Source organism: Streptomyces sp. NPDC058291 (assembly GCF_042880855.1).
Taxonomy (GTDB): domain Bacteria; phylum Actinomycetota; class Actinomycetes; order Streptomycetales; family Streptomycetaceae; genus Streptomyces.
The window spans coordinates 33,510-114,920 of sequence record NZ_JBHVYK010000012.1 but is presented as its reverse complement, the minus strand read 5'-3'; the positions used below and the strand labels follow the sequence as shown (position 1 = coordinate 114,920).

72 protein-coding genes, 1 tRNA gene and 2 pseudogenes are annotated in these 81,411 nt (G+C 71.8%); 46 read left to right on the top strand and 29 right to left on the bottom strand.

From position 1 onward, the window contains the following. Positions 1-348 precede the first annotated feature (348 nt). Entirely contained in the window at positions 349-1,419 is a 1,071-nt protein-coding gene (locus tag ACFVYK_RS09045) for a diacylglycerol kinase (RefSeq protein WP_389770436.1), read from the bottom strand. Positions 1,420-1,625: 206 nt separating this feature from the next. On the opposite strand from ACFVYK_RS09045, the gene ACFVYK_RS09040 reads away from it, so the two are divergent. Then, positions 1,626-2,909, top strand: a complete 1,284-nt coding sequence (locus ACFVYK_RS09040) for an adenylosuccinate synthase (protein WP_389770434.1) — start codon at positions 1,626-1,628, stop codon at positions 2,907-2,909. 427 nt (positions 2,910-3,336) lie between these two features. Then, positions 3,337-3,630 carry a DUF3303 family protein gene (locus ACFVYK_RS09035; RefSeq protein ID WP_389770431.1) on the top strand — a complete coding sequence of 98 codons (294 nt, stop codon included), beginning with the start codon at positions 3,337-3,339 and terminating at the stop codon, positions 3,628-3,630. Between the two features lie 199 nt (positions 3,631-3,829). Here ACFVYK_RS09035 and ACFVYK_RS09030 read toward each other — a convergent pair whose 3' ends face one another. From ACFVYK_RS09030 to ACFVYK_RS09015, 4 genes are all read right to left on the bottom strand, one after another. Next, positions 3,830-4,480, bottom strand: coding sequence for a hypothetical protein (locus tag ACFVYK_RS09030; RefSeq protein WP_069768357.1), 651 nt, complete (start codon positions 4,478-4,480; stop codon positions 3,830-3,832). A gap of 87 nt (positions 4,481-4,567) precedes the next feature. Then, the gene (locus ACFVYK_RS09025; RefSeq protein WP_389770428.1) at positions 4,568-7,102 is read right to left on the bottom strand and encodes a glycosyltransferase; all 2,535 of its coding nucleotides are present in this window, start codon (positions 7,100-7,102) and stop codon (positions 4,568-4,570) included. Then, positions 7,099-7,800 (bottom strand): GntR family transcriptional regulator, encoded by a 702-nt coding sequence (locus ACFVYK_RS09020; RefSeq protein WP_389770425.1) that lies wholly within the window; start codon positions 7,798-7,800, stop codon positions 7,099-7,101. Before ACFVYK_RS09020 ends, ACFVYK_RS09025 begins: the two co-directional genes overlap by 4 nt. A 236-nt stretch (positions 7,801-8,036) precedes the next feature. Beyond that, complete coding sequence (locus ACFVYK_RS09015) at positions 8,037-9,392, bottom strand: aspartate aminotransferase family protein (protein WP_389770423.1); 1,356 nt, start codon at positions 9,390-9,392, stop codon at positions 8,037-8,039. A 232-nt stretch (positions 9,393-9,624) separates the two neighbouring features. Between ACFVYK_RS09015 and ACFVYK_RS09010 the strand changes: the two genes are divergently transcribed. The 3 genes from ACFVYK_RS09010 (at position 9,625) to ACFVYK_RS09000 (ending at position 12,691) form a co-directional block, all read left to right on the top strand. After that, positions 9,625-10,266 (top strand): type 1 glutamine amidotransferase family protein, encoded by a 642-nt coding sequence (locus ACFVYK_RS09010; protein ID WP_389770420.1) that lies wholly within the window; start codon positions 9,625-9,627, stop codon positions 10,264-10,266. Continuing rightward, positions 10,263-10,721, top strand: coding sequence for a MarR family winged helix-turn-helix transcriptional regulator (locus ACFVYK_RS09005; protein ID WP_389770418.1), 459 nt, complete (start codon positions 10,263-10,265; stop codon positions 10,719-10,721). The genes ACFVYK_RS09010 and ACFVYK_RS09005 overlap by 4 nt, the downstream gene beginning before the upstream one ends. A 92-nt stretch (positions 10,722-10,813) precedes the next feature. Further along, entirely contained in the window at positions 10,814-12,691 is a 1,878-nt protein-coding gene (locus tag ACFVYK_RS09000; protein WP_389770415.1) for a protein kinase, read from the top strand. Between the two features lie 73 nt (positions 12,692-12,764). Here ACFVYK_RS09000 and ACFVYK_RS08995 read toward each other — a convergent pair whose 3' ends face one another. After that, positions 12,765-13,496 carry an SLATT domain-containing protein gene (locus tag ACFVYK_RS08995; protein ID WP_389770477.1) on the bottom strand — a complete coding sequence of 244 codons (732 nt, stop codon included), beginning with the start codon at positions 13,494-13,496 and terminating at the stop codon, positions 12,765-12,767. 337 nt (positions 13,497-13,833) lie between these two features. Here ACFVYK_RS08995 and ACFVYK_RS08990 point away from each other — a divergent pair, with 337 nt between their 5' ends. The 7 genes from ACFVYK_RS08990 (at position 13,834) to ACFVYK_RS08960 (ending at position 20,498) form a co-directional block, all read left to right on the top strand. After that, entirely contained in the window at positions 13,834-14,175 is a 342-nt protein-coding gene (locus tag ACFVYK_RS08990) for a YbaB/EbfC family nucleoid-associated protein (RefSeq protein WP_389770412.1), read from the top strand. A 101-nt stretch (positions 14,176-14,276) separates the two neighbouring features. Then, positions 14,277-14,876, top strand: a complete 600-nt coding sequence (gene recR / locus ACFVYK_RS08985; protein WP_069768364.1) for a recombination mediator RecR — start codon at positions 14,277-14,279, stop codon at positions 14,874-14,876. Then, positions 14,869-15,540 (top strand): DUF5063 domain-containing protein, encoded by a 672-nt coding sequence (locus tag ACFVYK_RS08980; protein WP_389770409.1) that lies wholly within the window; start codon positions 14,869-14,871, stop codon positions 15,538-15,540. Before recR ends, ACFVYK_RS08980 begins: the two co-directional genes overlap by 8 nt. Positions 15,541-15,950: 410 nt before the next feature. Then, positions 15,951-17,228 (top strand): aspartate kinase, encoded by a 1,278-nt coding sequence (locus ACFVYK_RS08975; protein WP_389770406.1) that lies wholly within the window; start codon positions 15,951-15,953, stop codon positions 17,226-17,228. Then, positions 17,228-18,286, top strand: a complete 1,059-nt coding sequence (locus ACFVYK_RS08970; RefSeq protein WP_389770474.1) for an aspartate-semialdehyde dehydrogenase — start codon at positions 17,228-17,230, stop codon at positions 18,284-18,286. Before ACFVYK_RS08975 ends, ACFVYK_RS08970 begins: the two co-directional genes overlap by 1 nt. A gap of 452 nt (positions 18,287-18,738) precedes the next feature. Then, a complete protein-coding gene (locus ACFVYK_RS08965; RefSeq protein ID WP_389770471.1) occupies positions 18,739-19,323 on the top strand; it encodes a SigE family RNA polymerase sigma factor in 585 nt (194 codons plus the stop codon). Positions 19,324-19,451: 128 nt separating this feature from the next. Further along, positions 19,452-20,498 (top strand): hypothetical protein, encoded by a 1,047-nt coding sequence (locus ACFVYK_RS08960; protein ID WP_389770404.1) that lies wholly within the window; start codon positions 19,452-19,454, stop codon positions 20,496-20,498. Here ACFVYK_RS08960 and ACFVYK_RS08955 read toward each other — a convergent pair. Further along, positions 20,468-21,289 carry an SURF1 family protein gene (locus ACFVYK_RS08955; RefSeq protein ID WP_389770401.1) on the bottom strand — a complete coding sequence of 274 codons (822 nt, stop codon included), beginning with the start codon at positions 21,287-21,289 and terminating at the stop codon, positions 20,468-20,470. The genes ACFVYK_RS08960 and ACFVYK_RS08955 overlap by 31 nt on opposite strands. Positions 21,290-21,435: 146 nt before the next feature. On the opposite strand from ACFVYK_RS08955, the gene ACFVYK_RS08950 reads away from it, so the two are divergent. Continuing rightward, the gene (locus ACFVYK_RS08950) at positions 21,436-23,253 is read left to right on the top strand and encodes a prolyl oligopeptidase family serine peptidase (RefSeq protein WP_389770399.1); all 1,818 of its coding nucleotides are present in this window, start codon (positions 21,436-21,438) and stop codon (positions 23,251-23,253) included. Between the two features lie 361 nt (positions 23,254-23,614). Here the strand turns inward: ACFVYK_RS08950 and ACFVYK_RS08945 are convergent, their stop codons facing one another. Beyond that, entirely contained in the window at positions 23,615-25,531 is a 1,917-nt protein-coding gene (locus ACFVYK_RS08945) for an NAD-binding protein (protein WP_389770468.1), read from the bottom strand. A 200-nt stretch (positions 25,532-25,731) separates the two neighbouring features. On the opposite strand from ACFVYK_RS08945, the gene ACFVYK_RS08940 reads away from it, so the two are divergent. From ACFVYK_RS08940 to ACFVYK_RS08920, 5 genes are all read left to right on the top strand, one after another. Next, positions 25,732-26,733, top strand: coding sequence for a permease (locus tag ACFVYK_RS08940; protein ID WP_389770397.1), 1,002 nt, complete (start codon positions 25,732-25,734; stop codon positions 26,731-26,733). Further along, complete coding sequence (locus ACFVYK_RS08935) at positions 26,730-27,614, top strand: TIGR03943 family putative permease subunit (protein ID WP_389770394.1); 885 nt, start codon at positions 26,730-26,732, stop codon at positions 27,612-27,614. The genes ACFVYK_RS08940 and ACFVYK_RS08935 overlap by 4 nt, the downstream gene beginning before the upstream one ends. 113 nt (positions 27,615-27,727) lie before the next feature. Further along, complete coding sequence (locus ACFVYK_RS08930) at positions 27,728-28,123, top strand: luciferase family protein (protein WP_069768372.1); 396 nt, start codon at positions 27,728-27,730, stop codon at positions 28,121-28,123. A gap of 219 nt (positions 28,124-28,342) precedes the next feature. Further along, positions 28,343-29,077, top strand: a complete 735-nt coding sequence (locus ACFVYK_RS08925) for a hypothetical protein (RefSeq protein ID WP_389770391.1) — start codon at positions 28,343-28,345, stop codon at positions 29,075-29,077. Between the two features lie 25 nt (positions 29,078-29,102). Continuing rightward, positions 29,103-29,300: a ferredoxin gene (locus ACFVYK_RS08920; protein ID WP_389770388.1), complete on the top strand. Its 198-nt coding sequence runs from the start codon at positions 29,103-29,105 to the stop codon at positions 29,298-29,300. Positions 29,301-29,908: 608 nt separating this feature from the next. On the opposite strand, the gene ACFVYK_RS08915 is transcribed toward ACFVYK_RS08920, so the two are convergent. Both ACFVYK_RS08915 and ACFVYK_RS08910 read right to left on the bottom strand, forming a co-directional pair. Further along, on the bottom strand, positions 29,909-30,091 hold the full coding sequence (locus ACFVYK_RS08915; protein ID WP_389770385.1) for a hypothetical protein: 183 nt from the start codon (positions 30,089-30,091) through the stop codon (positions 29,909-29,911). A 78-nt stretch (positions 30,092-30,169) separates the two neighbouring features. Further along, positions 30,170-30,391 (bottom strand): hypothetical protein, encoded by a 222-nt coding sequence (locus ACFVYK_RS08910; protein WP_389770382.1) that lies wholly within the window; start codon positions 30,389-30,391, stop codon positions 30,170-30,172. A 310-nt stretch (positions 30,392-30,701) separates the two neighbouring features. Between ACFVYK_RS08910 and ACFVYK_RS08905 the strand changes: the two genes are divergently transcribed. Next, positions 30,702-31,880, top strand: a complete 1,179-nt coding sequence (locus tag ACFVYK_RS08905) for a hypothetical protein (RefSeq protein ID WP_389770380.1) — start codon at positions 30,702-30,704, stop codon at positions 31,878-31,880. A gap of 145 nt (positions 31,881-32,025) precedes the next feature. Here ACFVYK_RS08905 and ACFVYK_RS08900 read toward each other — a convergent pair whose 3' ends face one another. Further along, positions 32,026-33,057, bottom strand: coding sequence for a LacI family DNA-binding transcriptional regulator (locus tag ACFVYK_RS08900; RefSeq protein ID WP_389770377.1), 1,032 nt, complete (start codon positions 33,055-33,057; stop codon positions 32,026-32,028). 214 nt (positions 33,058-33,271) lie between these two features. Between ACFVYK_RS08900 and ACFVYK_RS08895 the strand changes: the two genes are divergently transcribed. The 5 genes from ACFVYK_RS08895 (at position 33,272) to ACFVYK_RS08875 (ending at position 37,255) form a co-directional block, all read left to right on the top strand. Further along, positions 33,272-34,096 (top strand): TIM barrel protein, encoded by an 825-nt coding sequence (locus tag ACFVYK_RS08895; protein ID WP_389770375.1) that lies wholly within the window; start codon positions 33,272-33,274, stop codon positions 34,094-34,096. A gap of 64 nt (positions 34,097-34,160) precedes the next feature. Then, positions 34,161-34,778: a hypothetical protein gene (locus ACFVYK_RS08890; protein ID WP_389770373.1), complete on the top strand. Its 618-nt coding sequence runs from the start codon at positions 34,161-34,163 to the stop codon at positions 34,776-34,778. A 264-nt stretch (positions 34,779-35,042) separates the two neighbouring features. Beyond that, entirely contained in the window at positions 35,043-35,513 is a 471-nt protein-coding gene (locus ACFVYK_RS08885; RefSeq protein ID WP_389770370.1) for a VOC family protein, read from the top strand. Between the two features lie 1,047 nt (positions 35,514-36,560). After that, entirely contained in the window at positions 36,561-36,923 is a 363-nt protein-coding gene (locus tag ACFVYK_RS08880; protein ID WP_389770368.1) for a hypothetical protein, read from the top strand. Continuing rightward, complete coding sequence (locus ACFVYK_RS08875; protein ID WP_389770365.1) at positions 36,920-37,255, top strand: transcriptional regulator; 336 nt, start codon at positions 36,920-36,922, stop codon at positions 37,253-37,255. Before ACFVYK_RS08880 ends, ACFVYK_RS08875 begins: the two co-directional genes overlap by 4 nt. A 413-nt stretch (positions 37,256-37,668) precedes the next feature. Here ACFVYK_RS08875 and ACFVYK_RS08870 read toward each other — a convergent pair whose 3' ends face one another. Further along, positions 37,669-38,151, bottom strand: a complete 483-nt coding sequence (locus tag ACFVYK_RS08870; RefSeq protein ID WP_389770363.1) for a DUF4145 domain-containing protein — start codon at positions 38,149-38,151, stop codon at positions 37,669-37,671. Between ACFVYK_RS08870 and ACFVYK_RS08865 the strand changes: the two are divergent. Then, positions 38,071-38,510 (top strand): annotated as a pseudogene (locus ACFVYK_RS08865) (tyrosine-type recombinase/integrase); the annotation flags it as partial. The gene ACFVYK_RS08870 and the pseudogene ACFVYK_RS08865 overlap by 81 nt on opposite strands. A gap of 116 nt (positions 38,511-38,626) precedes the next feature. Here the strand turns inward: ACFVYK_RS08865 and ACFVYK_RS08860 are convergent. From ACFVYK_RS08860 to ACFVYK_RS08850, 3 genes are all read right to left on the bottom strand, one after another. Beyond that, a tRNA-Pro gene (locus ACFVYK_RS08860) sits at positions 38,627-38,700 on the bottom strand. 42 nt (positions 38,701-38,742) lie between these two features. Next, complete coding sequence (locus ACFVYK_RS08855; protein ID WP_389770360.1) at positions 38,743-39,528, bottom strand: Pr6Pr family membrane protein; 786 nt, start codon at positions 39,526-39,528, stop codon at positions 38,743-38,745. 234 nt (positions 39,529-39,762) lie between these two features. Next, on the bottom strand, positions 39,763-40,689 hold the full coding sequence (locus ACFVYK_RS08850) for a metallophosphoesterase (RefSeq protein ID WP_389770358.1): 927 nt from the start codon (positions 40,687-40,689) through the stop codon (positions 39,763-39,765). Positions 40,690-40,783: 94 nt separating this feature from the next. On the opposite strand from ACFVYK_RS08850, the gene ACFVYK_RS08845 reads away from it, so the two are divergent. Then, on the top strand, positions 40,784-41,248 hold the full coding sequence (locus tag ACFVYK_RS08845; protein ID WP_389770356.1) for a GatB/YqeY domain-containing protein: 465 nt from the start codon (positions 40,784-40,786) through the stop codon (positions 41,246-41,248). A gap of 172 nt (positions 41,249-41,420) precedes the next feature. On the opposite strand, the gene ACFVYK_RS08840 is transcribed toward ACFVYK_RS08845, so the two are convergent. Then, entirely contained in the window at positions 41,421-43,706 is a 2,286-nt protein-coding gene (locus ACFVYK_RS08840; RefSeq protein ID WP_389770354.1) for a transglycosylase domain-containing protein, read from the bottom strand. A gap of 407 nt (positions 43,707-44,113) precedes the next feature. Between ACFVYK_RS08840 and wblA the strand changes: the two genes are divergently transcribed. Further along, a complete protein-coding gene (gene wblA / locus ACFVYK_RS08835; protein ID WP_069768403.1) occupies positions 44,114-44,452 on the top strand; it encodes a transcriptional regulator WblA in 339 nt (112 codons plus the stop codon). A gap of 14 nt (positions 44,453-44,466) precedes the next feature. Here the strand turns inward: wblA and ACFVYK_RS08830 are convergent, their stop codons facing one another. Both ACFVYK_RS08830 and ACFVYK_RS08825 read right to left on the bottom strand, forming a co-directional pair. Next, positions 44,467-46,053 carry an ArsA family ATPase gene (locus ACFVYK_RS08830; RefSeq protein ID WP_389770351.1) on the bottom strand — a complete coding sequence of 529 codons (1,587 nt, stop codon included), beginning with the start codon at positions 46,051-46,053 and terminating at the stop codon, positions 44,467-44,469. Continuing rightward, the gene (locus ACFVYK_RS08825) at positions 46,050-47,027 is read right to left on the bottom strand and encodes an ArsA-related P-loop ATPase (protein WP_389770349.1); all 978 of its coding nucleotides are present in this window, start codon (positions 47,025-47,027) and stop codon (positions 46,050-46,052) included. The genes ACFVYK_RS08830 and ACFVYK_RS08825 overlap by 4 nt, the downstream gene beginning before the upstream one ends. A 119-nt stretch (positions 47,028-47,146) precedes the next feature. Between ACFVYK_RS08825 and ACFVYK_RS08820 the strand changes: the two genes are divergently transcribed. The 4 genes from ACFVYK_RS08820 (at position 47,147) to ACFVYK_RS08805 (ending at position 50,202) form a co-directional block, all read left to right on the top strand. Next, positions 47,147-47,305 (top strand): DUF4177 domain-containing protein, encoded by a 159-nt coding sequence (locus ACFVYK_RS08820; RefSeq protein ID WP_020129281.1) that lies wholly within the window; start codon positions 47,147-47,149, stop codon positions 47,303-47,305. After that, positions 47,302-47,766, top strand: a complete 465-nt coding sequence (locus ACFVYK_RS08815) for a RidA family protein (protein ID WP_069768406.1) — start codon at positions 47,302-47,304, stop codon at positions 47,764-47,766. Before ACFVYK_RS08820 ends, ACFVYK_RS08815 begins: the two co-directional genes overlap by 4 nt. A 362-nt stretch (positions 47,767-48,128) precedes the next feature. Then, positions 48,129-49,007 (top strand): NUDIX hydrolase, encoded by an 879-nt coding sequence (locus ACFVYK_RS08810; RefSeq protein WP_389770347.1) that lies wholly within the window; start codon positions 48,129-48,131, stop codon positions 49,005-49,007. 364 nt (positions 49,008-49,371) lie between these two features. Then, positions 49,372-50,202: an MBL fold metallo-hydrolase gene (locus tag ACFVYK_RS08805; RefSeq protein WP_389770345.1), complete on the top strand. Its 831-nt coding sequence runs from the start codon at positions 49,372-49,374 to the stop codon at positions 50,200-50,202. A gap of 38 nt (positions 50,203-50,240) precedes the next feature. On the opposite strand, the gene ACFVYK_RS08800 is transcribed toward ACFVYK_RS08805, so the two are convergent. Both ACFVYK_RS08800 and ACFVYK_RS08795 read right to left on the bottom strand, forming a co-directional pair. Further along, on the bottom strand, positions 50,241-51,068 hold the full coding sequence (locus ACFVYK_RS08800; protein ID WP_389770342.1) for a nucleotidyltransferase domain-containing protein: 828 nt from the start codon (positions 51,066-51,068) through the stop codon (positions 50,241-50,243). Between the two features lie 191 nt (positions 51,069-51,259). Beyond that, positions 51,260-51,934: a Crp/Fnr family transcriptional regulator gene (locus tag ACFVYK_RS08795; protein WP_020129286.1), complete on the bottom strand. Its 675-nt coding sequence runs from the start codon at positions 51,932-51,934 to the stop codon at positions 51,260-51,262. Between the two features lie 328 nt (positions 51,935-52,262). On the opposite strand from ACFVYK_RS08795, the gene nth reads away from it, so the two are divergent. The 3 genes from nth to ACFVYK_RS08780 all read left to right on the top strand — a co-directional run bounded on the left by nth (position 52,263) and on the right by ACFVYK_RS08780 (position 55,300). Next, on the top strand, positions 52,263-53,201 hold the full coding sequence (gene nth / locus ACFVYK_RS08790; protein WP_389770340.1) for an endonuclease III: 939 nt from the start codon (positions 52,263-52,265) through the stop codon (positions 53,199-53,201). A gap of 190 nt (positions 53,202-53,391) precedes the next feature. Beyond that, entirely contained in the window at positions 53,392-54,087 is a 696-nt protein-coding gene (locus ACFVYK_RS08785) for an NUDIX hydrolase (protein ID WP_389770338.1), read from the top strand. Positions 54,088-54,100: 13 nt separating this feature from the next. After that, positions 54,101-55,300 carry a MarP family serine protease gene (locus ACFVYK_RS08780; RefSeq protein WP_389770335.1) on the top strand — a complete coding sequence of 400 codons (1,200 nt, stop codon included), beginning with the start codon at positions 54,101-54,103 and terminating at the stop codon, positions 55,298-55,300. A gap of 34 nt (positions 55,301-55,334) precedes the next feature. Here the strand turns inward: ACFVYK_RS08780 and ACFVYK_RS08775 are convergent, their stop codons facing one another. The 6 genes from ACFVYK_RS08775 to ACFVYK_RS08750 all read right to left on the bottom strand — a co-directional run bounded on the left by ACFVYK_RS08775 (position 55,335) and on the right by ACFVYK_RS08750 (position 63,861). Continuing rightward, a complete protein-coding gene (locus ACFVYK_RS08775) occupies positions 55,335-55,517 on the bottom strand; it encodes a hypothetical protein (RefSeq protein ID WP_109003321.1) in 183 nt (60 codons plus the stop codon). 127 nt (positions 55,518-55,644) lie between these two features. After that, positions 55,645-56,601: an alpha/beta fold hydrolase gene (locus tag ACFVYK_RS08770; RefSeq protein ID WP_389770331.1), complete on the bottom strand. Its 957-nt coding sequence runs from the start codon at positions 56,599-56,601 to the stop codon at positions 55,645-55,647. Continuing rightward, positions 56,598-57,086, bottom strand: coding sequence for a phage holin family protein (locus ACFVYK_RS08765; RefSeq protein WP_389770329.1), 489 nt, complete (start codon positions 57,084-57,086; stop codon positions 56,598-56,600). Before ACFVYK_RS08765 ends, ACFVYK_RS08770 begins: the two co-directional genes overlap by 4 nt. A 59-nt stretch (positions 57,087-57,145) precedes the next feature. Beyond that, positions 57,146-58,612 carry a Na+/H+ antiporter NhaA gene (gene nhaA / locus ACFVYK_RS08760; RefSeq protein ID WP_389770327.1) on the bottom strand — a complete coding sequence of 489 codons (1,467 nt, stop codon included), beginning with the start codon at positions 58,610-58,612 and terminating at the stop codon, positions 57,146-57,148. Between the two features lie 203 nt (positions 58,613-58,815). Beyond that, complete coding sequence (gene acs, locus ACFVYK_RS08755; protein ID WP_389770325.1) at positions 58,816-60,777, bottom strand: acetate--CoA ligase; 1,962 nt, start codon at positions 60,775-60,777, stop codon at positions 58,816-58,818. Positions 60,778-61,089: 312 nt separating this feature from the next. Beyond that, positions 61,090-63,861, bottom strand: coding sequence for a SulP family inorganic anion transporter (locus tag ACFVYK_RS08750; protein WP_389770322.1), 2,772 nt, complete (start codon positions 63,859-63,861; stop codon positions 61,090-61,092). Between the two features lie 337 nt (positions 63,862-64,198). On the opposite strand from ACFVYK_RS08750, the gene ACFVYK_RS08745 reads away from it, so the two are divergent. After that, complete coding sequence (locus tag ACFVYK_RS08745; RefSeq protein WP_389770320.1) at positions 64,199-65,476, top strand: hypothetical protein; 1,278 nt, start codon at positions 64,199-64,201, stop codon at positions 65,474-65,476. 51 nt (positions 65,477-65,527) lie between these two features. On the opposite strand, the gene ACFVYK_RS08740 is transcribed toward ACFVYK_RS08745, so the two are convergent. Beyond that, on the bottom strand, positions 65,528-66,508 hold the full coding sequence (locus ACFVYK_RS08740; RefSeq protein WP_389770318.1) for an ATP-binding protein: 981 nt from the start codon (positions 66,506-66,508) through the stop codon (positions 65,528-65,530). A 100-nt stretch (positions 66,509-66,608) separates the two neighbouring features. Here ACFVYK_RS08740 and ACFVYK_RS08735 point away from each other — a divergent pair, with 100 nt between their 5' ends. Then, positions 66,609-67,433 (top strand): oxidoreductase, encoded by an 825-nt coding sequence (locus ACFVYK_RS08735; protein WP_389770316.1) that lies wholly within the window; start codon positions 66,609-66,611, stop codon positions 67,431-67,433. Between the two features lie 428 nt (positions 67,434-67,861). Here the strand turns inward: ACFVYK_RS08735 and ACFVYK_RS08730 are convergent, their stop codons facing one another. Continuing rightward, complete coding sequence (locus ACFVYK_RS08730) at positions 67,862-68,695, bottom strand: HAD family hydrolase (RefSeq protein WP_389770313.1); 834 nt, start codon at positions 68,693-68,695, stop codon at positions 67,862-67,864. Positions 68,696-69,279: 584 nt separating this feature from the next. Here ACFVYK_RS08730 and ssd point away from each other — a divergent pair. From ssd to ACFVYK_RS08695, 7 genes and pseudogenes are all read left to right on the top strand, one after another. After that, positions 69,280-70,383, top strand: coding sequence for a septum site-determining protein Ssd (ssd, locus tag ACFVYK_RS08725; protein WP_389770311.1), 1,104 nt, complete (start codon positions 69,280-69,282; stop codon positions 70,381-70,383). Then, on the top strand, positions 70,380-71,597 hold the full coding sequence (locus ACFVYK_RS08720; protein ID WP_389770308.1) for a TadA family conjugal transfer-associated ATPase: 1,218 nt from the start codon (positions 70,380-70,382) through the stop codon (positions 71,595-71,597). The genes ssd and ACFVYK_RS08720 overlap by 4 nt, the downstream gene beginning before the upstream one ends. Continuing rightward, entirely contained in the window at positions 71,590-72,450 is an 861-nt protein-coding gene (locus ACFVYK_RS08715; protein ID WP_389770305.1) for a type II secretion system F family protein, read from the top strand. Before ACFVYK_RS08720 ends, ACFVYK_RS08715 begins: the two co-directional genes overlap by 8 nt. Before the next feature lie 160 nt (positions 72,451-72,610). After that, the gene (locus ACFVYK_RS08710) at positions 72,611-73,399 is read left to right on the top strand and encodes a type II secretion system F family protein (protein ID WP_389770303.1); all 789 of its coding nucleotides are present in this window, start codon (positions 72,611-72,613) and stop codon (positions 73,397-73,399) included. A 236-nt stretch (positions 73,400-73,635) separates the two neighbouring features. Further along, positions 73,636-73,845: a DUF4244 domain-containing protein gene (locus ACFVYK_RS08705; protein WP_389770300.1), complete on the top strand. Its 210-nt coding sequence runs from the start codon at positions 73,636-73,638 to the stop codon at positions 73,843-73,845. Positions 73,846-73,855: 10 nt separating this feature from the next. Continuing rightward, positions 73,856-74,311, top strand: a complete 456-nt coding sequence (locus ACFVYK_RS08700) for a TadE family type IV pilus minor pilin (RefSeq protein ID WP_389770297.1) — start codon at positions 73,856-73,858, stop codon at positions 74,309-74,311. Positions 74,312-74,385: 74 nt separating this feature from the next. After that, a pseudogene (locus ACFVYK_RS08695) lies at positions 74,386-74,676 on the top strand (Rv3654c family TadE-like protein); the annotation flags it as partial. 253 nt (positions 74,677-74,929) lie between these two features. Here ACFVYK_RS08695 and ACFVYK_RS08690 read toward each other — a convergent pair. Beyond that, entirely contained in the window at positions 74,930-77,452 is a 2,523-nt protein-coding gene (locus ACFVYK_RS08690) for a DEAD/DEAH box helicase (protein WP_389770294.1), read from the bottom strand. A gap of 81 nt (positions 77,453-77,533) precedes the next feature. Between ACFVYK_RS08690 and bldG the strand changes: the two genes are divergently transcribed. From bldG to ACFVYK_RS08675, 3 genes are all read left to right on the top strand, one after another. Further along, entirely contained in the window at positions 77,534-77,875 is a 342-nt protein-coding gene (bldG, locus tag ACFVYK_RS08685; protein WP_009189842.1) for an anti-sigma factor antagonist BldG, read from the top strand. Between the two features lie 118 nt (positions 77,876-77,993). Next, a complete protein-coding gene (locus tag ACFVYK_RS08680) occupies positions 77,994-78,422 on the top strand; it encodes an ATP-binding protein (RefSeq protein ID WP_389770291.1) in 429 nt (142 codons plus the stop codon). 429 nt (positions 78,423-78,851) lie between these two features. Continuing rightward, the gene (locus ACFVYK_RS08675) at positions 78,852-81,257 is read left to right on the top strand and encodes a sodium-translocating pyrophosphatase (RefSeq protein ID WP_389770288.1); all 2,406 of its coding nucleotides are present in this window, start codon (positions 78,852-78,854) and stop codon (positions 81,255-81,257) included. Positions 81,258-81,411 lie beyond the last annotated feature (154 nt).

Below are 81,411 nucleotides of genomic sequence, written 5' to 3'. Positions count from 1 at the left end.
GTACCGTCCACGTCCGGCGTCGTACCGGTCCGGCGATCGCCGCGTCCGCCCGGTAGCGGAAGTCCGCGCTCGGGACGGTCGTGGTCCGCCGCCGGGCCGCCGGGCCGCCGGGCCGCCGGGCCGGCGTCCCGGGTGGCGCGCTCGGGTGGCGTGCCTCATCGGTTCGGCAGCATCAGGCGCAGCGCGCCCTCCCGTACCGTCCACGTCCGGCGTCGTACCGGTCCGGCGATCGCCGCGTCCGCCCGGTAGCGGAAGTCCGCGCTCGGGACGGTCGTGGTCCGCCGCCGGGCCGCCGGGCCGCCGGGCCGCCGGGCCGGCGTCCCGGGTGGCGCGCTCGGGTGGCGTGCCTCATCGGTTCGGCAGCATCAGGCGCAGCGCGCCCTCCTGTACCGTCCACGTCCGGCGTCGTACCGGTCCGGCGATCGCCGCGTCCGCCCGGTAGCGGAAGTCCGCGCCCGAGACGGTCACGGTCCGTCCCCGGGCCTGCAGGGGCGCCGCCTCCGCGCCCAGGGACAGCGGCCGGACCTCCACGGTCACCGTGCCGGAGGCGCCCGTGCCCGGAGTCACGGACACCGCCTCGACGGGCTGGTCGAGGTCGATCAGCGTCACCCCGTCGACCTCGATCCGCAGCCGGGCCGGTCCGGGCGTCGCGGACACGGGAGAGAGCCGGGACGGCCGGTAGGGCACCAGCGTCCGGACGAGGGACTGGTACGTCCGCAGCCACGGCCGGCCGGAGTCCGCCGCGTCGGCGCCGTCCAGTCCCAGGTCCCCGGAGCCCCTCGGGCCGTGCAGCCCCCACATCCCGTGCAGCCCCCCTGCGCCGTGCGGGCCCCGGTCGCCCCGCGCGGCCCGCGGCGAGCCGGAGTCGCGTGGGGCGGGCGAGTCGGGGGAGTCGGGGGAGGCGTACGGGTCGTGCCCGTCATGCGGGTTCCGTGGGCCGCCGGGGGCGCGGGAGGTTCCCGGGTCCTGGGGAGCGAGCGGCAGCGGCGGGATGCGCAGTGCGCCCAGCACGATGCCGTCGCTGTCGTCCACCAGCAGGTCCAGCCGCCGCTCTGTCCCGTCCAGGACGGCCCGGGCCGCCGCCACGGCCCCCGTGGGAACCCCCAGGGAGTGCGCGACGCCCAGCGAGGCGCCGACCGGCACCACCGACAGCACGCAGGCCGCCAGCGCCCGCTGCCGGTGCAGCAGGGTTACCGCCCGGGTCAGCGCCCGGTCGTCCCCGATGACCACCGGCCGCCGGGAGCCCCGTCGCGCCAGCATCCGGGCGAACTCCTCCGGGCCGTCCGGCAGGCACACCTTGGTGCTCGCCGCACCCGCGCTGAGCACGTCTTTCGCGATCCGTACGGACTCCCCGTCCATACGCCGGGCGACCGGATCGATGATCACCAGCAGCTGTTCGGACGTCGCGGAAGTCGCCACCTCGGTCCTGCCTCGCTTCCTCGGGTAGCATCTTGGTGCAAGAGCCCCTTGCGCTATTGCGCCAGGGGCTTCGTCTATTCCGGGGCATCCGGGTCCGACAAGCGGCGGCCAACGACGGTCGCGGTGTGTGCGGTGCACGCGGTGGAACGATCCGCCGCGCGCGCCCCTGGCCTTGGACATGCCCCACCCGGAAGGGGTGTACGCGCGTGCCCGCACTTGTGCTGCTCGGTGCTCAGTGGGGTGACGAAGGCAAGGGAAAGGCCACCGACCTTCTCGGTGGCTCGGTGGATTACGTAGTGCGCTACCAGGGCGGCAACAACGCCGGCCACACGGTCGTCGTCGGCGACCAGAAGTACGCACTCCACCTGCTCCCTTCCGGAATCCTGTCCCCCGGCTGCACGCCGGTCATCGGTAACGGTGTCGTCGTCGACCCGTCGGTCCTGCTCTCCGAGCTGAGCGGTCTGAACGAGCGCGGCGTCGACACGTCGAAGCTGCTGATCAGCGGCAACGCGCACATCATCACGCCCTACAACGTGACTGTCGACAAGGTGACCGAACGCTTCCTCGGAAAGCGCAAGATCGGCACCACCGGACGCGGGATCGGTCCGACTTATGCCGACAAGATCAACCGGGTCGGCATCCGGGTCCAGGACCTCTACGACGAGTCGATCCTCACCCAGAAGGTGGAGGCGGCCCTCGACGGCAAGAACCAGCTGCTGACCAAGCTCTACAACCGTCGCGCGATCGCCGTCGACCAGGTCGTCGAGGAACTGCTCGGCTACGCGGAGAAGCTCGCTCCGTACGTCACCGACACGGTCCTGGTCCTCAACCAGGCGCTGGAGCAGGACAAGGTCGTCCTCTTCGAGGGCGGTCAGGGCACGCTCCTCGACATCGACCACGGCACGTACCCCTTCGTCACCTCGTCGAACCCGACCGCGGGCGGCGCCTGCACGGGTTCGGGCGTGGGCCCGACGAAGATCAGCCGGGTCATCGGCATCCTGAAGGCCTACACCACCCGCGTCGGCTCCGGCCCCTTCCCGACGGAGCTGTTCGACGAGGACGGCGAGGCGCTGCGCCGCATCGGCGGCGAGCGGGGCGTCACCACCGGCCGTGACCGGCGCTGCGGCTGGTTCGACGCCGTCATCGCCCGTTACGCGACCCGCGTCAACGGCCTGACGGACTTCTTCCTGACCAAGCTCGACGTCCTCACCGGCTGGGAGCAGATCCCGGTCTGCGTGGCGTACGAGATCGACGGCAGGCGGGTGGAGGAACTCCCTTACTCGCAGAGCGACTTCCACCATGCGAAGCCGATCTACGAGACCCTGCCCGGCTGGTCCGAGGACATCACCAAGGCGAAGTCGTTCTCCGACCTGCCGAAGAACGCCCAGGCGTACGTGAAGGCGCTCGAGGAGATGTCCGGCGCCCCGATCTCCGCGATCGGCGTGGGTCCGGGCCGGGACGAGACGATCGAGATCAACTCGTTCCTGTAGGCCGCGCGGCGGCAGCTCGACCCGGGCCGGTCGGGGACTTCGCGTCCCTGACCGGCCCGCGGGCTGTTCGCGGCCAACGGCCGACCCCTTCGGGGGCGGCGCGCCCGCTCCGCGCCCCGGAGCCGCCGTCACTGGCCGGCGTACGGCCGGCGGCTGCCCGCACCTCGCCGCCGCCGGGAGCGCCGCCCGCGGCCCTGCCGGTGAGCTCAGCCGGCTGGTGATCGCCCGCACGGCGGTGAAGGGGCACCGGGCCCGGCGGACTTCGCCGTCACCGGCGGGCCGGTGCACTCGGGGACGCGCGTCCGCCGGCCCGCGCGAGCGGCCGCCTCTTCGGGAGAAGGACGGCCATTCGGCGGACATAGGTGGCGAAACGGGCTTAATCTGAAGCTATGTGACCGTGTGCGTCGATCCGGAGAAGGTGAGTGCGATGCGCATGCTGCTGAGGGTGTCCATGGACACCGACAAGGCGAACGAGGCCGTGCACAACGGGACCCTGGAGAAGCTGATCGAGGAGTCCATGGAGCAGATCAAGCCCGAAGCGGCCTACTTCACCGCCGACCACGGCAAGCGCACCGCCTTCCTGGTCTTCGACATGAAGGACAGCTCGCAGATGCCGGCGTTCAGCGAGCCCTTCTTCCAGAACCTGGGAGCCGAGATCAGCTACACCCCGGTGATGAACCGGGAGGACGTGCAGCAGGGTCTGTCGCGCATCGGCCACTGACCGCCCGTCACGCCGGAGGCGGTCCGCCCGGCCGGGAACGGCCAGCCGGGATCGACCGGCCGCCGAACACCATCCGAGCCCCGCTCCGAACACCATCCGAGCGCCGCTCCGAGCGCCGCTCCGGGCTCACTCCGAGCCCGCTCCGGGCCCGATCCGAGCCCGATCGTCGGTCCCGGCTGGCTGAACACGTCGCTCCCGGCTAGCTGAACACGATCATCGATCCCTGGGCGAGGCTGCGCGTCGCCGCGGCGTGCAGCCCCAGCCAGACGTGCCGCTCGCGGGCGAAGGGGCTGGGATCGTACGGCGCCGGGACGGCGGGCTCCTCCAACTCCGTCGGACCGGCGGGCGGTTGGGGCGCCGCCGGAGGATTGGCCGGATCGATGCCGAGGGACGGGGCGACGAACTCCAGCTCCCGCAACAGGGACTGCGCGGAGCCCAACGGGCCGCCGCCGGCGAGGAGTTCGTCGTTGGACAGCGGTTGCAGGAAGTCGACGGGGACGTACGCGCCCGCGTGGTCGTAGTGCCAGACCAGGTGCGACTGCTTGGCCGTCGCCTCGAACATCTCCAGGAGCTGCTCGTAGTCGCCGCCCAGCTCGTCCACCGGCGTCACCGGCAGGCCGCACACCTGGAGCAGGTAGGCGCGGCGCAGGAAGTGCAGGGCGTCGTAGTCGAAGCCGGCCACCGGGGCGACCTCGCCGGTCAGACCCGGCATGTACTGGTACACCGGCACCGGCGGGAGACCCGCCTCGGCCAGCACCTTGTTGTACTGGGCGAGTTCGTCGGCGAAGGGATTGTCGGGGGTGTGGCACAACACGTCGACGAGCGGCACCAGCCACAGGTCACAGGCCAAAGAGAGCTCCTCACTCAGCGCGTTGCACGGTCGTTCACGGACAAGGCGGCAATGCCGGTCAGGGAAGGGTAGTCGGTGCGGCTCACGTCAGCGCCCGTTCTGCGTCCCCTGGTGCAGGTCCCATACCCACACTCCGGCCACCCGTCTCCCCGGGCGGCCCACCAGCTTGTCCACCGTCTCACGCAGCCGGGCCGCGTGCCGCTGCGGGGCCAGCACCAGCGCTCCCGCCCGCCAGTACGCGAGGTCCTCGCGGGCCTCGGCGCGGGCACGTTCGTCGATCACCGGGACCACGCCCGTGTACCGCACGTCCCGCAGCAGGCTCGCGGTGAAGCGCAGCGGGACGCCGTAGACGCCGGTGCGGTCGCCGTCGCCGTAGGGCCCGTTGAAGTAGCCGCCGGGCATCCGGAAGCCGAGACCGGCCGCCGTCTGCCAGTGCAGGGCCTCGGCGTCCTCGGGCTCGGCGAGCGGCACCGGCACCAGCGTCTCGCCGGCTCGCACGTACGCCTTCCAGGCGCCGTCGGTGAAGAAGGCGGGCGCCGGGGCGCGCGGGGCGGACTTCAGGGGGGCCGGGATCAGGGGCAGCAGGGCGAGGCAGACGGCGAGCAGCCCCGCGTACTGCGTGACCAGGCGGCGGGCCCGCGCCAGTCGGTCGACGGCCAGGGCGAGCAGCATGCCCAGTGCCGGGGCGCAGACCAGCGCGACCCGGCTCTCGATCACCGACTCGAAGAGGGGGAGGCCGGCGAGCGCGGCCCAGGGGCCGGGCACGGTGACGTCGGTGAGGGGCAGCGGGACGCGCGGGCCGAGGGACAGCACGGCCGCGACCGCCGCCGTGCAGGCCAGCGCCCGTACGACCGGCCGCCGCCACAGCGCCACCGTGACGGCGAACGCGAGCAGGACCAGCGGCCAGCCGTAGAAGGCGTTCTGCTCGGTGGGGTTGAGGGAGAGGGCGCCGGCGCTCCGGGCGTCGCCCGCGACCAGGGAGCGTTCGGCGAACGAGAGCAGCGCGCGCACGGAGTTGCCGACACCGGTCGCGCTGCCGTGGTCGATGCCGGTGTAGCTCTGCGGCCCGGAGAACTGCCAGGCCAGCGGGTAGACGACGAGCGGCAGACAGACGGCGGCGGCGATCGCGAGACCGTTCAGCACCGGACGGGCGGCCGCGCGGGCCACGTCGGGGCGGGCGGCGCCGTAGGCGGCGGCGAACACCAGCAGTCCCAGGGCGGCCAGCAGCAACGGCTCCTCGCCGAGGAAGACCTGGTAGGCCGCCATCAGACCGAGGACGACCCCGTCGCGCGCGACCCGCTCACCGGTGGTGAGCCGCAGGGCCCGGTCGACGATCAGCGGGATCATGAACAGCACGACGAAGTTCGGGTGGGCGTTGGCGTGGCTGACCATCGGAGGCGCGAACGCGGCCAGGGCGGCCCCGGCGAAGGCGGCCGCCCGCTGCCGGACGAGCCGTCGCACGATCAGCCGGTACCAGGCGAGGGCGGTGGCGGCCAGGCCCAGCGTCATCACGAGGCTGAGGGAGACGGCCGGGCCCAGCAGCAGGGTGACGGGCGTGAGCGGGACCGACAGGCCGGGCATCGTCGTGTTGGCCATCAGGTTCACGCCGCCGGGGAAGCCCTGGAGGTCGGTGAACAGGGGATTGCGCAGACGGGCGACGTGGTCGGCGGTCACCGCGAAGAACCACTCCCACTGGTTCTGGTCCTGGAGGGAGTCGGTGAGATAGCGGTGGGCCGGGTCGAGGACGCGGCCGCGGTAGAGGACGACCGCCATCGCGAGGAAGAGCAGGGCCGCGAGGGCGTCCGCGGGCCGGGGCGCCGGGATCCGCAGCCGGACCAGGTCGCGCAGGGCCCGCGGGTAGTCCGCGGGGCGGACCTTCGAGCCGGGCCGGTGCGACCAGTGCACGGGCACCTCGGCGACCGGCCAGCCGGCGCGCTGGAAGTGCCGCAGCACCTCCACGTCGATGGCCCAGCCGTTGAGGCGGGACGCGGCGAACGCGGTGCGGGCCTTGTCGCCGTCGAACAGCTTGAAGCCGCACTGGGTGTCGCGTATCCCGCGCAGGGTCGTCCGCCGGATCAGCAGGTTGCCCGCGGCGCCGAGGAGCTCGCGTATGCGGTGCTGGCGTTCGCCGAGGGTCGCGCCGGGCACGGCCCGCGAACCGATCGCCGCCGTGTGCCCGTCGGCGAGCGCCCGCTCCAGGCGCTCCAACTCCTCGACGGGGGTGGCGAGATCGGCGTCCATGACCAGGACGCGACGGCCCCGGCTGGCGGCGACGCCCTGCCGCAGCGCGTGCCCCTTGCCCCGGTTGCCGGATCCTGAGCCGGTGACGAGCCGCACCCGTGCGTCGCGGCGGACGGTGACCAGCTCGCGGGTGGCGTCGGTGGAACCGTCGTCGGCGACGACGATCTCCCAGCTGCCCCGGTGGCCCCCGGTCGCGTCGAGGTGACGGGCGACCGCGTCCAGGGTGGGGCCGAGCCGGCGCTCCTCGTTGTAGGCGGGGATGACGACGGAGAGTTCCACGGCGCCGTCGGCGAGCCCGGCGGGGCGGGTCGTGGGACGCGGGGAGGGGCGGGTCGGGGGGCGGGTGCCGGAGCGGGTGCCGGGGGCGTCCGCACGGCTCATTCCGCCGCCAGCCGCTCGATCAGGCAGACGGACTCGTCGTTGTAGGCGGCGAGTATCACGCGCGCGGCGCCGGTGTCGCGCGCGTACAGGGCGTCGACCAGTTCGCTGTGGCCGGACCACAGGCAGCCGCGCAGGTCGGTCAGCCGGCGCAGGTGCTGCACCGTGCACACCCAGGACTGCACCCGCAGCCGGTGCAGGAAGTCGGCGAGATAAGGGTTGCCGAACAGGGCGCTCAGCTCGCGCCAGAACCGCAGGTCGTAGCCGATGAGGACGGTGAGGTCGCCGGCGGACGCGGCCCGCTGCGCCTCCTCGCCGCGTCGGCGCACCCCCGCTATCGCGGCCGCGATCCGCGGCTCCTCGAAGTTCTGCTGCCCCAGGCGGCCCTCGTCCAGTTCGAGGAACATCCCCTCGATGATCAGGCCGCGGGCCTCGACCATGCCCCGGTAGTCCGCCACCGAGTACTCGTGGACCCGGAAGCCCCGGTGCTGGTCGGCCTCCAGGAGACCCTGCGCGGACAGATCGACGAGGGCCTCGCGCACGGGCGTCGCGGAGACGCCGTACTGCTCGGCGATCTCCTTCACCGTGAACTCCTGCCCCGGTTGCAGCCGGCCCGCCAGCACCTCGTCGCGGAGTGCGTCGGCGATCTGTCGGCGCAGGGTGTTGCGCGTCACGGCGCCGTTGCCGGTGCTGCCGGGCATGGTCGGGGCGTCTCCCTCGTCGGGGGCGGAAGAATGGCGTGCTCGTCGTTATGTACGAGCACGCCACCTTACGCGTTCGACGAAATCAAGCCTTTGCGCGCAGCGGCCCCGAGAGCGCTCCCCGATCCGCGCGGATCAGCGCCTCGATCGGCGCCGTCAGCTCCCCGATCCGCGCGGATCAGCGCCTCGATCGGCCGCCGTCAGCGCCGCGATCCGCCCGCGACGGCCCACTTGTCCTACTCGGTGTACTCGTCGGCCGCCGTGAGGGCCGCGTCCAGGGCCGCCAGGCCCTCCTTGACCTCGGACTCGGACACGTTGAGCGGCGGCACGAAGTGGGTGCGGTTCATGTTCACGAACGGCCAGACCCCGGCCTTCTTGGCGGCGGCGCCGAAGGCGGCCATGGGCGCGTTGGCCTCGCCGGCCGCGTTGTACGGCACCAGCGGCTCGCGCGTCTCGCGGTTCTTCACCAGCTCGACCGCCCAGAACATGCCGACCCCGCGCACCTCGCCGACGCTCGGGTGCCGCTCGGCCAGCTCCGCCAGTCCCGGCCCGACGAGGGAGGCGCCCAGGCGCTTCGCGTTCTCGACGACCCCCTCCTCGGCCATGACGTCGATCGTCGCGACGGCGGCCGCGCATGCCAGCGGGTGCCCGGAGTACGTCAGTCCGCCCGGGTAGGGGCGCCGGGCGAAGGTCTCCGCGATCGCGCCGGAGATGGCCACGCCGCCCAGCGGCACGTATCCGCTGTTCACGCCCTTGGCGAAGGTCATCAGGTCGGGGGTCACGCCGTAGAGGTCGGCCGCGAACCACTCGCCGGTGCGGCCGAACCCGGCCATGACCTCGTCCAGGACGAAGACGATCCCGTGCCGGTCGCAAATCTCGCGCACCCCGGCCAGGTAACCGGGCGGCGGCAGCATGATCCCCGCCGTTCCCGGCACGGTCTCCAGGAGGATCGCGGCGATCGTCCCGGGCCCCTCGAAGGCGATGGTCGTCTCCAGGTGCTCCAGGGCCCGGGCGGTCTCCTGTTCCTCGGTCTCGGCGTAGAAGCGGGAGCGGTACAGGAACGGCGCCCAGAAGTGCACGACCCCGGCGGTGGCGGTGTCGGAGGCCCAGCGGCGCGGGTCGCCGGTGAGGTTCACGGCCTGCTGGGTGCCGCCGTGGTACGAGCGGTAGGCGGACAGCACCTTGGGCCGGCCGGTGTGCAGCCGCGCCATGCGCACGGCGTGCTCGACGGCGTCCGCCCCGCCGTTGGTGAAGAAGATCTTGTCCAGGTCGCCGGGGGTGCGTTCGGCGATCAGGCGGGCCGCCTCGGAGCGGGCCTCGACGGCGAAGGCGGGCGCGAAGGTGGTCAGGCGTGCGGCCTGCTCCTGGATCGCGGCGACGACCTTCGGGTGCTGGTAGCCGATGTTGGTGTAGACGAGCCCGCTGGTCAGGTCGAGGTAGCGCCTGCCGTCGTAGTCCCAGAAGTACGACCCCTCGGCGCCGGCCACGGCGAGCGGGTCGATGAGCTCCTGGGCGGACCAGGAGTGGAAGACGTGCGCGCGGTCCGCGGCCTTCACGGCGGCGCCGGCCCGGGGATCGGTCTGAGGGGTCATGTCAGTGAGCGTAAATGTCCGCGATGCGGAAGCGGTATCGGCGTCCTGTTCCGTGGACGGCCCGATTCCGCGACAGGTTGTCGGGCGTACGGGAGGTCGACGGCCGGGCCGCTCACCCGACTCTTGACAGCATGCTGTCCAAGGAGCAGCGTGCTGTCGAGAGGGCGGCACGCTGTCACCGCTTCAGCGTCCCGCCCTCGCCCGCCCGTCCCGCCCGCCCCGAGGAGGAGTCATGAACAGCGGACACAGGGAGCCCGGCGACCGCGGCGACCGAAAGCCCGTGCATCTCGCCGTCTACGACTCGCTGGCCGACTGGGAGACCGGCCACACCACGGCCTACCTCGCCCGCGCCGGGTACGAGATCCGGACGGTGGGCCCGACCCTCGACCCCGTCGTCAGCATCGGCGGCCTGCGCGTCCAGCCCGACCTGGCCCTGGCCGACGTCCGCCCGCAGGACAGCGCGCTGCTGATCCTGCCGGGCGCGGACCTGTGGGACGCCACCGACGACCTGGCGCCCTTCGCCCGCGCCGCCCGCCGCTTCCTCGACGCCGGGGTGCCCGTCGCCGCGATCTGCGGGGCCACCGCCGGGCTCGCCCGCGAGGGCCTGCTCGACGAACGGGACCACACCGGCGCGGTCTCCTTCTACCTGGCCGCCACGGGGTACGGCGGCGGCGCACGGTACGTCGAGGCGGACGCGGTGACGGACGGCGCCCTGGTCACCGCCGGCCCGACCGAACCCGTCGCCTTCGCGCGGGAGGTGCTGCGGCTCCTCGGCGTCTACGAGGGCGAGACGCTGGACGCCTGGTACCGCCTGTTCCACGACTCCGACCCGCAGGCCTACGCCGTCCTGGAGAAGGCGACGGCAGGCCGGTGAGCCGGCCGCGCCAGGACCTGCTCAGCCGCAGCGCCCTCGGGGTCTTCCGGCTCAACGGCCAGTTCCTCGCCCTCGCCGAGGAACTGGCCCGGCCCGCCGGGCTCACCGCCGCCTGGTGGCAGGTGCTCGGCGCGGTGGTGGGCGAGCCGCTGCCCGTCTCCGGCATCGCCCGCGCCATGGGCATCACCCGGCAGAGCGTCCAGCGCACAGCCGACCTGCTGGTGGCCCGCGACCTCGCCGAGTACCGGCCCAACCCCGCCCACCGGCGCGCCAAGCTGCTCGCGCCCACGGACCAGGGGCGGGCCGCGATCGCCCGCATCGCCCCCGGGCACGCGGCCTTCGCCGACCGGCTGGCGCGGGAGTTCGGCGAGGCGGAGCTCGCCGAGGCCGTCCACGTGCTGGAACGCCTGTCCAAGGTGCTGGACGGGCTGGAGCCGCCTGTTACGGAACCGTAGACACCGCGCGTCCCTATCCCTCGAACGGCCGGATTATTCTCGCCTCCACACACATGTCTCGATCACACATGTGGCGGAAAGGCGGCGCTGCGATGGAGAAGCTGGCCCCCGGGGACCCGCAGCGCATCGGCGGCTACCGGCTGCTCGCGCGGCTGGGGGCGGGCGGGATGGGACGGGTGTACCTCGCCCGCTCGGACCGGGGGCGCACGGTCGCCGTCAAGCTGGTCCGGCGCGAGCTGGCCGCGCGCGAGGAGTTCCGGGCGCGCTTCCGCCAGGAGGTGCGCAACGCCCAGCGGGTCGGCGGGTTCTGGACGGCCCCCGTCCTCGACGCCGACACCGAGGCCGAAGTGCCCTGGGTGGCCACCGGCTACGTCGCCGGGCCGAGCCTGCAGCAGGTGGTCGGCCACGACCACGGTCCGCTGCCCGAGCGGTCGGTGCGCATCCTGGCCGCCGGGCTCGCCCACGCGCTCACCAACATCCACGCGGCCGGCATCGTCCACCGCGACCTGAAGCCGTCCAACGTGATGGTCACCATCGAAGGGCCCCGGGTCATCGACTTCGGGGTCGCGCGGGCCCTGGAGGGCGTGACCGGCGACAGCCGGCTCACCCAGACCGGCGCGGTCATCGGCTCACCCGGCTTCATGGCCCCCGAGCAGGTGCGCGGCGAGGGGACCACCCCGGCCAGCGACGTCTTCTGCCTCGGCTCGGTCATCGCCTACGCCGCCACCGGCGTCCTGCCCTTCGGGGCCGCCGACGAGGGGGCGCACGCCCTGATGTACCGCATCGCCGAGGACGAGCCCGATCTCGGGGGCGTCCCCGAGGGCATCGCCGACCTGGTCCGCGCCTGTCTGCGCAAGGACCCGGCCGCCCGTCCCTCCCTGGCCCGCGTCCTGGAGCTCACGGGCGTCGACGACACCGTCTCCGACGGCCGCTCCCGCGACCCGTGGCTGCCCAGCGCGCTGGTGGCCCAGCTCGGCCGGCACGCGGTGCGGCTGCTCGAGGTGGAGGACCCGGAGGGCACGGACGGCCCGACCGCCGGCCTCGCGTCCGCCCGGCCAGGACACCCGGGAGCCGTGCAGGCCGCCGAGGAGCACTCCGGTCCACGCGGCGACGCGCTCACGGCGGACCACCGCCGCACGATGGTCGCGGGCCCCGACGGCATCCCGCCGCAGCCTTCCGCGCCCGGCTCGGCCGCCCCCGCCCACCCGGCGTACGGCCACGCCCAGCAGCATCCGCAGCCGGCCTCCGGCTACGGGCACGCGCCCGGACCGTCGGACGGCTGGTCCGCGGCGCCCGGCATCCCGGCCCCGTACAACCCGTACGCGGACGATGCCTCCGGGTCGGCCCCCGCCGCGCCCCCCTACGGCCCCTACGGGCCGGCCGATCCGGCCCCCGGACAGGAACCGCGGCGCAGCGGCCGGACCACCCTGCTGCTCGTCTTGGTCGCCCTGGTGGTCGCGATCGCGGCCGGCGGTTCGGTCTACGCGTTCATGAACGGCGACGGCGACTCCGGGGGCGGCCCGACGGCCGGCGCCTCCGCCTCGGCGACCCCGTCCACGGGGGCCTCGGCGCCGCCCTCGTCGTCCGCACCCGGGTCGTCGGCCTCCCCTTCCCTGTCCTCCTCGGCCGGCGCGGTGCCGGCGGCCTTCCTCGGCACCTGGACGACCACGATCGAGAACGAGAGCGGCACGAACACCCGCCGACTGACCATCACGCAGGGCGGGGTCGGCGACTCCGTGCTCGCCCTCGTCGCCGACGGGGAGGCCTACCACTGCGAGTTCAGCGCCACCCTCACCCGGCTGCCGGGCGACGACGGCCCCCTGCGGATCGGCCCCTCCAAGGTCACCACCGGCCGGCCCCTCTCCTCGTGCAGCCCCGGCGCGGCCTCCGAGGTCACCCTCCTCGCCGACGGCCGACTCCAGCGCACCAACACCGGGACGGGCGAGAAGCTCACGTACACCCGGCGCTGAGCCGCCCTCAGGGGATTCGGGGGACCCGGACACCGACGACGTGAGTGGGACCAAAAGCCCGGGGTCCCGCCGCTCACCGGGGCTCCGGCGGGCGCTGGCGGGGCATGTTGGGGCGGGGGTTCACTCCGGGCGGGGACGGGAAGCGACCGGGGCCGCCGGCGTCCGGCCGGCCGCCGACGGCGATCGCCGCCTGGATGCCCATGGGCGTCGGGCCGGCCCGGAACTCCACCATCCAGTCCGCCGTCTCCGTGCGCACCAGATCCGTGACGTCCTCCGAGAACCGCCGCAGCACCCCGAGGCACCGCTCGGCGGCCTCGCCGGCCGTGCCCTCGGCCGGTCCCAGCACCTCCCGGACGCTCTCCGACGCCCAGTCGAACTGCAGCACCTGCAGCCGGCGCTGCACGGCCTGGGCGGTGGCCACGTCGCGCATCCAGCCGGACGTCACCCCGAAGAACCGGTCCACCGCCGCACAGGACACCGCCAGCAGCAGCGCCAGATAGCCCCACGGAGTCACCCCGCCCATCACCCGGGTGAGATCCAGCAGCGGCAGCGCGGCCCCGCACACCGCCCCGGCCGCCGCCCCGGCGCGCAGCACCCGGGCGCCGCGCCGCTTCCACACCCGGTCGTCGAGGTACCAGGCGGCCGTCTCCAGCGCGCCCCGCTCCACCCAGCGGTACAGCTCGTCCAGCCGCTCCGCGGGCACGCCCCAGTCCCCGAGCGGAAGCACCCGCCCGGTCAGGTCGCCCGGCCGCAGCCCGGCCGCGCCCTCACTCCGCCCGTCCTGGGGCGGACCCTCGGGCTGCATCTCCGGCTGCTGAGCCACCCGGCACTCCCTACTGATCCCGACCGATGGATCCCGACCGATCCCGATGACGCCGGCCGGTCCCGACCGCTCACGATGCGTGACACCCGGGACGCCTGATGCCGCTGCGCCGGACCTTTCCTACCGCCCAATGGGTGGCTAAGAGGAAGGTTTCCCCTCTTTTACGCCTGGAAGTGGGCCTTGATCAGGTATAGGCCTCACACGCAACTCACTCGAAAGAGTGCTGGGGCGACACCCGCACAGACCACGTAGGCTCGTGCCGAGCGGCGTCGAACCCGCTCGAAGGCACGCCCGACACTCGCAGACACAGGAGCTGATCGTGATTCCCGGTGGTGGCCAGCCCAACATGCAGCAGCTGCTCCAGCAGGCCCAGAAGATGCAGCAGGACCTGGCCCGCGCTCAGGAGGAACTGGCGAACACGGAGGTCGACGGGCAGGCGGGCGGCGGCCTGGTGAGGGCGACCGTGACCGGCTCGGGCGAACTGCGGGCCCTGCGGATCGACCCGAAGGCCGTGGACCCGGAGGACACCGAGACCCTCGCCGACCTGGTCGTCGCGGCGGTCCAGGCGGCCAACGAGAACGCGCAGACGCTCCAGCAGCACAAACTCGGCCCGTTGACGCAGGGCCTGGGCGGCGGCGGCATCCCCGGGCTGCCCTTCTAGCCCGGTCCAGCCCGGTCCGCAGGCCGGTCCGCCCTTACGCGGACCGGCCCCGGCCGACTACCGTACGTACGGCAAGGAACCCCAGGAAGGATGGCAGTCCGTTGTACGAAGGCGTGGTCCAGGACCTCATCGACGAGCTGGGGCGGCTGCCCGGCGTCGGTCCCAAGAGCGCGCAGCGGATCGCCTTCCACATCCTGCAGGCGGAGCCGACGGACGTACGGCGCCTCGCGCACGCCCTCCTGGAGGTCAAGGCGAAGGTCCGGTTCTGCGCGACCTGCGGCAACGTGGCGCAGGAGGAGCTGTGCGGCATCTGCCGCGACAGCCGCCGCGACCTTTCCGTCATCTGTGTGGTGGAGGAGCCGAAGGACGTCGTCGCGATCGAGCGCACGCGTGAGTTCCGCGGCAAGTACCACGTGCTCGGCGGCGCCATCAGCCCCATCGAGGGAGTCGGTCCCGACGACCTGCGGATCCGGGAACTCCTCGCGCGGTTGGCCGACGGCACGGTCACGGAGCTGATCCTGGCCACGGACCCGAACCTGGAGGGCGAGGCCACGGCCACGTACCTCGCCCGCATGATCAAGCCCATGGGCCTGAAGGTCACCCGCCTGGCCAGCGGCCTCCCTGTGGGCGGCGACCTGGAGTACGCGGACGAGGTGACCCTCGGCCGCGCCTTCGAGGGGAGACGACTCCTAGATGTCTGACGCCAAGCTGCACGCGACCGAGCAGAACCCCGACGACTTCGCCGTCCAGATCGCGGACCAGATCGAGAGCTTCCTGGTCGCCGTGACCGAGGTGGCGAAGGGCGACGAGCCGGCCTCGGCGGTCCCCTTCCTGCTGCTGGAGGTCTCCCAGCTGTTGCTGGCCGGCGGCCGCCTCGGCGCCCACGAGGACATCGTTCCCGACGAGCGCTACGAGCCCGACCCCGGTTTCGAGCCGGACGCGGACGAACTCCGCGAGAACCTGGCCCGTCTCCTGGAGCCGGTCGACGTCTACTCCGAGGTCTTCGACCCCTACGAGCCCCGCAAGCCGCCCGTGCCGGCCCGGATCTCCGACGATCTCGCGGACGTCATCGCCGACCTGCGCCACGGCATGGTCCACTACCGGGCCGGCCGCACCAGCGAGGCCCTGTGGTGGTGGCAGTTCTCCTACTTCTCCAACTGGGGCTCCACCGCGTCGGCGACGCTGCGCGCCCTGCACTCGGTGCTCGCCCACATCCGGCTGGACCAGCCCCTGGAGGAGCTGGACGGCCTCGACACCGACCAGCCGCCGCTGGGCGACGAGACGCTGGAGTTCGAGGCGGGCCGGGTGATGGCGCAGGAGATCGGCGGACAGCCGGGAGCGGGCAGCGTCGGCGTCAAGCACTGACCGGGCGTACGGCCGTCGGCAGGGTGCGGCAGCCGTCGGCAGGTGCGGCAGGCTCCGCCACGACTTCGGGAGTGCGCTCCCTCCTCCGGGCGGGCGGGAGACGCGATCGCCTCTCGCTCGGGGTCGAGACGGGATCGCGTCTCGACCCCGAGGCCGGCGCCGGCCCGGTCCGGGACCGGGGCGGGCGGAGCCCGACAGCCGCGCGATAGTGCTTGAAAGTCAATGCACAGCTATCACTTCGGCGCCAGTGGGCAGGGAAGTCCCGATGACGGGCGTCCGCGCGTCCTCCGCGGCCCGTGAGTCTCACCATGCGGTACCCGGGAGGCGGATTTCGGGCGCTCGTTAGACTGAGCCGACCGCAGTACAAGGGCGTATATGCGGGAAAGAGACAAACTGAGCGAGGAGCGCACGTGGGCCTTGTCGTGCAGAAGTACGGAGGCTCCTCCGTAGCCGATGCCGAGGGCATCAAGCGCGTCGCCAAGCGGATCGTGGAAGCGAAGAAGAACGGCCACCAGGTGGTCGTCGTCGTTTCCGCGATGGGCGACACGACGGACGAGCTGATCGATCTCGCCGAGCAGGTGTCACCGATGCCTGCCGGGCGTGAGTTCGACATGCTGCTGACCGCCGGAGAGCGGATCTCCATGGCCCTGCTGGCGATGGCGATCAAGAACCTGGGTCACGAGGCCCAGAGCTTCACCGGCAGCCAGGCAGGCGTCATCACCGACTCGGTCCACAACAAAGCCCGGATCATCGACGTCACGCCGGGCCGCATCCGGACCGCGCTGGACGAGGGCAACATCGCCATCGTCGCCGGGTTCCAGGGTGTCAGCCAGGACAAGAAGGACATCACCACGCTGGGGCGCGGCGGGTCCGACACCACGGCCGTGGCCCTCGCCGCCGCGCTCGACGCCGAGGTCTGCGAGATCTACACCGACGTGGACGGCGTGTTCACCGCCGACCCGCGCGTGGTGAAGAAGGCGAAGAAGATCGACTGGATCTCCTTCGAGGACATGCTGGAGCTCGCCGCCTCCGGCTCCAAGGTGCTGCTCCACCGCTGTGTGGAGTACGCCCGCCGCTACAACATCCCGATCCACGTCCGCTCGTCCTTCAGCGGACTGCAGGGCACGTGGGTCAGCAGTGAGCCGATCGAGCAAGGGGACAAGCCGGTGGAGCAGGCCATCATCTCCGGTGTCGCGCACGACACCTCCGAGGCCAAGGTCACGGTCGTCGGCGTGCCGGACAAGCCGGGCGAGGCGGCCGCGATCTTCCGTACGATCTCCGACGCCGAGATCAACATCGACATGATCGTGCAGAACGTGTCCGCGGCCGCCACCGGCCTGACGGACATCTCCTTCACCCTGCCCAAGGCCGAGGGCCGCAAGGCGATCGACGCGCTGGAGAAGAACCGGTCCGGCATCGGCTTCGACTCGCTGCGCTACGACGACCAGATCGGCAAGATCTCCCTGGTCGGCGCCGGGATGAAGACCAACCCGGGCGTCACGGCCGACTTCTTCAAGGCCCTGGCCGACGCGGGCGTCAACATCGAGCTCATCTCGACGTCCGAGATCCGCATCTCGGTCGTGACCCGCGCCGACGACGTCAACGAGGCCGTGCGCGCCGTGCACAGCGCCTTCGGGCTGGACTCCGACAGCGACGAGGCCGTCGTCTACGGGGGCACCGGCCGTTGATCTCGGCAACGCGCCGGCCGACGCTGGCGGTCGTGGGGGCGACCGGGGCGGTCGGCACGGTCATGCTGCGGATTCTGTCCCAGCGGGCCGACGTCTGGGGCGATATCCGACTCGTCGCCTCGCCGCGCTCGGCCGGCCGCAAGCTGGCCGTGCGCGGTGAGGAGGTCGAGGTGCTGGCCCTGTCGGAGGAGGTCTTCGACGGGGTCGACGTCGCCATGTTCGACGTCCCCGACGAGGTCGCCGCGCACTGGGCGCCGCTCGCCGCCGCCCGGGGCGTGGTCGTGGTGGACAACTCCGGCGCCTTCCGGATGGACCCGGACGTGCCGCTGGTGGTCCCCGAGGTCAACGGGCACACGGTGCGCAACCGGCCGCGCGGGATCGTCGCCAACCCCAACTGCACGACGCTGTCGATGATCGTCGCCCTGGGCGCGCTGCACGCCGAGTACGGGCTGCGCGAGCTGGTGGTGTCGTCCTACCAGGCGGTGAGCGGGGCCGGACGGGCCGGGGTGGAGACGCTGCGCCGGCAGATCGCGCTGGTCGCCGGCACCGAGCTGGGCACGCACCCGGGCGATGTGCGGCGGGCCGTCGGCGACGACACCGGGCCGTTCCCGGAGCCGGTCGCGCTGAACGTCGTCCCGTGGGCGGGCTCGCTGCGCGAGGACGGCTGGTCCTCGGAGGAGATGAAGGTGCGGGACGAGACCCGCAAGATCCTCGGGCTGCCCAAGCTGCCGGTGGCGGTGACCTGCGTGCGCGTCCCCGTCGTCACCACGCACTCGCTCACCGTCCACGCCCGCTTCCAGGACGTGGTCACCGTCGACGGGGCCCGCGAGATCATCGCGACGGCTCCCGGCGTCGTCCTCTTCGACAACCCGGCGGCGGGGGAGTTCCCCACGCCCGCCGACGTGGTCGGCACCGACCCGACCTGGGTGGGCCGGGTGCGGCGGGCCCTGGACGACCCGACGGCGCTGGAGCTGTTCGTGTGCGGGGACAACCTGCGCAAGGGGGCCGCGCTGAACACGGCGCAGATCGCGGAGCTGCTGGCGGCGGAGCTGTCCTGAGGCGAAAAGCCGCTGGCCCGGGCTTCGTGGGATTGTAAGATATTTCAAGCACTGTGAGCCGGTCGACGGCCCGAACCACTTGTATCGGGCACCTTTGACGGCCCAAGATTTCCTCCCCGCTCTCCGCAACCGTGCGTAGGGCGGGGAGCGTCTTTGCGGACACCCTTCGGTGTGCGCAGGCGTGTGAACGATCACAGCGTATGGGGACGCCGTGGTCCGGGCGTGGGGACGCCCGTTCCTATGGGACACAGGGGAAGAGCGGGACACATGAGACGGGTGCGCGGGGCCTTGACCGACGCAAAACAGACGCCGAACGCGTACAACCCATCCGGGGGGACGTGTGTCCAACTGGTGTGGCGAAGGTACTCGAACTCCCGGTTGCGCCCCGCGGCGCGGCCCTACGGCCGCCGCGCGGCGTCGTGCGGCCCCGCACGTCCGGCGCGCCCGGCGGCATGCCGGTGATCGCGCCCATGCCCGCAGCGCGGCCCGCCCGCGTCCCCAGCCAGCGCGACGGCGCCGAACCCGCCGAGAACGCCGTGGCGGCCGGCACCACCGTCGACCACCTCACCGAGACCTACCGGGCCCACTACCGCTCGCTGCTCGGTCTCGCCGCCCTCCTCCTCGACGACACCGCCTCCTGCGAGGACGTCGTCCAGGAGGCCTTCATCCGCGTCCACTCCGCGCGCAAGCGCGTCCGCGACCCCCAGAAGACGCTCGCCTACCTGCGCCAGACGGTCGTCAACCTCTCCCGCTCCGCCCTGCGCCGCCGCATCCTCGGCCTGAAGCTGCTCTCCAAGCCGATGCCGGACATGGCCAGCGCTGAGGAGGGCGCCTACGACCAGCTGGAGCGCGACTCGCTCATCAAGGCGATGAAGGGCCTGCAGCGCCGTCAGCGCGAGGTCCTCGTGCTGCGCTACTTCGCGGACATGACCGAGGCCCAGGTCGCCGAGACCCTCGGCATCTCCATCGGCTCGGTCAAGGCGTACGGCTCGCGCGGGATAGCAGCCCTGCGCATCGCCATGGAGGCGCCGGCGTGAGCGGAGCAGCCAACGGGCCGGGCCCGCACGCCCGCCCCGGCGGTCCCGACCGCGACGAGCCTCTCGCGCGGCACGAGCCGCCGTCGCCCACCCAAGAGCCGAAGCCATCGCACGCTGGGAACTCAACCGTGAACCACCGTCTCGACGACCAGGGCCCCGACGGGCTCGACTCGGACGAGCTGGCACTGCGCCGGATGCTGCACGACGTCGTCCAGGAGATGGAGCCCCGCGACGGCAGCCTGGACCACCTGCGCCGGGCCGTCCCCGTCCGGCGGGCCCGCAAGCGGCAGGCGGCCGTCGGCATGGCGGCCGCGGCCCTCTTCCTCGGCACCGCGGTCCCCGCCGTCCTGCATGTCTCGCACGCGGGCGGCTCCGACGCCAACCCTTCCATCGCCGGCCAGGCCTCCCAGGCGCAGGGAGGCGCGGATCAGGGCAAGAACCCCGACGGCGGCTCCTCGGGCAAGGTCGGCGACTCCTCCGGCGCCACCGGTGACCAGGGCAAGGACGGCTCCGGCGACGCCGGCCGGGGCAAGGAGTCCGCGGGCGGCACCGCCTCCGCAGGCCCCGCCTCGCCCTCCGCGGCGAGCGCGCCCGCCTGTCTGCCGGACCAGCTGACGGCCGGCGGGCCCTCCGTCGCCGTCCGCGACGCGGCCGGCACCGTCTACGGCGGCTTCCGCGTCCAGAACTCCTCGGCCGCGGCCTGCACCGTCGGCGGCGCCGTCACCCTGACGTACGAGGTCCAGGGAGCCGCCGACCCCGCGAAGATCACGGTGGCGGCGCACGCCTCCGGGGACGTGGCGGCCGGCCTGCCCGACCCCTCCCTCAACGTCAGCCGGCTCACCCTCGCGCCCGGCTCCGCCTACGAGGTGAAGTTCGCCTGGGTGCCCTCCGAGACCTGCCCCACCACGGGCGGACCCGGCGGCGGCGACGGCGGCGGCACGGCGTCCCCCTCGCCGACCCCGAGCGACCCGGCCGGCAGTGCCGGCACGACCGGCACGACCGGAGGCGAGACCGCCTCCGGCGCCACGGCCCAGCTGTACGCCGAGGACGGCACGGCCGACGGCGGCGTCGTGGTGTCGTACACGGCCGTGGACGGCGCCCCGGCGGTCAAGGCGACCGTGCCGGACGCGTGCGCCGGGACGATCTACCGGACAGGCGTGCTGGCGTCGTCCTGAGCGGGGTCCGGGGACCCGATGACCACGGGCTCCCCCGGCAGGATCCCGAGCCGGGCGTCCCGCGCGAACTCGACCTCGCGACGCAGCAGCCGGAACCACATGAACACCACGAACCCGGCGAACACGAACCACTCGCCGGTGTAACCGAGGTTCTGGAACGCCTTCAGGTCGAGCCCCGTGTCGGAGGCCGCCTTCGCGGGCACCGCCGTCATCCCCGCACCAGCGGTGTCCAGGGTGATCCAGGCGTCGTAGAGGTCGTAGGGAACCAGGTTGACCAGCGACGCGGCGCTGATCGCCGCGGTCTGCCCGGCCGGCAGGCCGCCCCGGGCGCTCACCCCGTCGTCGCCCGGCTGCTCGGAGGCCTGGAGCGCCCCGATGACGGTGACCTCGCCGGCGGGCGCCGCCGGGGCCTTCGCCGCGTCGGCCTCGCCCGGCAGCCAGCCGCGCACGACCGGCAGCGCCCGGCCGCCGTCCACGCGCAGCAGGGTGAGCACGTAGAAGCCGCTCTTCCCGTCCAGTTCCCGGTCGGGCACCAGCAGCTGCTCGCCGTAGCGCCCGGTGGCGGTGGCCTGCTTGCCGGACGTCGCCTTGTCCACGGGCAGCAGCTCGGCCAGCGGGCGGGCGGGATCAGTACGGGCGGACGCGGCCTGCGCCTTCGCGTCACGGTGGTCGTCCACCCGCGCCTCGAACCGGCTCAGCTGCCAGGACCCCATGAACACGCAGAAGGGGATGGCCAGCAGCACGAAGACGTTGATACCCCACCAGCGGGGCGTCAGCAGAAACCGGTACACGCCCCCCACGGTACGGGGCCGCGACGGGCCAGCGCCCCGCGGGGGGAGCCCCTTCGGTGGGAAGCAGGTGCGAAGACGGTGGGAAGTTGTCCACAGGCTGGGGACCTCGGCGTCTCTTTGTGGGCGCGGGCGGGCAGTATGGGGCCATGACTGAGAGCAACGGGTCCGCCGCACCCGAACGGTACGAGGACATGCCCGACTGGGAGAAGCGCTTCCGGGCGCCCCGGGTGTCGCTGCCCGACTGGGCGCAGGACGCCCCCGAACACTCCCTCTTCGTGTCGAACGCGACCGGGACGTACGAGCTGTACGCCTGGAACCGTGCCACCGGCGAGCGGCGCCAGGTCACCGACCGGGCCAACGGCACGACCGACGGCGTGCTCTCCCCGGACGGCGCCTGGATCTGGTGGTTCGACGACAAGGACGGCGACGAGTTCGGCGTCTGGCGCCGCCAGTCCTTCACCGGCGGCGAGGACGAGCTGGCGACGCCCGGTCTGGACCCCTCCTACCCGGCGGGCCTCGCCCTCGGCCGTGACGGCCGCACGGCCGTGGTCGGCCGCTCCACCGACGAGGAGGGCACCACGATCCACGTCGCCCGGACCGGCGAGCCCCCCTTCGAGCTCTACCGCCACCGGGAGTCCGCGGGCGTCGGCGACCTCTCCCACGACGGCAGCCTGATCGCCGTCGAGCACACCGAGCACGGCGACGCCATGCACTCCGCGCTGCGCGTCCTGCGCCCGGACGGCACGACGGTCGCCGAGCTCGACGACACCCGCGGCGGCACCGTCGAGCTGGGCCTGGAGGTGCTGGGCTTCGCCCCGGTCGACGGCGACCCCCGCCTGCTCATCGGCCACCAGCGCCGCGGCCGCTGGGAGCCCCTGGTCTGGGACGTGGCGACGGGCTCCGAGACCGACCTTGAGCTGGACCTGCCCGGCGACGTCAGCGCCGAGTGGTACCCGGACGGCTCGGGCCTGCTCATCGTGCACAGCTTCGAGGCCCGCAGCGAGATGTACCGCTACGACCTGGCCGGCGCCGCGCTGGAGCGGATCCCGACCCCGCCCGGCACGGTCTCCGGGGCGACGGCCCGCCCGGACGGCAGCGTGGAGTACCTGTGGTCCTCGGCGGCCCTGCCGCCGGCGGTCCGCTCGACGACCGGCGAAGTGGTCCTGGAACCCCCGGGCCTGAAGTCGCCGGGCTCGGTCCCGGTGCAGGACGTGTGGGTGGAGGGCCCGGGCGGACGCATCCACGCACTGGTCCAGAAGCCCGCGGACGTCACCGGCCCGCTGCCCACGGTCTTCGACATTCACGGCGGCCCGACCTGGCACGACAGCGACGCCTTCGCGGCCGCCCCGGCGGCCTGGGTCGACCACGGCTACGCGGTGGTCCGCGTCAACTACCGCGGCTCCACGGGCTACGGCCGCGCCTGGACGGACGCCCTGAAACACCGGGTGGGCCTGATCGAGCTGGAGGACATCGAGGCCGTGCGCGAGTGGGCGGTGAGCTCCGGCCTCGCCGACCCCGCCCGGCTGGTCCTCACCGGCGGTTCCTGGGGCGGCTACCTCACCCTCCTCGGCCTCGGCGTCCAGCCCGACGCGTGGGCCGTGGGCATCGCCGCCGTCCCGGTCGCCGACTACGTCACGGCCTACCACGACGAGATGGAGGCCCTCAAGGCGATGGACCGCACCCTGCTCGGCGGCACCCCGGAGGAGGTCCCCGAGCGCTTCGAGGTCTCGTCCCCGCTCACGTACGTCGACAAGGTACGGGCCCCGGTCCACATCTCGGCCGGCGTGAACGACCCCCGCTGCCCGATCCGCCAGATCGACAACTACGTCAAGCGCCTGGAGGCGAGAGGAGCGGTGCACGAGGTGTACCGCTACGACGCGGGCCACGGCTCACTGGTGGTCGACGAACGCATCAAGCAGGTCAGGCTGGAACTGGAATTCGCAGAACGTCACCTGACCCCCTGACCCCCTGACCCCTGACCCCCTGACCCCGAGACCCTCCGGCGGGCCGAGCATTCAGCCCCTCCGGCGTATTCAGTCCCTCGGGCGTTTGAGGAGCGGGGGCCCGGGGGCGGAGCCCCCCGAGGCCGGGCCGGGAGGGCCGGGGCGGGGCTGCGGGGCCGGGAGGGCCGGGGCGGGGCTGCGGGGCCGGGAGGGCCGGGGCGGGGCTGCGGGGACGGGAGGGCCGGGGCGGGCCGGGGCGGGCCAGGGCGGCGGGGACGGGACAGGGCGGCGGGGGGCGGGGACGAGAAAGCCCCTCCGCAACCCACCGCCCCGGCGGCGCCAGGAGGACGGCCGAGGGGGCCAGGGGGGCACCCCCCGCCCCCTACCGCCTGCGCCGCAGCAACTCCGCCAACCCCCGGCGGGTAGCCGCCAGCACCACCCGATCCGCTCCCCGCAGGACATACGCGTCCGGCAGATCCCAGACCAGCCCCGGCCCGCCCTGCCGCTCCCGCCCCCTGTCCAGCGCCAGCACCCGCCAGTACCCGGCCCGGAAGGCCTCCGCGACCGTCTTCCCCTCCAACTGCGCGTACCCCGCGACCTCCAGCGCGGCGAACAGCAGCACCCGCCGCTCCACCGGAATCGCCCCCAGGATCTGCCGCCCCATCATCGCCCCGGCGAACGACGGCGCCGACAGGTGCGAGACGCTCCGGCTGCGGGTCAGCGCCTGCGGGTGCGCCGCCCGCAAGGTGCGGTACACGGCGGTCGCGAAGTCGTCGTCGTACAGCCGCAGCACCACCCGCAGATCGGGCCGCAGCGACCGCGCGTACAGAGCCGCCTCCAGGTTCGTCGTGTCGGAGCTGGTCACGGCGAGCAGCGCGTGCGCACGGTGGATCTTCGCGGCCTCCAGCACCCCCTCCTGGGTGACGTCCCCCAGCACCACCGGCGCCCGCAGCCGCCGTGCCACCGCCAGCCCGCGCGCCTCGGGCGCCGCCTCGACGCACACCACCGGGATGTTCAGTTCACGCAGTCGGATCAGCACCCGGGTGCCGATCTTCCCCAGCCCGAGCAGCACGACATGCCCCCCGAGCCCGCGGGGCGGCCGGCGCAGCGCCCCCACCCCGCGGAACGTCCCGAGCCCTTCCAGCACGGCCGCCAGCAGCACGGGCAGGAGCAGCAACCCGACCAGCCCGGACAGGAGTTGCAGTACCTGCCGCTCGGTGCCGGCCCCTATCGCCGGGTCGTTGATGGCGAACAGGTCCAGCAGCGTCAGGTACAGCGCCCCCAGCGGGTGTATGCGCGTCGCCAGCCACAACGCCACCGCCAGCGCGAACACACACCCCACCAGCCCGGCCAGCGACCACCGCAGCCGGCGCGAGAACAGCGAGGCGAACGGCGCCACGACCCCGACGCCCCGCCCGGCCGGCAGCGCCGGCCCGGCCGAATAGGCGACCTGTTCCAGGACGACGGACCCGCGCCTGCCCGACGCGGCCGCCTCCGCCACCGCCGCCGCGTCGGGCAGCAGCAACGGCCCCTGCTCGCCGCTGGTCTCGGATCCGTCCGCGAACGCCGGGTCGCCGCCGTTCGCGGACAGCAGCGCGAGCGTGGGGCGGCCCGGCTCGGCCGGCTCCCCGGCCCCGGACGGCGGCCGCTCGACGGCGCGCAGCAGCAGCCCGTCCATCTGGACGACCTTGCTGGTGCCGACGACGGCGGTCGCGGCGAGCGCGGGCGCGGCCGTGTCGGCGTCGGACAGGACGGTGGTCGACGCCTCCCCGCCGGAGTACCCCGAGGAACCCGAGCGCCCCGAAGCGCCCGAGGAGCCGGGGTCGTCGCCGACCGCCAACGCGGCCGCCTGGTCGAGGAGTTCCTCGATGTGCTGGCCCAACCGCCGGTTGTAGAGCCGCAGGACGAGCCGCAGCCGGGGATTGAGCCGACGGGCGGTGAGGGCCGCGCGGATGTTGGTCTCGTCGTCGTCGTACACGAGGGCCAGCGCGGCGGCGCGCTCGACGCCCGCCTCGGCGAGCACGGCCTCGGTGGCCTCCAGGGCCTCCAACGTCCGCTGGCCGCCCACGGGTTCACCCGGACCCGCGGAGGACGGCGCGCCGTTGCCCGCCGCCCGGTTGACGGCCGCGCTCACCACCCGGTCGAGCAGCGCCGCCGACACCGCCCGGGCCCGCCCGACGACCGGCGGCCGGACCATCCGCTCGGACGGCGGCACGACGAGCGTGACCTTTTCCTCGTACACCCCCCGCAGCTCGGCGGCGAGCCGGTGCGCCAGACCGTCGTCGCCGCACACCACCATGTGCGCGCCGGCGGCGCCCGGCGGCTGACCCTGATTCGGAACGCTTGCCACGAGGGAGAAGACTGCCTCACCGGGACGGGAGGTTCCACGAAGGACGTGAACACCCGGGGCGGAACTCTCGTATGAAAGGGGAGGGAATGCGAGAAACAGACAGCGGGGTGAACAGCGGGGTGAACCCGGAAGCCGGAGGTGCCCGATCCGTGGCCATCGTCAAAGCGGCCCCGCGCGAGGAGAGCCCGCCCCAGGACCGGCCCGCCCGGCTCAGCTCCCCGCTCGTGCTGACCATGCTGCTGCTCCTGATGGTCCTGCTGCAGAGCCCGATCCGCGGCGCGCTGTCCGCTCCGGTGATGCAGAGCTGGATGACGGTCTTCGTGGCGGTGGTGGTCCAGGCACTGCCGTTCCTGGTTCTCGGCGTGCTGCTGTCCGCCGCCATCGCCGTCTACGTGCCGCCCTCCTTCTTCGCCCGCGCGCTCCCCGCGCGCCCCGCGCTCGCGGTGCCGGTCGCCGGACTCGCGGGAGCGGTGCTGCCCGGCTGCGAGTGCGCGTCGGTCCCCGTGGCCGGCGCGCTGGTCCGCCGGGGCGTGACCCCGGCCGCGGCCCTGGCCTTCCTCCTCTCCGCCCCGGCGATCAACCCGATCGTGCTGACGGCGACGGCCGTGGCCTTCCCCCGCGACCCCGAGATGGTGCTGGCCCGGTTCGCCGCCAGTCTGCTCGCCGCGTGCGCGATGGGCTGGCTGTGGCAGCGGCTGGGCCGCACGGACTGGCTGCGGCTGCCGGCGCACGCGCCGCACGAAGGGGAGACGAAGGGAGCCGCGTTCTGGGACTCCGTCCGGCACGACGTGATGCACGCGGGCGGATTCCTGGTGGTGGGCGCGATGGCGGCGGCGACGCTGAAGGCCGTCGCCCCGGCGAGCTGGCTTCGCACGGCCGCGGACAACCCGACGGTGGCCGTCCTGACGCTGGCCCTCCTCGCGGTGATCCTCTCCATCTGTTCGGAGGCGGACGCGTTCGTCGCCGCGTCCCTGACCCAGTTCTCCCTCACGGCCCGGCTCGCCTTCCTGGTGGTCGGCCCGATGATCGACCTCAAGCTGTTCGCGATGCAGGCGGGCACGTTCGGCCGGGGCTTCGCGCTGCGCTTCGCCCCGGCGACCTTCGCGCTGGCCATCGGGTCGGCCCTGCTCACCGGGTGGGTGCTGCTGTGAACCGACAGTCCCAGTCGGCCGTCCTGTTCCTCCTCGGCGCGGCCCTGCTGCACGCCGGGACCACCGACCTGTATCTGCGCTACGTCAAGGCGGGCCTGCGGCCGCTGCTGCTGGCGGCCGGCGCGGTCCTCGTCGTCACGGCCCTGGCGACGGCGTGGTACGAGCGGCGCAGGACGAGCCGACACCGGACGCAACAGGGCGCCGGCGAGGCCGCCTCCGCGCACCCCGAACCCCGAGAGGCCGCCCCCTCACACCCCGAACTCCGAGAGGCCGCCTCCGCGCACCCCGAACTCCGAGAGGCCGCCTCCGCGCACCCCGAACTCCGAGAGGCCGCCTCCGCGCACCCCGAACCCCGAGAGGCCGCCTCCGCGCACCCCGAACCCCGGGTCGCCTGGCTGCTGATCCTGCCTCTCCTGGCGTTGATCCTGGTCGCCCCGCCCGCCCTGGGCTCCTACAGCGCGACCCGCACCGGCACCGCCCTGCAGGAGCCGCTCGCCTATCCGTCCCTCCCCGCCACGGACCCGCTCCCGCTCGGTGTCGTCGACTACGCGGGCCGGGCCGTCTACGACCACGGCCGCAGCCTCGCGGGCCGGAAGGTCCGGCTGACCGGCTTCGTGGCCCTGGACCACGACGGCACCCCCTACCTGGTCCGCATGGCCCTCAACTGCTGTGCCGCGGACGCCCAGCCGGTCAAGATCGGCCTCACCGGTCGCATCCCCCCGGTCCTCCGACCGGACGCCTGGCTGACCGTCACCGGTGTCTACACCCCCCGCACCGCCCGCGACCCGGTCAACAACGGCCCGATCCCCTTCCTGGAGGTCACCGAGGCCAGGCCGGCGCCGACCCCGAGGGACCCCTACGACGAGTCCTGGAACAACTGAGGGTTCCGGGTGGATCACGATCGGTGCCGGAAGGCCATCGCCTGCCGCGATCAGCCTGGTTAAGCCTTTCTCAACCTCTGGTGGCCGGGCGGTGAGCGCCTCATGATGGGGCCATGACGGCGGCCTCGCGTGCCATGACACGACTGGCGATCTGGCCGGACCTCGCGGAGGGCCGGCCCAGTTGCGGCACCGGCCGGGCCCTGCGCTCGGGCCTTGTCGAGATCGTGCACTTCCACTCCGACCGCAGTGTCGACCTGCATCTGACGGCCAAGGCGATCCGCCGGTTCGAGAAGGACCTGAGACACTCCACGGCCATCCGGCTGCTGCCCGGCTCGTCCTGGGTCACCGTCCATCTGGAGTGCGAGACGGACATCGACCTGCTCATGACGTTGGTCAGCGCCGCCCTGCAGGCACACCAGAGGCACCCCGGCGCCGACGACGCACCCCTCCCGCGCTGCAACGACCACCGGGAAGCGACCCTGACCCGCGAAAGCGTCGGCGGCGTCTGACCTCCCCTTGCCTGGCGGCGTCTGACCTCCCTTGCCCGGCGGAGCGTGTACGTGCCTGCCCGGCGGAGCCTGAACGTGCCTTGCCCGGCGGCGTCCGGACGTAGCCGCCCCGGCGGCCCGGTGGGCTCACGACGGCTGCGCGACGCCTGGTGACCTGACGGACCGTCAGGTACCCTCTGCTGCGCCGGAACACGTGCCGACGCAGAAGGGGTGAGTGCCATGGCGGCCGACCTGGACCGTTCGACCCGACCTCCGCACAGCCCGCAGCCGCCCGGAGACCCCCGCTGGGTGGCGATGTTCTACGACCCGTCCTCGACGTCCTGGCGGCTCGCCGCCGAATCCCCCGACCGCACACCCGTGTTGTACGCGATCGGCGAGATGACACAGGTCAAGCGCGCCAGAGGCGACGACGTGACCGTAGCCCTGTGGGGCCCCGGTGCGGGCCGGTGGCAGCGCTTCGACCCGGTCGCGACCGACCCCGACGAAACCCCCGACACGACCGCGACCGTGGACGCGACAGCGACCGCGATTCTCGACGGGACCACGCCCCCCGACGCGGCGGCGACACCCGACGCGGCGGCGACACCCGACTCGTCCGAGACCTGCGACAGGGGGAAGACCCGCCTCGGTGCTCACGAGGCCGTCGAGGTCGTCGAGGCCGTCGAAGCCGTGGGGACCGTCGAGACCGCCGGCGCCCTCGCGTCTCGGCCCGCCGCCGGGCCCGCCGCCCCGCCCCCGGCGGAAGACGCCGCACGGCCGGGCCACGCCAGGCACACGGAACGCCTGGAGGACCGCCGGCTCCAGGTCCTCATGGCGGGCCTGGGCAAGGCGGGCCTGTACGACCTGGCCCCGGACGACGAGACGGCCGTGCGAACCCTGGTCGACCGCGTCGACGAGACCACGCTGCGCCGGGTCGCGCACTGGATGGCCGCGGCGGGAAGGCCGGTTGACTGACCCCTCCGGCGGGCAGGCAGGTCGCATGAAGGTCTCCGTGGACCCCGAGACGTGTTACGGCTCCGGGGAGTGCGCCTACCGCGTGCCCTCCGTCTTCACCGCGGTGGACGGACTCGGTGCCGTCATACCGGGACGCGAGGAGACGGGGGACGACCCCGAGGTCCGTGACATGGCCGAACGCTGCCCGTCACAGGCCATCCGCCTCGACTGGGACAAGCGTTAGCACGTCCTCGGCCTGCGGCCTGAGGTCTGCGGGGCCGCCGGGCAGCGAAAGACCCGGTCGCTGGCGACGGGGGATGCACCAGCGACCGGGCTATGGCCAAGGCTAACAAGGCCGCTGGTCCGACGGGAGTCGACTTCTCACCTGCCCTGCCGTTGTGATCGGGATCACTCGCGGCACGGGTTCGGTGGCCTGTCCGCTCACCACCTGCCCGCTCACGCGCGGCAGAGTGCCGCGGGCACGGGTTCGGTGGCCTGCCCGCTCACCACCTGCCCGCTCACGCGCGGCAGAGTGCCGCATGCGCCGGAGGCGACGACCCGTCCGGCGCCGGCACGGTGTTCCCAGGGGCGGAGCTGGGCGGTCTCAGGGATGCCCGACACGGTACGGCGGGTCGGCCTCATCCGTGTCGGCGGTCGGCTCGGCGACCTGGCACAGGCAGGCGGGCCGGGGCATGCCGCCGTGCAGGCACGCACCACACAGGTGCGCCTCGCCGCAGGCGCGCGTCGCCGCTGATGCGCCTCGCCCAGGACGTACTGCGTTCATGGCCGGACGGCCCAAGAGGCGGGTGTGCTCGCAACCCGCCTGAACGGCCGTGAACGAAGCCGACAGGACTAGCTGGCCCTGCGGCGGGCCGTGCTCACATCCGGGCCGGGCGCGTCCGCGTCCTCGGCTGCGAAGGAGTTCGCGAAAGTCTCGTCGTCCCCGAAGTCCGGGGCCTGGAACGGGTTGGTCGCCGGGGGCGGCGATGCCGCGGCGGGGTGCGAGAGCGCCCCCTCCGGAGCGGAGAACAGCAAGGTCAGGTCTATGAGAGGTCTCCCCTTCGATACAGGCCCGCTAAGGGGCCTGGCGTGCCGTGACCGGGCACAGCGGTACTACAGCTTGCTCATTTTGGCGTACGGACTCAAGATCCGCTCCTGCGCCGACCCGAAATCCACGAGCACCGCGATGCCGTCCTCGATGCCGATCACACGGCCGAGGCCGTACATGTCGTGCGTGACCTGGTCGCCCACCGCGAACTGCTTGGGCGGTGGGGCCACCGGAGCCTTGAAGGGGCTGGTCGGCAAGTAGCGCTTCTGTGCAGCTGGCTTCGTCATTGTCTCCAGTATGGCCTGCGGTGGTCGGTTCGAGGCAGCCGTCAGCGTGCGCTCTTCCCCACGGAGGAGGACGGCGATCATCACCGCACTGCGGACAAGCCGCGCCCGCGCGCCACTGACCTGGGGTTTCGACGCCACAGGAGCGCCGAATGCCCCGACTGTTTGACGCCTTGTTTACTTCTACTGATTTTCTGCATCCGGCACACTTGTGGCACGAGCTCCGGCCATCCGGCCCGCACGGACCGGATTTACCTTCCCGAGGGAGCCGGTCCCTCGCGCGGTGCGGCCCTCTCCTGACAGGCTCGGACGCGTGACGTACGTAGTGACCGTGGACACCTGCATCCCGGAGGCCACTCCGGAGATGGATCCGCTTCAGCGTGCCGGCGCGGTGGCGCTGATCGAGGACGGCTTCGACTCCGTCCGGGCCGTCGAGGGGCCCGACGGCGTGAAGGTCGACCTCCTCGACACCATCGTCTCCGTCCACCCCGGCGGAGCCCATCTGAAGGTCGTCGTGGACGCTCCGGCGCTGGAGTTCGCGGAGGACTCGGTGCAGGTGCTCGTGGACGAGCTCCTGGAACGCACCGAGCTGCTGGCCGACTGGACGATCGAGCGGTGCGAGGTCGAGCTGCACCAGGACCGGGCCAGAGCCAGCCTCGACGCGGCCGAAGGACCGGACGCCCCGCCCGACGACCCGGCCGCCCGCAAGGCCCGCCACACCGCGGCCCCACCCCCCGAGGACGCCGGAGACGGCCCGGACTCCCGCCAGGAAGCCGACGAGAAGACGACGGCCGTGCGAGCCCGCCTCCTCGCCCTGGCCGACGAACTGCGCTCCTTCCCCCTGACGGTCTTCGGCGCGGGCGCCGGGGCCGGCACGGGCGCCGATGCCGATGCGGACGCGGATGTCGCCGGACAGGGGGAACTCCGCCCCGGAGAGGAGAGCGCGCGACTCGCCGCCGGCGCCCTGGTCCACGCTGCCGACGCCCTGGTGGACGAGTTGTTCGAGGACGTCCAGGTCCTGGCCCAGGAGGACGCCACCGTCGCGGAGTGCGAAGGCCCGCTGTGGCACCTGGAACGACTTCCCGACCGTTACGCCCTCCAGTACGACGCCCGCTTCGCCCGCCGCTTCCTGGTGACGGTGATCGCCCTGACCACCCGCTTCACCGACGGAAGCTTTCGACGACTGAACTCTGTCGCCGAGGAGCTCGCCCTGAGGTTCCTGCTCAACCAGGCGACCACGACCCTGGAACTGCACGGTTTCCTCGACGACGAGGTGTCCGTGGCACTCGACGCGTTCACGGACGACGTGTACGAGGGCGTGGACCACGAGTGGCTCTACGACGCCTCGACCGACGACGTAGACGAAGCCCCCGCCGGGACCGGACGGGCGACCGCCCCGACGGCCTTCGGATCGTGGTTCACCCCGTTCGACGACGGAGATACGTTCCTCCCCCGACACCCGACGCCGGACGAACCGAACGAAGCCCGCTGACACCGTCCGTGAAGGGCCCCGCCCCCGCCTTCCGATAGGTCGCCGCCCGGTCGACATGGGATCGGGACCGGTCGCCGCTTGGTCGCCGCCCGGTCGTCGATCGGTCGACATCGGATCCGGGACCGGTCGCGCGCCGTCGCGATACTCAGCCGCGGCGTCGGGCCGTCGTGCCGCGGACGACGAGACGGGGAGGGACGACGTCCTCCACCTCGGCCGGGGCGGTTCCGCCCTCCACGCGGGCGACGGCCCGGCCGACGGCCAGGCGGCTGAGGCGGGGAACGTCCTGCCCGACGGTGGTGAGGGCGATGTGGGCCAGTCGGGCCAGTCGGCTGTCGTCGAAGCCGACGACCGACACGTCTCCGGGAACGGTGACGCCCGCGCGCAGAAAGGTGTCGAGGAGGCCGGTCGCACAGCGGTCGTTGAAGGCGAGCACGGCGGTGGGGCGCGAGCCGGTGGCCGTCAGGGCGCGTGCGGCCGCGGCGCCCTCCTCCTCGGTGGGTCCCCCGGGAAGGACGCGGACGTGTGCGCCCAGACCGTGCCGGTTCATGGCGGCGCGGTAGCCACGCCGCCGGTCGGCGGCGCCGGGCGCGCGGCCGCCGTCGATGTGGACGACGTCGCGGTGGCCGAGGCCGACGAGGTGGTCCACCGCCTGCCGGGCCCCCTCGTCGTCGGCCGTCCGCACGACTTCGGGACCGGCGGCCGACGACCGCAGCCGCCGGGCCACGGAGACGACCGGCAACTGGCGGGCGAGTTCCGCCAGCCGGGCGGCGGGGGCCTGCGGGCCGAGCAGGATCAGCGCCTCGCAGCGGTCGGCGAGCAGCGTCTCGACGGCGCGCCGCTCGGTGCGCCGGGCGGCCACCGCGCTCAGCGCGATCTGGTAGTCGGCCGCGTCGGCCGCCGCGTAGACGCCCTCCACCAGGTCGGCGTGGAACGGATGCCGAAGGTCGAACTGCACCCCGAGCAGCCGGGAACGCCGACTGCGCAGCAGTCGGGCCCGGGCGTCGGGTCGGTACCCGATCTCTCGCGCGGCCTGGAGCACGCGCTCGCGGGTGGCGGCGCCGGCGCCCTTGGCTTCGCGCATCACGATGGACGCCAGGGCTGTGGACACACCGGCCCGCGCGGCGACGTCCGCGAGCGTGGGCCGCTTGCCGTCCGGGACGGGAGGAGTGAGTGACACCAGCCGTCCCTCCCGAAGCGCGCAGGACCGTCCCGCCGGCCCGACTATAGAACGTTCCAGCAGGCCCTTGACAGTCCGGACGGCGACTGGCGTACTGCTGACCACAAGCACACGTAGGACGACGACTGGAACGTTCTAGAGACTAGAACGTTCTAGTCCCACGTTCTATCCCACGTTCTCGTCCCACCGGCGGCTGCAAGGGCAGGGCACTGGCATGTACGAACTGGCGGTCTGCGCCGAGATGGTGTTCCTGGACCTGCCGATGGAGGAGCGGGCACGGCGCGTCCATGACGCCGGGTTCCAGGTGGAGATCTGGGACTGGACCCGGCACGACCTGGGCGCTCTCGCCCGCACTCCCGCGGAGTTCTCGTCCATGACCGGGTACGTCCGGGGGAGTCTGACCGACGAGGAGGGTGCGGCCGAGCTCCTGCGCACGGCGGAGGACTCGGTCCGGGCGGCGCAGCGACTGGGCTGCCCCCGGCTGAATCTGCACGGCACGGGACTGGACGGCCGGGGCCTGCCCGTGTCGCCGGTGACGGGGGAGGTCACCGGCGCGATGTGGATGGCCGCCCACCGCACGCTCACCCGGGTCGCGGAACTGGGCGAGAGCGCCGGCGTGGTCTTCACGCTGGAGAACCTCAACACGGCCGTCGACCACCCCGGGGTGCCGTTCGCGACGGCGGCCGACACCATGGCCCTCGTCCGGGCGGTCGGCCGGCCGGGACTTCGGATGAACCTGGACCTGTACCACGCCCAGACAGGCGAGGGGAACCTGACCGAACTGGTCCGCCGGGCGCACGCGCTGGACCTGATCGGCGAGATCCAGGTGGCCGACGTCCCCGGCCGCCGCGAGCCGGGGACGGGCGAGATCAACTACCGTGCCATAGCGCACACGCTGCAGGAGCTGGGCTACGAGGGCACGGTCGCGATGGAGGCGTGGGCCTCAGACGCCCCCGAACCGGCTATGAACCGCTTCCGCGAGGCCTTCACCCCCGCGACCCCACAGCCCGCTCCCCCAGGTCACGACCACCGACCATGAGGGGGGTGCGGCTAAGGTCGTCGGCATCGGCCGGTGATCACAGCCATGACGGGGGCGGGCACGGATGAAGTCCTGGCAGGAGTGGGGAGCCGAGCTCGCCGACCGGTTGGCCGACGCGTCCCCGGACGAGCGCATCGTGTTCGCCGTCGGGGTGGCGGAGCGTCTGATGCGGGCCGAGGAGGCCCTGCCGGAAGGCGACCGGGCGGAGTACGCCCTCGAACTGCGGCCGATGCTCAACGCGCTGTGGGAGGCCGCGTTGGGAAATCAGACCGCTTTCGGGGAGATCAAGCACGGGATGGGCGAGCACCTCCTGAGCGAGTACTGCCACAACGACGGCCAGGACGGCCCCGGTGACGCCGACGAGCCGGCGGCGGCCGCAGTGCTCTGCGCCGCGGCGGCCTACCTGTTCGGCTCAGGCGATCTGGCCTCGGTGGTGAGCAGCCGCGCCGTGGAGGCGGCGGACCAGCGCTCGAACCGGGAGGACGGCCACGCCGACGACCCTGACGGCGCCCTCACCGCCGAGCTGCGCCGTCAGCTCCAGGACCTGGCCCTCATCAGCCGGTACAGCGCGTCCCTGCGTCACGCGAGCCTGGGACTCGACATCGAGACCTCCACCCGACTGCACCGAGTCCTGCGCATCCCGTTGTCGTCGACCGAGTCCGAGGGCCCCCACCAGGCCTGAACGCCAAGAAGTGCGCAGACGCCGAATGCGCCGACCAGGCGTCGGCGGCCGGCCGTTCGAGCGGCGAGGCGAAGCCCCACGCAAGACGGACAGAAGGCCCGGGGCCACCCAAGACCCACCGAAGACCCACCGAAGACTCACCGAAGACGTAGCGAAGACGTAGTGAAGACCCACCCAAGATCCCCCGGGATCCGCCGATGAGTTCCGCCGACCGGGCCGGTCTACCAAGACGTACGCCATCGAGCCACTGACCGGAGACCCGCCATGACCACTTCCGCACACCCCGGCCGCATGCTGTTCCTGAACATCCCCGTAGCGGACCTCGAGCGCAGCAAGGCGTTCTTCGCGAAGCTCGGATTCAGCTTCAACCCGAAGTTCACCGACGAGACCGCAGCCTGCATGCTGGTCGGCGAGCAGGCGTTCGTCATGCTGCTCAGCCGCGAGAAGTTCGCGGAGTTCGCGAAGCTGCCGATGGCCGATCCCACCACGCACACGCTGGCGCTCTACTGCTTCAGTGTGTCGTCCCGCGACGAGGTCGACTCGGTCAGCGCCGCCGCGCTCGCGGCGGGCGGCTCCGAGGTGGACGGCGCCGAGGACTACGGCTTCATGTACTCACGCAGCTTCTACGACCTCGACGGCCACGGCTGGCAGGTCATGTGGATGGACCCGGCAGCGGCTGAACAGGGCCCCGAGGCGTTCGCGGCCTCCACACAGGACGCCGACACCCCGGCCTGACCGCCGGGCCGCGCGCACCACCGCTGAGCCGCGCGCATACGACCGCTGAGCCGCGCGCATACCGGGCCGCGCCGGCTCGTCCCGCCGGCACGCTCCGCATCCTCGGTGGGGTACACGTCGGCGTTGGGTCATGACGACAGCGCCGCGGCCACCCGGCGCGGGTCGCCCCGAGGGTGATCGGGTCAAGGCATGTGTCGGGTGTGGGCGCAGTCGGTGTGGCGGGTGAGGCGCGGGGGCCACCTGAAGATCGCGAGGACCCGGGCGCCCTGTGCCGGTCGAGTTCCGGCGTCTTCGCTGAGCGAGGCGGTCGAGGTGTCGGTGGCATGTTCCGGTCGTCGTCCACGGCTGCTTCGGCCCGCCCGTCCGGGGAAGCGGAGGGGCGGGCCGAGGAGAACCTGTCGGGTGTCGAGCGGACCGCGGGCGACGAGAGCCTGCTGCCAGGTGGTGAGCGCGGCCTGGGTCGTCGTGGGGTCGAGGGGGACCACTGCTGGCTTTCCACCATGTCCCGGTAGTGCCATGAACGAGCGGCGGAAGCACCGCTTTAGGAGTTCGATCAGACCCCGCTCCGGCTGCTGCCGTCGACTGGTGCGACGGTCGGACGGAGACGCTGGTGTACGCCCCCGTCCGGCGTCGTTGATGTCAGCCGTGGATGTCAGCCGTGGATGTCAGAAGCCTTCTGATCCGTAGCTCTACGTGGCTCGGCCGGCCGGGGGGGCGGGGCGCGGTGAGTGTCGCGGGAGTCGCTTTCCGGGCGTTGGTGGATGTTGTACCCCGCTGGGCCCTCGTCGCGAACCGGATGCCCAGACGCCCACGTCACATCAGGCGTACGGAAGTACTTTCGTCCTACAAAAGTAGATGTCATGATGAGGACAACTGAGGAAGCACTATGGAGGGACGGGAGAACCCATGCCTAGCAGCGAGCACTTCAGCTCGGCCACGGCCAGGAGCGACCTGCAGGCCGCGCAACGGGCCCAACTGACCGCGAACACATCGCCCCCCTACCCAACGTGGTGGGCCCCTGTGGCAGGCGTTACTCACGGATTCGGAATGGCCCTGGCCGCCGGGCCGCTTCTCTACGAGGCGGATGGTGCGGCTTGGAAGCTTGCGTTACTGCTCGCTACGATCGTGACGCTGTCCGTCTTCCCGGCCATGTGCGCGGTGCGGGTGACCCGCATGCGGGTCCGTGCCTGGCCACCACGTGGAACCATGAGACAACGCGCGCTCGTCGAAGGCCTCCCGGTGGTCGCCTATGGGTTGGCCGCCCTTGCTTTCCTTGCGTTCGGCTGGAGCGTGGGGGCGATCGCTCTAGGAATTCTCGGAGGAGGCTCCCTGTGGTGGCGAGAAACCCAGAAGAACTCCCTCCGCTCCAAGTCGGTCGCGATGCTGAAGGCGTCGGGGCACACGGAATGAACCATGCCGTGTCACCGGCGCTGGACCAGGCCATTCACCATCCGACACGGCTGACCATGATGGCATTCCTCGCTGGTTGCGCCGAAGCCGAATTCGCCGCAGTCCGTGAGTACTGTCATGTCTCCGACGCGAGTGTCAGCCGCATCGCGACCGCCCTGGAGGAGGTCGGGTACGTCCAGGTCCGTAAAGGAGCGGTCGGGCGCCGCCCACGCACTTGGTTGTCGCTGACATCGGCGGGCCGTACGGCTCTCAAGCGTCACCTTGCTGCGCTGCAAGCCATCGTCGACGCGGCGCAAGCAGCAGGCGCGGAAGCAAGCGATCACGATAGTTGAGGCGCGACTCAGTGCAGTTTCGGCGACAGCCTTAGGAGGAGCGCGGCAGCGGCCGGCTCTTCAAGGTCGGCGGAGCTGCCTTGGGCTGAAGTCACGTTGACGTGAGTGATTATGACCCGTAGATGTCAAAGGCCCCGGACCATGATCGGTCCGGGTCCTTTGTGTTGGTGCCCCCCGGCAGGATTCGAACCTGCGACACCCGCTTTAGGAGAGCGGCTGGGTTGTCTTCCTCCTGAGCTGCGGTTTCACCGATCCAGGAAGCGGGCGAGCACTCGCCCATGAGGCACCGGTGTTGACCGTGGCTGACCCCTGCATCTGGCACGGTTGTGGCACGCGACCTCTTCGCGGCGAGATGCACCACTGAGCGGCTGCGATGGTCCGTGGAGCCTTGCCGTGAGTGCTGCGTCAGGAGCTCAGATGCTGGGCTGTCCTTCTGACGCGGTGGTGTTCACCGACGCAGTGCCTGCTTGGGACCGTTCCAGGCGTCGCTGACGGGCACGGGCCACGCGAGCCGGGGACTGAAACAGGTCGTTCAGCACCTCATCCCTGAGTGTCAAGATCTCTTCGGCCGCCTCGTGATCAACGGGGGTGAGACCGCCATGGGCTACCTCATTGCCGCCGAAGCGCACCTCGTGTGCTGCTTCCTTGATGTGCCCACGTAGCAGACCCAGTTGGTGGAGCTCATCGATCTTCGCGATCAGGCTCCCTCTGGTGACACCCTTTTCCTTCGCGGACGCTTCGACCACTGCACGGGCAAGTGAAACGGCAGCTCGGTCAGCCTTGATACTCAGACAGTCGTGCGCCTCAACCGCGAGCGACGCGGGGACACCAAGACCCGGAAGTCCCGGCGCACGCTCGCTCTGCCGGCGCGCTGCGTCGCTGCTCTGTGGCAGCAATTCGAGATCAGGGCTGGGATCGGCTCGCCGCCGACGAGAAGTGGGAGGAACACGGGCTCGTCTTCTCCTCGGCCGTGGGCAAGCCGCTCGACGCCGTCAACGTCCGCCGCGCCTTCCGCCAGGCGCTCAAGGACGTCGACGGGATCGACGCTGACGAGTGGACTCCGCGGGAGCTCCGGCACAGCTTCGTGTCACTGCTGTCCGACCGTGGCGTGCCGCTGGAAGTGATTTCGCGGCTCGTCGGGCACTCTGGGACGGCTGTGACGGAGGAGGTCTACCGGAAGCAGATCCGGCCCGTCATCCAGACCGAGGCTGTCGCCTTGGACGGTATCTTCGGCACCGATCCGCGGCGGCCGTAGCTGTCGTAGTCACGCAGTCGAGCACTCAGGAATCGAGAGTCACGCACTTAGACACGCAGCAACGCCAGAGGGCCCTTACCGATTCGGTAAGGGCCCTCTGAACTGCAATTTAGCTGTCGGGGTGGCGGGATTTGAACCCACGACCTCTTCGTCCCGAACGAAGCGCGCTGCCAAGCTGCGCTACACCCCGATGTCGCTGCTTGTCCTGCTTGTCGCGGCGACGTCGTTTACTTTAGCCCACTGGTGGCTGGAGACGAAATCCGGTTTTGGGGCGGTGAGTGATCGGGTTCGGGCGGACGTGGTCGAGGGCTACGACGGCGACCGCGAGGGCGTAGAAGCTGAGGCCGAGCAGGAGGGCGTTGGCCAAGGTGTGCTTGTAGCCGTGGGCCTCGGCGTCGAGGAACGGGTAGAGATAGCGGCCCGGTGTGCCGGCGGCGATCACCTGGGCGCGAGCCAGGCAGAACGCCAGGTAGACGAAGGGATAGAGCATCCATGTGGCGGCCCGGCGCAGGCGCATGCGGCCCGGGGCCGTCAGCAGCAGCCAGTCCAGGACGGCGGCCACCGGCGTCACGGTATGGAGCAGGTGGCCGACGACCGCGTGCCAGCCGGTCGGGGCGGTGTTCGTGCTGGTCACCGAGAAGGGCACGGATGCGTCGGCCAGGAGCAGGTGGTACACCAGGCCGGTGATCATCACGTAGAGCAGCGCGGCCCCCGTCAGAGCCGCGGGGAGCGGGCGGCGGGCGCTCCAGGCGCGGCGAGCGGACAGCAGCGTGACCAGGGCGAGCAGGATGTTGCTCTGGATCGCGAAGTGGCTCAGCGTCCGCAGCGGGCTGCCGAGAAGGAAGGCGAGGGTCACGCCCGCCGCCGCCGTGCCGGCCAGCAGCAGGCGGAGAACGGCGGCCAGGGGGCGGCGTACCGGGGCCACCACCGCTGAGGCGGGGACGGAGGAGAGCAGGAGCGCGTGGGTCCGCGGAATCGCAGGCAGATCCGGGATGTCCCTGGGTATCGGCGCGGTCATGCCCTCACGCTAGGCAGGCGGGAGGAAAGGGGCGATACGGGTGGGCTGTTCGGGGGATGCCCCGGACCCGGACCCGAGATCCGGACAGGGACCTCGAGACCTCGCCCTGGACCTCGACCTCGACCTGGACCCGGATCCGGACGCGGCCCGGCCCTCGACCTAGAGCTGGACCAGGACCTCGACCTGATCCTCGACCTCAACCTGAAGCGGGACCGGGACCGGGGCTTCCTTGTCCTACTCCTTCTCCACCAACGTCAGCAACGTCACCTCCGGCGGGCAGGCGAACCTCACCGGGGTGTAGCGGCTCGTGCCGCAGCCCGCCGAGACGTGCAGGTAGGACGTGCGTCCCTCCGCCGTGTGCGTCGACAGGCCCTTCACGCGATCCGTGTCCAGGTCGCAGTTGGTGACCAGCGCCCCGTAGAAGGGGATGCACACCTGACCGCCGTGGGTGTGGCCCGCCAGGATCAGGGGGTAGCCGTCGGCCGTGAAGGGGTCGAGGGCCCGCAGGTAGGGGGCGTGCACCACGCCCATCGAGAAGTCGGACGACGCCGACGGGCCGCCGGCCACCCGGGCATAGCGGTCGCGCTTGATGTGCGGGTCGTCCAGGCCCGTCAGCTCCACCGACGCGCCCTCGATCTTCAGCACGCCCCGGGTGTTCGTCAGGTTCAGCCAGCCCGCCGCGTCGAAACCGTCGCGCAGGTCCTCCCACGGGTTGTGGATGACGTTCGTCGCGGGCGGGTTGCCGTTCAGGCCGTGGCGGCCCTGGGTCTTCTCGAAGAGGTAGCGGGCGGGGTTGCGCATCCTGGGGCCGTAGTAGTCGTTCGAGCCGAAGACGTACGCGCCCGGGAACTCCATCAGGGGCCCCAGTGCGTCCAGGGTCTCAGGGACGCCCTCGGGGTCGGACAGGTTGTCGCCGGTGTTGATCACGAAGTCGGGGCGCAGTCCGGCCAGCGAGCGCAGCCAGCGCTGCTTCTTGCGCTGACCGCCGACCATGTGGATGTCGGAGACCTGCAGCACACGCAGAGGACGCATCCCGGCAGGCAGGACGGGGACGGTGACCCGTCGGAGGCGGAAGGAGCGGGCCTCGAAACCCGCCGCGTACGCCAGACCGGCGGCGCCGGCCGCAGCAATGGACAGAGGTACTCCGTATCGCGCGCGCATACGCCCATCGTGTCAGACGCGGCCAACGTCCTTTGCCCCGCCGCCCCTTAAATCGGCGGGCGTGCGGCCGCCCGCACCTGCGACAATCAGACCCATGACCACGCTCAAGTCGAAGTTGCACGAAGACCTCAACGCCGCGATCAAGGAGCGCGACGAGCTCCGCTCCTCGACGCTCCGGCTGACCCTCGCCGCGATCACCAAGGAAGAGGTCGCGGGCAAGGAGAAGCGCGAGCTCTCCGACGACGAGGTCCTCAAGGTGATCACCAAGGAGGCGAAGAAGCGTCGTGAGGCCGCGGACGCCTTCGCGCAGGGTGGTCGCGCCGAGTCGGCCGAGCGGGAGAAGGCGGAGGGCGAGCTGCTCGCCACGTACCTGCCCAAGCAGCTCAGCGACGAGGAGCTGGACGGCATCGTCGCCCAGGCCGTCTCGGAGGCGAAGGCGGGCGGCGCCGAGGGGCCGCGGGCCATGGGCGCCGTCATGAAGATCGTGAACCCGAAGGTGGCCGGTCTGGCGGAGGGCGGCCGGGTCGCCGCCGTCGTCAGGAAGCACCTCGCGGGCTGATCCCGCTCCGCCGGGAGCAGCCGTCTGTTCCCTCGGGCCTCGCCTCGCCCGCCCCACGGCGTGGCATCGCGTCCCGCACATCGAACGGTACGACGAACGGTCCCTGACATCCCTTTCGAGAGGGGAGTCAGGGACCGTTCGGTTTGCTCACGTATCGGCGTCGGCGCCGGCCTCAGTGACGTCGGCCGCCGTTGGCGTTTCCGTTGGTCTGGCCCTGGAAGAAGGCGCCCGCGTCGGAACCGGCGGTCGAGTTGCCGCCGTTGCCGTTTCCGCCGTTGGTGAGCAGGCCGCTCAGAAAGCCGCCGTCGTCTCCGTTGCCGCCGTCGTCCCGGTTGTTGCCGCCGTTCGCGTTCCCGTCGCCGTTGCCCTTGTCGCGGTCCTTGCCGGGCGGGTTCGGGATGCTGACGAGGTTGAAGTCGCCGGATTCCTTGCCCTCCAGGGCGCCGGTCATGGCGTCGCGCCAGATCGGGCCGGGGGTGTCGCCGCCGTAGACCTGGTCGTGGAAGTGGCCGCCGATCCAGATGTTGGTCATCTCGACCTTCTGGGTGGCGCTGCCGACCCAGACGGCGCCGGAGAGCTTCGGGGTGTAGCCGACGAACCAGGCGTTCTTGCGGGAGTCGGTCGTACCCGTCTTGCCGGCGTTGTCGCGGCCGGACAGGCCGGCCTGGCGGCCTGTGCCGGAGTCGACCACACCGCTGAGCAGGGTGTTGACGGTGTCCGCGGTCTTCTCGGACATGGCCCGGGAGCAGGTGGACTTCGGGACCTCCAGCGACTTCGTCCGGTCGCCGACCTTCTGGGTGATCGACTCGATGGCGATCGGGGTGCAGTACATGCCGCGAGAGGCGAAGGCGGCGTAGGCGGTGGCCATCGTCAGCGGGGAGATGCCCTTGGAGCCGAGGGCGATGGCGGGGACCTCGGGCAGCTTGTCGCCGTTGCCCTGCACGACGTGCAGCGCGTCGGTCATCTTCACCACGGGGCACAGACCGATGTCGGAGATCATCTGCACGAAGTAGGTGTTGACCGAGAGCTCCATGGCCTTCCGCAGCTGGAAGGGGCCCTTCTCGGACTCGCTCTCGTTCTCCAGCTTCTCACCCCGCGTGTTGACCCACGGCTTGCCGCCACAGGTCTGCACCGGGCTCGGGTACGGCATCTGGTATGGCGACGAGTACTCCTGGTTCGGCGGGCGGCCCTCCTCCAGCGCGGCCGCGGCCACGAAGGGCTTGAAGGTCGATCCGGTCGGGAACCCGAAGTTCGAGCCGCCCATGGAGGAGCCGACCGAGTAGTTGTACTCGGTCTCGTTCTTGCCGTAGCCGTAGGGCTTCGACTGGCCCATTCCGAGGATCTTGCCGGTGCCGGGCTCGACGAGCGTGGCGGCCGCGGCGACCTTGTCCGACTTGTAGACGTGGTCCTTGAGCGAGCTCTGGACCGACTTCTGGGCCTGCGGTTCGAGCGTGGTGCGGATGGTCAGGCCGCCCTGGTTCCAGAGCTTCACCCGCTGTTCCTTGGTCTTGCCGAAGACCGGGTCGCTGAGGAAGACGCGCTCCACGTACTTGCAGAAGAAGCTCGCGCCCTGGACGGCGGTGATGCAGCCGTTCTTCGGCTTCTTGACCTGCAGCTCCAGCGGAGCCTTCTGCGCCGCGGCCGCCTCGCCCTCGGAGATGTCGCCGACCTCGGCCATGCGCGCCAGCACGGTGTTACGGCGCTTGGTGGCCTCGGCCTCGTCGTTGACGGGGTCGTAGCGGCTGGGCGACTGGACGATGCCGGCCAGCAGGGCCGCCTGGGGCAGGGTGAGGTTCTTGGCGTGCGTGGAGAAGTAGCGCTGCGAGGCCGCCTCGACGCCGTAGGCCTGCTCGCCGAAGAACGTGATGTTCAGGTAGTTCTCGAGGATCTTCTTCTTGCTGAGCTCTTCCTCGAGCTGGATCGCGTACTTCAGTTCCTTGATCTTGCGGCCGATGGTCTGCTGCGTGGCCTGGGCGACCTTCGTCGGGTCGTCACCGGCCTCTTCGACGGCGACGTTCTTCACCAGCTGCTGGGTGAGCGTGGACGCGCCCTGGGCGACCCCGCTGCTCTGTACGTTCTTGTTGAGCGCGCGCAGGACGCCCTTGAGGTCCACCGCGCCGTGTTCGTAGAAGCGCGAGTCCTCGATCGCGACGATCGCCTTCTGCATGTAGGGCGAAATGTTCTTGAGGTCGACCACCGTGCGGTCACGGGAGTAGACCGTGGCGATCTGTCCGCCCTCGGAGTCGAGGATCGTGGTGCGCTGGCTCAGCGGCGGCGTCTTGAGGTTGACCGGGAGTTCGTCGAACGACTCCACCGATCCCTTGGCGGCCAGGCCCAGCGCGCCGAACGCGGGCAGGGCGATACCGGCCAGCACCGCTCCCGCGAGCACACTGACACCGAGGAACTTGGCGGCCTGCTGCGTTGGCGACAGACCACCGCCCGAGCGCTTCTTTGGCATGAGGGCAGCCTACGTTCTGATTCGCCGGACACGCGTCAATGCCTTGGCCTAAGCTGCTCTCAACTGTCACAGCAGCAGGACTACGTATCAATACGTCCGGTGACCCCGAATCGTTCCGGATGTTCCCGACTTTTTTGGTGGGGGCGTGTCCGAATCCGCCTTGTGTGTCGCACGGTGCCCGTTGTGACTCAGCTGAACCGTCCCCGTTCGCCGGGAAAGTCGCATATGTCGCGGGCTCACTCCCCCGGGTGATCTGCCGCTTACCCATAGTCCGTTCGGGCCATTCAAGATTGGGCCCGAAGGGGGTGTTGCGCTGTGCCCACCTTCCGTAACGTCCTCAACTGGCGGCGGTGAATATGCCGCTGCCGCCGTGGGGGAGCCTCGATTCGGGAGAGGACGGCGCCAGTATGGGCTGGGTAACCGACTGGAGTGCGCAGGCTGCCTGCCGCACTACCGATCCGGATGAACTGTTCGTTCAGGGAGCAGCGCAGAACAGGGCCAAGGCGGTGTGCACCGGATGCCCGGTACGCACCGAATGCCTGGCGGACGCGCTCGACAACCGCGTCGAGTTCGGCGTGTGGGGAGGCATGACGGAGCGGGAGCGCCGGGCACTGCTGCGCAGGCGTCCGACGGTGACCTCCTGGCGCCGGCTCCTGGAGACGGCGCGTTCGGAGTACGAGCGTGGCGCGGGCATCCTGCCGCTCGACGACGACCAGATGTACGAGAACTACGCGGCGGTGGGCTGAGGGCGACCCTCGGCTCAGGCGTCGGCAGCCTCGGGCAGCTCCGGCCGTTCGGTCGCGAGCCGGTCCCCGATGTCCCGCAGACCCGTGAGGTCGTGCACGTCTCCGGGCAGTGCGGCCACCTCGGTCACCGCCACCTCGGGGTGGAGCGCGGTGAAGCGGTCGCGCGTGCGCTGCTCGCGGAAGAGCAGGTGCATGCGCTCCGCATGCAGCCTCAACAGGCTCGCGGTGAGGTCGTCCACAGCCCGGTCCGCGAGGTCGTCCACAGCCCGGTCCGCCTCGGTCGTCGCCGGACGATCCGGTCGATCGGCGTCCGTCGCGGCCGGACCGTCGGCGTCCGTCGCCATCATGCGGTCCGGGTCGGTTCCCGTGGTCTCGGTTGTGTCGACGCCGCCGTCCGCGGTTCGGCCGGTGTCGGTGGCCCGGGCCGCGTCGGTCGCGTGGTCCGCGGCGGCGGTGTGGTCTGCGTCGGTCGCGTGGTCTGGGGCGGTGGTGTGGTCTGCGTCGGTGGTCCGGTCCGCGTCGGTGGGGGCTCCGTGCTCCGGGCCGGGCTCGGATGATTCTGAACTGCCGTGTGTGTCGGGAGAGTTACGAAGTCGAGCCTTCCCGTCGTCCTGATCCACAATGCCGGACTCTTCAAGATTTTCCGCGGCTGCGAGCGCCCGCTCGGCGGACAGCTGGGCGGCGCCGCTGCCGTGGACGCGGTTGAGCACCAGACCCGCCAGGGGCATGTCCTCGGCGGCCAGCCGCTGCACGAAGTACGCGGCCTCCCGCAGCGCGTCCCGCTCGGGAGCCGCCACCACCAGAAACGCCGTGCCGGGCGCCTGGAGCAGCTTGTACGTGGCGTCCGCGCGGGTGCGGAAGCCCCCGAACATCGAGTCCATCGCCGCCACGAACGTCTGGACGTCCTTCAGCAGCTGCCCGCCGAGCAGCTTGCCCAGCACGCCGGTCATCATCGACATCCCGACGTTCAGGAACTTCATCCCCGCGCGACCGCCGACCTTCGCCGGAGCGAGCAGGACGCGGATCAGCTTGCCGTCCAGGAACGACCCGAGCCGCTTGGGCGCGTCCAGGAAGTCCAGCGCCGAGCGGGACGGCGGGGTGTCGACGACGATCAGGTCCCACTCGTCCCGCGCGCGGAGCTGACCCAGTTTCTCCATCGCCATGTACTCCTGCGTGCCCGCGAAGCCCGCAGAGAGGGACTGGTAGAACGGGTTGCCCAGGATCGCCGCCGCCCGCTCCGGGTCCGCGTGCGCCTCGACGATCTCGTCGAAGGTGCGCTTCATGTCGAGCATCATCGCGTGCAGTTCGCCGTCCCCCTCGACGCCCTTCACGCGGCGCGGGGTGTTGTCCAGCGAGTCGATGCCCATGGACTGCGCGAGCCGGCGCGCCGGGTCGATGGTGAGGACGACCACCTTGCGGCCGCGCTCGGCCGCCCTCAGCCCCAGCGCCGCCGCCGTCGTCGTCTTGCCGACGCCGCCCGAGCCGCAGCAGACCACGATGCGGGTCGCGGGGTCGTCGAGCAGCGGATCGAGCTCCAGCACGGGCGCGGGGGAGAGACGGCGCCGGGGGCTTCCCTCGTCGTGGGTCTGGTCCGCGCTCATGCGATCCCCTGCTTCCGCAGTTCGGTGGCGAGATGGTAGAGGCCCGCGAGGTCCATGCCTTCGGCGAGCAACGGCAGTTCGTGCAACGGCAGGCCCAGCTCGCCCAGGACCGCCCGCTGCTCGCGCTCCAGCGCGTACCGCTCCGCGTACTCCTCGGCCTGCTGCAGGAGCGGATCCACCAGCCGCTCGGCGCGCCCGCCCCGTCGCGCCCCGCCGAGGCCGGCCGCGGACAACGACCGGGCGACAGAAGAACGCGTCACGGTCCGCACGAGTTCCAGCTCGTCCTCGTCCAGCACGTCGGGGCGCACCATGTTGACGACGACCCGCCCCACCGGCAGTTTCGCCGCCCGCAGCTCGGCGATGCCGTCGGCGGTCTCCTGGACCGGCATTTCCTCAAGGAGCGTCACCAGGTGCACGGCCGTCTCCGGCGACTTCAGCACCCGCATCACGGCCTGCGCCTGATTGTGTATCGGGCCGATCCTGGCCAGCCCGGCCACCTCGTCGTTGACGTTCAGGAAGCGGGTGATGCGACCCGTGGGCGGAGCGTCCATGACGACGTAGTCGTACACGAACCGACCGCTCTTGTCCTTGCGACGTACCGCCTCGCACGCCTTGCCGGTGAGGAGCACGTCCCTCACGCCGGGGGCGATGGTGGTGGCGAAGTCGATGGCGCCGAGCTTCTTCAGGGCCCGTCCGGCGCTCCCCAGTTTGTAGAACATCTGGAGGTAGTCCAGAAGGGCCAGTTCGGGGTCGATGGCGAGGGCGTACACCTCCCCGCCGCCCGACGCTACGGCGATCTTGCGTTCCTCATAGGGCAACGCCTCTGTCTCGAAGAGCTGCGCGATGCCCTGCCGGCCCTCCACCTCGACGAGAAGCGTGCGCTTCCCTGCCGTGGCGAGGGCCAGCGCGAGGGCTGCGGCGACCGTCGTCTTGCCGGTCCCGCCCTTGCCGCTGACGACCTGGAGCCTGCTCACGTCTTCGAGCGTAACCAGTCGGCGCCCGCGACGGCCGGGAGGCTGTGGACAACGGGGGCGGCAATCGGCCACATGGCCTGGGGAACAGCCCCTCCCGTGACAGCGGATACAGTCGCCCCATGACCAAGTGGGAATACGCAACCGTGCCGCTGCTCGTCCACGCAACGAAGCAGATTCTGGACACCTGGGGCGAGGACGGCTGGGAGCTCGTCCAGGTCGTGCCCGGGCCGAACAACCCGGAGCAGCTCGTCGCGTACCTGAAGCGGGCCAAGGCGTGAGCGCGGTCGAGGCGAGGCTCGCCGAGCTGGGACTGACCCTGCCGGCGGTCGTGCCGCCGCTGGCGGCCTACCAGCCCGCGGTGCAGTCCGGCCCGTACGTGTACACCGCCGGCCAGCTGCCCATGGTGGAGGGCAAGCTGCCGGTCACCGGCAAGGTCGGCGCCGAGGTCACCCCCGAGGAGGCCAAGGAGCTGGCCCGCACCTGCGCGCTGAACGCCCTGGCCGCCGTCAAGTCGGTGGCGGGCGACCTGGACCGCGTCGCGCGCGTGGTGAAGGTCGTCGGCTTCGTGGCGTCGGCCGCGGACTTCACCGGTCAGCCCGCCGTCCTCAACGGCGCGAGCGAGCTGCTCGGCGAGGTCTTCGGCGACAAGGGCGTGCACGCGCGCAGCGCGGTGGGCGTCGCGGTGCTCCCGCTCGACGCGCCGGTGGAGGTCGAGATCCAGGTGGAACTCGTCCCGTAGCGGCAGGAGCACGAGCGCCTCGGGCCGAGGGGAAGCTCACTCGGGGTCGCGGGGAAGCCCGCTCCGGGTGGCGGACGAGCCCGCTCCGGGGCGTGGGCAAGGCCGCTCCGGGTGGTGGGCAAGCCCGCTCCGGGGTCTGGGCAAGCCCGCTCCGGGGTGTGGGCAAGCTCACTCCGGGGGCGTGGGGAAGGCTCTTTCAGGCCGTGTGAGCCCCCGGAGCCCGCCGAAGGGCCGCGGGCGCGTTCCGCGGCCCTACCCGGGCTCCCTGGAGGCCCTCCCGGCACGTCGCGGGCGTCGCGCGGACGTGCCCTGACCTCGGGGACCTCTCGAACATTCGCGCGCCACGGGATAGCCTCGCGCCCATGGCGAATGGGCAGTGGTTCCCCGAGGACTGGCCGGAACGCATCCGCGCGCTGGCGGACGGCACGCTCACTCCGGTCGCCCCCAAACGCGCGGCCACCGTCATGCTCCTGAAGGACACCGACGGCGGTCCTGTCGTCCACATGCTGCGCAGACGCGCCTCCATGGCCTTCGCCGCGGGCGCGTACGCCTATCCCGGCGGCGGTGTCGACCCGCGCGACGACGACCGGCACGTCCGCTGGGCGGGCCCCACGCGCGCGTGGTGGGCCGAGCGGCTGGGCGTCGACGAGACGGCGGCCCAGGCGATCGTCTGCGCGGCCGTGCGCGAGACGTACGAGGAGGCCGGCGTCCTGCTCGCGGGGCCGACCCCGAACTCCGTGGTCAGCGACATCACGGGCGCGGACTGGGAGGCCGACCGGGCCGCGGTGGCCGCCCGCGACCTGTCCTTCGCCGAGTTCCTCGACCGGCGCGGCCTGGTGCTGCGCTCCGACCTCCTCGGCGCCTGGACGCGCTGGATCACTCCCGAGTTCGAGCCCCGGCGCTACGACACGTGGTTCTTCGTGGCCGCGCTGCCCGAGGGCCAGCGCACCCGCAACGCGTCCACGGAGGCCGATCGCACCGTGTGGATCCGCCCGACGGACGCGGCGGCCTCGTACGACGAGGGCGAGCTGTTGATGATGCCGCCCACCATCGCGACGCTGCGCCGGCTGGTCCCGTACGCGACGGCGGCGCAGGCGCTCGCCGCGGCCCCCGAGCGCGACCTCAGTCCGGTGCTGGCGCAGGCCCGCCTGGAGGACGGCGCGGTCGTGCTGTCCTGGCCGGGACACGACGAGTTCACCAAGCACATCCCGACCGCCGCGACGGGCGGTGGCCCCGCATGACGTGCCGGAGCACGCCTGCCGCCCCGGCCCCGGACCGCCGGGCCGTTCAAAACCGCGAACCCGGCCCGGACCGCCGACCGGGTTGGGATCACCATCCCGGTCCTGACCGCAGCCTCGGCCCGGACCGTCGCCCCGGTTCGGACCGCCGCCTCGGTCTCGGCCGCCGGTGCCGCCTGGACCGCCAGTGCCGCCTCGGCCCGGACCGTCGCCCCCGTTCGGACCACCGCCTCGGTCTCGGCCGCCGGTGCCGCCTGGACCGCCAGTGCCGCCTCGTCCCGGACCGCCGTCTCGGCCTCGACCGGCGACGGGACGCTCCCTACCGCCCCACGACAGTCCGGCGACGCCCGACGGAAGGCTCACTCGCATGACCGACGCAGTCGCCCTCCCCGGCCAGCCGCGAGGCGGGGTCCTCTCGGGACCCGCCACCCCGCGCGCGGTCAACGTGCTCGCGCCGAACGCGTCCGCGATGACCCTGGACGGCACGAACACCTGGATCGTCGCCGAGCCGGACTCCGAGCTGGCGGTCGTGATCGATCCGGGCCCGCTGGACGAGCGTCATCTGCGCGCGGTCGTCGACACCGCCGAGCGGGCCGGCAAGCGCGTCGCCCTGACCCTGCTGACGCACGGCCACCCCGACCACGCCGAGGGCGCCGTCCGCTTCGCCGGGCTGACCGGCACGAAGGTGCGGGCCCTGGACCCGGCGGTGCGGCTGGGGGAGGAAGGCCTGGCCGCCGGGGAAGTGATCACCGTGGGCGGTCTGGAGCTGCGCGTCGTGCCGACGCCCGGACACACCGCCGACTCGCTCTGCTTCCATCTCCCGGCGGACCGGGCCGTGCTGACGGGCGACACGATCCTCGGCCGTGGCACGACCGTCGTCGCACATCCTGACGGCCGCCTGGGCGACTATCTGGACTCCCTGCGGCGGTTGAGGTCCCTCACGGTCGACGACGGCGTGCACACCGTCCTGCCGGGCCACGGACCGGTCCTGGAGGACGCCCAGGGAGCCGTCGAGTTCTATCTGGCCCATCGCGCCCACCGCCTCGCCCAGGTCGAGACGGCCGTCGAGAACGGTTACGGCGATCCTGCCGAGGTCGTCGCGCATGTGTACGCCGACGTCGACCGCTCCCTCTGGCCGGCCGCGGAGCTGTCGGTGCGGGCTCAGCTGGAGTACCTGACGGAGCACGGGCTCATCTAGGGCCGCCCGGCCCCAGCCCGCCCCCGTCCGGCCCTGTCCTAGGCGTCCTCGGGCCTCGGGGCCTTCACCCCGTGCACGCGGGCGTACTCGTCGGCGAGCCAGGGGCCGAGGTCCTGCAGGTAGGAGGAGAGGATCGCGCGATCGCCCCTCGGTCCGTACCCGAGGACGGCCGCCGCCCGCAACTGCTCCGCGCGCGTGGGGTAGTACGCGGCGAACGCGTCCGCCATCTCGTGCAGGTCGCTCGTCCAGCCGTTCCAGCGGGGCAGGACGAGGGTGAACGCCGTGCGCACGAGGTGCCGGGACATGAACCGCACGAGAGGCCGCAGGGCCGCCTCGGAGTCGTCCGCCGAGGCGACGCGGTCGCGCCAGCGCGGCAGGAGCCGGGCGAGGTCGCCGTTCGTCTCGCGCGCGAGCAACGAGTCGGGACGGTAGCGGGGCAGGCGTTCGGCGAGGTCCTCGCCGAGGAGCGGGGTGCACAGACAGGCGACGAAGAATCCCAGATCGTGCGTCTCCAGATCGCTCAGCAGGCGCGTACGGCTGTAGAGAAGCGTCCCGCCGCCGTCGATCTGTGGGAAGGCGTCGTCGAGGCCCTCGATCAGGGCTCGGGCCGCGGCCCGGTCCGCCTCGGTGGGCTCTTCGCGCAGCGCGACGAGCAGGTCCACGTCGCTGCGGCCCACGCGCGCGGTGCCGCGGGGAATCGAACCGTTGACGTACGCGCTGTGCAGGCGCGGCCCGAAGAGGTCCCGGATGCGCTCCCGGGCCGCCGCGACGACCGGCTGGAATTCATGCCTCACGCGCGCGAGGGAGCCCTCGCGGGCGATGTGTCCCTGGGCGTCGAGCCCTCGGGAGGGGACCGCTTCAGTCATGGGTGCAGTGTGCCGTCCGGCCCGTCCGGCCCGTCCGGGGATCGAGGCCGAGGCCGCCGTCCGGACTCGGGAGAACGACGACGCCCATGACGCCCGCAAGGCCCTCAGGGGCCGAGGCGGGGATCCGGGGGCCGCAGCCCCCGGAGACGGTCCCACCGATCGACGTCACTCCTCGCAACGGTGGCCGGCTGTTAGCGCGACCGCTTGGCCAGCCGCTCCACGTCCAGCAGGATGACGGCCCGCGCCTCCAGGCGCAGCCAGCCGCGCTGGGCGAAGTCGGCCAGTGCCTTGTTCACGGTCTCGCGCGACGCGCCGACGAGCTGGGCCAGCTCCTCCTGCGTCAGGTCGTGGACGACGTGGATGCCCTCCTCGGACTGCACGCCGAAGCGGCGCGAGAGGTCCAGCAGAGCGCGGGCCACGCGGCCGGGGACGTCGGAGAAGACCAGGTCGGACATGGCGTCGTTGGTCTTGCGCAGGCGCCGTGCGACGGCACGCAGCAGCGCGGTGGCCACCTCGGGGCGGGCGTTCAGCCACGGCTGGAGGTCGCCGTGGCCGAGACCGAGGAGCTTGACCTCGGTGAGGGCGGTGGCGGTGGCCGTGCGCGGACCCGGGTCGAAGAGGGACAGCTCTCCGATCAACTCGCTCGGGCCCACCACGGCCAGCATGTTCTCCCGGCCGTCCGGGGACGTGCGGTGGAGCTTGACCTTGCCCTCGGTGACGACGTAGAGCCGGTCACCGGGGTCGCCTTCGTGGAACAGGGAGTCGCCACGGGCCAGGGTCACCTCGCTCATGGAGGCGCGCAGTTCGGCGGCCTGCTCGTCGTCGAGGGCCGCGAAGAGCGGGTTGCGCCGCAGGACGTCGTCCACGAGTTCTCTCCTTGTCGACCTGCTCAGGGGATCTTGCTCCCCGCGTACCAGGGGTCCGTGTTCCCCATTTTGCCGGGCGGTCCAAACAGTGTGATCTGTCACAAGGATGCCGCACACATGTCCTGGGGTAAGCGGCAGGGGTCCAATTGGGGGCCGATCTTCGGGGTCCGGGGCGGATGTCGGTGTCGGGCTTTAGGCTGGCCGAGTGTCCAAAACGCCGGTGAGAGCACAGGCCGAGGGGGCTGGGCGGGTGGTTGCACGTCGTGTTTCCGCTGTGGGCGAACAGGCCTCCGGTGGTGGTAGGAAAACCGCAAAGGTGACAAACGAGATGCCTGCGAAGAAAGCGGCCGAAGCCCAGGAGACCGCGGCCGGGAAAACCGCCGTCGAGAAGGTCGCCGAGAAGCCCCCGGTCACGACGACCGCCGCCCGGAAGGGCGTCGCCAAAAAGGCTGTCGCCAAGAAGCCGGCTGCCGCGGAAGTCCCCGCCGGGAAGCCGGAGTCGCGCACCGCTCTCGTGCGCCGCGCCCGCCGCATCAACCGTGAGCTCGCCGAGGTCTACCCCTACGCCCACCCCGAACTCGACTTCGAGAACCCCTTCCAGCTGGTGATCGCCACGGTCCTGTCCGCGCAGACCACCGACCTGCGGGTGAACCAGACGACCCCCGCCCTCTTCGCCGAGTACCCCACCCCCGAGGACCTGGCGGCCGCGGACCCGGAGAGGGTCGAGGAGATCCTGCGCCCCACCGGTTTCTTCCGGGCCAAGACCAGGTCGGTGATAGGCCTCTCCAAGGCCCTGGTCGAGGAGTTCGGCGGCGAGGTCCCCGGCCGGCTGGAAGACCTCGTGAAGCTGCCCGGCGTCGGCCGCAAGACCGCTTTCGTGGTGCTGGGCAACGCGTTCGGCCGGCCCGGCATCACCGTGGACACCCACTTCCAGCGGCTCGTGCGGCGCTGGCGCTGGACCGAGGAGACCGAGCCCGACAAGATCGAGGCCGCCGTCGGCGCGCTCTTCCCGAAGAACGAGTGGACGATGCTCTCGCACCACGTGATCTTCCACGGCCGCCGCATCTGCCACGCGCGCAAGCCGGCCTGCGGCGCCTGCCCCATCGCACCGCTCTGCCCGGCCTACGGCGAGGGCGAGACGGACCCCGAGAAGGCGAAGAAGCTCCTGAAGTACGAGAAGGGCGGCTTCCCCGGCCAGCGCCTGAACCCGCCCCAGTCGTATCTGGACGCGGGCGGCCGCCCGGCCCCGCCGCTGGGCGCCGGATGACGGCGGGACGGCCGGGGGCAGGACCGGCAGCGCTTCCGAGCCGCCGCCGGACGGACGGCGCGGGTGACGGCGGGAGCCCCGGGCCGGGCGGTCGCGGCGGAGCGGGCGGTGTCGGCGAACGCGGGGCGGCAGGCGGAACGATCTGTCGGTGTCGGGGCGTTGTACTCGGCAGAACGGGGGGTGGTGTGAGGTGAAGCGCACGAGTGGTACCCAGGGCGGGCCGGTGACGCTCAGCAAGGAGGGCCTGCCCACCTGGCTGGACCCGGTGGCGCACGCGGTGGAGACCGTCCGGCCGCGCCAGCTCAGCCGCTTCCTGCCGCCGGAGAACGGCGACGGGCGCCAGTCGGCCGTCCTGATCCTGTTCGGCGAGGGCGAGCGCGGCCCCGAGCTGCTGCTCATGGAGCGCGCCAGCTCCCTGCGCTCCCACGCGGGCCAGCCCTCCTTCCCGGGCGGCGCCCTGGACCCGGAGGACGGCGACCCGCACGGGGACGGGCCGCTCAGGGCGGCCCTGCGCGAGGCCGAGGAGGAGACCGGCCTCGATCCGTCCGGCGTCCAGCTCTTCGGCGCGCTGCCCAAGCTGTACATCCCGGTCAGCGGGTTCGTCGTGACGCCGGTCCTGGGCTGGTGGCGCGAGCCGAGCCCGGTGGGCGTCGTCGATCCAGGTGAGACGGCCCGCGTCTTCACGGTTCCCGTGGCGGATCTCACGGATCCGGCCAACCGGGCCACGACCGTGCATCCCAGCGGTCACCGCGGCCCGGCATTCCTGGTCGAATCCGCCCTTGTGTGGGGGTTCACGGCCGGTGTCATCGACCGCCTGCTGCATTTCGCGGGCTGGGAGCTCCCCTGGGACCGGGAGAAGCAGGTCCCGCTCGACTGGCGGTCATGACAGGGTGATCCCCGTGAATGTGCTGGACATCCTGCTGCTGGTCGCTGCCGTCTGGTTCGCGGTCGTGGGCTATCGCCAGGGCTTCGTCGTCGGCATCCTGTCGGTGATCGGCTTTCTGGGCGGCGGTCTCGTCGCCGTCTACCTGCTGCCCGTGATCTGGGACGCGCTGACCGAGAACTCCGAGGTGAGCACCACGGCCGCCGTCGTCGCGGTCATCGTGGTGATCGTCTGCGCCTCGGTCGGGCAGGCCCTCACCACCCACCTCGGCAACAAGCTGCGCCGGTACATCACCTGGTCCCCGGCCCGGGCGCTGGACGCCACGGGCGGCGCGCTGGTCAACGTGGGCGCGATGCTGCTGGTCGCGTGGCTGATCGGGTCCGCCCTCGCCGGCACCACCCTGCCGACGCTGGGCAAGGAGGTGCGCAGCTCCAACGTGCTGCAGGGGGTGTCCCGGGCGTTGCCCGCGCAGGCCGACACCTGGTTCGCCGACTTCTCCTCCGTCCTGGCGCAGAACGGCTTCCCCCAGGTCTTCAGCCCGTTCTCCAACGAGCCGATCACGGATGTCCAGCCGCCCGACCCGGCGCTGGCCAGGAGCGCGGTGGCCACGCGCGCGCAGCGCTCGATCGTCAAGGTCATGGGCACCGCGGAGAGCTGTGGCAAGGTCCTGGAGGGCACCGGCTTCGTCTTCGGCGAGCGCCGGGTCATGACCAACGCGCATGTCGTGGGCGGTGTCGACGAGCCGACCGTCCAGATAGGCGGCCAGGGCCGCAAGTACGACGCCACCGTCGTCCTGTACGACTGGAAGCGCGACATCGCCGTCCTCGACGTGCCCGAACTCGACGCGCCCGCGCTGCGGTTCTCCACCGACGACGCGGCGAGCGGCGACAGCGCGATCGTGGCCGGCTTCCCGGAGAACGGGTCGTATGACGTGCGGGCCGCGCGGCTACGCGGTCGCATCACCGCCAACGGTCCGGACATCTACCACCGCGGCACCGTGCGCCGTGACGTGTACTCGCTGTACGCGACGGTCCGTCAGGGCAACTCGGGCGGACCCCTGCTGACTCCCCAGGGCCAGGTGTACGGCGTGGTCTTCGCGAAGTCGCTCGACGACGCCCAGACCGGCTACGCGCTCACCGCCGACGAGATCCGGCAGGACATCACCGCCGGACGGACGGCCGGCCAGCAGGTGGACAGCGACAGCTGCGCCCCGTGAGCGGTTTCGCGCGGGCCCTGAGCCGTTCGGGGGATCAGCCTCGCGGGTGACGCAGGCGGACCGAGACCCAGCGGGCACGGCGACGCAGGATGCGCGGGATCCCCACGCGCAGATCGGTACCCGGCAGCTGCGGGTCGGCACCTCGCTGGTGGGGGCTCAGGCCACTGGCCGAGCGGCGGGTGCGTGCTGCGTCACTGTAGTCGTGCGTCCAGCCCATACCCGGACGTCTGCCCCTGCCCCAAGGTCGATAACCGCCCTCGGGGCCGCCAATTGGCCTATGCGCCGGGCATTTGGCCGTTCGTCGTACAGGGGTTCACGTCCGGATACCGGGCGCGATCGATCTGTCACCGATCAGGTTCGGGATCCTTCAGCCAATTGACCAGTTCGGTGGAGAAAGCGACCGGATCCTCTTCGTGCGGGAAGTGTCCGAGGCCGTCGAACAGCCGCCAGCGGTACGGCGCTTCGACGTACTCGCCGGAGCCGGCCGCGCTGCGGGTGCGCATGACCGGATCGAGGGAGCCGTGCAGATGCAACGTGGGCACCCGCACGGGCCGCTTCATGCGCCGGTAGAACTGGACGCCGTCCGGACGGGCCAGGGAGCGCACCAGCCAGCGGTACGGCTCGACGGCGCAGTGCGCGGTGGAGGGGATGCACATCGCGCGCCGGTACCTCTCGACCGCCTCGTCCTCCGGGAGGGTCGGCCCCGACCAGTCCCGGATCAGCCGGCCCACCAGCTCCCCGTCGTCGGCGGTGAGCCGGCGTTCGGGAATCCACGGCCGCTGGAAGCCCCAGATGTGGGAACTCGCGGAGGTCTGACGGACGTCGGCGAGCATCGCCGAGCGCCAGCGCCGGGGATGCGGCATGGAGGCGACGGCGAGGCGGCGGACGAGCTTGGGGCGCATCACGGCCGCCGTCCACGCCAGGTAGCCGCCGAGGTCGTGGCCGACCAGCGCGGCGTCCGGCTCCCCCAGGGAGCGGATCACGCCCGTGATGTCCAGAGCGAGGTTGGCCGGGTCGTACCCGCGGGGCGTGCGGTCGCTGCCGCCCACGCCCCGCAGGTCCATGGCGACGGCCCGGAAGCCCGCGTCGGCCAGGGCCACCAGTTGGTGCCGCCACGTCCACCAGAACTGCGGAAAACCGTGGACGAGCATGACCAGCGGCCCGTCGCCCAGCTCCGCGATGTGGAACCGGGCGCCGTTCGCGGCGACCTCACGGTGGATGACCCGCTCTCCGAGGACGGCGTCCGGCCGTACGACCGAAGCGGGCGGGGCCGGGGGTGTGGTGCCGTCGGGGTCCGTCATGACGATGAGCGTGCCACAGCCTCGATGGCCTCCGGGACCCGGTCCTGCGCGAGTTCGGGTCGCGGGTGCGGCTTGGCGTTCTGCAGGACGCCCGCCGACTCCTTCACCGACGCGGCGACCTTCTGCGGGCCCTTGCTCCTCTGCGCCTTCTTCGCGAAGACCACGCCGATCAGCGCGAGAACGAGCGCGACCAGCACGTTCGCCGCGAAGGACAGCACGAAGCAGATGGCGAGGTTCCAGTCGCTCCAGGTCCGGATGCCGTACGCCAGGGCGAAGTTCAGCATCGGCAGCGAGAACAGCAGCACGGCGCCGGCCACCGAGAAGGCGCCGCCGCTCACCGCGCCGCGCTTGACGTCCTGCTTCAGCTGGGCCTTCGCCAGCGCGATCTCGTCGTGCACCAGCGCCGACAACTCGGTCGTCGCGGAGGCGAACAGCTGGCCGATGCTGCGTTCGGCGCCGACCGGGCTGCCGTCGGGTGCGCTCATCGCGTTCTCCTTCTCCTGCTGCTCTGTGTTTCCGACTTCTTTTGTACCGTCCCGTCAGATCATGCCGGACGGTCGTCGTCCTCGCCTGCCCCGCCCGGCACTTCGGCAAGTCCGTCCCGCGCGGCTTCGTCCTCCCGGGCGAGCCGTCGGGTGATCTCCTCGGCGATCCGGCGGTGCTCCGCGGCCTTGCCGGCGTGGATGTCCGCCATGCGCAGGTGGTATGCCGGGTCGTCCTGCTCGTAGACGTCAGGGATGCCGTCGAGGTCCTCGTCGCGCTCCTCCGTCTCGCACATCCGGCGGTACGCGGCGTTGCGCAGCTTCAGCAGAACCGTCGCCAGGAGCGCCGCGATCACCGAGCCCAGCAGGACGGCGGCCTTGGCCTCGTCGGTGAGGACCGCGTCGCCCTCGAAGGCGAGCTCCCCGATCAGCAGCGAGACGGTGAAACCGATGCCGGCGAGCGACGCGACGGCGAAGACGTCCGCCCAGACGAGGTCCTCGCTGAGCGAGGCACGGGTGAAACGGGCGGTCAGCCAGGTGCCGCCGAAGATGCCGACCGTCTTGCCGACGACGAGACCGAGGACGACGCCCAGCGTCTCCGGCCTGCCGAACACGTCCACGAGGGCATGGCCCGAGAGCGTCACACCGGCGCTGAACAGGGCGAACAACGGGACCGCGAGACCCGCGGAGACCGGCCGCACGAGATGTTCGATGCGCTCGCCGGGGGAGCGCTCCTCGCCGTCGCGCGTCGTGCAGCGCAGCATCAGGCCCATCGCGACGCCGGCGATCGTGGCATGCACACCGCTGTTGTACATCAGCCCCCAGATGACGAGCGCGAGCGGCACATAGACGTACCAGCCGCGCACGCCCTTGCGCAGCAGCGCCCAGAACACGCCGAGCCCGACGACCGCGCCGGCCAGCGCCGCGAAGTCGATGGTGCTCGTGAAGAAGACCGCGATGATGAGAATGGCGAACAGGTCGTCGACGACGGCGAGGGTGAGCAGGAAGGCGCGCAGAGCACTCGGCAACGACGTGCCGATGACGGCGAGCACGGCGAGGGCGAACGCGATGTCGGTCGCCGTGGGAACGGCCCAGCCCGCCAGGGATCCGCCGCCGGCAAGGTTGGTGAGCGTGTAGACGAGCGCGGGCACGGCCATCCCGCACAGCGCGGCCACCACGGGGAGCGCGGCTGCCTTGGGGTCCTTCAGGTCGCCCGCGACGAGTTCGCGCTTGAGCTCGATGCCGGCGACGAAGAAGAAGACGGCGAGCAGTCCGTCGGCCGCCCAGTGGGCGACGGACAGGTGCAGCCCGAGCGCGGCGGGGCCGAGGTGGTAGTGGCTGACGCTCTCGTAGCTGTCGTGCAGCGCCGGTACGTTCGCCCAGATCAGCGCCGCGACGGCGGCGACGAGGAGCAGCACGCCGCCGACGGTCTCGGTGCGCAGCGCCTCCGCGACGAAGTTCCGTTCGGGCAGCGAGAGCCGTCCGAGGACGCTGCGGGGTGTGGGGGGCGGGGTGTGGGGCGCGGTCACGGCGGCGGCCTCCGGTCGGTGGGCAGGGCGGAGCGACTTGCCGACCAGACTTCCCGGCGCACCATGAGGGTCACGTTGTTTTGTTTAGTTTACCTAAGAGGCAGCCCGCGGCGTCGAGCGCCCTTCGGTGTCCGGCACCTTTCACGGTAGGGGCAAAAAGGGCGCCCTGCCGCTTCACGCAGGGCGCCCTTCCGGCAGGGAGCTCAGTCCTCGCTCGGGGACGCCGGCAGCTTCGCCTGGATGAGGTCCATGACCGTGGAGTCGGTCAGGGTGGTGACATCGCCCAGTTGGCGGTTCTCCGCCACATCGCGCAGCAGCCGTCGCATGATCTTGCCGGAGCGCGTCTTCGGCAGCTCGGCGACCGGCAGGATCCGCTTCGGCTTGGCGATCGGACCCAGCGTCGCCCCGACGTGGTTGCGCAGGTCGGCGACGAGCTTGTCGTCCTCGGCGTTCGCCGTGCCGCGCAGGATCACGAACGCGACGATGGCCTGTCCGGTCGTCTCGTCCGCCGCGCCCACGACGGCCGCCTCGGCGACGGACGGGTGGGACACGAGCGCCGACTCGACCTCCGTGGTGGAGATGTTGTGACCCGACACGAGCATGACGTCGTCGACGCGCCCGAGGAGCCAGATGTCCCCGTCGTCGTCCTTCTTCGCTCCGTCGCCGGCGAAGTACTTGCCCTCGAAGCGCGCCCAGTACGTGTCGAGGAACCTCTGGTCGTCACCCCAGATGGTGCGCAGCATCGACGGCCACGGCTCGGTCAGCACCAGGTAGCCGCCACCGCCGTCGGGCACCTCGTTCGCCTCGTCGTCGACGACGGTCGCGCAGATGCCGGGCAGGGGAGTCTGCGCGGAACCCGGCTTCGTCGCCGTCACGCCCGGCAGCGGCGAGATCATCATCGCGCCGGTCTCGGTCTGCCACCAGGTGTCCACCACGGGCGTCCGGTCGGCGCCGATGTGCTTGCGGTACCAGATCCAGGCCTCGGGGTTGATCGGCTCCCCGACCGAGCCCAGCACGCGCAGGCTGCTGAGGTCGAACTTCGCGGGGATGTCGTCGCCCCACTTCATGAACGTGCGGATGGCGGTCGGCGCCGTGTACAGGATCGTGACCCCGTACTTCTGCACGATCTCCCAGAAGCGGCCCTGGTGCGGGGTGTCGGGCGTGCCCTCGTACATGACCTGCGTCGCGCCGTTCGCCAGCGGCCCGTAGACGATGTACGAGTGTCCGGTGACCCAGCCGACGTCGGCGGTGCACCAGTAGACGTCCGTCTCCGGCTTGAGGTCGAAGACCGCGTGGTGCGTGTACGCGGTCTGCGTGAGGTAGCCGCCGGAGGTGTGCAGGATGCCCTTCGGCTTACCCGTGGTGCCCGAGGTGTACAGGATGAACAGCGGGTGCTCGGCCTCGAACGCCTCGGGGGTGTGCTCGGCCGGCTGACGGTCCACCACCTCGTGCCACCAGACGTCCCGGCCCTCGGTCCAGGCGACGTCCTGGCCGGTGCGCCGGACGACGAGCACATGCCGGACGTCGTCCACGCGCGCGACCGCGTCGTCGACGGCCGGCTTCAGCGCGGACGGCTTGCCGCGCCGGTAACCGCCGTCGGACGTGATGACGACCTTGGCGTCCGCGTCCTGGATGCGGGTGGCCAGCGCGTCCGCCGAGAAGCCGCCGAAGACGACGGAGTGCGCGGCGCCGATCCGCGCACAGGCCAGCATCGCGATCGCCGTCTCCGGGATCATCGGCATGTACACCGCGACCCGGTCGCCCTTCTCGACGCCCAGCTCCAGCAGCGCGTTGGCCGCCTTCGACACCTCGTCCTTGAGCTCGGCGTAGGTGAGGGCGCGGCTGTCGCCCGGCTCGCCCTCGAAGTAGATGGCGACGCGCTCGCCGTGTCCGGCCTCCACATGGCGGTCGACGCAGTTGTAGGCGACGTTGAGTTCGCCGTCCTTGAACCACTTGGCGAACGGCGGGTTCGACCAGTCCAGCGTCTCTGTCGGCTCCTTGGCCCAGGTCAGCCGGCGGGCCTGCTCGGCCCAGAAGCCGAGCCTGTCAGCCTTGGCCTGTTCGTACGCCTCCGCCGTGACGTTGGCGTCGGCCGCCAGGTCGGCGGGCGGCGTGAACCTGCGCTCTTCCTTGAGCAGGTTGGAAAGTGAGGGAGACTCGCTCATACGCCACTCTCCTCCCCCGGCAGGTTGGCCAGGCTCTCGTTGCTCACGACATCTCCCTTTCGAAGGGTGTCCGTGTCCGTTGTGTCCCAGGCCACAGCTCATCAGACCCAGGGGTCCGGTGACAAGGCCCGCCGACCAATTGGTTTAGACCTCTGGGCCGGTTCTGTGACCTCGCCGTCCCGTCGCCCGGCGGTCATCCGTACCCACGGACACCGGGGAAACAGAGTTCAGCCGGTGTAACGCCTTTCACATCCGGTGACGGCGCCGGTGTGCCGCCTTCGCCCCTACGCGGGCCGCACACCGGCGCCGGGCTCAGACGGACACGTGGGCCGTCCCCACGTGGTCGAACATCCCGCCACCCCCGGGTGCCTCGGTGAGCAGATACGTCTGGGCCTCACCCACGTGGAAGTAGAGACCGTGCAGCTCCAGGGCCCCCGTCCGCAGAGCCCGGGCGACCGACTCGTGGGCCCGCAGGTGCTCCAACTGCTGGACCACGTTGGTCAGACAGAGCTGCTCGACCTCGTCCGCAGGGGCGCGTCCGGCCAGCCGGGCCCGTGGGCGGCCGACGTCGTGCGACCGCTCCAGGCTCGGCGCCCCGTGCCGCAGCCACCGTCTCAGCGGGGTCCGCGCGTCGCCGGGCTCGGCGGTGAGCAGCGCCTGCATGGCCCCGCACCCCGAGTGCCCGCACACCGTGATGGACCGCACCTCCAGGACGTCCACCGCGTACTCGATCGCGGCCGCCACCGAGTCGTCCCCGCTGTCCTCGCCGGGCGGGGGCACCAGGTTGCCCACATTGCGCACCACGAACAGGTCGCCGGGACCACTGGAAGTGATCATCGAGGTGACCAGCCGTGAGTCGGCGCAGGTGAGGAACAGCTGGGTGGGACGCTGACCCTCCCGGGCCAGCCGCGCGAGCTCGCCCCGGACCAGCGGCGCCGTGTTCCGCTGGAAGGCGCTGATGCCACGCACCAGTTGGTGCCCACTCGGTTCGAGAGCCGCCGTGGTCTGCTCGGTCTTCGCGTTCTCCGCGTTCTCCTTCCTCTTCACCGGTTCTCGTGCCTTGGAGGCGGGTGACGCCTCTGCCGAGGAGACAGCCGCCGCTGTCTCTGCCATGTGTGCCGGGAGCGTCGTGAACGCCCGGCCCGCAGCGGTTGCCGCCTTCGCCGGTGTCGGCCGGCCTGTGGTGCGCGACGGGTTCGTCGCGCCTGTGCCTCTCGTCATCCCTGGCGCAGCCGCGTCCGCAGTGTTCGCCACGTCCGACGCCTCCGCCCCGTCCGACGCCTCCGACGCGTCCGCAGAGTCCGCGGAGTTCGCAGGGTTCGCGGTCTTCGGCGGTCGGGTGGTCGCGGTCGTCGCCTGAGGCACCGCGCACTGGTGGTTGCGCCAGGGCGTCCAGGGGCGACAGCGGCAGTCGGCGATCGGGACGTCACCGGCCCGGGCGGGTTCCAGCCCTGGGGGAGTGGTCGGACCGTCCCCCTCGGATTCCGCGCTGCCGCCCGCTCCCGTTCCGGGATCGACTGGGGAATCGAGTCCCGTGCGGGGGCGGCGGCCGGTCAGCTCGGCCGTGCCGCCCTGCGCGGTGTGGGCCTTCTGCCAGTCCTGCAGTGTCTCGTAGGCGGCGTGATCCATGAAGGAGCCGTCCAACTCCACGACGGCGTGCGTGTGCTGGGGCACGAGGTGCAGGGTGCGGCTGAGACGTGGCACGGCGAGAAACGTCAACTGGCCTCTCACGTGTACGTGGTGGACTCCTTCCTTCTCGTGGTGGGTGATGCGGGTGCGGGTGAGGCGGTGGAGGGCGACGGCCACGGCTACGGCGACGCCGAGCATCACGCCTTCCAGGACGCCGAGGCACACCACGCCGAAGACGGTGACGGCGTACACCGGCACCTCTCGGTGGCGGGTCACCGTGCGAATGTGGTGCAGGGACACCATCTGGATGCCGACGGCCATTACCAGGGCGGCGAGTGAGGCGAGCGGGATGAGATCCAGGATCGGGACCATCAGCAGCGCGGCGATCACTACGAGAACGCCGTGCAGCATCGTGGAGTTCCGGCTCACGGCGCCGGCTTGCACATTCGCCGAACTGCGCACGGCCACGCCCGCCACGGGCAGTCCGCCGAGCGCGCCGGAGACGATGTTGGCCGCGCCCTGACCGAGCAGTTCGCGGTCCAGGTCGGAGCGGCCGACGCGGGTGGCGCGGGTGCCGACCGGGCCGGGGCGGGAGGCGATCAGTTTGTCCACGGCGACCGCGCCGAGCAGTGACTGCACGCTGCAGACCAGCGTGGTGGTGAGGACGGCTGCGGCGAGCCCCAGCGCCGGCCCGGCGGGCAGCCCGGCCAGGGCGTGACTGCTCCAGGACGGCAGGTCGACCTTGGGCAGGGTGAGGCCGGTGAGCGACGCGGTGGCGGTGGCGCCCGTGACGGCGACGAGTGCGGCGGGCACCTTGCGCAGCAGACGGCCGGCCGGGCCGGGGATGCGCGGCCAGAGCAGCAGCAGGGCAAGGGTCAGCAGGCTCACGGCGACGGCCGCGGGTTGCAGGCGGGCCAACTGGGCGGGCAGGGCACGGATGTTGTCGAGGACCGAGCTCTGGGGCGTTCCGCCGAGGACGACGTGCAGCTGGGCGACGGCGATGGTGATGCCGATGCCGGCGAGCATGCCGTGCACGACGGCGGGGCTGACGGCGAGCGCGGTGCGTGCCACGCGCAGGCAGCCGAGGCCCAGTTGGGCCAGCCCGGCGAGGACGGTGATGGCGCACGTCGTCCGCCAGCCGTAGCGGTGGATGAGGTCGGCGGTGACGACCGTCAGGCCCGCTGCGGGGCCACTGACCTGGAGGGGTGAGCCGCCGACCCGTCCGGCGACGATCCCGCCCACGGCAGCGGCGACGAGGCCGGCCTGGAGGGGCGCGCCGGTGGCGAGGGCGATGCCCAGCGACAGGGGCAGTGCGATCAGGAAGACCGCGATCGAGGCGGACACGTCGGCTCCCGCGATGCGGAAGCGTCGGCGCGGCGCGGGTGGGGGGCTGTGGGACTGGACGCGCTCGGTGGGCGTCGGGTGGTCGGTGCGGGTGGGGACGCAGGCGGACATGTTTCCCGTCTCCTCCGGGGCAGCGCGGTCGCGGAACAGGGGTCCCCCGGCTGTGGCGGGGGCGGTCGCGGCCGTGGGTCACGGCGTGCAGCGGCGGGATGAAAAAAATCAACGCTCGGTAAACGAATCGTAATGCAAAGTAAAGGCCAAGCATGGATTTTCCTGGCAAATAGGGCAGTAGATCACCCGCATGAGTGAAGTGGTCCTTTTGTCGGCTTGTCGTATTAATCCACTCCCGACCCTCGTGCGACCTTGACCGCGCTGCCGGCTCGACCCGGCGCGTCACCAGAACGCCCTCGTCGGCGTTGGCCGAGAGAAGGAAGAAGGTGGGCGGAATATGGCCGCCACCCAGAGGATCGCCGTCGGCACCGCGGTCGCCGCAGCTGTCGCCGTGTCACTCGCCGCTTGTGGGACCGGATCCCACGATTCCCACGGTTCCGCGGAGGGCGCGTCGGGCGCGCACAAGGCGAAGCCGGCCCCGGCGCCGAAGAGCGTCGTCCGCCTGATCGGCGACGGCTCCACGGCGTACACCGGAGCGCAACCCCACCTGCCCCGGCCCGAACGGCTGAAGCCGGGCCAGAAGCCACCGCAGTTCGTGGTCTTCTCGTGGGACGGCGCGGGCGAGGACAGCCAGCGGCTGTTCTCCCACTTCCGCAAGGTGGCCCAGGCCAACCACGCGACGATGACGTACTTCCTCAGCGGCGTGTACATGCTGCCGAAGGAGAAGGCCGAGCTCTACAACCCCCCGCAGCACTCGCGCGGCAGCTCCGACATCGGCTTCAACGACGAGCGCGGCATCACCGACACCGTGAAGCAGCTGCGGCTGGCGTGGCTGGAGGGCAACGAGATCGGGACCCACTTCAACGGTCACTTCTGCGGGAAGACCGGCGTGGGCGCGTGGTCGGTCGAGGACTGGAAGGACGAGATCGCCCAGGCCAAGCAGTTCGTGAAGACCTGGAAGACGAACACGGGCCTCAACAAGGCGGCCCCGCTGCCCTTCGACTACGACAGGGAACTCGTCGGAGCCCGCACCCCCTGCCTGGAGGGGCAGAAGAACTTCATGGAGGCAGCCCGCCAACTGGGCTTCCGCTATGACACCAGCGGCGTCGACAACCAGGTCTGGCCCACCCGGAAGCAGGGCCTGTGGGACCTGTCCATGCAACTCGTGCCCTTCCCCGGCCACAAGTACGAGCAGCTCACCATGGACTACAACTTCATGGTCAACCAGTCCGGCACGGCCACGCAGGGCAACCCCGACAAGTTCGCGTTCTGGGGCGACCAGATGCGCGACGGTCTGCTGAAGGGCTTCTACCGGGCCTACGACGGCAACCGCGCGCCGCTGATCATGGGCAACCACTTCGAGTCCTGGAACGGCGGCACGTACATGCGTGCCGTCGAGGAGGTCGTCGAGCACGTCTGCAACAAGCCCGACGTCCGCTGTGTGTCCTTCCGCCAGTTGGCGGACTGGCTGGACGCCCAGGACCCGAAGACCCTGGCCAAGCTGCGCACGCTGGACGTCGGCGAAGCCCCTCGACAGGGCTGGGGCACCTTCCTGGCCGGCGGCCCGGCCCCGGCCCCGAAGGGTGTGCCCGGGGCGCAGGCGGTCAGACGGTAGGGGTGTACGGCGAAGGCGGCTCGATCGTCGTCACCGCCGTCGTCCCGGCCGTCATACGGAGGCGGTGACGCCCTCTCCGAGGACGAACCCGGGGTCGACCTGCGCCGCCAGGTCGACCCCGGTGCGTTCGTTGCCCCAGGATGCGGCGTTCTTCAGATGGAAGTGCACCATCTGCCGCGTGTAGCGCTCCCAGTCGCGTTGGTCGTAGGCCGCGTCGACGGTCGTCCGCAGCAGGCTCAGGGCGTGACGGTTGGCGTTCTCCAGGAGCTCGAACCGGGGTGGCCGGCCCTTCTCCATGGCGCGCACCCAGTCCGAGTGCCCGACCGTCGCGAGCAGGTCGTCCCCGACCTCGGCGCGCAGGAAGTCCAGGTCGTCCGGACCCTGCACCTTGTTGCCGACGACCTTCAGCTCGACGCCGAAGTCGCGGGCGTACTCCTTGTACTGGCGATAGACGGAGACCCCCTTCCGGGTCGGCTCGGCGACGAGGAACGTCACGTCGAAGCGGGTGAACATGCCGGAGGCGAAGGAGTCCGAGCCGGCGGTCATGTCGACCACGACGTACTCGTCACGTCCGTCGACCAGATGGTTCAGGCACAGCTCCACCGCTCCCGTCTTGGAGTGGTAGCAGGAGACCCCCAGGTCGGCGTCCGTGAAGGGGCCCGTGACCATCAAACGGACGGCGCCCCCGTCGAGTTCCACCGGCCGGGCGCACGCGTCGTACACCGGATTGCTCTCGCGCACCCGCAGCAGCCGGGAGCCCTCGCCGGGCGGCGTGGTCTTGATCATCGCCTCGGCCGAGGCGACGCGGGGGTTGGAGCCGCGCAGGTAGTCCTTGATCAGCGGCAGTCGATCGCCCATCGCGGGCAGTTGCGCGGCTTCCGCCTCGTCGAGGCCGAGCGCGGGGCCCAGATGCTGGTTGATGTCCGCGTCGACGGCGATCACGGGCGCGCCGCACGCGGCGAGGTGGCGGATGAGCAGGGAGGACAGCGTGGTCTTGCCGCTGCCGCCCTTCCCGACGAAAGCAATTTTCATGTTCACCAAGCGTAGTGTGCAGGTAGCTGTAGGTGACAGACGTCGTGAAGAAGACCACTCCATCGTGGGGCGCGGGCGTCGGTTGCGTAGGGTCGTACTCATGAGTACGACAGGCGCGTCCGCCGATCCGCTCGCGGCCCTGGGCTCGTTGCCCGGTGTGGCCGAGTCCGTGGAGTCCGTGCGCAAGGCCGTGGACCGGGTATACGGGCACCGGGTCATGCGCCGCCGCAGCACCGAGATCACCTCCGAGGCGGCCCTGCGCGGCGCGCGCGGCTCGGCGGCGCTGTCCGGGGCGGACTGGGCGCTCGAGGAGGTCCGCCGGCGCAGCGACTTCGGTGTCGACGGCGAGGCGCGGGTCATGGGAGCGGCACTGCGGCTGACTGCGGAGGCGGGCCAGTTGCTCTCCATCTGGCGGCAGTCGCCGCTGCGGGTGCTGGCCCGGCTGCACCTGGTGGCCGCGGCGAGCGGCGACGACGAGGTCGGGCGTCCGCGCCAGGCCGGCGAGGCGGTCGACGAGCCGCTGGTCGAGCTGCCGCTGCCGAGTGCCGACGAGGTGGCCGGCCGTCTGGAGGGGCTGTCCCAGCTGATCATCGCGGGTGGGTCCGCACCCGCGCTGGTGACGGCTGCCGTCGTCCACGGCGAGCTCCTGGCGCTGCGGCCCTTCACCTCGCACAACGGCCTGGTCGCGAGGGCCGCCGAACGCATCGTCCTGATCGGCAGCGGCCTGGACCCCAAGTCGGTCTGCCCGGCCGAGGTGGGCCACGCCGAACTGGGGCGGGCCGCCTATCTGGCGGCCCTGGGCGGCTATGCGTCCGGCGCCCCGGACGGCATGGCGGCGTGGATCGCCCACTGCGGCAGGGCTGTGGAACTCGGTGCCCGGGAGTCGACGGCAGTGTGTGAGGCGCTGCAGCGCGGAGCGGCTTAGCGGCCGCGAGCGGGGGGTCTGATGGGGGACAGACGCACGAAGACCCGATCGGGGACGGATCGACTGCGGTGGAAAAGCGTTGCGGCGGTACGAATTCTCGTACCGCCGCTGGCATGCTCACCCAGTTACCAAGCGTCCTCGATGTATTGCCCATCAGGCCGGGAACTTTGCCCGTCACTGGTGCGGCTGGCCCGTAATCGACGGGTCGACGTCGCGTGGGTACCCGGTGATCATGCGCGGTCCGTGGGGCCAAATGCGTTATTAAGGTGATCCTCTCGGATGTCCTTGGTCTCGCGGGCCGTTAAGTCCTTTGTACTCCAGGACCCAGGCAAGCGGAAGTGCTGGCAGCAGTTCTTTGCTTTTGCGTCCAAACGGGTTTCAAACGGGCGGTGCCGAAGCCGGCGGGACGGCCGCGTGCGCCGGCGCCGTCAGGCGACCGCCGCCCGCCGTCGGCTCGCGTACCAGACGAGGCCGGCCGTCGCGGCCGCCGCTCCTATGGCCGCGGCCGCGACGAGCGCCGGGCGGGGCGGTACGGAGAACGAGGAAATCCGCTGCTTGAGGCGGACCGGCCGGTGGAAGTCGAGGATCGGCCACCCGCGGGCCACGGCTTCGCGGCGCAGGGCTCGGTCCGGGTTCACGGCGTGCGGATGTCCGACCTCCTGCAGCATCGGCAGGTCGGTCGCCGAGTCGCTGTAGGCGTAGCAGCGCGAGAGGTCGTAGCCCTCGGACTCGGCCAGTTCCCTGATGGCCTCCGCCTTCGTCGGGCCGTACGCGTAGTACCCCACCTCGCCGGTGAAGCAGCCGTCCTCGCCCACGACCATGCGGGTGGCGACCACTCGGTCCGCGCCGAGCAGCTCCCCGATGGGCTCGACCACCTCGGCGCCCGACGTGGACACGATGACGACGTCGCGGCCGGCGGTGTGGTGCTCCTCGATCAGGGAGGCCGCCTCGTCGTAGATCAACGGATCGATCAGGTCGTGCAGAGTCTCCGCGACGATCTCCTTCACCTGGCGGACGTTCCAGCCGCGTACGAGGGCGGACAGGTACTCCCGAGTCCGCTCCATCTGGTCGTGGTCCATACCGCCCACGAGGAACACGAACTGGGCGTATGCGGTCCGCAAGGCCGCCCGGCGGTTGATCAGGCCGCCTTGGTAGAAGGACTTGCTGAAGGTGAGCGTGCTCGACTTCGCAATGACCGTCTTGTCCAGGTCAAAGAAGGCCGCTGTGCGGGGCAAGGAGTGGTTTTCCACAACCAAGAGCATAGGGGCAGCCCATTCGGCGTAAGGTGAGCGCGTGGGTTTGCCTGAGAGGGCTCTCGGGTACACCATGGAAGTCACGGATCGTTCGCGACCGTGCTAACCCGGTCCGACTCCTCCCCCCCCGAGTCGGCCGTGGAGACGACCCCCGCTCTCCCCCCCGGCGGGGGTCGTCGCATGTCCGGGTGGGTTTTCCCCTTCTGCAGGCGACCGGCGCGTCCCATCGAGGCGGCCTGAGGTCGTCCCTTTCACACGCCCGCTCGTGGTTACCGTGGGTAGTCGTCGGGCTGCTCTGCGGAAGTCGCACACAAGGTGGTGCGCGCGTCACCGGTACGGGTGACGGCGATATTCACAAGTGCCCACTCGTCCACAGTTATCCGCCAAGATCCACACGATTTCCGGGTTCGCTGCACCGTGATTCCGACACGCCCGCTCGTGCCGTCCGACTTCACACGGTCGGCTCCGTTCGGCGGCGTCCGCGGCCGGTTTCTGGCGGCCGTGCATAGGGAGACCGGATGCCGGTTCTTCACAGGTTCGGCAATCGCGGGGCCGCAGTGACTGTGCGCCTCGCGGCGAAGGGGAGGGACATCGTGACCGGAGCCGTCACACAAGACCTGCCGCCCACCGCCGGAGGGCGGCCGGGCAAGCCATTGATCGTCACGGAGGACGTGGACCTCCTCGATGATCTGCTGCGCCTCTGCGCCGCGGCCGGCGCCACACCCGAAGTGCACCACTCGGTGCCCAAGCGCCGGGGCAGTTGGGAATCCGCGCCCCTCGTCCTGGTCGGCGACGACGCGGCACCCCGTGTCCGCGGGGCCGCTCGCCGTCGCGGGGTGGTTCTCGTCGGACGCGACCAGGACGACTCGGGGGTGTGGCAGCGCGCCGTGGAGATCGGCGCCGACCACGTCCTGATGCTTCCCGACGGCGAGCAGTGGCTCGTCGACCGCATCGCCGACGTGGCCGAGGGCGTGGGCCGGCCCGCGCTCACCGTCGGGGTGATCGGCGGCCGCGGCGGCGCCGGAGCGTCCACGCTCGCCTGCGCCCTCGCCGTCACCTCCGCACGCGAGGGACTGCGCACCCTCCTGGTGGACGCCGATCCCCTCGGCGGCGGACTGGACGTGCTGCTCGGCGGGGAGAGCGCCGAAGGGCTGCGCTGGCCGGCGTTCGCCGCCTCGCGCGGCCGGGTCGGCGGCGGGGCGCTGGAGGAGTCGCTGCCCCGGCTGCACTCGCTGCGGGTGCTCAGCTGGGACCGGGGCGACTGCGTCGCCATCGCGCCCCAGGCCGTACGGGCGGTGCTCGCGGCGGCCCGACGCCGGGGCGGCACGGTCGTCGTCGACCTGCCGCGCCGCATCGACGACGGGGTCGCCGAGGTCCTGGCCCAGCTCGACCTCGGGCTCCTCGTCGTCCCGGCCGAACTGCGCGCCGTCGCGGCGGCGGGCCGGGTGGCCTCCGCCGTCGGCATGGTGGTGCGCGACCTGCGGGTCGCGGTGCGCGGCCCCTACGCCCCCGGACTCGACGACACCGAGGTCGCCGCGCTGCTCGGGCTGCCCCTGGCCGGGGAGGTGCCCGTCGAGTCGGGGCTGCTGCGACCGGACGGCGGCAAGGCGCCGCCGGGCGCGGCCGCTCGCGGGCCGCTCGCCCGTTTCTGCAAGGAGTTCTGGGAGCGGGCGCTGACCGAGGCGGGTGGCTCATGAGCACACCGCCGGGAGTCCAACGGGCGCGGACCGCCGGGACACTCCTGGACGGCGTACGGCAGTGGCTCGCCGAGAGCGGGTCCGAACCGACGCCCGCGCGCGTGGCGCAGGCCCTGCGCGAACAGGGGCGGGTCCTCGGGGACGCGGAGGTCCTCGGCGCGGCCGAACACCTGCGGTCCGAACTGATCGGAAGCGGCCCCCTGGAACCGCTGCTGGCAGACCCCTGGGTGACCGACGTTCTGGTGTCGGCCCCGGACCGGGTCTGGGTCGACCGGGGCGGGGGCCTGGAGCTGACCGGCGTCTCCTTCCCGGACGCGGCCGCCGTCCGCCGCCTCGCGCAGCGCCTGGCCGCGGTGGCCGGACGCCGGCTGGACGACGCCCGGCCCTGGGCCGACGCCCGGCTGCCCGACGGGACACGACTGCACGCGGTGCTCCCCCCGGTCGCCGTCGGCTGCACCTGCCTGTCGCTGCGCGTCGTACGGCCCCGCGCGTTCACGCTCGACGAACTGGTCGCCGCGGGCACGGTGCCGCAGGGCGGTGACCGGGTGCTGCGGGCGCTGGTGCGGGCGCGGCTGTCCTTCCTGGTCAGCGGCGGCACCGGCAGCGGCAAGACGACCCTCCTGAGCGCGCTGCTCGGGCTGGTCGGGCCCGGGGAGCGGATCGTGCTCGCGGAGGACTCGGCGGAGCTGCGCCCGGATCACCCGCACGTGGTCCGCCTGGAGAGCAGACCCGCCAACCAGGAGGGGGCCGGGCTCGTCACCCTGGAGGACCTGGTTCGCCAGGCCCTGCGGATGCGGCCGGACCGGCTGGTCGTGGGCGAGGTGCGCGGCCCGGAGGTCGTTCATCTGCTCGCCGCGCTGAACACGGGCCATGAGGGCGGCTGCGGCACGGTCCACGCCAACGCCGCCGCGGACGTGCCGGCCCGACTGGAGGCGCTGGGGACGGCGGCCGGGCTCGATCGTGCCGCGCTGCACAGCCAGTTGGCGGCGGCCCTGTCAGTGGTCCTGCACCTTGTGCGCGACCCGGCCGGTCGGCGGCGGATCGACGAGGTGCACGTCCTGGAGCGGGACCCGTCCGGGCTGGTGCGGACCGTGCCGGCACTGCGCTGGCGGGCGGACGCCTTCACCCACGAGCGGGGCTGGGAGCGGCTGCGGGAACTGCTGCGCAGCCATGAGAACGAGGAGACGGAGGAGGGAGAGGACCGTGATGGCTGAGATGCCGATGGCAGCGGCCGTGGCCTGCGCCGGAGCGGCTGCCTGGATGCTGGGCGGGGCGAACACGGGGGCCAGGCGCGCGCGGTTGCTGCTCGCCGGCGACAGGACGGTCGGCGGCGGGTCCCCGTCGTGGGAGCAGCTCAACAGCGAGCTGCGACGACTGCGAGCACGGTGGCGGCCCGAGTGGTGGGTGCCCGTCGTCGGACTGTTCCTGGCGGTGCTGGGCGGCTCCGTGCTGCCGGTCGTCGCGGGGGCGGCCGGGGTGCCGCTGTTGCGCCGGGCACGACGTGCCGCCGACGCGCGGCGGACACGGGAACGCCGGGGCGACGCGGTCATTGCGCTGTGCGCGGCGCTGGCCGGAGAGGTGCTGGCCGGCCGCCAGCCCGGTGAGGCGTTGCAGCGGGCGGCGCGGGACTCCGCGGGGCTGGGGGCGGCGCAGCCGACCGTGCTCGCGGCGGCACGGTTCGGCGGAGACGTGCCCGACGCCCTCACGGTGGCCGCACGGCAGCCGGGCGCGGAGGGGCTGCTGGGGCTCGCGGCGTGCTGGCGGGTGGCTGTGGACCGCGGCGCGGGCCTGGCGGCCGGGCTCGACCGCCTGGAGGAGGCGCTGCGGGCCGAACGGGACCAACGAGCGGATCTGCGGGCGCAGTTGTCCGGCCCACGCGCCACGGTCGTGATGCTCGCGGGTCTGCCGGCCTTGGGCCTTCTGCTGGGCGCCACGCTGGGAGCCGACCCCCTGCATGTCCTGCTGCACAGCGGACCGGGACTGGGCTGCCTGCTCATCGGCGGCGCGCTGGAGGCCGCGGGCGCGTGGTGGGCCCTGCGGATCGTGCGCAGCGCGGAGGCGACGTGAGGGGGGCGCGGCGGGCGGGGACGGCCGCGGCGGGGGTGGCCCGACGGTGGAGAACGGCGGCGACCGGGCGCGGTGTCGGCGCGCGGATGACGCGGACGGCGCGGACGACGGCGGTCGGGCCTGGAGTGCACGGGGAGCGGATGACATGGAGGGAGAGGGCATGGGCGGGGAAGTTGTCCACAGGGTGGGGGTGACCGTGGGGATCGTGGCGGCCCTCTGGTTGCTGGGACGTCGGCTGGGAAGCGCGCGAGGCCACCGCAGGGCGCGACGACGTCTGGCCGCAGTGCTGGGCGCAGGACGCCGGGCGCGGCAGCGGCCGCCGTTCGCCTCGCGGGAGGCCGTACTGCGGTGGCTTCCCGAGGCGTCGGTGGCCGGAGCCGGATGGCTGGTGTTCGGTGGCGTGACCGGCCTTGTTCCGGGGTTGGCGGCCGCGGTGGTACTCGGGCGATGGCGTCGTCGGCAGCGGCAGTCGGCGGCAGCGAGCGATGCCGACGCCCGCCTCGCCGCTCGCCAACTCCCGCTCGCCGCTGACCTGCTGGCGGCGTGCATCGCCGCCGGTGCCGGTCCGGTGGTCGCGGCGCAGGCCGTGGGCGAGGCCCTCGGCGGCCCGGTCGGGGAGGGTTTGGCGCATGGCGCCGCCGAGGTCCGGCTGGGCGGTGAACCGGCCCGGGCATGGCGGGGGTTGGCTTCGACGCCGGGAGCGGCGGCTCTGGCCGGGCTGCTGGAACGGGCCGACGTCTCCGGTCTGCCGGCGGCCGGACCGGTTGCCCGGCTAGCCGCCGACACCCGCGCCGAGTGGGCGCGTGCTGCGACGGCGAGAGCCCGGCGAGCGGCCGTCATGGTCACCGCGCCGGTGGGGCTGTGCTTCCTGCCCGCCTTCATCGCGGTCGGCGTGCTCCCGATCGTCATCGGGCTCGCGGGCGGAGTGATGGGAGGAGGTGGGCGGTGACAGCGGGGTGAGAGCGCCGCGAGACCGCGATGGAGCGCTGGAGAGCACGGTGATGAGCGGGACGCCGAAGGGCGGGAGCGCCAGAGCCGGCGGCAGAACCAGGGGTCGCGGCAGAGCCGGAGCCGGCGTCGGGACCAGAGCGGAGTCGGCGGCAGCGGCGGCGGGAGCAGGGCTGACGGCGATCGGCCGATCAGGACAAGCAGAGATCGACGGAACCGAACCTCACAGGGGTTGAAATGTACAAGACGGTACGGGCGCGGCTGTGTGCCCTGATGTGCAGGACGCGTACGGCGCGCAAGGACGCGGGGATGGTCACGTCCGAGTACGCGATGGGGATCGTGGCGGCCGTCGGCTTCGCCGTGCTTCTCCATCAGGTGGTGACGAGCGAAGGGGTCTCGGCGCAACTGACGGCCCTGGTACGGCAGGCGCTCAGTGCGGGCGCGTGAGCGTGGGCCGGTGCGGGAGCCTGCGCGGGAAGGCAGGCCCTGGAGCGGGCGGCCGCGCGTCCTCGCCGGGGACCGGGGGTTCGTGACGGCGGAGTCAGCCGTGGTGCTGCCGGTCCTGGTGGCCTTCGCGATGGCGCTCGTCTGGGGGCTGCTCGTCATGTCCGCCCAGATCAGGTGCGTGGACGCGGCCAGGGCCGGCGCCCGGGCCGCGGCCCGGCAGGATCCGGCCGACGCGGTCCTCGCGGTCGCCCGTGCGACGGCGCCGCGCGGAGCCGTGGTGACGGTCAGCAGGGAGGGAGATCAGGTTCGCGTCGTGGTCGTGGCGAAACCGCCGGCGTTGCGGGGGCTGCCTTTCGAGGTACGCGAGGAAGCCGTGGCGGCGGCGGAGGAGGCCCTGGCCGCCGACTCGGCCTCGACGTCGGCCTCTGGGGTGGGTTCGACGTCGGCCTCTGGGGTGGGTTCGTGAGCGCCGCCCGCCGCTTCGGGCGAGGGCGCGGGGACGCGGACCGTGGCTCCGCCACCGTCTGGACCCTCGGGGCGATGGCCGTGCTGTGTGTGGTGTTCGGTGCCGTGCTCGCCCTCGGGCAGGCCGTTGCGGCCCGGCACCGTGCCGCGGGCGGCGCGGATCTCGCGGCGCTCGCCGCAGCCGACCACTGGTCGGACGGCGTTGCGCAGGCCTGTGCTCGGGCAGACAGGGTGGCCCGGGCACAGGGCGCGCGGGTGGTGCGCTGCGCGGTCGTCGGCGAGGTCTCGGATGTGACGGCGGCCTCGGGACGGGGGCTGTTCGCAGCCGAGATGAGGGCTCGGGCGGGTCCGCCGGACGCGGTGCCGGCTCCGCCGGACGGGCCCCCGACGCTGCCGGACGCGGTGCCGGCGCCATTGCCAGGCGACGGCAAGGGTGGTGAGGGCGAGGGCACAGGCCACGGCCGGTCGGCGCCCCGGGAGGCCCCTCCAACTCACGCGACTCCGCGTGACCCTCCGCGCCCACCCCCGGCTGTCCCACCGACCGCCGTCAGCCCGCCGGCCCTCGCCACCTCACCGACCTTCGCTGTCCCACCGGCCCCGATCACCCCACCGACCCCGGTTACCCCTGCGACCCCGATCGCCCCTTCGACGTCGTTGTCCCCGAGGCCTGCTCCGCGGCTGCCGCCGCCTTCTCTTCGGGAGCCTCCCGCAGCAGTTCCGTGAGCAGGCGGACCGCGCCTCTCTTGTGCAGCGGATCGTTGCCGTTGCCGCACTTGGGGGACTGGATGCAGGACGGACAGCCGGCGTCGCACTCGCAGGAGGCGATGGCCTGGCGGGTGGCCGTCAGCCAGGCGCGGGCGGTATGGAACGCGCGCTCGGCGAATCCCGCACCGCCGGGATGGCCGTCGTAGACGAAGACCGTCGGCAGAAGCGTGTCGGGGTGGAGGGGCGCCGACACGCCGCCGATGTCCCAGCGGTCGCAGGTCGCGAAGAGGGGCAGCATCCCGATGGAGGCGTGCTCGGCGGCGTGCAGGGCGCCGCCGAGGATCTCGGAGTTGATCCGGGCGGCGTCGAGCTGGTCCTCGGTGACCGTCCACCACACGGCGCGCGTGCGCAGCGTACGAGGAGGGAGGTCCAGCTTCGACTCGCCCAGGACTTCGCCGGTGATGACACGCCGACGCAGGAAGGAGACGACCTGGTTGGTGACCTCGACGGAGCCGTAGCACAACCGGCCCTGACCCCACGGGACTTCGACGTCCGTCTCCAGGACGGAGATCGACGTGGTGTCGCGGGCGACGGTCGAGTAGGGCGGATCGGCCTGCTCGACCAGCGCGACGGAGTCCTCCAGGTCCAGGGACCGTACGAGGTAGGTGCGGCCCTGGTGGAGGTGGACCGCGCCCTCGTGGACGGTGGTGTGGGAGGAGCCGGCGTCGACCGTGCCGAGGAGCCGGCCGGTGCCGGCCTCGACGACCTGGATCGGCCGGCCGCCCTCGCCGCGGATGTCCGCGAGGTCGGCGGCCCGCTCCCGGCGGGTCCAGTGCCAGGCCCTGGTCCGCCGGCGCAGCAGCTTCGCGGCCTCCAGCTGCGGCAGCAGCCCCTCGGTCTCGGGGCCGAACAGGTCCAGGTCCTCGTCGGTCAGCGGGAGCTCCGCCGCCGCCGCGCACAGGTGCGGGGCGAGGACGTAGGGATTGTCGGGATCGAGGACCGTCGACTCCACCGGACGGTCGAACAGGGCCTCCGGATGATGGACGAGGAAGGTGTCCAGGGGGTCGTCGCGGGCGACGAGGACCGCCAGGGCGCCCTGTCCGGCGCGGCCTGCCCGGCCGGCCTGCTGCCACAGGGAGGCGCGGGTGCCCGGGTAGCCGGCGATCAGGACGGCGTCGAGTCCGGAGACGTCGATGCCGAGTTCCAGGGCGGTGGTGGCGGCGAGGCCGAGGAGTTCGCCCGAGTGCAGGGCCTGCTCCAGGGCACGCCGTTCCTCGGGGAGGTAGCCGCCGCGGTAGGCCGCGACACGCCGGGCCAGTGAACGGTCGACCTCGGCCAGGCGCTCCTGCGCGATCACGGCGATCAGCTCGGCGCCGCGCCGGGAGCGGACGAAGGCGACGGTGCGCACGCCCTGGACGGCGAGGTCGGTCAGCAGGTCGGCGGTCTCGGCGGTGGCGGTACGCCGGACGGGTGCACCCTTCTCGCCGACCATGTCGGTGAGCGGAGGCTCCCACAGGGCGAACACCAGTTCACCGCGGGGGGAGGCGTCGTCGGCGACCTCGACCACCGGGAGGCCCGTCAGGCGGCCCGCGGCCACGGCGGGCTCGGCAGCCGTCGCGGAGGCCAGCAGGAAGACGGGAGAGGCGCCGTAGCGGGCGCACAGGCGGCGAAGGCGGCGCAGCACCTGGGCGACGTGGGATCCGAACACGCCGCGGTAGGTGTGGCACTCGTCGATGACGACGTACTTGAGGGACTTCAGGAAGGAGGACCAGCGGGGGTGGGACGGGAGTATGCCCCGGTGGAGCATGTCCGGATTGGTGAGGACGTAGTTGGCGTACTGGCGGATCCACTCCCGTTCCTCGAACGGGGTGTCGCCGTCGTACACGGCCGGCCGTACGGCGTTGCCGAGAGGTTGTGAAAGTTCTTTCACGGAACGGCACTGATCGGCCGCCAGGGCCTTGGTGGGGGCCAGGTACAGGGCCGTGGCCCCGCGGCCGTTGGGGGCCTGTGAGCCGTCCAGGAGGGCCGAGAGGACGGGCACGAGGTACGCGAGGGACTTGCCGGAGGCGGTGCCCGTCGCGACGACCACGCAGTCGCCGTCGAGGGCGTGCTCGGCGGCGCGGGCCTGGTGCGCCCAGGGATGCTCGATGCCGCAGGCCTGCACGGCCGCGATGACCTCGGAACGAATCCGGTCCGGCCAGACGGCATGGCGGCCCGCGCGCGGGGGCAAGTGCTCCGTATGAGTGATGCGCGACGCCCGGCTCGGTCCCGGGGCGAGCCGGTCCAGGACCTCGCCCGGGGACAGGCGGGGCGCGGCCTCGGACGAGGGTCGATCGGATCGGTGATTCTTGGCCATCGGCACCGAGTGTGTCACTGGCGTGACGGACAATGGAGCCAAGGCGTCGTGCACGCCTGCCGGTAAGTGATTGAATGCCATCGCGGCTGGCGTACCGTCCCGGGGGCTCCTGTTCAGGTGTTCCGAGGGACGACCGCTCGATAGCAAGGTGCTGGAGGATCCGTGGACCTGTCCCTGTCGACCCGTACCGTCGGCGATCGTACGGTCGTCGAGGTCGGTGGCGAAATCGACGTATATACCGCGCCCAAGTTGCGCGAGCAGCTGGTCGAGCTGGTGAACGACGGGAATTTCCACCTCGTCGTCGACATGGAGGGCGTGGACTTCCTCGACTCCACCGGGCTCGGCGTGCTGGTCGGCGGCCTGAAGCGGGTGCGTGCCCATGAGGGCTCGCTCCGCCTGGTCTGCAACCAGGAGCGCATTTTGAAGATCTTCCGCATCACCGGTCTGACCAAGGTGTTCCCGATTCACACCTCGGTCGACGAAGCGGTCGCTGCCACCGACTGACCCATCCCGTCCCGGGTCGCCTCGCGCGGCCCGGGCACGGTTGGTCGAACGAAGAGGGGGGTCCGGTCCGTCATGGCCCGACCCCCTGACAGCACGCCCGTAGTTCCGAGGGGGACGTATGGCCACCGTTGAACTCCGCTTCAGCGCGCTTCCCGAGCATGTCAGGACCGCCCGACTGGTGGCGGCAGCGGTGGCGCGCAGGGCGGGAGTGGACGAGGCCGTCCTCGACGAGGTCAGACTCGCTGTCGGCGAGGCTTGTACCCGCGCTGTCGGACTGCACCAGAGCGTCGGCATCACCGCGCCGGTGAAGGTGTCGCTGATCGAGGACGAGAAGCAGTTCTCCATCGAGGTCGGCGACGAGGCCCCGCGGTCGGCGCCCGGTGACCGTGCGCCCGGTTCCGGCGGGGACGTGGAGGCCGAGGAGGACGAGATGGGCCTCGCGGTCATCAGCGGCCTGGTCGACGACGTGGAGGTCACCGCCGGAGAGCACGGCGGGTGGATCCGCATGACCTGGCCGAGGACGTCGGCGGTGAACACGCCGGTCTGAGTCGGCGGTGCCGGCCCGAGCCGGCCACGCCCGTCCCGGCCGGCCCGAGCCGGCCACGCCCGTCCCGGCCGGCACGCCGGCTTCGAGCCGGCCTTCGAGTTGCGTCACCTGGGTGGCGTCACGCGCAGGTGCATCACCCGAAGGGCCCCACTCAGGTGGGGCCCTTCGGCATGCGTACACCTGGGTACTCGTGCATGCTGACAGTGCTCTCGTGAAGTGAATCATGAAGTAAGTCATGAGGTGCATCATGAGAAGTGAGGCATCGGTGGCGAAAATCGACTGTAATTCGTGAAGCGGTTCACGATCAATGCCTTGAAGGCATTACTTGACGAAAAGGCGAATTTCGTTTCCCGCGCTCTGTTTTGATCAGGTTCCGGTACCTACAATCCGTCCACATCTTGAGCTCAGCCCAAGCGTCAAGGAGGACGAATGGCGGGGCTTTCTACCTCTCATCCGTTGAACGACCCGACAATCTACGCAGCCGCAGAACTGACCGACGCCAACCGCCTCCTCGTGGTGGTCATCGCGGTCGTGGCGCTGGCAGCGCTCGTGGTCGCGGGCGTACTGGTGCGCCAGGTGCTCGCGGCCGACGAGGGCACCGACAGCATGAAGAAGATCGCGGCAGCGATCCAGGAAGGCGCCAACGCCTATCTGGCCCGGCAGCTGCGCACCCTCGCCGTATTCGCCGTCGTCGTGTTCTTCCTGCTCATGCTGCTGCCCGCCGACGACTGGAATCAGCGTGCCGGACGGTCGATCTTCTTCCTGATCGGCGCGGGGTTCTCGGCGGCCACCGGCTATATCGGCATGTGGCTCGCCGTGCGCAGCAATGTGCGCGTCGCCGCGGCCGCCCGGGAGGCGACTCCGGCGGAAGGCGAACCCGAAAAGGATCTCACCGCCGTCTCGCACAAGGCGATGAAGATCGCATTCCGCACGGGCGGCGTCGTCGGCATGTTCACGGTGGGTCTCGGTCTGCTCGGGGCCGCCTGTGTGGTGCTGGTGTACGCGGCCGACGCGCCGAAGGTGTTGGAGGGCTTCGGTCTCGGCGCGGCCCTCATCGCCATGTTCATGAGGGTCGGCGGCGGCATCTTCACCAAGGCCGCCGACGTCGGCGCCGACCTGGTCGGCAAGGTCGAGCAGGGCATTCCGGAGGACGATCCGCGCAACGCCGCGACCATCGCCGACAACGTGGGCGACAACGTCGGCGACTGCGCGGGCATGGCGGCGGACCTCTTCGAGTCGTACGCCGTCACCCTGGTGGCCGCACTGATCCTCGGCAAGGCGGCCTTCGGCGACGCCGGGCTCGCCTTCCCGTTGCTCGTCCCCGCGATCGGCGTGCTCACGGCCATGGTCGGGATCTTCGCGGTCGCCCCGCGACGCACCGACCGCAGCGGCATGTCCGCGATCAACCGGGGATTCTTCATCTCCGCGGTGATCTCGCTCGTGCTGGTCGCCGTGGCCGTCTTCCTCTATCTCCCATCGAAGTACGCCGACCTCGACGGCGTCACCGACGCGGCGGTGCGGGCCAAGGACGGCGACCCGCGCGTCCTCGCCCTCGTCGCCGTGGCGATCGGCATCCTCCTGGCCGCCGTCATCCAGCAGCTGACGGGTTACTTCACCGAGACCACCCGCCGCCCGGTACGCGACATCGGCAAGTCGTCGCTGACCGGCCCCGCCACCGTCGTCCTCGCCGGGATCTCGGTCGGGCTGGAATCGGCCGTCTACACCGCCTTGTTGATCGGTCTGGGCGTCTACGGGGCGTTTCTGCTCGGCGGCACGTCGATCATGCTGGCGCTGTTCGCGGTGGCGCTGGCCGGCACCGGGCTGCTCACCACGGTCGGGGTGATCGTGGCGATGGACACCTTCGGGCCGGTCTCGGACAACGCGCAGGGCATCGCGGAGATGTCCGGTGACGTGAAGGGGGCGGGCGCGCAGGTGCTCACCAACCTCGACGCCGTCGGCAACACGACCAAGGCCATCACCAAGGGCATCGCCATCGCCACCGCCGTCCTCGCGGCTTCGGCGCTCTTCGGGTCGTACCGGGACGCCATCACGACCGGCGCGCAGGACGTCGGCGAGAAACTCTCCGGAGCGGGCGCGCCCCTGAACCTGATGATGGACATCTCCCAGCCCAACAACCTCGTCGGCCTCATCGCGGGCGCGGCGGTCGTCTTCCTCTTCTCGGGGCTGGCGATCAACGCCGTGTCGCGGTCGGCCGGTTCCGTGGTGTTCGAGGTGCGGCGGCAGTTCCGCGAGCACCCCGGGATCATGGACTACAGCGAGGAGCCGGAGTACGGCAAGGTCGTCGACATCTGTACCCGGGACGCCCTGCGCGAGCTGGCCACACCCGGACTGCTCGCGGTGCTCGCGCCGATCTTCATCGGGTTCACCCTCGGGGTCGGGGCGCTCGGCTCGTTCCTGGCGGGCGCGATCGGTTCCGGCACGCTGATGGCCGTCTTCCTGGCCAACTCCGGCGGCGCGTGGGACAACGCCAAGAAGCTCGTAGAGGACGGTCACCACGGCGGCAAGGGCAGCGAGGCGCATGCCGCGACGGTGATCGGCGACACGGTCGGCGACCCGTTCAAGGACACCGCCGGTCCCGCGATCAACCCGCTGCTGAAGGTCATGAACCTGGTGGCGCTGCTCATCGCGCCCGCCGTGATCAAGTTCAGCTACGGCGAAGACAAGAGCATCGGCGTGCGGATCGTGATCGCGGTCCTCGCGCTCGCCGTGATTGTGGCCGCCGTCTACGTCTCCAAGCGGCGCGGGATCGCCGTGGGGGACGAGGACAACGCGGGAACGGCGTCCAAGTCGGCCGATCCCGCGGTGGTTTCGTAGGACTGCTTATCAGGGCCCAGCTCAAGGGGCGGGCGGGCGGCGTGGGTGTCCGCGGCGCCCCCCCCCTGGGTTGGGGAAGTTAACAATCCCGGTCCCCTCAGTCTCTTTGTTCAAAAAACATAAATAATCTAGAAAGCCGGCAATGGTTAGTGGG

Coding starts and splice junctions, on each gene's coding strand:
- ACFVYK_RS09035 (WP_389770431.1), top strand. CDS start 3,337: ATGCGCATGCTGCTGAGGGTGTCCATGGACACCGACAAGGCGAACGAG.
- ACFVYK_RS09025 (WP_389770428.1), bottom strand. CDS start 7,102: ATGAGCCGTGCGGACGCCCCCGGCACCCGCTCCGGCACCCGCCCCCCG.
- ACFVYK_RS09020 (WP_389770425.1), bottom strand. CDS start 7,800: ATGCCCGGCAGCACCGGCAACGGCGCCGTGACGCGCAACACCCTGCGC.
- ACFVYK_RS09015 (WP_389770423.1), bottom strand. CDS start 9,392: ATGACCCCTCAGACCGATCCCCGGGCCGGCGCCGCCGTGAAGGCCGCG.
- ACFVYK_RS09010 (WP_389770420.1), top strand. CDS start 9,625: ATGAACAGCGGACACAGGGAGCCCGGCGACCGCGGCGACCGAAAGCCC.
- ACFVYK_RS09000 (WP_389770415.1), top strand. CDS start 10,814: ATGGAGAAGCTGGCCCCCGGGGACCCGCAGCGCATCGGCGGCTACCGG.
- ACFVYK_RS08995 (WP_389770477.1), bottom strand. CDS start 13,496: ATGCAGCCCGAGGGTCCGCCCCAGGACGGGCGGAGTGAGGGCGCGGCC.
- ACFVYK_RS08980 (WP_389770409.1), top strand. CDS start 14,869: ATGTCTGACGCCAAGCTGCACGCGACCGAGCAGAACCCCGACGACTTC.
- ACFVYK_RS08965 (WP_389770471.1), top strand. CDS start 18,739: ATGCCGGTGATCGCGCCCATGCCCGCAGCGCGGCCCGCCCGCGTCCCC.
- ACFVYK_RS08950 (WP_389770399.1), top strand. CDS start 21,436: ATGACTGAGAGCAACGGGTCCGCCGCACCCGAACGGTACGAGGACATG.
- ACFVYK_RS08945 (WP_389770468.1), bottom strand. CDS start 25,531: ATGGTGGTGTGCGGCGACGACGGTCTGGCGCACCGGCTCGCCGCCGAG.
- ACFVYK_RS08930 (WP_069768372.1), top strand. CDS start 27,728: ATGACGGCGGCCTCGCGTGCCATGACACGACTGGCGATCTGGCCGGAC.
- ACFVYK_RS08925 (WP_389770391.1), top strand. CDS start 28,343: ATGGCGGCCGACCTGGACCGTTCGACCCGACCTCCGCACAGCCCGCAG.
- ACFVYK_RS08920 (WP_389770388.1), top strand. CDS start 29,103: ATGAAGGTCTCCGTGGACCCCGAGACGTGTTACGGCTCCGGGGAGTGC.
- ACFVYK_RS08910 (WP_389770382.1), bottom strand. CDS start 30,391: ATGACGAAGCCAGCTGCACAGAAGCGCTACTTGCCGACCAGCCCCTTC.
- ACFVYK_RS08895 (WP_389770375.1), top strand. CDS start 33,272: ATGTACGAACTGGCGGTCTGCGCCGAGATGGTGTTCCTGGACCTGCCG.
- ACFVYK_RS08890 (WP_389770373.1), top strand. CDS start 34,161: ATGAAGTCCTGGCAGGAGTGGGGAGCCGAGCTCGCCGACCGGTTGGCC.
- ACFVYK_RS08885 (WP_389770370.1), top strand. CDS start 35,043: ATGACCACTTCCGCACACCCCGGCCGCATGCTGTTCCTGAACATCCCC.
- ACFVYK_RS08880 (WP_389770368.1), top strand. CDS start 36,561: ATGGCCCTGGCCGCCGGGCCGCTTCTCTACGAGGCGGATGGTGCGGCT.
- ACFVYK_RS08875 (WP_389770365.1), top strand. CDS start 36,920: ATGAACCATGCCGTGTCACCGGCGCTGGACCAGGCCATTCACCATCCG.
- ACFVYK_RS08855 (WP_389770360.1), bottom strand. CDS start 39,528: ATGACCGCGCCGATACCCAGGGACATCCCGGATCTGCCTGCGATTCCG.
- ACFVYK_RS08850 (WP_389770358.1), bottom strand. CDS start 40,689: ATGCGCGCGCGATACGGAGTACCTCTGTCCATTGCTGCGGCCGGCGCC.
- ACFVYK_RS08845 (WP_389770356.1), top strand. CDS start 40,784: ATGACCACGCTCAAGTCGAAGTTGCACGAAGACCTCAACGCCGCGATC.
- ACFVYK_RS08840 (WP_389770354.1), bottom strand. CDS start 43,706: ATGCCAAAGAAGCGCTCGGGCGGTGGTCTGTCGCCAACGCAGCAGGCC.
- wblA (WP_069768403.1), top strand. CDS start 44,114: ATGGGCTGGGTAACCGACTGGAGTGCGCAGGCTGCCTGCCGCACTACC.
- ACFVYK_RS08830 (WP_389770351.1), bottom strand. CDS start 46,053: ATGAGCGCGGACCAGACCCACGACGAGGGAAGCCCCCGGCGCCGTCTC.
- ACFVYK_RS08820 (WP_020129281.1), top strand. CDS start 47,147: ATGACCAAGTGGGAATACGCAACCGTGCCGCTGCTCGTCCACGCAACG.
- ACFVYK_RS08810 (WP_389770347.1), top strand. CDS start 48,129: ATGGCGAATGGGCAGTGGTTCCCCGAGGACTGGCCGGAACGCATCCGC.
- ACFVYK_RS08805 (WP_389770345.1), top strand. CDS start 49,372: ATGACCGACGCAGTCGCCCTCCCCGGCCAGCCGCGAGGCGGGGTCCTC.
- ACFVYK_RS08800 (WP_389770342.1), bottom strand. CDS start 51,068: ATGACTGAAGCGGTCCCCTCCCGAGGGCTCGACGCCCAGGGACACATC.
- nth (WP_389770340.1), top strand. CDS start 52,263: ATGCCTGCGAAGAAAGCGGCCGAAGCCCAGGAGACCGCGGCCGGGAAA.
- ACFVYK_RS08775 (WP_109003321.1), bottom strand. CDS start 55,517: ATGGGCTGGACGCACGACTACAGTGACGCAGCACGCACCCGCCGCTCG.
- ACFVYK_RS08770 (WP_389770331.1), bottom strand. CDS start 56,601: ATGACGGACCCCGACGGCACCACACCCCCGGCCCCGCCCGCTTCGGTC.
- ACFVYK_RS08765 (WP_389770329.1), bottom strand. CDS start 57,086: ATGAGCGCACCCGACGGCAGCCCGGTCGGCGCCGAACGCAGCATCGGC.
- acs (WP_389770325.1), bottom strand. CDS start 60,777: ATGAGCGAGTCTCCCTCACTTTCCAACCTGCTCAAGGAAGAGCGCAGG.
- ACFVYK_RS08750 (WP_389770322.1), bottom strand. CDS start 63,861: ATGTCCGCCTGCGTCCCCACCCGCACCGACCACCCGACGCCCACCGAG.
- ACFVYK_RS08745 (WP_389770320.1), top strand. CDS start 64,199: ATGGCCGCCACCCAGAGGATCGCCGTCGGCACCGCGGTCGCCGCAGCT.
- ACFVYK_RS08740 (WP_389770318.1), bottom strand. CDS start 66,508: ATGAAAATTGCTTTCGTCGGGAAGGGCGGCAGCGGCAAGACCACGCTG.
- ACFVYK_RS08735 (WP_389770316.1), top strand. CDS start 66,609: ATGAGTACGACAGGCGCGTCCGCCGATCCGCTCGCGGCCCTGGGCTCG.
- ACFVYK_RS08730 (WP_389770313.1), bottom strand. CDS start 68,695: ATGCTCTTGGTTGTGGAAAACCACTCCTTGCCCCGCACAGCGGCCTTC.
- ACFVYK_RS08720 (WP_389770308.1), top strand. CDS start 70,380: ATGAGCACACCGCCGGGAGTCCAACGGGCGCGGACCGCCGGGACACTC.
- ACFVYK_RS08715 (WP_389770305.1), top strand. CDS start 71,590: ATGGCTGAGATGCCGATGGCAGCGGCCGTGGCCTGCGCCGGAGCGGCT.
- ACFVYK_RS08710 (WP_389770303.1), top strand. CDS start 72,611: ATGGGCGGGGAAGTTGTCCACAGGGTGGGGGTGACCGTGGGGATCGTG.
- ACFVYK_RS08705 (WP_389770300.1), top strand. CDS start 73,636: ATGTACAAGACGGTACGGGCGCGGCTGTGTGCCCTGATGTGCAGGACG.
- ACFVYK_RS08690 (WP_389770294.1), bottom strand. CDS start 77,452: ATGGCATTCAATCACTTACCGGCAGGCGTGCACGACGCCTTGGCTCCA.
- ACFVYK_RS08680 (WP_389770291.1), top strand. CDS start 77,994: ATGGCCACCGTTGAACTCCGCTTCAGCGCGCTTCCCGAGCATGTCAGG.
- ACFVYK_RS08675 (WP_389770288.1), top strand. CDS start 78,852: ATGGCGGGGCTTTCTACCTCTCATCCGTTGAACGACCCGACAATCTAC.